This window comes from Klebsiella sp. 141162, assembly GCF_050600755.1.
In the GTDB taxonomy this organism is placed as follows: Bacteria; Pseudomonadota; Gammaproteobacteria; order Enterobacterales; family Enterobacteriaceae; genus Klebsiella; species Klebsiella aerogenes.
This window is the reverse complement of record NZ_JAQIRI010000001.1, coordinates 633634-748547: the sequence shown is the minus strand read 5'-3', so window position 1 is coordinate 748547 and position 114914 is coordinate 633634. Positions and strand designations below refer to the sequence as shown.

The following is a 114914-nucleotide window of genomic DNA, read 5'->3' as shown; positions in this document are numbered from 1 at the left end:
CCGGCTTTATGCAGGTACTCTTCAAACAGGTCAGCAATATTTTCCCCGTTCATATCGTACTTTTTCGCCAGTGTGTCCCACGCATCGAATGTGGTCACATCCACGCCGTAGCTTTTTGCCACACTGGCCCGGCGGGCCGTCTCCGTGTTTGTGGCAGCTGGCGCTATCAACGCCCCCAGTGCGGTGGCCACCGCCCCGCCGCCGCCAATGGCCAGACCCGGCGCCATCATCCCGCCCAGTTGCCCGGCGACGCCCAGGCCCCGGCGAAACAGCCCCTTACCGGCCCCCTTAAAGGCGGCCAGCCGTTGCGCTTTCTGCATCTGCGCATTCAGTTTTTGCTGTTCTGCCTCCGTTTTGCGGATTTCACGGGAGACCTCACTGTACCGGCGTTTCAGATCGCCAATACTCTGCCCGGCCAGCTTCGCGCGTTTAATTTCGGCGGCGAGCTTCGACTGATCCTTTGTCAGTTTCTCTGACTGCTTCCCGACCCCTTTCAGGCTTTTCTGCAGGCCGCTGGCCGAACGGCCCCAGGAGCTGTCGATGTTGCCGCCAAAGGTGATGACGGCTTTAAGGTTTTGGCTGATTCCGGCCACGGTTTACCGCCTCCACTTCATCAATGAGAAAATCAGAAAAGGTACTGAACGGCATATCCAGATAGTCCGTCATGGGAAAATGCAGACGCCGGCCCAGAAACCTTATTGCCCGCAGCAGCCCTTTTTCGGACGCTCGGCGGGCGGGAGCATAAAAACGTTGAAGGCATCCAGCAGTTGCGCATAGTCGGCAGCGGTCAGTTTCCAGATATCCTGCTCACTGAGACTGCACAATTGCGCAATCATGCGGGCCTCTTTCTCTTCGTCATTACCGCGATCTTTGGAATGCGCAATACGGTCACGCACCAGCGGCTCCCGCATGGACACCTGTTCCAGTACGGAACCATCCTCCAGCGTGAGCGGTGAATAAAAGGTAATAACGCGTATCTCGCCAGGAAAACTCATATAACACTCCGGGATAAGAAAAACGGCCCGCAGGCCGTCAGAAGAAAGGAAAGATCAGAGCCGGACTTTTGCCGCCAGGCCGGAAAGGACATCCACACCATTAACCCGGCGAGAAAACCGCTCGGTATCGATGGCAAACAGTTCACGGCCATCTCTGGTCTGCCGGTAATAGCTCACGGCGATATCGACCGTCACCGCATTTTCAGACAGGTTTGCATTACCGCGGGCGTCCGGTGTGACGTTGAAGACAAACCCCTCAATCTCTTCGATCGTCCCCAGTGCGGTACCATTCGCCAGATACCCCTGATAAGCGGTAAAACGTGGACGGTTACCGCTGACGAAGCCAAACGCGGTCAGCATATCCGTGTCGATGCCGTAGAATTTCACCTGACAGGTCAGCGCTTCCATGCCGTCATCAACGGGAGTGGGCGCATCCTGTGCCCCCGTGCGCAGGTCGGTTTTGACGATGGACAGTGCCGGCGGCGTGAATTCATGCGCCCCCTGAATACGTACCCCCTGCCGGAAGAAGGTCCAGACGCGTAGTGTGTTTTTTTCGCTCATGCTGCCAGCATCTCCTCAAGTGCATAGTTGTTATTCACCCGGACGCGCAGGCTGATAAGTTCAGTCGGCGATTTCGGACCGAAGTCATAGTTGATATAGAGGACGCCGGCCGCCATGCTTTCCGCGGTATTCAGCTCCTCATCCAGCCAGGCCCGCCCACCGAAAATCGCACCAAGATTGACCAGCTGGCGGAGATACGCATTGATGGTGCCAATAATGTCGTCGGCGTTCTCCCGGTCCAGCGGTCGATCCACATATTCCAGCATCGATTCCTGAATGCTGTCCTCGATAACATCGGCGGTACGGCGAACAGACTCGAAACGCCACTGAGGATCGGTGGCACACAGACGGTTTCCCCAGTGCTTAAAGCCGGCACGGCGGATGATGGTGGAGACGTTCTGCATATTGAGCAGGTTCGCATCACAGTTTTCCTCCCCCAGGATAAATTCATCAACCTGCTCCACGCCCAGAATATTGTTGATGTCCTGATTGGATTTGCTCCACCACCAGCCTTTTTCGTAATCGATACGCGCACGCAGCCCCGCCGCAAAAGCGGAATAGGGCCGGTATACCAGCTGGCCTGACGCATCGCTTACCTGCACGCGGGGACGTAGCAGTTCCACTCGGGCCCCATAGGACTGGCGGCGCTGCACCACTTCCTGCAGCGTGGCGCCAGACGCGCAGTCAACATAAGCGACAGCCCGGAGTTTCCCGGCCACCGTCTCCAGCGCCTTACCTACGGCATCGTCCTCGCTGAAGCCCGGGGCAATCACAATGCGCGGCTGCCAGGTGGTCACGGATTTTGCAGAAGGCAACATACCGATCCCGGCAAGAACGGCAGCTCGTTGTGCCTCCTCTTTCGCATCTTCAGCCACTCTGACCACCACCGTCAGGGCATTACGCTGATCGTTAATTTCATTCAGCGCCTGCTTCAGCGTTCCTTTTTCACCGAGCCGGGACAGCATGGTGGTACCGACAACGGCCACTGGCGTATTCAGCGGAAACGGCTCATCTTCACCACCCGCGAGTTGAAGACTGAACGGTGAAACCAGCCCCGTGCCGTCCCCCTTCGCGCTGATTTTACTGCCCTGCACTTCCGCGACTGCTGCCACCACATCGGCAGCAGTCGCCGTCAGTACACCTTTATCATCACAACCCAGCGTGACCGTCAGCGTTAATGACGCCGCATCCCATTCCGCCGTTGTCGGTACCGCGGCGGGATTTTCGGATGGCGGCAGACCTGCCTGCGCATCCACACGCAGTACGTTGCCACTTCTTCCGGTCGTGGTTGCCGCAAAATCCACCGTGTTATTCAGGATGGGCGTCCCGCTGGTTCCTGAGGCAGGCGTGCCAGTGGAGGCATTCGGCGCCGTTCCCACCAGACCAATAATGGCCGTCTGGATCGTCATGACCGCGACCGTCCCGGAAGTCAGTTCGATCGTTTCCACACCATGTAAATTCGCCATTCATTTTCTCCAGGCATAAAAAAACCTGCTGAAGCAGGTCACATTTTCTGATTAGGGGGATTTGTGATACCGCCGCCGTCTCCATTTTCTTCATGGTCGTGGCGGTTAAACGTGCTACGGATGTCACTCATTTTCCCCGCGCCGTCCGAAATTTCCCGTGTGGCACCGATATTTCCGGTCACGTTCGTATCGGCGTTTATTTGCGTTTTCCCCTGAACAGTCAGGGTGTCAGTGATTTCCACCGGACCGTCCAGCGTGCCTTTCCCGGTAATTTTGTAGGTGCCTCCCTCCACAAGGGTGATGGTCAGCGCATGAGTGGCACGGTCGTAACGAATTTCAGTACCGTCGCCATAGCGGGTGATATGTTCACTGTCGCTCCCCTCCGGTACCGGAAGCCCGCCGGTATTCCAGCCGGGAAACACCCGGCCATTATTCAGCTCACCCGCCTCCGACAGCACCGTGACCGCATCCCCCACCGCATACGGATTGGAATCCGCCCGGTTAGCGCCGGAAAATCCCTGACAGAGCGGCAGCCATGTGGTGATGATATCACCCAGATCCACCCGGCACTTCGGAATGCCGTCATGTTTCACGGAGTGGATGACGCCGCGCCGCACGAGATTCGCCAGGCGCCGCTGTAAATCGCCCTCAATCTCACTCACCGGATGTTGCCTCATAAATCAGCTGGTAGTCGTCCACATGGGCGCGCCCGATAGCCGGCGCTTTGCCAAGCCAGGCGGCTTTGAGTGGAGCATTACGCCGCGCAAACGGATCGACACCAAAGGCCGCCGACTGGGTAAAGGAGATACGCCACACCAGATAATCATCCATACGCGGATCAAATTCATCGCGTTCGGCGGACGTAAACACCGCGGGTTCAATATGCCCCAGGCCAAACTGCTGCCCGTCAATCCACTGGGTAATGTCTGCCGCCGCCGTTCGGACAAAAATTTCGGGACTGGATATCCCCGCCCCGGCTGCATCCACCACCACAAACAGATCGCAGGCCAGCCCGATATTGAGCTGCCCCTCATTTCCCCCGGCCTGCTCCCAACTGTTAATGGTGAAATACACCGCGGGCGTAACAAGACCGGAGAATCGCGGGATATTCTTTTCCGGATACGCATCAGCATCACGTACCCAGCTGATTTTTTTCAGTGCCGCAATCACCGCCTCATGGTACTGCGCCAGTAATAAAGGTTCCGCCATAGTTGTCCCCCTCAGACTGATATTTTTGCTTTTACCCGGCCGCGGATATCGCTTTCAAAGTGATGCATGAAAATCTCCATTGCCTCCGCAAAGGCGTTATCCTCGATGTAGTTCAGCATCGGTTCATAAATATCGATTTCCGCCTCGTGGGTCCGCCGGGTGTCAGGATCGCGAATCACCACCGTTCGCCGGTTCTCCCTGCGGGAGCGTGCCACTTCCCCGTTTTCAAACGTCCGGGGAGACAGCAGGCTACCTTTGGGTGTGAATCCCGCGTTTTCAGCCTGGCGGCGCGCCTTAATAAACCGCCCCGTGGCTTTATCCCGCCGGGAGTGATGTGGTCTTACCCGGCCATTAATCCGCCCCTTCAGGTCTTTGACCTTGATGGCATTCAGGCCAAACCAGAGACGGAAGTTATCCAGTTGTGACCCACGATCAAGGCGGAATGACAACAGACGACGGCGGACCAGATTAAGGCTGCGGGGAGCCAGTCCCGTTTTCAGGTCAGCCATCGCCTTCTTGCGTAACGTTGCCGCAGTTCGCCGCAGCGCGCGGGAATAAGCCGCCCGAAACTGCTTTTGTGTTGCACCCACTTTTTCAGCAATACGCCAGATAGCATCAACATCGATATCGACGGACAAATCCCGTCGCAGTCTGGTTTCACGGGCCATATCAACTCCACTTGTCGATTTCCGGCTGTGGCTTACCCGGCTCACCGTAGGCCAGCGTCACCCGCGTCCGCCCTTCTTCATCCGTCCCGACATGGGTCACGCGGTACGGCATACCGTTCACCACCACACCATCGTGCTTTGCGAGTCCCTGAATATCCGCCGTCATGGCGCTGAAGGCCGGCGCATGATCCTGAATTTCGCCGCCGCCCGGCACGCTGACCGGCGCATCCGGCGATTCGAAAATCACCACCACCGGACGTTTTTCCTGACCGATGGTAAGCAGGGCCAGGATTTCCTCCGCAAATGCCCGGTTTATCCGGGCATCCGCTCGCATCAGGCGTTGTCGGAAGCGGTTCATCAGAAGCCCAGACGAACGTGGCTATCTGCCTCGCCTGCCCCTGAGGTGATCCAGGCTGTACCGGCCACAACAGCATCTGCATCGGGTGCCACCGCTGTGAGCAGACTTTCAGCATTCAGATACAGCTTCGCCCCACGTTGCCAGGTTTCCTCTGCAACTTTGGGGAGAATGAAAACGCCAACCATATGCAGTACTCCATCGCCACCGTTCGGAATATTGGCATGTGCCACGCCCATAATGTTACCGACGGCCACCGCCTGACCCGAGACCACGTCTTTACCCGTGGAGTTGCTCCAGTCCATCGTTTTGCCATCCTGATAGTAATTCGTTGCCATGGTTTATCTCCGTAAACTAAGGGGCAGCCCAGCCACCCCGGATATAAAAAAACCGTCAGATGACGGTTGTTATTTTTTGGTGGCTTTAACCAGTCCGCGCCAGTCGAGCGGCGCCACACCGGCGTCAATTCGTACCTTGAAGGCTGCCCCGTCCACGGTGAAACCCTGTTGCTGCTCCAGATAGGGTGTATCGATGCCATCAAGATACGCCACCTCGATGGTGTCACGACCCTGCGCCGCTGCCAGGTAGTAGTCTGTCGGACTGCTGTCATCCAGGCGGGCCTCTGACAGAACCGTCACAAAGTTCTGGATCGGGTTATTGATACCGCTGTTAGCATCAACCCCCGGTACGCTGGCTGATTTAATCAACTGATTCGCGCGGGATTCAATCGCCACTGGCGTCAGCATAAAGGCCGGACGAATATTGAGACGGCGCTCACCGGATTTTTGTAACAGCATCGCCTGACGGCCGGCATCAAGCCCTTCGATGCTGAGATCAGAAGAGACCAGGTTGCCGTGGTCGGCATGGAACAACGGTTTACCGTCCGACATTTTTGGGTTACTGGTCAGCACAGCCCAGACCAGGTCACCGACGGTTGCACGCGCAGCGCCCCCCATCGCCATTGGAATGCGGGTCAGCATATCCATATCGTCGTTAATGATGGTCTGGCGATCGATGCTGAAGAGCTCGCCATAAGTCGCCAGCGCAATGGGCTCACCACGATCTTTCAGAGTGACGTATTTGTATTCCGCCCCGGCACGCACTTTGCGCAGGGTAGGGAAAGAATCCAGCCCTGAGCGGTGCGCGGTTTTGAAATCGGTCAGCGTACCCTTGCGGGTCCACTGGTCGAAGGTTTCACTGGCTTCATCCCAGCCCATCAGCGCGGCTTTATGAGCCACATCCATCAGAATGTTGCCAAAATCGCTGCTGCTGTGGGTAAACGCCAGTCCCACCATCGCAAGAGGTGACGAGTGGCCGGAGATACCAATGCCGCGATCCACCAACGAGGCGCGCGCCAGCTCACGCAGGGTGTATCCGTTGTAGGCATTGTCTTTTTCAGACTGGGCATACCCGGCACGGGTCATAATCGCAGCGCGGATGGAGTCGCCGACCAGATTACCGTTGCCGGCATAGAGATGAATCGCGCCCGGACCTGCACTCGGGGTAGTGCCTGCTGCCAGTGCCTGCAGCAGCTTGTCGCGGGCTTTTTCAGCACTGCAGGTAAAGTCCGCCAGGCATTCCGCTTTCAGCGTCGCGAAGGTGGGGAACGCCTCAAACACAGAAGAAACAGCATTCACGCGCTCCGCGTTCGCCGTCTGCATCTGCAGCTGAAGTTGCTGAGCCAGCGCAGTGATATCGATATTTGCCATCTGCGGCGCAGGCTGTTGTGGCGGGTTAAGGTTTGCCTGTACCGGCACAGGTTGCTGAACCGGAGCCTGCTGTTGTGGCTGGTTCACAGGAGCTTCAGCTCGCGGCGTAAAAAGGGATTTAATGTGTTCTGGCATATTCTGGTAATCCTTCAGTTTATTTTCATTCACACAGGCCGCGGCCTGCAGTTCAGGTTCAAGCGTATCGGCGAAACCTTTTTCCACCGCCTCGGCGCCGTTAAGCCATGTCTCCGCTTTCAGCATCGCCTCCAGCTCTTCCTGCCCCAGTCCGGTTTTGTTCATGTAGGAACTGAGCATCAGGGCTTCATTTCGGTCCAGCCAGTCGGCATAGTCGCGCATATCGTCAGAATCACCCGCGATACCACCCCATGGTTTGTGAACCATAAGCCAGGCGTTTTCCGGCATATGGACCGTGGCGCCAGGCAGGCAGACAATCATCGACGCCATACTGGCCGCCACACCATCCACCCAGATGTCCACCTTCGCTTTCAGCCGCGACAGCGTGTTGTAGATGGCAAAGCCCTGCATCACATCGCCGCCAGGACTGTGGATATGCAAATCCACCGCACTGGCCTCAAATACACCCGCCTCTTTACAGTCAGTGACGAACTGCTGGGCCGTAATCCCCCAGCCGCCGATCACGTCATAAAGGAATATTTCAACGCGCCCGGCGGCCAGCGCACGAATTTCGTACCAGCACTGGCCGTTTGCCGCATCGACACCCGCCAGGCTGGCCCGGGGATTAATCATCATCGTCCGGCTCATGCCGGGTATTGCTCGTTTTTGCCGTTGCATCTGGCATCGCTCCTTTGTCATTGGCGGCGTCAGAATCAAACACCAGCCCGTGTTGACGGTTGAATTCAGTTTCCCGCAGACGCTGGCGCTTAACCTCCTGAGGGTTCTGACCACGGGCGCGCGTCCACTCCGCCTCGGTACCTGCACCACCCCGTACAATCGCTTTCCACGCAGTTGCCTCTTTGCCCGGATCAATCCATGGCATGACCGGGCCTAGATAAAGCGCGTTATAGAGGGATTTGGGATCCACATCCGGCGGGACATCGACACCACTCAGTAACGCCATCGCCAGCCATGCCCGGTAAACCGGGCGGCTGTGCTGGCCGACAAACCACTGCTGCAGAACGTTGTACCCTTCGAAACTCTCCACCAGTTCCTGGCGTTGTGAGCTGTAAGTGCCGTTATAGTCGCGCGCAATGCTGGAGTAACTGCCGCGTGTACCGGCGGCCACAGCCCGCATCTGCCCGTTGCGGAATTCGTAGAGATGGACGTTAGGGCGGTTTGACTCCACCATGCCGAGATCTTCGCCGGGGCGGAGTTCGTCATAAATCATGCCTGGCGCGATATCGTAATGGCGCTGGCCGCCGGGCGCGGAAAACTCCCCCTCATCGCCCATCGACTGCGCATCTCCGCGTTTGATATAGAAGCCCAGCGCAGCAGCAATTCGTGCCGCCACGCGTTCGCTCTCTTCATAGTCTTTGATATCAGAAAGGCGGGTAATCACCCCATGGATCAGACTGATGCCACGCAGCTGGTGCAGGCGCTTACGCTGTGCCAGGTGAAGCATGTTGTCAGCGGAGATCGTTTTCAGTTCCGCACTGAAGCGCGTCATGTTTGCCGGGTGGTATTTGTAAACGCGGTACCCGACGGGACGCCCCCAGTCATTCACAATGATGCCCTGCCGAATCTGCTGGCCTGCGGTGCTGTTAAGGTTGAACGGCACAAAATCCGCTTCAAGCATTTCCAGCGAGAACGGTACGGAGGTGGCATGCTGCAGGCCCGGCACATTACCCCTGACCAGTTGCGTGAACACCTCGCCGTCACGCAGCGCTGAACGTAACAGCAGACGCTCGGCTTCAGGACGGGTAAACATCCCGGTTACCTCAGGGCGTACAGACCACTCCGCCCAGAGCGCGGAAAGCTGCCCGGCAAAATCAGAATGAAGATTGCCCTCCAGATCGAGAGGCTGAGGTTCGACATGGATGCCGTTGGCACCAATTACCCGGTCTTCCATCTTGTCGAACAGGCCAATCACCAGATCATGGTTTTCATCCAGCCACCGGGCCTGCTCCCGCAGGGACTGACCCGCTGCAAAAACAGCGGTATCCGCTGACTGGGTTTGTTTTTTCGCTTTGTGCAGGCGCGACGGATTTGCCGCTTCATACGCATTGAGCCGGAGACGATCCCGTGCACGTGCCGCTGCCCACCCGGGGGAAATGGCCCCCAGTGTTCTTTCAAGAATGCCCATAAGACGCCCTACAGAAATTTTGCGAGTTTGTACGAACCACCGCGGTTGTTGGCTGCCCGCCAGCGTCGCTCCCAGTAATCAAGCTCTTCGCGCAGCGCTTTCGGATCGTGATTGGTAATGGCGCGACCGTTCACGCCAGTGAAGGAGATACTTTTGCCGTCAAGGGAGTCCTGATAGGCCTGCCGCACCATCATCAGCGTTTTTCGGAGATCCTCTTTTGTCACAACCAGCCTCCCTTACCGGAAGACCCCAGCCAGCTGCCGGACAGTTCTTTTTTCTGTTCAGGCTCAGCAGGAACTGCCGACTGAGCGGCTTTTGTATTTTTCACGGTTATCTCCCGGGGTCGTTCCCCTTCAAAAATATTTGGATTCATATCCTGCGTCTCAGCCCATGCTGGCGGTTTTTCCCAGTCACGGATTTTTTCGTATCCACGCAGGACCGCAATGGCGTGGGCATAACAGAACAGGTCAAAGGCTTCGTTGGCACCCTTACCAGGTTTACGCCATTTACCGTCAACACCGCGCTCTTCGTAGGTCAGTTCTTCATAAAACCATTCACCCAGCCAGTCAGGAAAATGGATATACCCGGCTCCGGGTGTTTCCCTGTCCAGGTTGTTGCTGAGCTGGTCCTTAAGCAGGTCGGTCTGTAACAGATACACCGGCACCTCGCCGCGGGCATCTGCCCGGCGGTCACTGCGTTCGGTATTATTAGGGTGGGTTTTAGTAATGATTTTCTGGCGCTTTGCACTGTCGCCCTTGATCAGGTAGACACGCTTACCCAGTCCATCACGCCGGCACTGGCGCCAGAATTTATACGCGTTATCGGTCACACCTTCTTCACCGCCACTGTCGACAGCCATCGCCAACACTGGCATACGCCGCGCCGGATCAGACTGCAGCGCATAGGTTTTTTCCAGAACATCGGAGACCAGCAACTGCCAGTCCTCCGGATATGCCCCCGGATGGATCGGCTCTGCCTCACCATGCTCATTACAACGCAGGGACTGGCGGAGGTTGTAACGGTCCACCAGCCAGCGCTCACCGTTTTCGCCATAGCCAATAATCTGCACGACGAAACGGCGCTTTTTGCCGCCCTGAACGTCGACAGCCGCCAGAAGGAAACGCACCTTAGACGGTACCAGGCGCTTACCGTAATCCTCCGCCCGCTGCAACAAAACATCAGCGCGTCGCTGTTCGCTGGCTGCCCGCGGCAGGTATGGTAATCCCCAGTCGGTGTTAATCACCGCTTTCAGGGTTTCTTCGCTGCCCGTGGCCTCGTATTCCTGTTCAGCGGTCAGCAGTTTATAGACCAGTTGAGCCCAGGTCTGGTACGCAGCTGCAGGGCCCTCCATCCAGAAACTGGCAATGCGTGAACGGTGCGGCTCGCCGGAAATATCACCGTCACGATCAATACTCTGCCCCTCACGTAGCCAGATCCCGACGCCGTTAAGCTCACGTTTTTTATCGGCGGTGATAATGCCGCTGCAGTGCGGACAAAGCAGGTGCGCCGCCTCACTGGCTTTAACCGGGTCCGGTTCATCCCGGTAGCCGTTCATAGCCTCCATTGCCGGCTGAAAATATTCCCCACAGTGCGGACATGGCCAGTACCAGCGACGACGATCGCCGCGGTTATATAAAGACAGGATCCCGGTTGTTGGCGGTGCCTCATGGGGTGACTGGCGACGCCACTTACTGTCACGGATATCCCGACCGGGGGAACTTTCCACCAGCGTCATCCCGGCGGACATAAAGGTGGTAGTACGTTTGGAGGCCAGAGAAAAGCCATCGCCCTCACCATCAATATCTTCCGGGAAGCGATCGTAATCCGTCAGCGCCACACATTTAAAATCCGACGATGACATGACGTTAATGGAGGGCCAGCCGATTTTCAGGAAGCTACCTGAAAGGAAATATTTGTCATGTACGTTATTGTCATTTCGTCTGGGGCTGAGACATTTTTTGACTTCGGGGCTGCAGCGAAACGTTCTGGCAAGACGCTTTTTGGAATGCTCCTGCGCTTTGTCCTGTGTCATCTGCACCAACAGCATATCGGACGGATCACAGACAATGTTGTAAACCACCCAGCCATCAATCAGGCCGTTAGTTTTCCCCGTTCGCGCAGGACCGACAAATATCACCGCATCATATTCACGGGACGCCAGACAGTTCATCGGTTCCAGAACATACGGCGCTACCATCGGGTCCCACGGTACCGAGTTACCACCGGACGTCGGTACGCGCATAAATTTTGCCACTGCTTCGGCAACTGGCATCCTTCGGGGTGCCTGAATCAACTGGCCAGTATCCTTTTTAAGTGACAGCGCCGTGGCCTGTACCGACATTATTCCTCCTCCGGGATGCCCTCCTCTGCTTTCTCTTCGTCACTCATGATTCTCCGGGCAATTTCATCACGGAGATCGTCGATAATCGACTGGACGCGGGAAACCGCCGCAGGATTCAGCGCACAATCACGTTCAAGAATGTCCGGTAACGTCTCAAGAACCTGCACCATGGCTTTTGCCATCTCAGCAAATTCACGCGCCACATCAGACGCCGGGATCAGTTCGCCAACCTCCTGTTCAAATTTCAGACGTTCACGTTCAGACTGATACCAGGCTTTTCGGTCCTGCGGTTCCATTTCGCCTTCCGCTACCGGCGCAGGCATTTTCATCAGCTCAGCAAGAACATCCGTCAGGCCATACAGCTTCAGGTTACTGTCATTGCCACCTGCCGGACGGACATTCTTTAATCTGGCGGACACCGTCTGACGATGGACGCCGGACAATGCAGCCAGCTGACTGACGTTAAGTTGCAGCCGCTTTAATTCATGGTCCATGCAAGGCTCCAGTGATGAACAAAAAACAAACAAATTCAACACCGGAGAAATTTTTCCCCCGATGTTTCAATAAATTGAAGTGGTGGTGATGGACGATAAAAATGCAAAAATTTGGCTTTTTCCGCGTGTTGCCAGCCCCTCGGTGTTCAGAATCGCCAGGAGTACCTTTTGCAAATACGATTCATTATCATCACAGTGGGCTGTTTTTTTAAAAGGGTAATGATCTGTGCATTTCCCATGGCTATAGTAACCACACACTATCTCTCAGTACCCATAATCAAAGGTATCGCATATGGACATTAGGAATAAAATTGACACCATTCTGCTTTGTGACATTGCCAAACATCTCGGGATTGAAACTGAAATTGATACTGAACTCGTAAAATATGCAATTACCTCAGGTAACTCATGGATCCTTGATGCTAAATACTCAATCTTTAACGCAGAAGAAGCTTGTAAACAGGATCGTGAGCTCGTTGTGGATATCTTGAATATGTATCGCGGTTTATCTGCTGCAATCCGGAAATTACCTGAAGATACTCAACAGAGTCTCACCGAGCGATTTGAATTAAGGATGATTGACAACAACATTCAAATCCCTGGGTTCGATGGTAATAATGAGGCGCAGTACTTCTCAATCGTAGAAGCATTCCTTAAATTTGATCGGTACATTGAGCAGAAAGAGCCCATCGAAAACACACACAACGAAACAATTGAAGACTACTCAAAAATGCTGGCGGTGTATAAAAAACTCGATGCTCCGAATCGAATGTTCAAACTCAATGCAGAAGAAATATCCTCAGTTTTAAGACTTGCACCTCATGGTATTTAACAGGTAATAATTCCAAGGTCCTTCAAGAAAGAGCCTTTCCATTTTTACCCGTAACTTCATTTCCTGTCTTTGGTTGGCTGGCAGTTCACCTGCCACGCTTTGTTATGCGCCAGGATGTCGCGCTTGGTCTGCTTGTCCATAACGTCAATATCGTGATCGGTTAGGTAGATTGGCTTTACCCAGTCACAGGCGGTATCAACCACCACCGGGACGCTTCCACGTGCCACGCAGCTCGCAATCAACATCGTCGCCAGACATATGGTTAACACTCTGCTGTACATTGCTGGCCTCTTTCGTGACTTCCGTTTTTCGTTCCGCCGCGGCAACGGTCGCCGCTGCATTCTCTTCGGTGCGCTGCTGCCTAGCTTTTTCCTCTGCCTTTCCGCTTCCGCGAATATTGCCAGCAACAAAACCGCTGAGCGCGACGGCCACCAGCGCAGCAATACCGCCTAAAATCATTTTGATGATGCTCATAACCACCTCAGACCAGCACCGATTTTGCCAGGTTAAACAGAGCGCGGCGTTTATCCAGGCCGTTACTACCGCCGTTAATAAGCAGCGTCACGCGTTCAACATCGCCGGAATGCAGAAGACAACCTCGGGAAACGTAGAACCACGCAGCTGAACGAGCGGCGTTTTCATCGATTTCCAACAACTCAGGTTGTGTCACCAGATCCAGCTTGAGCGCCCGGCCGCAGGCGCGATAGTTACTCAAGCCGGTGATTTGCTTCAGCCCACGGCCACGATATTTCCAGCCGTCACCTGGGACCTGATTCCCCAGTTTCTCTTTGCCCCACTCACGCCCGTAGACAAGATTGGCGATCGCTTTCTGGTTGGCCGGTTGTGTTGCCGTTCTGCCAAAAGCAACGGCCTGCTGAGGAGTGATGCGGTGCCTGCCGAATGTGGGCACTAAGTTTTCAGCCGCGTAATTCAGGTTTTCCACCAGCCGGGTAAAGCCCGTGGACTCATGTCCCATCTGTGCGATAAACATTGCCTGGTCAAGCGGAGCGGTAATGCCGTATTCCTCCATCACTTTGTCAATCTGCGGAAACCAGCGCGAAGCCAGACCGGCGCTGATACCTGCCGCCTTTTGAAATTGTGTTTGGTTCACGTTGTGCTCTCTCCTGTAATGCGAGCGATATTGCCGCCAGCACGCCAGACAGCGACGCAGACAACAACATTAATGAGGATTTCACCGTAATCGACCTGCACATAATCGCCGTGCCAGATGCGAAAAGCCGTGTATGCAGGAGCCAGAATCAGCCCATAGGCCAGAAACTCCATTACCCGGCGGCGCCGCATACTGCGTTTACGGAAAAACATCAGGCGGAACGAAATCATGATGCAGGCCAGTGCATTAAGGTGAAGCAACAGCCATGGAAAATTCAGCAGCAGCCACGTCATTCTTCCCCCTTCACTCCGGGCAGATTGCCTGTTTTTGAGCGGGCAAGAATGCGCAGCAGAATTGTCACGGAAACCGTTGAAGCCGCCAGTGCGCCAATCGCGGGCGATACCTGGATGGTGACTGGCGGGCTAAGCTGATTCAGTCCGGCGTTGATAAGGGCGGCGATAATTTCTGAAGCAGTACCGGCACAGTAAATGCCACCGATAAACGAAATGAGCGCAAAAAGGATCTGCTTCCAGATTTTATGGTCCTCAGAGCTGAGGATATACAGCGCCGCCCCAGCAAGGGAGCAGACCATCACTGCTGGCGTAGCCTCTGGAAAAAGCGTGGCGAAGGTGATTCCGGTTGTACCAGCAGCCACGCCCGCCGTTACCGTTGCAGTTATTGGTTCTGCGGACATTTTGCCCCCTCTTATTGCTGTGGATCCTCTCAGAAAATTTGAGGGGAAATAAAAAAAGGCCACCGGATGGCAGCCTTCATATGTGTATAAGCGGTTTGAAAAAAATGAAGTTATTTTTTGGGGAACAATTTGCGCATTAAGGCTAATAGCCATTTTGGAGGTTTAGATTTTGGCCTCCAGATATTTCTTGCTACCTCTCTCGCGCGATCATCACTAATTCCTTCAATTTTTCTGAAGCGTTTATAACTTCTGTACTCAAAGACACGATTTATCAGGTACGCAAGGAAAGGAAAAACCATCTTGAAGATAGTTGCAAAGAAGACCAGCGCCGTCATCGCAGCAAAATGATCATGAATCCGGAATGGCAATGACTGTAGGTAATCGAACATCTTGCGCCCTGTATTAAACACGGCGATATGACAGGGGTACTGGTGCAATGCACCTTCGCGAATACCCCTGTCATATCGCCGGAAAGCAAAAACCCCGCACTGGCGGGGTTCTCGTTATAGTCAAATTGTCGCTTTTGTCGCTGCCGAGTGGCGCAGCTCTGCCAAGCATGAATGAATTATCTAATTTTCTGGCCCATTTTCAACATCAAAAGGGATTTATAGCACTTTTTGTTAATCAGCCTGAATTCCCTTTCGTACCGACAGAAATGTTTTTGCTCTGAATATTTCCAGGCACCATCGCACGCGCTTGCGGGCTTCACCATCTGTTAGCCACGGGGCCACCAGCTGTAATTCCCGGGTTATGTCAGAGATTTTTTTGCGTGTGGTGTAATAACTAACTCCTACCAGATAAACCGGATCCGCCGCTTCAAATGCGCCGAGAACACAGCGCTCTACGAATTCGGCATCATCATCATGAATAGCGGAATCTATCAGGCTGATGACTGGCTGAGGCCATAAAATCGCATGTGCTCGGTTTAAGGCTTGCTGGCCTCGATATCCCTCTTCCCTCGCCTGTTCTATCGCTGCAGTAAATCGTTCCAGCGCTTTATCTGACCAGCGGTCCCCTTTCAAACCTCGCCAGCAGGAGTGGCCTGTGGGCTTTCGGGGAGCTGTTCCCCCACGCATGCTCTCTCCCCATATTGTTAGCAGTGATTTAATCCAGGCAGACTGAATGCCATTCAGGGGCGTAAACCGGCCTAACCAGCTTTTGCGAGGCGCGGCGGCCACTGTTTCTAATCCTGCGCGCTGCAGCCGGCGTTGACGTGGTGTCATCATGCTCTTCTCCTTACGCCAGAACGCCGAGCGCATAGGCCCGGTCCAGCAATTTAATAATTAATTCCGGCTGACTGCCGTACTCGCGCTCGAAAGCAACTGGATCGTGATGAAGCGTCCGGTGATGCTTACGGCAAAGAGGGATAGTAAAAATATCGTGTGCTTTGGTACCGACGCCGCCCTGCCCCCATCCGATAAGGTGATGAGCATCGTCGGCAGACTGACCGCAGCACATACATGGCTGAGTCTTTACCCAGGAAATAAAACCATCTGACACCCAGCGGATCCGCTTAGGTCTGGTGAATAAAGTGGCTGGTGCCACGGGATCAACTACCACTGGCACCTCTGGTTTTACCGGGGCTGGTGGTTCAGGATGCCTGGCAACCTTAGCAACAAGCGGGGAAAGAATGCTGGTGGCCGGCACCGATGGGACGATTTCGCTTTCTTTGTAGACTGACTGGAAAACTTCTTCTTTAAGCCGAAGGGAACGACGCGCCATCTCTTCTGTGATTTCGTCCCCTATTCCAACGCTGACAGCCCACCAGCACAATTCAGCAAGTGACAGGGAGCGTTCAGGGTCAAATCCCAGTGCGATACGGGCAGCATCGATTATCAGATCTGCGTTATTGATACCTACCAGCCTATCAAGGGTTTGATCGGTCTGGTACTTCAGCTCGTTATCACAATGCCAGCATGCGACGATTGCCCCGGTTGAATGCCGGAACGTTACCAGCTCTGAATGGTGATAATCAGAATGTGGCCACTGGCAATGCTTAACCCTCTTAAGCAACCAGGATTCGAGACTATTCAAACCACCAGCAGCCCTCACTACTCGCTCTTTCATAAAGAATGGTCGAATATCAGGATCATCTCGTAAAGGTTGTCCAGCGTCAGGAATGCGCCCGCTTGGTAGAGCCTTCATTTTTTCTGGCAGAGTCTCCACTAGCACGCGCCCACCGCTGAATAAAGGCATCAACTCTTTCCCGGGTTTAAGCAACACAATTCCCAGGTGCCGGGCAACATCAACATTTAGTAATGCGCGCATCAGTCCCTCCACATTTTTTGTGTGAAGGTTCTGTTAATGCGCGGTGGCTTGCTGGATTCCGACAACAGCACACGGAGTTCCCATGAGATAAAGTCGCTCGACAGGCTTTTCTCAACCGGACAATTCTTTTTCCGGTAGCGTTCCGCCAGTTCCAGAGCCTGAGACTCTGAAAGTTGTTCATGGAGAAACCAGCTTTTCTTCATGGGCGGGCCTCGTACACTCGCAGGAACTCCAGCGCCCGATCACGCGCCCCAGGTTCGTCAGCGATCATTTCCTGCAGCAGCTGCACGGCAAGTAATGGTTCCTTTCTTCCGACGACAGAAATCGCACGGGTAACACCGCGAGATAGTTTTATGAAGTTTTTTTTATGTAACGCACGAAGGTGCAAAGCGACAGCATTCGGTGAGCTAACGCCGAGAAGCCCGCCCAGTTCCTGAAGGGTCGGCGGGTAGCCATGCTGATTGATATATGCCACCAGCAGATCAAAAACTTCCTGCTGTCGCGGTGTCAGGTTGTGGAATGAAGAAAGACCGGCACCATCAACATGATCGCCAGCCTGTTCCGCATCAGATATTAATTTTGTTTGCGCCATGGTTTCTCTCCGTGACGCAGCAGGTATAGGTTGTTCAGGCCTATGACGGGAGTGTAACAGAGCCCGGTGGAATCTGGTAACCCCCTCCGGCCTTTGCTCTTTCAATCATCTGCGAAAACAGCGAGAGAGTCCCCACGATCTCATCGGACTGCAGAGGCATAAACGAAACAGTATCACCGCGACGGTACATTAAAGCGCGCTCACATACGGGAAAAGAGGTGAGACGGGCAACAATTACCCCGTCATCGCATCTGATTACTACATAGCCGGTGTTCGGCATTTGTTGTTTTTTAGCCACAGCAAAATCCTCAAAATAAACCAGGTCAGCCACTGGACCTCTACTCAATAGAACCAGTCGTCAGCACTTTCCCAGGTATCCTGAAGGATTTGCTCCACCCGCTTTTTGTCCCCATCCATCCCACCAAACACACTCAGACCATCAGTACCGGTTCGGCGAATGATCAAACTGCAGTTGTTAAAGTTTCGGTCAAACCTCCGCAGCAACTCTTTCTCTAATGCCGGGACAGCGCCCTCTGGTAGCTTTTTGCGACGATCAATTGTGATTTCCACTTTCATAATAAGCTCCTTACGCAAACACTGTATAAATAAACAGTATACTTGTTAGATGAAATGTTCAAGCCCTTGATGTCACTTTTTGCTAATCGCATACCCATGTTTAACTTGAAGTTTTCCCCAAAAAAACGAAACCCGCCGTAGCGGGCCGAGGTTAAATCACAGGGTTCGGGTCTTCCTCGACGTGATTTGCCCGGTTGATCAGGAAAGTTAAAACACCCTTCACGTCCACATCGTCCAGGGCGTCACCCTCTATCGCTTCACCATCTGAAGTAATGAGTGCGCGACCGCGAACAATGACAAACTGAATTATCCCGCAGAAAGAAATCAGTACGTGATCTCCCTGTTTAGGGCGGCGGGAAACATCAACAACGGCGAAACCCGCGCTCGTCTCTAACACGCGGCAATTTGCGTCAATCTGACACAGCCTATTTATAGTAAGTGTCTGTTCTGCGTAGTCTTTAGCTGGTGATGGGAAGCCCATAGAAGTACCTCACACAATTATTACTGTATATTTATACAGTAATACTGTTAAAGAAAATTCTCAAGCAACCAGTAGCCTTTGGCAATCATACATCTATGTTTTCAATAGATTTTTTTATGGAAATGAACATGAACTTAGATTTTATTGAGAAAGAGTCTTGATTTGCTACCCCACCCACATCAAAGAATTTATCGCGCTGGGGTAATTTCATGGGCGTTTTTAAAAATTATCTTCAATCATTTTTGGCGAAACACAAGATATAGGGTTTATTCCATTAAATTGTGATTGAGGAGGGAGGGAAAGAAGCCACTTTACAGGACCGAACCAAGGTGGCTAAGCTTTTTTGTTCCATGAATGAAGCACTCGATCAAATTTTAATTTTTTTTCTGTTTTATTGACTTCTTCTCCAGGCCTTATACGGCGTGCACTTAGCGATTATTACGCCTGCGAAACCTCAAATTAACGTCGAAATCAACCCTTGTACTCAAAAGTTCCCATTACTAAAATACTCACCATATAGAGCACCTCATCGTAATGAATCACTACATATAGTGTTTATAGATAAGCTGACTTATAGATTTGTTGTAAAAATGAAAAAGCCCGGCTGATTAGACCGGGCTTTTCAAGCGGAAGAAGAGTTTGCGGCTCATTTTCCGTGCCAAATGTATCTGGCGACTGGACTTAGCTTAAACAATTGGACGGTATTCATCAAGGTGCTAAAGACCCGCCCGTGTGCGCTAAGTATGTTAACTACTGATTTTTAATATGATATTTTGCCCGGGTTTTTGGTGATTCGAAGACCCCACCCAAACCAATAACGTGCTGAATGTATCTGGCGACTACTGATACTGAAACTGCAAAGGCAAGCCCATGGGTGTTTGCAGCTAGGCACGAAAAAATAAGTGAAGCCACCATGGTCAACTTAATTTTTAAAATCGTACCGCCGATGGTCGTGATAGTTCAAGCGATCGTCGAGTACGTAAATCAGCGCCCATAAGCATGATTTTAATCAAAGGCCCGACATCGCGGGCCTTTTCCATTTCTTCTAAATCAAATGCGAGAGTGGTCTCTACTTCCCCGAAATGCTGACTGCCATCGGTAATTACCGGCACCGATGCATCAGTTCGCGGTCCATCACTTCATCTCCTGCGTGGCTAGTACCCTGTACTGCTTCAATTCACATAATGCACTCAGGATCTGGCCAGACTCTTCAGCTTCCTGTTCCGATCCTAATTCACTCATCACGTCTGAATGTGCCTGTATTTTTACAATAAGGGCATTGAGCTGTTTGTCAGTTAGCAGTCTGCAGGTCATCATTTCTCATCCAAGTAGTAATTTTTTAAAACAAATATTTGCGCGAAATCATACCATTTCCATCTAACATGAATAACGAAGTTTTGTTATAAAAAATATCCTTCGCAATAGATTCCTGTGAACATTTTTCACTTCTAAACCCACCTTAGGCTACGCATAATTTTTTATAAGGTATCCAAGTAGTATGCTAAACGAAGAGAATAAAAAAACCCGCCAAAGCGGGTTGTGACACTTTAGTTACATAGCCTTCCGATGTCGCAGTTGTAAGGATCTGGAGAACCAGGCTGCCATTGCCCCCCTAGGCAAACCCAATGACTGCCACCTCTGACACTATTAGTCCCAGAGAAACAAGGATTGCATTTCCTTTCTCCCTCTCTTGAGCAAGAATCAAGAGGTGCCACCTTCGTAACTTTGTTTATGCTCTTACTTTCAAGCGAAGTCTTTTCAGCACAAGCACTACCAATGAAAAGTGTAAACAACGTTAAAACAATAATTTTGAACGCCATTTTATCATCTCCACATTGCACTTGATATGATTGAATTTCAACGAGCCACTCTTTAATAATTAATAGCACTTATTTCCATTTATCGGCATATTAAATATGGACTATAAAAGTTTCTCGTCTTGCTACTCGGTAGATAATGCACGACTCGTTTTCATCCCAGATGATGCGCTTCTCAGCTATAACCTAGTCTTCTACTACTTTCTGAGCCATCTGGAACCAGTTTGCGCGCTGATCTTCTTTTGTCTCCAACGCTTCTACCAGCGCATCAATATCTTCTAACTTTACGAACAAAACGTCGTGGCCGTACTCTTTTGCATGGGCTGAGCGGCGCTTGAGACTGACTAAAAGTCGGGTGATATCAGTCATGCTGCGAACTCCCCACCTTTCGAACGATATGCATGCAGAAGTTGTTCGAACCTCATTCTGATCGGATTACCGCAGCCAAACGGCATATCGTTTACTCTCCACGTAGGGAAACCATCTTTAGTGCCCGTCCGAACAATTCGTCCGGTACCCGCCAGCTGCTTAACCTGCCCACTGACAGAGCTGCCACTACGCCCCATTGCTTTGGCTATTTCGCCGGACGTCATATCCGGGTTGGCCCTGAGGAACTCAAAAGCCGTTATTTCATTGCGATATTTGGATTTGATTTTTTTGGTCATGGTCAAAACTCGTTTACTTGGTTAAACCTGCCGCTTTACGGCGTTTGTACTCTTCCATCAGAAGCTGTGCTGGTGTCGGCCCTGCCAGATGTCGCGGCGCTTCAAGCTGTCGGCGAATCGGCGGGATCGAGAATCCATTAGCCAGGTGCTTCGTCCACTTCGTGAGTAATTTTTCTGCCAGTTTTTTTAGTTCCCCCTCCGTGAGGTTTCGCTCAACTCCCGTTCTGCGCATCTCAACGCAGATGTGATACAGCACGTCCTGTTTCCAGGGGTATCTGTCGCTGCCCGAAAACCGATAAGACTCATTGCGCCAGCGCTTGTATTCAGCCATGATAGATTCGGATGTCAGGTTGAATGGGTTTGCTCCGCTCGCCGAAACCAGCGCAACGAATTCAGCCAGATCCGGTGGCCATGTGTTACCCGCGGCGCAGCGCTCCATGCACTGACGACAGACCAGGGTAATCTGGGCATCACTCATCGATCCAATCTGGGCAATCCACATATCCGATGGCGCCGCCCCGTTCTTCTGGGTCCACCGGTTCGAGAATATCTCCCCCATGACCGTCCATAGCCGCCATGCCGTATCCGCCGCCAGCAAGTCCGCGTTGCTTCTCCCAGAGCTTTCTGGCTTCCTGAATTTGCTGGACTGCCCGGGATGCGGTGTTAACTGATTGAATTCTTGCATTGCCGTTACCTCCGGTTGCTGGTTGTGGTTTGGATTTGGCTCTGGCATTTATCACGCTGCGGGCAAATTTCTGCTCCCACTGAACCTGAGTGAACACTTTCCCCTCGGATTTCCAGTACGCGGTGAACTCTGCCAGCTCTGTCGGCAGGTATGCCGGTTCGGGAAGCGCTATTCCCCAGGTAGCAGCCAGTCTCGGCCAGTCCTTTGACGGCAGCCAAAGGTCGTGCATAGTGAATTTCCCGATCGGAATATCCAGACCTTGCAAATATTGAGGTTCCTGAAAAACATTTCCCTTGTGCGCGTAGAGAGTGGGGTTTGATCCTTTTCCCTTCCCTTCCCTTCCTTCTCCGTCAGTGAGTCCTCCATGAGGATTCACTGAGTCCTCATGGAGCCCTCCTTGATTAGGCGCTCTCTTTTCTTCCTTTCCTGCCTTAGCCTCAGTGAATTCTGGCGGAAGAGGTATTTTTGAGGCCGAAGGTCTGTTTATTTTTTGATGCTTAAGGAAACCTTTAATCTGCAAATAGCAGACATCATTCACTGAATACTCAGTGAGTAATCCATGAGTAATCAGTTCCTGTATTAGTGGTTCGCAATCGAGCGCGTCCGCAGGGAAGATTTGCATCTTCAACCGTTTTGGCGAACGCTCAAAGCATCCCATGTCGTTGGCGAAGTTGAACAACCCGATAAACAGGAGACGCGCTGGAATTGAACATTCCACCACCTTCTCATCTGTCCAGAATTCAGGTTTAACTGTTCTGATGCGGGCCATCTGAAACCTCTTATTAACCAGCTGGTGCCGGTGGTCATTGTCAAATCTCGATTAGAAAAACTGCGGCGCTACGGCGCTGATACTCGCCAGTAGTGGTCCCGCCGCATCTGCAGGGAGCATGTTAAAAAGTGCAATTGCAGCTTCCCGTATTTCACACTCCAGCTTCTGCAGAGGTGCGCCAAGTAACTTGGCCTGGTGCGCTTCGCTGCATTCTTTGATTGCATTGGCCACCAGCTCGGTTTCAGTTAAGCCATGTTTTAGGCCATGTTTGCGCGCGATCTCTATCGGCATTGCATCAGCGATCGCCGCCGAAAGCTGGATGACATAACTGGTGTACTTCTCTGAACCGCCCTCGTTTTTCAGGTAGCGATACAGATTTTGTTTATTGACGCTGATACCGCGCCCGTTTTGTTTCTCCCACTGTTCGGCCACCAGCTGCGCGACGTGGTCTTGCGCACGCCCAGGTAATGAGGACTCCCATTCCTGAACGGCGGTATAAATGGCCCTGCACTTAATGCGATCGCGGCGCATCGGTAAATACTGATTTTCTGATTTCAACTGCATACCCTTCACCGTGGTATGATTTTCAAAAGAGATGGTCTGCATGCTTATTCCTTCTCCATATTTGGTGGAAAAACACTATCGAGGGTACATTCAGCCCCTAGCTTGTTTAGCTGCTCTACGATACGGCGGCAGTCAATCAGCGTTGGTTTTCGTGTCCCATTTTCGTAATTAGAAATTCGTGACTGGCGCCAACCAAAAAGTGAGGCTAGTTGTTCTTGAGTAAGTCCGAGAGACTGTCTCTCCTTCGCGATGTTGTTCATTTTTACCTCTGCACAGAAGCGATGAAGAGATTAAAACACGGTATGTGTTTGAGTGTCAACACGGTATGTTTTTTGAGTGATAACACGCAACGTGGTAAAACCGCTTTATGAATACGAATGAACAAATTGCAGCTCGTCTTAAACAAGCCAGAGAGCAAAGAGGACTATCTCAGAAAGCACTTGCTGAAATATGCGGGTGGGCTCAGTCCCGTGTGGGCAACTACGAGTCAGCGAGTAGAACCATTGGTATTGATGATGCTGTTGCGCTTGCTAAGGCCTTAAAAATGTCACCTTCTGAACTTGTTTTCGGAGAGGACAGCACGCAGGAATGGCTGACGCCTCAACATAGAAGGCTCATCAGCTTGTTTGATCAACTGCCCGAATCTGAACAAGAACGGATGATAGATCTGTTTCAAGTCCGTCTTAAGGAGATAGACGATTACGTAGAAAAATATTTACGTGGTCGTTTTAAAAGCACCGAAGAATAATCAACTCTAATTTCATACAAACCAGCCATATGGCTGGTTTTTTTGTGCCTATTTTTCCTTCCCGTCAACAATCTCAAATCAAAAACACAACTCGTGTTGACAAACAAACACATTATGAGTTTAACTATAAACACAGAAACGTCATCGAGGCAGGAAGCCCACGAAGTAGCTGCCGGCGGCATACGAAACACCGGATGAGGTGACCAGAGAGCGTGCTTTGCGGTGAGCCAGTATCAATCTCACCTGAATTTTGAGTTATAGGGGATGGGCGCGACGACCAACGTGTTACTGACCCACCAGCAAAGTACGCATTATCAATGCGCAGCAGGTTTAAACGTTCCGCTGGCCCGCGTTACAGGCATGACACAGGACATCGCTATGAGAATAGAAGTATGCAGGAGAGGGAAGATTTACTTTTTACTCGTCTCCCAAATCAAACTCTCCGTCGCGCGAGATTTGGAGGCCCGATTCGGCGACCGCGTAATCAATGCAGCTTTTGGTACTGACATCTCGTGCCTCGATTTCGCACCAGGAGATGAACTCGTAAGTGCTGGCTACCACCTTAACAACCTGGATACCGCTGTTTTCGTAGCGCTCCACCATGCTATCGGCGCGGATACGCCAGTCGTAATAGTCAAAGGGTAGGACGTAAGCATCTGAAAGGATTTTTTGGAATTCTTCGTAGTGAGCGGGATCTTCGTACCAGAAGACAGGTATAGGGCTACGGGACATTTTGCTCTCTTTTCTTGGATGTGTGAGAACTCCAAGAATACCACCGAGCCTGAAGTGGTGAAAAGACAGGCAAATCACTAAACAGGCTTTGCAACACGGTGAATGCGGCTAAGCGCACGCGACACAGTTAAAAGGTAAACATGGGCGGTTTCCATGTTGCGGGAAAAAGCAGGTCGGCAGCAGTTGTTAACTGGCTGCAGCCACCGGGAGGCACCCGGCGCCGTGCTGCAAAGCCCCTACCCATCAATAAACGGGAGATGAATATGACAGATTTTGCCCGAGTACCGACTGGCCACCAGGCAACACGACTGAACTGGTTTGAAGCAAGGCTACGTCAGCTTTGCTACCTGTTAGCCCAGAAAGGGAACCCTGAGGCTAAAGCATGAATACGCTGTTTGCCCTTGTCATCAGCGTGTGCGCCCTGACCGGCGAGTGCTCTGATGTACTGATAGGCGTGTATCCATCTGAGACCAGTTGTAACAGCGATGCTGAGGCCCAGCACGTAAAAGGCACATGCCAGCCATATAAAAAGGCATTGAAGACGGCTGACGACCAACAGCCTGCAGTAAGTTTCTGATTCGGGTTTTGAGAATGACTATTGAACACCACCAGCCTGAAAAAGGCCCATAAAGCACAAAACCCGCGCAAGGCGGGTTAAGTACCCCGGTTAGCCGACCAAAGCTTTCCGGATTCGAGTTTTGACAATGACCACTACCCAGAGGGAGCTTTCACAGTCCCGGGTATCTTACAGCCTTAAGGAACCCAAACGCAATGAACAACTACGCGTATCTCATTAAAGCAAAGGCAAAAGCCACCGAAGCAAAAAACCTCTTCTGCTGGTTCTCTGCTAAATCCGATTCTCGCGCCGAACGCCAGATCCTGGACATTCTGGAAGACGCTGAGATTAATGTTGGCCGCGGTGCCAACCACCAGCTCCCTATCCGCACTAACTGGCTCATCGTGGATGATCTACCGGAAGAAGGTGTGCTGGATGACACCTGGTGTGATCGCTACGAACTTGGCGAGGATGGATTGAGCTGGCAAAAAATTGCTGCTCCAGCCCCTGCAGAGCCAGAAGTAAACAATGAACCGGTAGCTAATCCCCCTGTCAGCAAGAATGATGAAGAGGACTATTCAAACAATGAAGATGCCCTGTTCAAGCTGGCCGAAATGCCATTCCGCACGCAGCTGCTGGCTCAGTACATGGCCGACGAACGCCATGTGTATCACATTAGCATTCCACACCGGGACCGCCTTTCCTTAATGGAAATGGATACAGAGAATCACGCTGTACAGAATCTGATCCTGGCTGCTGAAAATGTACCGGAAATTAAGAAATACGATATTCCCGGTCTGTGGAAATTCACCAGTGCATTCAAAACGGTTTTCCCTGAAGGGAAACGCTATGAGCTTGGTAAGCAGGTTCAGTTTGCCAAATTATGGTTTCAAACGGCGCACATTGACCGCGGGATTCTGACTAAAGAATGGGCTGCTGGTAATAGTATTTCTGCCGTAAATCGCACGCCCTCCGGCGCGAATGCCGGCGGCGGTAACGCAACAGACCGCCTGACTCCGTTAACGCCCCTCGGCCTTGAATTCGAGATCTGCTTAGGATTGATAGCCCGTACCCAGGAGTTCGACATCTACAGCCCACCGCTGGACGTCGATATTAAGGCAAACAGCATGATGAATAAGATGGAAAACGCTGAGTTCCTGGCAACTCGCGAGCTTTTCATGTCCATGCCTGGTGGTCGCGATTACTCACGGGCCTGTAATGTCGCGACGGTTAAAACAACGCCAGAGGGTTTGTGGAAAGATCCGGTGAAACATCGCGAATATCTGAACCGTGTCATGACTGAAGCCGACCACGCTCAGCCGGACGAGCTTATTGTTGATATCGCCTGCGGCCGTTCCTCGATGCCTATGCCAATGTGTAAAGTTGAAGAACCTGACAATAGTGATGCAGATAAGATGACCGGCGCGAATGATCAGGCCGATGATACGCCGGCGCGCGAACTTGAAATCAGGCCTCAGGTAGAACTGGCTATTTCCGGTATAACTGCAGTAATGGATCTGTCAGAAGCAAGTGAACTGCTTAACCTTTTAGAAATCGAACGGGATAATTTTATCAAATCCCTTTCATTCGACCTTTATTTTATGGAGGTAGGTGGTCTCTCCATTTCCAATGACGAAATTCATCACCTCACATTACAGGCACTGCATAAGTGGATTAAGGTTCCGGCCAGACGTGTGCGAATGCTTGAAGAAGCACTGGCGAACATCCGCACATCAAACGCAATGCCTGAAAACCCGGAGCAAGATGATCTGCGGGACAAAACAAATCAGATATTAGCCGCTAACCGTGGCGAATACATCGAAGGCATCAGCGATCCTAACGACGGCAAATGGATTACAGAAGATCTAACCAAAACTAATTCTACCGCAGAGGCCACCAGCGATGTGCAGATGGAAGAGAATTTCGGTAATGAAACCGAAGTTGATAATGAAATTTCTGAGAGCGAAACAGCAACTGCGACAGGTGCAGGTAATGCTGACGACATTGGTAGCGAAACAACTACCGTAAATATTGAATCCGGTCATCATAATGATGTTGAAGATTTACCAGCAGATGACGTTCACGTCATGGTTGATCTTGAGGTTATGGGTAAAAAACAAAATGCCCCCATCGTTGCTATCGGAGCGGTCGTGTTTAATCCGGCTACAGGCTCAATCGGAGAAAGTTTCTATAAAATCATAAGCCTCGAGTCGTCTGTAAATTGGGGTGCGGAAATGGATGCACCAACCGTTATATGGTGGCTTAAGCAGTCCTCCGAAGCGCGCTCAGCGAGCGTGAATGATGACGCCATCCCGCTACTTGATGCCCTACTCCAGTTCCGTGAATTTATTTTCGAAAATATCCCTGGAGGTCGCAAAACTGCTCAGGTCTGGGGTAATGGCGCATCTTTCGATAATTGTATTCTGCGTTCTTCATTTGATTACATCGCTGAAGAATACCCATGGGAATACTGGAATGATCGCGATGTTCGAACAATTGTAGAACTCGGTAAAGCAATTGGAATCGACCCGAAGAAAACCATCCCGTTTAAGGGTGAGAGGCACAACGCCCTTGCCGATGCTATCCACCAGGCCCGGTATGTTTCTGCAATCTGGCAGCGCCTCATTGAGGGAAATGAAGTCTGGAAGAAATTGACGGCGCCAGTACACGTAGCAATTTAACTGATATTCAAAAATCAGATTATCCACCGCCACAGAATTATAGTGGCGGTGGTCGAGAGATTAGACCATGAGCGAACAATACATGATCCCATTATCGGAATGGGGAACCAGAAGGTTTAGCATAAAACTTTCCAGTCAGTGTCTGGTTAATTATGGTCGTTTGGGTTACATCCAACCGCCTCCAGAAAAAGTTGCTGGCAGATGGTTAGTTGATGAAAGTGCTAAATATGTAGGTAAAGGATCTGCCGGCATAAGGCCTTTAGTCCTCGACGATGATGATGATGCACTGAAAGGAATATTAAATCATGTCACCGAGACCACGAAAAAATAGCATTAAGATACCCGGGCTGTATGCCCGGTTTGACCGACGCACGGATAAAACCTACTACCAGTATAAAAACCCAGTTACCGGAAAATTCCATGGTCTGGGAACTGATAAAGAAAAGGCAGAGAAAATAGCCACTACGGCAAATCAGCGTCTGGCAGCTGCTGAAGCGGATTATTTTTTGAAGAAAATTGAAGATAATCCGGAGGCAAAAAAGCGTCGAGGAATCAGTCTGGCATCATGGGTCGAGCGCTACCTTAAAATACAGGCCGCAAGACTAAAAGATAACACCATCGCTGAAACCACATATTCGGAAAAGGTCAGGATGGCTGGAAATTTAGTTGAGCGTCTTGGCAACCATCCTTTAAAGAACCTAGAGGTTCGCGATTTTGCAATGATTCTCGATGAATGGATCGATAAAGATATGAACAGCACTGCACAGAATAACCGTGTGTTGTGGATCGATATATTCAAAGAGGCTCAGCATGCAGGTGAAGTTCCCCCTGGCTGGAATCCTCCCGAGGCAACCAGAAAACCAGTAATTCGAGTTTCCCGGGCACGCCTGACGCTTGAGGACTGGAAGTGTATTTTCGATGCTGCTCCAGATAAACATTACATTAAAAATGCCATGCTTCTGGCTATAGCAACTGGCCAGCGTCGAGAAGATATTTGTAACATGCGTTTTGCTGATGTCTGGGATGGATATATCCATATTGTTCAGGGAAAGACAGGTACCAGACTGGCGCTGCCGCTTAGTCTTCGATGTGAGGCTCTGGGATTAACACTGAAAGAAGTTATTGATGGATGTCGGGATCGCATTCTGAGCCCGTATCTCATCCATTCCTCCAGCAAGAGGAAAGCAGGACCTTTAAGAAAGGATAATCTGTCACGAACTTTCGCTAAAGCGAGAGATAAGGCAGGCATAGTGCCACCGGAAGGAAAAACAGATGTGACGTTTCACGAACAGCGTTCGTTAGCGGAACGTCTCTATCGCGCTCAGGGGATCGATACAAAGATACTCCTGGGACATAAGATGCAAAGCACTACTGATCGTTATAACGACACACGCGGGCAGGAATGGATAAAGCTGGTCATATAATCGGGCAGCATTTCCGGTTCTGGGGGAGTAAGGGTTTAAAATGCTCGGTTTGAAGCAATAGCCATCACAGATTACAGGGTGAGCGGTTTTGGGGAAAAGTTTTGGAGATATTTTGGAGAAATGAAAAAGTTATTAATTTTCAATATACTAAATCATCCCCACCTGCTGGAGCCGCAGGCGTACGCGAGTCAGGCGAGTCAGCCAGGTCTGTAAACTGAGGGTGCTATCTGCGGCGACCACGCTCTGAGAGGGATTTTTGCCCATCAGCGCCAGCAGCGGCCCAAAGGTACTCTCCAGCGGGCCGCGCACGCCGCCGGCCTGCTGATCGATAAACGGCTGCTTATCCTTATCGAGTAGATTTTTAGCCGACTTCACCAGCGAATCCGCCACGCCCTCACGCTGCTGCCCGGTCTGCCCCAGCCAGGCAAGGGTATTCATCAACGCAATCAGCGGCGACTGACGAACGTCGCCCGCCAACGTCAGCTGATCGGTCACATCGGCAATATTGCGCGCCGGATTCAAGCGAATGCTATTGAGAAAACCCAGCCACGCCCCGGCGAAATCGGTGAAATAGCGATCGGTCAGCCGCTGTTTCAACGCCTCCGGTGAGACATCGCCGCTGACGGTCTGGCGGCTATCGCTCAGCACCCAGTCGATCTCATCGCGCCTGGCCGCCACCGCCTTATCGATCGCCTCGCGCACGCCGCCTTCCCACGCCTGGCGGGTGAACATCCCCGGAACCACCTCTTCCGTGGTAAACAACCGGCTGGCATTGGTCTGCGGCGTCATATCTTCCAGCGTCATGTCGGCATAGTTGCGACGCACCTGCAGCAACATGTTCTCGTAAAGCGTGCTTTCAGCGTTGCGCCGCCCGATTTGCGCCAGCAGCACCTGACGCGCTTGCGTCACCAGCGCGGCGTCCGGGGTGATTTTCCACGCCGGCTGCGACGGCAAGTTGTCCATATAGAAGGCCCATAGATCGGGGGCGATACTCTGCCATAGCGCCTGGGAGACTCCCTGACGCGTCTGCTGCGCGGCGGTCATTGTCTGGCGGTAAAACGCCGCATCGGCTTTATCCGGACGCGCCATCATCAGATAGGCCTTTAACTGGTCATAACCCGCTTTCGCCAGCTGCGCCCGCTGCGGGCTGCGCGGCGGCAGGTTGACCAACACCGTCAGTTGCCGGGTGAGCGCTTCTGCCGCCGCGTCGCGGATCAGACGCTGGTTAGCCCGCCCATACCACGGCAGCAGCGCGGTAGAAAGCGGCGCATTATGATTAAGACCAAAGCGCTGATACCAGGGCGCGCCGTTGGCGAGCTGATTCTGTAGACGGCCGATATCGTTACGCAGCACCTGCAAATCGATCAGCTGTTGGTCGTTAACGACGGGCTGCCGCAGCAGCTGTACCCGCTGGGTGGCGCAGACAATTTGCTGGCGGTTGACGATAAAAGAGAGCAGGCTTCCCGCCGCCCACAAGCCAAACAGCGCCAGCAGGCCGACACCGAGGGAGCGGCGCCACGCCCCCCCCACCGGCACGCCGCGCGCGCGGCCGCAGTCTGCGATGATCCCCTGCCAGACGGCCGGGGCCGGCCAACGGTGGGGATAGAGCCCATTGTCCACCGCTTCTTCCGCCTTTAACGAGGGGCTGAACAGCAGACCGCGGAGCGGGATCTGTTGCAGATGCCCGGTAAGCCACGGCGTCAGTAGCGTCTTCCAGCCGCTGATACCGCCCTCCTTCAGCCATTTAGCGACACGCAGCAGGTAATCGTGGGACGAATCAGCGCACAACTGCTGGGTCCCCTGCGCCAGCATGGCGGGCAGAATGGCGCGAAGCTGCCGTTCAACATCCTGCGGGACGGCCCGCGGCGGGAACAACGCCCCCAGCGTCTGGGTAATGCGCGTATCCTGCGGCCAGTCGCTGTCGTGGAGTTGCCACAGATAGACCGGCGGCTGGTAGCGCAGAACCTGCGCAACCTGCTCCAGCGTTCGCAAATACCCGTCCAGGGTCGCGGCGGTGGCCTGAGCATTGTCCAGCGCCAGCACGATACCATCCAGCGGCCGGCGGCCGCGCAACCGACGCAGGGCGCTGAGCCGCTCGTTATCCACCTTCGCCGACAGGCTACCGCCGTGAATTAGCACCGTACCGCGGCCCTCCAGCCATTGCTGTTGCGCAAGGCCGGGAACGATGGCGGCAATCTGCGCCGCCTCGCCAGCGACCCACAGCAAGCGGACCTTATTGCGCCACAATCGGCCGTAGCGGCGACGAAGAGTGTGCTTTAAGGACGCAAACGGCTGCGCCGGTTTTGTCTGCTGGCTAATAAAAGTCCGCGTCTGACGCTGTTGCCCATCGGCTTTTTGCCTGATAAACAGGTGGAAAGCAATGAAGCCCAGTACCCAAAGACAGAGACCATACGCCCAGACCAGGCTACAAACGGTCACTATCTCGCGGACCGCCGTCCACTGCAGCGTGCGGTTGGCGTGCCAGTTCCACCATCCCAGACCGCCCAGCAGGACCACAATTGTCCAGACGGCAAGACACAGGGTCGCGGTAGCCGCTACGGTCATTACCGCGGCATTTTTTTCCTTGAACATAAAATTGATGATTCCCTTAGCCACGGGCGTGCATCATCACGCCCGTATAGCGTTATTAAGGATACTTAGCGGATATAATGAATATGGCGATAACGAATTAAGGCAGCAGTATTTTAAAAGCCTCGCTTTTTATATCGCGATATATTTTACCCAGCACGCCCGATACCGTATTCAGATCTTTCATATCCGTTCGCGCCTGCACTAATATATCGCCGACATTAATATCTATAATCGCTTTTACCCGCTGGCCAAATTGTTTCACCGAATCCCACGTATCATCATCGTTATCGTAAATCGTCCGCGACGCAAAATAGCCGTGGGAAAACGAGGAGTGCAGCGGGTCGTGATTATATTTAGCCAGCGTGTCATGCACGTAGTTATCATAAAAATCCAGCATCGTCGGCGAGCCCATCAGCGCCGCCCGCCGGGCATCGCCGCTTTTCTTGATCTGGATATATTCCGACTCCTGCGCCGCCACCAGCGGACCGCCAAGCTGGTCGGTTTGCGTGGTGGGGATCACATCCAGCAGCACCTGAGCCAGCAGCGCCACGATACCGGTATGGGCAAAGTCATAGCCCCACGCCGCGCGATCCAGACGATCCTTATCGATAAACGGCACTTCTCGCGGTCCTTCGCTTTCCGCGGGCGCCGCCGCCGACGGCAGCGCGCTGGCCTGCTCATTCAGCGCCTGCTGATAAAAAGGCTTACGCTGATAATACTTATCGGCGTATTGCGGGCTGGCAAAGCGCTCGGTACGCCAGGCGGTGATCCAGCTCAGCTGGTCCGCCAGCATCACCTCCAGCGCTTTGGCCTTCAGCGGCACATACACCGGATCCGGCAGTTTACCCAGCGGGCCGTTCTCCGGAGACTTCGCGGCGGTGGCAGCGGCTTTCGCCTTATCGCTATCCGCCTTGTCGTGAGCCGCCTTCAGCGCGGCGACCGGATCCCGGCCCTGAGCCACGGCGATGGCCACCACCTCCGCCTCGTTGACGGCCGGCGTTTCGGTCTTCGCCCCCGCCTGCTGCGCCCCGGCCTGCTGCCAGGCGTTAAACAGGGCGATGGCCTGTTCGGAGATTTTGAATTGTTTTATAACGGCATTCGTCATTATCCGGTAGGTTTTCTCTTTAGCCCCGCCGGGCAATACCTCCTCAGGTACGCTCAGCGGCGCCCCGGCATCGAAGGCGGCGGCATACATATCGTGCAGCACAATCTTGGACAGCAGGCTGCGGGCGTCGGTCTGCACTTTGCCGAGTTCTGACGGTTTACAGTCACCGCCGACATCAGCATGCATCCCGGGATAGACCACCTCCACCGCCCCGGCCGGGTATTTACCGTCCGGACCGCGGATGGAGTCCAGCGGCAGGTCGCCGTGCTGCTCGTGGCCGGCAACAAAGTGGTAGCAGCTTTTTAAAAAGCCTTTGGTGGTCGGCAGGCGCAGGCTGTTGGCCGCCCAGCCCAGATGACCGGTGGCCGACGGCAGGATATGCGGCACGCCAACCGCGGAGACCGAATCCAGCAGCCCCATAAACTCGATACTGATGGGGATGCCCATCAGGGTCGGGCCGCCGGGTACCACCGCCCCCGCCGGCAGCATATTTGTCGCATCGAGCGGCATTTTAGCGTCATCGAGCAGCGACTCCAGCCCGCGGGCGAAGGCGCGGGCGGTGGCGGCCCCCCGGCAGTAGCCGTAGACGAACAGCTTGATTTTGGCGATGCGCCGCTGAGAGCGCTGGATATGCAGCCGCGTTGGCTGCCGCGGCCACTGATTGACCACACACCCCAGATGGTCGTCGCAGAATTTGTCGAGTGCGCTTTTACGGTTAAACTTCTGGGTCAGCCGCGAGAAGGGCCAGACGGTGGCCATACTGTTCCGGTATCCGGTCAGTTCGCTGTCTTTGATCGCGGTTTTGTTCACCGCATAGCAGATGCTGCTGTAGGTTTTAAGCAGCGCCTGATTGATACGGTCCTCACCGCCGTTGGCAAACAGCTCGCCGTCCAGCGAGTAGTGCTCTTCGCCAATCTCCGGAAAGCGCGCCCCACAGCCGGGAAAGTAGTAACAAAAGAATCCGTCATCCTCCGCTGGTGGCAACTGTCCACTCCAGTTTGCCGCATGGTAGAGTCTGCCGATATTAGTCAGCGGCGGATTGCGGGAGCCGTACACTTCATCAGCCCCTTCTTCATTACAGCAGGTACCGTCAAAGAACAGGCTGATATGCAGGCTGGCGGGGCAGCCCGGTTTCGTTTTTTTATCCGATTGATGATCGGACTCTTTAACATACCCCTCCAGGTATTGCCTGGCATAGTTGCCTTCGGTCTGCGTTCTGCTCGCCGGCAGGCGGCCGCGCTCGTTGTATTCGGCTTTCTGCTGCGCGGATTTATCCGCGGGCTTTTTGTCATCCGACCCGGGAAACTTCGGCGGTAAGCTGGCCGCTTCCGCGGTGGAGGTTTTAACAGCGACCGGGGTGGCGCCGGTCTGAAAGGCCGCAATAAGCGCCTTCAGGGCATTCAGCGTGGAGTCTGCGGTGTCGGACATACGATCTCCTCCTTAACATGATTTATAAGCACGTTTTGCGCTTTTTTTAGTCCGTCAGTCTCAGGCTGTATCGGATATTCAGGGGCCGCTCGACCATAGCAGGAACGCACTATCCGCACCTTATCACAGGGGAAAATATGCACATCAAAGCCGCATCCTTGTTCTTTATCCCAACGTTCGATAGGGACAGTAATCGGCCCATGTTTCTGATAGTGAGTTTCATAATCATCGGGCATTTCACTGGATTTCATCCATGCGTTAGGATCGGAGGTCCAGGTGATTTTTGCCGTCAGGCCCGGCCGCCAGACATCTGGCACCATCACGCAGCAGAAGCCGCCGCCCCCCCCGTAGGGATTAGCCCCCGGTCCCCCATAACCATTGACCTGCATCGAAACAATGGCGTCCGGACCATGGTTTAAGACGGCTATGTCAGCACCGCTCATGCCGTCACGACTGTGGTCGCGGCAGGCCGTCAGCAGGCAGAGAAAAACGGCGGCCAGCACCGCCAGCCCGCCGGGCAAAATACGAATATGCTTTATCATTGATGTGTCCTTACAAATATAAAGTGATGAGTTATTAATAAATGACGTAATTAAATAACTGTATTTATGCTAATATATGAACCTCCATATATAACTGATAATGATATTTATAGCGGTCAAATAGAATTGGCCGCTGCAAATATCAATACCGGTTTCTCATAGACCAGAGCCGGGCAATATTAGTCAGCAGCGAATTGTGTATGCAGGCTGGCGGGGCAGCCCGGTTCCGTTTTTTTGTCCGATTGATGATCGGACTCCCCGACAAATCCCTCCAGGTACTGCCTGGCGTAGTTGCCTTCGGTCAGCGTTCTGCTCGCCGGCAGGCGCCCGCGCTCGTTGTATTCGGTTTTCTGCCGCGCAGAGTTATCCGCGGGCTTTTTGTCATCCGGCCCGGGAAACTTTGGCGGTAAGCTGGCCGCTTCTGCGGTGGAGGTTTTAACCGTGACCGGAGTGGCGCCGGTCTGGAAGGCCGCAATTAGCGCCTTCAGGGCATTCAGCGTGGAGTCTGCGGCGTCGGACATACGATATTCTCCTTAATGTGGTTATAAAGTATATTTTGTGCTTTTTTATTTCCGTCAGGCTCAGGGGGTATCGGATATTCAGAGGCTGCACGACCGTAGCAGGAACGGACTATCCGCACCTTATCGCAGGGGAAAATATGCACATCAAAACCGCAAGCCTGCCCCTTCTCCCAGCGTTCAATGGGTACGGTGATAGGGCCATGACGCTGATAGTATTGCGAATAGTTGTCAGGCATACTGCTGGATTTCATCCAGGAATTAGGGTCGGAGGTCCAGGTGATTTTTGCCGTTAATCCCGGGCGCCAGACATCTGGCACCATCACGCAGCAGAAGCCGCCGCCGCCGCCGTAGGGATTAGCGCCTGGCCCCCCGTAGCCGTTCACCTGCATCGAAACAATGGCGTCCGGACCATGATTCAAGACAGCTATGTCGGCGCCGCTCATGCCGTCGCGACTGTGGTCGCGACAGGCCGTCAGCAGGCAGAGAAAAGCGGCGGCCAGCACCGCCAGTCCGCCGGGCAAAATACGGATATGCTTTATCATTGATGTGTCCTTACAAATATAAAGTGATGACTTATTAATAAATGGCGTAATTAAATGCTTGTATTTATGCTAATAGATGAACCTCCATATATAACTGATGATGATATTTGTAGCGGTCAAATAAAATGGGCCGCTATAAATATCTTCAGCTGTATTTTCATATCCGTTCGCGCCTGCACTACTATATCGCCGACATTAATATCAATAATCATTTTTACCCGCAGGCTTGCGTGGTGGGAATAATATCCAGCAGCACCTGAGCCAGCAGCGCCACGATACCGGTATGGGCAAAGTCATAGCCCCACGCCGCGCGATCCAGACGATCCTTATCGATAAACGGCACTTCTCGCGGTCCTTCGCTTTCCGCGGGCGCCGCCGCCGACGGCAGCGCGCCGGACGATTCATTCAGCGCCTGCTGATAAAAAGGCTTACGCTGATAATACTTATCGGCGTATTGCGGGCTGGCAAAGCGCTCGGTGCGCCACGCGGTGATCCAGCTCACCTGGTCCGCCAGCATCACCTCCAGCGCTTTGGCCTTCAGCGGCACATACACCGGAGCCGGCAGTTTGCCCAGCGGGCCGTTCTCCGGAGACTTCGCGGCGGTGGCAGCGGCTTTCGCCTTATCGCCATCCGCCTTGTCGTGAGCCGCCTTCAGCGCGGCGACCGGATCCCGGCCCTGAGCCACGGCGATGGCCACCACCTCCGCCTCGTTGACGGCCGGCGTTTCGGTCTTCGCCCCCGCCTGCTGCGCCCCGGCCTGCTGCCAGGCGTTAAACAGGGCGATGGCCTGGGCGGAAATTTTGAATTGATCTGCGACATCCCCTTGCATTACCCGATATTTTTTACCTTTGGCGCCGCCGGGCAATACCTCCTCAGGTACGCTCAGCGGCGCCCCGGCATCAAAGGCGGCGGCATACATATCGTGCAGCACAATCTTTGACAGCAGGCTGGCGGCATCGGTCTGCACCTTACCGAGTTCGGTGGGCTTACAGTCGCCGCCGACATCGGCATGCATCCCGGGATAGACCACCTCCACCGCTCCCGCCGGGTATTTACCGTCCGGACCGCGAATGGAGTCCAGCGGCAGGTCGCCGTGCTGCTCGTGGCCGGCAACAAAGTGGTAGCAGCTTTTTAAAAAACCTTTGGTGGTCGGCAGCCGCAGGCTGTTGGCCGCCCAGCCCAGATGCCCGGTGGCCGACGGCAGGATATGCGGCACGCCAACCGCGGAGACCGTATCCAGCAGCCCCATAAACTCGATACTGATGGGGATGCCCAGCAGCGTCGGGCCGCCTGGTACCACGGTGCCCGCCGGCAGCATATTTGTCGCATCAAGCGGCATTTTAGCGTCATCGAGCAACGACTCCAGCCCGCGGGCGAAGGCGCGGGCGGTGGCGGCCCCCCGGCAGTAGCCGTAGACAAAGAGCTTGATTTTGGCGATGCGCCGCTGCGAGCGCTGGATATGCAGCCGCGTTGGCTGCCGCGGCCACTGATTGACCACGCACCCCAGATGGTCGTCACAGAATTTGTCAAGCGCGCTTTTACGGTTGAACTTCTGGGTCAGCCGCGAGAAGGGCCAGACGGTGGCCATACTGTTCCGGTATCTGGTCAGTTCACTGTCCTCAATTGCCTTTTTATTCACCGCATAGCAAATGCTGCTGTAAGTTTTAAGCAGCGCCTGGTTGATACGGTCCTCACCGCCGTTGGCAAACAGCTCGCCGTCCAGCGAATATTCGTTCTCGCCAATCTGCGGAAAGCGCGCCCCACAGCCGGGAAAGTAGTAACAAAAGTAACCGTCTTTTTCTGCTGAGAAATCCAGATCGGTCCAGTTCGCTGCATGATAAAGCCGGCCGATATTGGTCAACGGCGGGTTTCGCGAGCCGTACACTTCATCACCATCTTCTTCATTACAGCAGGTTCCGTCGAAGAACAGGCTGATATGCAGGCTGGCCGGGCAGCCCGGTTCCGTTTTTTTGTCCGATTGATGATCGGACTCCCCGATATACCCCTCCAGGTACTGCCTGGCGTAGTTGCCTTCGGTCTGCGTTCTGCTCGCCGGCAGGCGCCCGCGCTCGTTGTATTCGGTTTTCTGCTGCGTGGAGTTATCCGCGGGCTTTTTGTCATCCGGCCCGGGAAACTTTGGCGGTAGGCTGGCCGCTTCTGCGGTGGAGGTTTTGACCGCGACCGGAGTGGCACCGGTCTGAAAGGCCGCAATAAGCGCCTTCAGGGCATTCAGCGTGGAGTCTGCGGTGTCGGACATACGACTTCCTCCTTGATATGTTTAAAAATGACGTTATCTGCTTTTTTATCCTCATCGGGCGCACGCTGTATCGGATATTCCGGAGATGAACGACCGTAACAGGAACGTACAATTCTTACCTTATCGCAGGGAAAGACATGCACTTCAAAGCCGCAACCCTGCCCTTTCTCCCAGCGTTCAATAGGCACGGTAATCGGTCCATGGCGCTGATAGTATTGTGAATAGTTGTCAGGCATATCGCTTATTTTCATCCAGGAATTAGGATCGGAAGTCCAGGTAATTTTTGCCGTCAGTCCCGGACGCCAGACATCAGGCACCATCACACAGCAGAAGCCGCCGCCGCCGCCGTAGGAATTGGCCCTTGGTCCCCCATAGCCGTTCACCTGCAACGAGACAATGGCGTCCGGACCGTGGTTTAAGACGTTTATATCAGCGCCGCTCATGCCGTCGCGACTGTGGTCACGACAGGCCGTCAGCAGGCAGAGAAAAGCGGCGACCAGCACCGCCAGCCCGCCGGGCAAAATACGGATATGCTTTATCATTGATGTGTCCTTACAAAAGAAATTAAATGCGTCGTTATTAATAAATGACGTGATGACAGAATTATATTTTTGCTGATATATATACCTCCCGAATATTTGTGATGATGATATTTGTAGCGGTCAAATAGAATTGTCCGCTATAAATATCTTCAGCTGTATTTTCATATCCGTTCGCGCCTGCACTAATATATCGCCGACATTAATATCAATAATCGCTTTTACCCGCTGGCCAAATTGTTTCACCGAATCCCACGTATCATCATCGTTATCGTAAATCGTCCGCGACGCAAAATAACCGTGGGAAAACGAGGAGTGCAGCGGGTCGTGATTATATTTAGCCAGCGTGTCATGCACGTAGTTATCATAAAAATCCAGCATCGTCGGCGAGCCCATCAGCGCCGCCCTCCGGGCATCGCCGCTTTTCTTGATCTGGATATATTCCGACTCCTGCGCCGCCACCAGCGGACCGCCAAGCTGGTTGGTCTGCGTGGTGGGGATCACATCCAGCAGCACCTGGCCCAGCAGCGCCACGATACCGGTATGGGCAAAGTCATAGCCCCACGCCGCGCGATCCAGACGATCCTTATCGATAAACGGCACTTCACGCGGCCCTTCGTTTTCCGCGGGCGCCGCCGCCGACGGCAGCGCGCTGACCTGCTCATTCAGCGCCTGCTGATAAAAAGGCTTACGCTGATAATACTTATCGGCGTATTGCGGGCTGGCAAAGCGCTCGGTGCGCCAGGCGGTGATCCAGCTCAGCTGGTCCGCCAGCATCACCTCCAGCGCTTTGGCCTTCAGCGGCACATACACCGGATCCGGCAGCTTGCCCAGCGGGCCGTTCTCCGGCGGCTTCGCAGCGGCGGCCGCGGCTTTCGCCTTATCGCCATCCGCCTTGTCGTGAGCCGCCTTCAGCGCGGCAACCGGATCCCGGCCCTGGGCCACGGCGATGGCCACCACCTCCGCCTCGTTGACGGCCGGCGTTTCGGTCTTCGCCCCCGCCTGCTGCGCCCCGGCCTGCTGCCAGGCGTTAAACAGGGCAATCGCCTGTTCGGAGATTTTGAATTGTTTTAATACATCATTGGTCATTACCCGATATTTTTTGCCTGTGGCGCCGCCGGGCAATACTTCCTCAGGTACGCTCAGCGGCGCCCCGGCATCAAAAGCGGCGGCATACATATCATGCAGCACAATCTTTGACAGCAGGCTGCGGGCGTCGGTCTGCACTTTGCCGAGTTCAGTGGGTTTACAGTCACCACCGACATCGGCATGCATTCCGGGATAGACCACCTCCACCGCCCCGGCCGGGTATTTACCGTCCGGACCGCGAATGGAGTCCAGCGGCAGGTCGCCATGCTGCTCGTGGCCGGCGACAAAGTGGTAGCAGCTTTTTAAAAAACCTTTGGTGGTCGGCAGCCGCAGGCTGTTGGCCGCCCAGCCCAGATGCCCGGTGGCCGACGGCAGGATATGCGGCACGCCAACCGCGGAGACCGTATCCAGCAGCCCCATAAACTCGATACTGATGGGGATGCCCAGCAGCGTCGGGCCGCCTGGTACCACGGTGCCCGCCGGCAGCATATTTGTCGCATCAAGCGGCATTTTAGCGTCATCGAGCAGCGACTCCAGCCCGCGAGCGAAGGCGCGGGCGATGGCGGCCCCCCGGCAGTAGCCGTAGACAAAGAGCTTGATTTTGGCGATGCGCCGCTGCGCGCGCTGGATATGCAGCCGCGTTGGCTGCCGCGGCCACTGGTTGACCACGTACCCCAGATGGTCGTCGCAGAATTTGTCAAGCGCGCTTTTACGGTTGAACTTCTGGGTCAGCCGCGAGAAGGGCCAGACGGTGGCCATACTTTGCCGATATCCGGTCAGTTCGCTGTCTTCTATCCTTTCCTTTTTCACCGCATAGCAGATGCTGCTGTAGGTTTTAAGCAGCGCCTGGTTGATACGGTCCTCACCGCCGTTGGCAAACAGCTCGCCGTCCAGGGAGTAGTGCTCTTCACCAATCTCCGGAAAGCGCGCGCCACATCCGGGGAAGTAGTAACTGAAGTAGCCGTCGTTTTCCGCAGTTTCATCCTGCTCTTTCCAGTTTGCCGCATGGTAGAAACGGCCAATATTGGTCAGCGGCGGGTTACGCGAACCGTAGACCTCATCAGCCCCCTCTTCATTACAACAGGTACCGTCGAAGAACAGGCTGATATGCAGGCTGGCCGGGCAGCCCGGTTCCTTTTTTTTGTCCGATTGATGTTCAGACTCCCCGACATATCCTTCCAGATACTGCCTGGCATAGTTGCCTTCGGCCTGCGTTCTGCTCGCCGGCAGGCGGCCGCGCTCGTTGTATTCGGCTTTCTGCTGTGTAGATTTATCGGCAGGCTTTTCTCCCTTTTTATCATCCAGCCCGGGAAACTTTGGCGGTAAGCTGGCAGCTTCCGCGGTGGAGGCTTTAACCGCGACCGGAGTGGCGCCGGTCTGAAAGGCGGCAATAAGCGCCTTCAGGGCATTCAGCGTGGAGTCTGCGGTGTCGGACATACAACTTCCTCCTTGATATGTTCGATAAGTATTTTGTGTGCCCTTTCCCTCCAGTCAGGTGGAGACTGAGGGACTGGATATTCAGGTTGACCTGGCTGAACCGGCCCCCCCGGGAGCACACAGGAACGCACTATCCGCACCTTATCGCAGGGGAAAATATGCACATGAAAACCGCAGGCCTGCCCCTTCTCCCAGCGTTCAATCGGCACAGTAATCGGCCCATGCTGTTGATAATGACTCGCATGATCATTAGGGATGTGCTTCGGGTCTATCCAGGAGTTAGGATCGGAGGTCCAGGTGATTTTTGCCGTCAGCCCCGGGCGCCAGACATCTGGCACCATCACGCAGCAGAAGCCGCCGCCGCCGCCGTAGGAGTTAGCGCCTGGCCCGCCGTAGCCGTTCACCTGCATCGAAACAATGGCGTCCGGACCATGGTTTAAAACTGTTATATCGGCGCCGCTCATGCCGTCACGACTGTGATCGCGGCAGGCCGTCAGCAGGCAGAGAAAAGCGGCGGTCAGCACCGCCAGCCCGCCGGACAAAATACGGATATGCTTTATCATTAATGTGTCCTTACAAATATAAAGTGATGACTTATTAATAAATGGCGTAATTAAATGCTTGTATTTATGCTAATAGATGAACCTCCATATATAACTGATAATGATATTTGTAGCGGTCAAATAAAATGGGCCGCTGCAAATATCAATACCGGTTTCTCATAGGCCAGAGCCGGCAATATTAGTCAGCAGCGAATTGTGTATGCAGGCTGGCGGGGCAGCCCGGTTCCTTTTTTTTGTCCGATTGATGATCGGACTCCCCGACATATCCTTCCAGATACTGCCTGGCATAGTTGCCTTCGGCCTGCGTTCTGCTCGCCGGCAGGCGGCCGCGCTCGTTGTATTCGGTTTTCTGCTGCGTGGAGTTATCCGCAGGCTTTTTGTCATCCGGCCCGGGAAACTTTGGCGGTAAACTGGCCGCTTCTGCGGTGGAGGCTTTAACCGTAACCGGGGTGGCGCCGGTCTGAAAAGCCGCAATAAGCGCCTTCAGGGCACTCAGCGTGGAGTCTGCGGTGTCGGACATACAACTTCCTCCTTAATATGTTTGAAAATGATCTTATCCGCTCGTTGCTCCCAGTCAGGTGGAGACTGGGGTACCGGATACCCCGGCTGTCCCGGCGGGATACAGGAACGGACTATCCGCACCTTGTCGCAGGGGAAAATATGCACATCAAAACCGCAGGCCTGCCCCTTCTCCCAACGTTCAATGGGGACGGTGATAGGGCCATGGTGCTGATAATATTGCGAATAGTTGTAAGGCATATCGCTCAGTTTCATCCAGGAGTTAGGGTCGGAGGTCCAGTGATTTTTGCCGTCAGGCCCGGTCGCCAGACATCTGGCACCATCACGCAGCAGAAGCCGCCGCCGCCGCCGTAGGAATTCGCCCTTGGCCCCCCGTAGCCATTCACCTGTACCGAGACAATGGCGTCCGGGCCATGGTTATAGAGATTTATATCAGCGCCGCTCATGCCGTCGCGACTGTGGTCGCGACAGGCCGTCATCAGGCAGAGAATAACGGCAGCCAGCACCGCCTGCCCGCCGGGCAAAATACGGATATGCTTTATCATTGATGTGTCCTTACAAATATAAATTGATGAGTTATTAATAAATGACGTAATTAAATAACTGTATTTATGCTAATATATGAACCTCCATATATAACTGATAATGATATTTGTAGCGGTCAAATAAAATTGGCCGCTACAGACATTAATACCGGTTTTCCAGATGCTTCCACAGTGGAGGTTTTAACCGTGACCGGAGTAGCCCCGGTCTGGAAGGCCGCAATAAGCGCCTTCAGGGCATTCAGCGTGGAGTCTGCGGTGTCGGACATACGATATTCTCCTTAACATGGTCGAATAATATTTTTTTCGCCTTTTCATCCTCATCGGGCGCACGATGTATCGGATATTCCGGAGATGAGCGATCGTGACAAGAACGAACAATTCTTACCTTGTCGCACGGGAAAATATGCACTTCAAAGCCACAGGCCTGTCCCTTCTCCCAGCGTTCAATGGGGACGGTGATCGGTCCATGACGCTGATAATGACTCGCATGATCGTCTGGGATATGTTTCGGGTCTATCCATGCGTTAGGATCGGAGGTCCAGGTGATTTTTGCCGTCAGACCCGGGCGCCAGACATCTGGCACCATCACACAGCAGAAGCCGCCGCCGCCGCCGTAGGAGTTAGCGCCTGGCCCGCCGTAGCCATTCACCTGCAACGAGACAATGGCATCCGGACCGTGGTTTAAGACGTTTATATCAGCGCCGCTCATGCCGTCGCGACTATGGTCGCGGCAGGCCGTCAGCAGGCAGAGAAAAACGGCGGCCAGCACCGCCAGCCCGCCGGGCAAAATACGGATATGCTTTATCATTGATGTGTCCTTACAAATATAAAGTGATGACTTATTAATAAATGACGTAATTAAATGCTTGTATTTATGCTAATAGATGAACCTCCATATATAACTGATAATGATATTTGTAGCGGTCAAATAAAATGGGCCGCTGCAAATATCAATACCGGTTTCTCATAGACCAGAGCCGGGCAATATTAGTCAGCAGCGAATTGTGTATGCAGGCTGGCGGGGCAGCCCGGTTTCGTTTTTTTATCCGATTGATGATCGGACTCCCCGACATATCCTTCCAGATACTGCCTGGCATAGTTGCCTTCGGCCTGCGTTCTGCTCGCCGGCAGGCGGCCGCGCTCGTTGTATTCGGCTTTCTGCTGTGTAGATTTATCGGCAGGCTTTTCTCCCTTTTTATCATCCAGCCCGGGAAACTTTGGCGGTAAGCTGGCAGCTTCCGCGGTGGAGGCTTTAACCGCGACCGGAGTGGCGCCGGTCTGAAAGGCGGCAATGAGCGCCTTCAGGGCATTCAGCGTGGAGTCTGCGGTGTCGGACATACGATCTCCTCCTTGATATGTTTATAAAATATATTTTTGGCTCTTTCCTTCCAGTCTGGTGGCGATTGGGGTACCGGATATCCCGGTTGCCCCGGTGGTATGCAGGAACGGACTATCCGCACCTTATCGCAGGGGAAAATATGCACATGAAAACCGCAAGCCTGATCCTCCTCCCAGCGTTCGATAGGGACGATAATCGGCCCATGTTTCTGATAGTGAGTCTCATAATCATCGGGCATCTCACTCGATTTCATCCAGGAGTTAGGATCGGAGGTCCAGGTGATTTTTGCCGTCAGGCCCGGGCGCCAGACATCTGGCACCATCACGCAGCAGAAGCCGCCGCCGCCGTAGGAATTGGCCCTTGGCCCGCCGTAGCCATTCACCTGCACCGAAACGATGGCATCCGGGCCGTGGTTTAACAACGTTATGTCGGCGGCGCTCATGCCGTCGCGACTGTGATCGCGGCAGGCCGTCAGCAGGCAGAGAAAAGCGGCGGCCAGCACCGCCAGCCCGCCGGGCAAAATACGGATATGCTTTATCATTGATGTGTCCTTACAAATATAAAGTGGTGACTTATTAATAAATGACATAATTAAATGATTGTATTTATGCTAATAGATGAACCTCCATATATAACTGATAATGATATTTATAGCGGTCAAATAAAATGGGCCGCTGCAAATATCAATACCGGTTTCTCATAGGCCAGAGCCGGCAATATTAGTCAGCAGCGAATTGTGTATGCAGGCTGGCGGGCAGCCTGGCTCCGTTTTTTTGTCCGATTGATGATCGGACTCCCCGACATATCCCTCCAGGTACTGCCTGGCGTAGTTACCTTCGGTCTGCGTTCTGCTCGCCGGCAGGCGGCCGCGCTCGTTGTATTGGGTTTTCTGCTGTGTGGAGTTATCCGCGGGCTTTTTGTCATCCGGCCCGGGAAACTTCGGCGGTAAACTGGCGGCTTCCGCGGTGGAGGCTTTAACCGTAACCGGAGTGGCGCCGGTCTGAAAGGCGGCAATGAGCGCCTTCAGGGCATTCAGCGTGGAGTCTGTGGTGTCGGACATACAACTTCCTCCTTAATATGTTTGAAAATAACGCTATCTGCTTTTTTTTCTTCGTCAGGTTCAGGTTGTACTGGGTATTCAGGGGAATCACGCATATGACAGGAACGGACTATCCGCACCTTATCGCAGGGGAAAATATGCACGTCAAAACCGCAGCCCTGCCCCTTCTCCCAGCGCTCTATCGGCACGGTAATTGGCCCATGGCGCTGATAATATTGCGAATAGTTATCAGGCATATCACTCAGTCTCATCCAGGCATTAGGATCGGAGGTCCAGGTGATTTTTGCCGTCAGGCCCGGTCGCCAGACATCTGGCACCATCACGCAGCAGAAGCCGCCGCCGCCGCCGTAGGAGTTAGCGCCTGGCCCGCCGTAGCCATTCACCTGCACCGAAACGATGGCATCCGGACCGTGGTTATAGACATTTAAATCAGCGCCGCTCATGCCGTCGCGACTGTGATCGCGGCAGGCCGTCAGCAGGCAGAGCAAAACGGCGGCCAGCACCGCCAGTCCGCCGGGCAAAATACGGATATGCTTTATCATTGATGTGTCCTTACAAAAGAAATTAAATGCGCGTTATTAAGAGATGACGTGATGACAGAATTATATTTTTTGCTGATATATATACCTCCAGAATATTTGTGATAATGATATTTGTAGCGGTCAAATAAAATTGGCCGCTACAGACATTAATACCGGTTTTCCAGATGCTTCCACAGTGGAGGTTTTAACAGCGACCGGAGTCGCACCGGTCTGAAAGGCCGCAATAAGCGCCTTCAGGGCATTCAGCGTGGAGTCTGCGGTGTCGGACATACAACTTCCTCCTTGATATGTTTAAAAATAACATTATCTGCTTTTTTATCCTCATCAGGATGAGGAAGTATCGGGTATTCCGGGGCTGCACGACCGTAGCACGATCGTACTATCCGCACCTTATCACAGGGGAAAATATGCACATCAAAGCCGCAGGCCTGCCCCTTCTCCCAGCGTTCGATAGGGACAGTAATCGGCCCATGTTTCTGATAGTGAGTTTCATAATCATCGGGCATCTCACTCGATTTCATCCATGCGTTAGGATCGGAGGTCCAGGTGATTTTTGCCGTCAGCCCCGGGCGCCAGACATCAGGCACCATCACGCAGCAGAAGCCGCCGCCACCGCCGTAGGAGTTAGCGCCTGGCCCCCCGTAGCCGTTCACCTGCAACGAGACAATGGCGTCCGGACCATGGTTTAAGACGGCTATATCAGCGGCGCTCATGCCGTCGCGACTATGATCGCGGCAGGCCGTCAGCAGGCAGAGAAAAGCGGCGGCGAGCACCGCCAGCCCGCCGGGCAAAATACGAATATGCTTTATCATTGATGTGTCCATACAGAACTGATAATCGCCTATTGATTATCAAAAGGGAGGATGTTTCATTCCTCAAAGTGACTTTCGAACCAGGAAGCTAAATCACCGATAAAATTCTGCTGATGCGCCTGCCAGCCGAGCTGCCAAAGGGTATTAAATTTGTCCTCCTGAGTCGTAAAAAAGGTGCTGAATTTTTCAGAAACCGTAAATCGCTGGGCATCGATAGCGACATCCAGTTTCATTATTTGCTCATCGCTGAAATTAATCTTGATCGCCTCCGGGATCGTTGCCTGAACTGGCGAACACTCGCCTTCCAGCCAGCAGATCTTGTTGTCTCTATCGCGATAGCTCCAGAGATAAACCGGTTCTAAAAACCACGCTTTTTGTTCTTCAGTGAGCACATGCTGCATCAGCAAGGGGAACATGCGGGTATCGTAATAGCGCACCAGGCCAGAACGGTCTTCCCAGGCGCCATCGGCCAGATTGCGCAAGTGGGCGGCGAGCGTTGAAAAACTTAGCGGTGAGAGAAAGATCAGCAGACCCGGCTTGTAGGAAAATGCGGCGATCAGATCGGCGAGCCACTGACGATGCTGCCAGCAAGCTAGCTCAAGCCGCATCAATAAAGGCGCCATCTCCAGCAGCGGCTCTTCCGGTTGCCCCTGATAGAGCGAGAACCACTGCACCGGAGGAGAAAGTCTATTTAAGCCATCCAACAACGGATTGCTTAAAACACCTTGATCGGCAATGAGATAGACGTCGCGCAGCGCGAGCTTTCGGGCAAATTGTTCCAGCTTGCTAGTCCATTCCTGATTCATTAACGACATGTTCATTCCTTCTTATCTTGAGGTTGCGGTGCCGGCACGGCTGCGGTGACGATGCCCAGAGAGAGAGCATGACGCGGATCGCGGGCGATCCAGCCGCAAGACTGATGAAAGCGGCGGGCAAATATCGCCGCCAGCGCGATGGTGATGAGCTGCTCCATCTGCCCCGTCTCTCCCCAGTTTTCATCCTGCAGGAGTTGGTTGCTGTTCCAGCCGCTTTGCGCCAGTTCAGGGATTTGCGGCTGTGTAAATGCGATACAGGGATCGGGCGGACGTTCGGCCCCGCTTTGCTGCATCGCCCGCTGACAGACCTGCTGGATATTTTCCACCGCGGCGCCTTCATAAACCTCGCCGCGGGTCAGTCGCGCCTCCCCCTCCCGGGCCAGTAACCACAGCACGGCGGATTCACCCGCCGGTCTTGCGGTATCAGCCGTCGCCGCTACCGACTGGCACCCTGCCACCAGAATGAAACATGCGTCGCCAGCCACATTCATTCGTGCGGTAATCTCCGATAAGCTGGCCTCACCTTGCCAGGGTTCCGCCATATGCGGCAACTGAGCGGTGGGATAGCGTTTTCGCAGCTCGGCGCAAAATTCTCGCCATGCCGGTTCGCTGCCCTGCCAGTAACAGCCGCTCAGGCAGGGAAATTGATGGTCGCCTCGCTGCGCCAACCATTGCCGCACCAGCATCCGGGCCAGCTGTTGTTCGCGCAGGTCGATATCAACGATGTCCGAGTGGATCAGCCGCAGCGCCCGCGCACCGGCCTCCAGTTTCTCTTTTGGCGCCTGATGTTCTCGCTTCAGCAGCGTCTGCCAGTGCTCGGGCTCACACCCCACCGGCCCCAGCAGCACTGTTTCCACCAGCCCAACGCTATATTGATGCCGGGCCCACCACGTTTGATGATCGAGATCGATCAACCGCTGGTAGTACTGGGTGTAGTGGACCGACAGGCGGTAATAAAGCAGACGCAGCATCCAGATGATGAAGACCAAAAGCACGGCGCTAACGATCGCGACGGCAATTAACGCCCCTCCACGCGCTTCGGCAGGCATTAACGCCGCGCCTCCTCCGCTGATAAACGTCAGCCCCGCGCCAAAGGACAACCACCGTCCGTTGTGGGGGGGCGTGGCGGTTTTGTAAGGCAGATAGTCGGTGAGCTGTCTCATAGCGCGACTTCGCAATCAGGGCGTGAACTCACCAGCGTACAGCCGCAGGCGCAACGATGCCCGTCAAGAGCCACCGGAGCACCATCCACTTCATACAGCGAGCTTCCTTCGGCTATGACCGTCAGGCCATGTTTATTGCAGCTCACCTGGTCGCCTTTACAGGCGATACCTTTACCAAAACAGAGGTAATGGCCGCCGATCACCGTACCGCCATGCTCACGCAAGCTATCACCCTGCCGAATAATGGGTTTCAAGGTCTGTTCCTCCGGGTAAGTTATATCAATGAGCGATTGTCAGGCGGCACGCGGAACAAAGGTCTGAGCCAGTTCTTGCGCATGAATCAGGCAATCTTTACAAATCGATGTGGGAAGGTCGGGAAGCGGAAATGTCTCGCCGGCGGGCCCTTGCATCTTATGTGTGCCCTTAAAACTGAGCAGGCTCGGGCTATGAAGGTGGATTTCCCCCTGCGGAGTCAGACGAATGTAGCCGCCGCCGCAGCCCAGTGTGATACCATTTTTCGCGGTAAGCTGCAGATGACCCTGCGTTGACTGAACGGTAATATCTTTCAGTGAAGTGAGCGCCAGAGTATCGCCGTGCGACTCTATCTCCAGCGGGCCTTTCACCGATACCATACGCATCCCTTCGCGGTGGGAAAGCAGTGAGATAGCGTTTTTGGTATTCACCGACAAACGATTACCGCTGGCCAGCGCAATATCGCTGGCGCTTTGCAGATACAGTCCTTTACCACTCTGCAACAGCGTCGTTTCCGCCGTCACGATGCCGATGCCCTTCGGCGCGCTCATCAGCAGGACGGGGCTCGCCAGATTGACGGCTTTGCCGACGAACTGCTTTAACGTGCTGATATCCGGTGGGATGTTGTAGTGGGTGCGGGCAATCTCCTGCCAGTCGTTGAGCTGAACTGCGGCGGCGCTGAGCAATTTACTGGCGGGCTCCATTTCCGCGACCGCCCCCATCGCTTTCAGCTGTTCGTCAGCGGTGATAAATATCCCTTTGCCTGCGCGGATCGCGCCGTAGCTGTCGGTGCGTAACTCAAACCCTTCTCCCCGCGGCGTGTTCTGATGATCCACCAGATGGCCGAGGTTCAGTTGGCTCTTGCCGCCATATTCGGTGCTGACCTTAACGTGCTCTTTACCTCGGGTATCATCGAGGCGAATTTTGTTGTTCGCTGGCGTGCGCAGCACGTTGCGCTTGTAGTTGTAAAGCGTCACATGGTCCTGGTGCGTGGAATCGTGCAGCGCGCCGGCGATGTAGGGCCGATCCGGATCCCCCTGCTCAAAAGCGATCGCCACTTCGGTTCCCGCTAACAACGGCAGATGCAGGCCAAAAGTTTCACCGGCGTAAGGGCGTGCCTGCCGCACCCACAGGCTTTCCTCACCCGGCTGCCAGCGATCGCGGTCGAATAATAAGTTCACCCGATAACGTCCGTCGCGATCGATATGGCCGTAGAGATCGTTGATTTTGGTGCTGGTGACGCACGCTGGCAACGTCCCGGCCATCTTGGGTTTGCTGATGATTGCCGGGCGAAAGCAATAGGTTTCTACACTGGGAATGGCCTGAAACGTCACTTCGAAGCTGCGATCGCGGCGGGCGCGACAGTGAATAGCGGTGATCGCCACGCCCCGGCGCCAGACCTCCGTCACCTCCTCGCCGCCGTTCACTTTTAGCAGTTGGCCGGGTGCCAGTGTCGCGCAGTTTGTTTCCCCGCTCAGCCGCGTCTGCTGGTTCAGGTAGCGCTCATGGCGAATACGGGCATAAAAGGCCCCGCTCTCCGGGTCCGGCGTATGCTGGTAGCGATTACCCGGCGCCAGATAGTTGTCCGCCCAGTGATAGGCTTCACCATAGGTGGTACTATCGCCGCGGCTGACATTGATGTTGAGATTCATGTCCTCGGGCGCGTTACGATAGTTGTAGTCACGGGTGAAGACCGAACGCTCAACCACGTGGTGTCGGCTCTGCAAATCCCACACCGACTCGCTGCCGCCATCATGCTGCCCTGACGGGGCGACCGAGGGCAACATCAGCCCCGCCTCGTAGTGTTGCTGGTCGTCGAAGAACTCCGCCACATCAATATTTAGCCGGGTATCTGCGGTGAAGCGAAACCAGATCCCCACCTCGCCCAACAGCCGGGAGATAAAAGTCAGATCGTCCTCGCCGTACTGCATCACCTGTTCACGGCGCGGATATTCATGCGCCAGTCGAAATACAAAATCTTCCCCGCGCATGTGGTGACGGGTTCTGAGAATGTGCTCCACAATCTGCGGCACCGACATGTCCTGGTAAATTCGATTCTGATGGCTCTTCGACAGTAACGCCAGACGCGGCTGTAACGTCAAGGCGTAACGCGTTTCCTCCTTTGAGGTGGAAATCCGTTCAAAAGTGGTGATCGTCCCCTGCAGCACGCGCACCGGTTGCTGGATCTTAATGCCAAATCCCTGGTCAACCGGCGCCTGCAAGGTCAGCGAGGTGTTTTGCAGCAACATCTGCTGCGGGGTGATGGCGCGATCGCTGCTGGTAAATTCAATGGTATAGCGGAAAGGCTCGCTTAAGTTTTCCTCGCCTTCGAAGCACAGAACATCCAGCGAGGAGTTACAACCATGCACCTGTAAAAGATGATGACTGTGGTTGAAAAACAAAGGCTTTATGTCACTCATGGTTTATTTTCCCTTATCAAACACCATTTTCTTTATCTCCCTTCCATCACTTTCAGCCACGCTACCGCCCGTCGCTGTTTCCTGTTGATGAGGAGCCCAAAAGCGCACAAGGTTGGGCAGATTGTGTTGACCCCGGTCCCCGGCAACAAAAACGACGGACAGGAAAACCTGCCCGCACGGAGATTGATGAGATAGTCGGTTTAGAAAGCACCATCCGCCGGGGATGAGGCGGAGTTGGTCGCCACCCGGCAGGCATCGGCCTGCGGCACCAGGCTAATTTCGACCCGGCGGTTCAGCGCCCGGCCTTGCTGCGCCTCGTTGCTGGCGATAGGTCGGCTTTCGCCATAACCCTGTACCGCAAAACAACTTTCCGGCACGTCACCGGTGTCGCGCATCCAGTTGCGCACCGATTCGGCACGCTTCAGAGAGAGTGTCTGGTTGGATTTATCATCACCCACGCTGTCGGTATGCCCGGCGATGACGATAAGCCAACCTGGCCTGGCCTTTATCCCCAGCAGCGAGTTCACCAGCAGCTTGGTGGAGCCCGGTTTCAGCGTCCACTTGCCGGTATCGAAAAGTGACATGCTGTCGAGGCGGATAATTTTCGGCACGATTTTTTCTACCGCTTTCGGCGGTGGCGGGGGGACGTAGGAGCGAATCGTTTCCAGTACCGTCTGACGCAGACGCTCGCCGCGATATAGCCCGAGCCCCAGCGCCAGCGGCGCGCCATCACGCGCGAAGGCGTCCAGTTGCGCCGCATCCTGACGTAAAATCTGTACGGCGCGGGCTTTTGCTGCATGGTCGTCCATCGCCGTCCGTTCATAGCGCTGAACATCAAAGCCGATCCGCTGAAGGAGTTGATGGTTGTTCCATGCGCTGCAGCACAGCGCGATCATGGCCGCGAGGGAGAACAGGCAGAATGCCCGCCGCAGAGCACGGTTTTTCGGCGTGATGCCACCGCCCAGCGGTAGTATTGGCAAAATGAAATCAGGCAATGTCCGCGCTTCTGAAGTCATTTCCGGCAACCAGCCCGGTAGTGAGTTGAGGGCGGTATGACCAGACAGCCAGCGCTGCCATAGGTTATCCGCCACGACAGGCGCCCCGGCAGGCGTGAAATGATACAGCACGACTGCCGGAGCAATCGGGGGAACATCGTCGGTTGCCGCAGTCAACGCGCTCAACGCCATCTGCTGCGTAAAGCGGGCAAACGCATTCATCCTCACCAGCGCCGCCAGGCGATGAGCGCCATCAGCCTGCATCAGCCAGCTTGCGCTGCTGCACGGCACGCCGTCAGAGGGCCACACCTGCGTCATCTCTCCGACACACGCTGTCTGCCATAACGGCTCCAGCGATGCGCCGGACAGGGTGCTGTTCAGCAGTAACGGTATCGCCCGGCGGGTATCACGCCGCACCTGAGCAAGCTGCCAGCGCAACTCGCGAAGCCGGGCCGTCAGCGCCGCGTCATCATCATGTTGTTGCGGCTGCACGCAGAACATCACTGCCAGTTGCGCGATGAGCGCCGGCCGCTCACGCTGCAAATAACGCACCGTCTGCTGTAACGCGGCGGTGGTGACTCTCAGCCAGCAACCTTGTGAGGTAGGATAAACCGCGCTTTCTCCCGGCCAGTCCGCGGTGTCGCCGCAGACCAGCACAACCGGCAGTCGGTAAGGCGCCGGCGGTAGCTCAACCATCCAGTCGGCATCCTCTGGTCGCCCGCGTCGTTGCCGCTCGACGTAGACCACTCCGGCCGCTACGCCCGCCACCGTCAACCCAACAGCCAGCAACCGGCCGCCGGTGGTTAACGGCAGAAACAGCAGGCTCAGCAGCACTACCAGCAGCCCCGCCCACAACCATAACAGGCGCTGATAGCGCGCGTTCATTGCCCGCTCCCCAGTTGCAAAGCCGCTACCAGACCATCCAGCCAGTAGTTCAACCCCAGCCACAGCGCGGCCACCGCCGCCAGCGACAATCCAATGCAGATAGGCCAACGGCGCAGCCAGTCAGCCATGCCGTTGCGCCCGGAGAGCGCCGCCAGTATCGGCTGATGCGGGTCGCTCGCAAACGGCGGTACACGCTCGCCGAGCGCGCTGACAAGCGCTGCGCGCGCCGGGTCATCAAGGCTATACCGGCCCTTAAACCCCAGCGCCAGCACCCGATGAAAACAGGTCAGTACGGCTAGATCCGGCGCCGGTTCGCGCAGCACCTGGCGGATGCGCTCATAGAGCGCATCCCCGGCTTCCATACCGCCAAAATATTTGACCTCCAGCGGTCGATCGTACCAGGTGATACTGGCGTCATCTTCCTCTTTGCGGCCTTTGGCGGTTTCATCCAGCAGCGCGCACCAGCTATAAAGGATATGCTGGCGGTTCGCCTCACTGACATCCGCGGCCACAAGCTGCGCCATCACCTGTTCAATGTTGTTTACACAACGCTGCCAGAGGAGCTTCCCCTCCCCCTCGGCCAGTTTGGCGCCGAGACGCAGTTCCGTCACCGTAAGCCAGCTATCCGCCAGCAGAGCATCAATATTGAGATCCTGAGTCATGAGCGCAGCACCGCATACAGTTCGAGTTCAGGGTCGCCCAGCAGGCCGGGCACATAAAAGACGCAACTCCCTTCCGCCAGCATCGCCTGCGCCGCCGGATGAGTCATATCAAGGGTGAAATACTGATTTTCCAGGCGCAGCGGGATGGCGGCGGGAACATGGCTCATGGCCTTTAGCGGAATACCCGGCTGCGAACCGTTGACCACCCGGTCAACCTCATCGGGGCTACCGGCTTTACACTGTTGCGGAAATTGCTCCAGCAGCTGCGCCGCAGGTAGCGCGGAACGCACCGAGAGATAAAAATCGGCCTCTTCGCGCAACCTTGGATCGTGCAGACGGGCATGCCAGCGCTTACGCCGGTCATCGTGCGTCATTTCAATCGCCACGACCCTGGATGGCAGGCTGGCTTCGAGCAGTACGCCGAGTAATTTGAACAACGGTGGAAAGACTTCTGTCAGCGCCTGATGGCGATAAGGCGGAATATCCGCCGTAGTATGGTCAAGGGAGAAGGTCAGCAGACTGCCCGCCAGGCCGGCCAGCGCTTCATACAGCCGTTCCGGATGTACCTGTGGATGGCGTAGAAAATGGCTCAACACCGGCTCCGCGCTGTTGAGCGCGTTCAGTAGCCAGAACAGTGATACATCCGCTACCGCAAAATCCGCCATCCTGGCGTTGCTCTCCCGGCGCATCGCCATCAGGCGCTGCAGGCGCGCGCGCAGCTGATTCGTCAGCTGTTCTGTTTGTTCGTAAAGCCAGTGGCTGGCCAACACTTTCAGCAGCGGCGGGATAAAGTGCTCATCCAGCGACCAACAGTTCTGACTGTCGCGACGTAGTCTGGCGAGGGCGACGGTTTGATAATCGCCGTTATCGTCATCCGCAGCGCGCAGCGTCAGTTGCGCAAGCAGCACCGCAATTTGTCGACTGTCTTCGCCATATCTGTTGCGCACTTCTCGCCAGGCCAGACGCCAACGTACCGGCCGCTCTGCGCGCTCTTCCATCTGCAGGCAGTTGCCGCCGTTTTCATTCTCATGAGGCAGCGCCAGCACCACGGTTAATTCACGGCAGTCCTCCTGCGGCAATACCATTACCGCAGGAAGCGCATCAGCGTTATCGCTGTCGATAAGCGTGCCGTCAGGAAAGCGCACGTACAGGTGACTGGCTTTCAGTGTCCCTTGCTTTAGCAGGGCGGCGTCAAATTCGACGCGGATGACGCCCCAGGGATTCATTACTCCCAGACGGGCAATACATTCGCTTTGCCAGGCCGCCTGGTTCACCTGTTGTTGAAAATGTTGTGGGGAGATCATCTGACCCCTGCCCCACAGTGGTCGTAATGTTTTCATCGCACCTCCTGTGCGTTACTTTTGCTTCTTCAATAAGACGTTCTTAAACCCCAGATTTCATTTCACCTTGCTAACTCACGGGCGAACGGCGCTCCGAAAGAGAAAAAATTGAATTATTGTTATTGGTATTTATTTTTTCTTGAACGAATATTGGGTGGGCTTTAATATTATCGAAACGACTAACGGCAAGAAGTTTAAGCGTCAGCTCGACGGCCCTCGGTTCAATTTCGATATGCAGTGACAATTGTGAATGAATACGGGTATTGAGTCGCTCACCTGGGAAGGCGTTGTTCATTACATCCCTTATATATCCGAACCACATCAGAATGAATCACTAGTTACCGTTAGCCACCCAGATTAATGAACCATATTTAGATTGATATCAAGAATATTCACTATAGAAATAACAAACAAAATAACCAGCAATCGCAATATTGCAATATATCGCGTGGGCTCATGTGCTTTTAGTAGGGAATTAAACCAAAAACTCACTGACTAACGGGGCATGCGCCAATGATGCCTATTCCATTGATATAAATCATCACTTACCGCTATGCCGCAACAATATTGACCTGAAAGAATTTTCGGCTCAATTATATTTCTGGCGAATTATTTACAAACATTCTATCTCCCCCAAATGCGCACCAGCCAGAAAAGTCACCTCTTCAACGGCGGAGAATATTTTTATATTCGGCGAATAACATTCATTCAAATAATAAAACCCATTAATTGCGCGCAATTAATGGGTTTTATTAGCCTTGACCCGGCTTATCGTGTTGCCCGCATCAGCAGACTAACAATAAACGCGCCGCCAAGCCCGGCAGTAATAATACCAATCGGTAATTCTTGATTCGCTATCAGGCTTCGGCTAAGTATATCGCCGCCAATGAGCAATATCGCGCCCAGCAGAGCGCACATTGGCACGGCCATTCGGTGCCTGACGCCCACGACCCGACGCGCCAGATAAGGCACCATCAGGCCGACAAAACCAATGACCCCGGTTAAAGAGACCAGCAAAGCGGTAGCCAACGCGCAGCAGAGAAAGGTTTCGCTTCTCAGCCGCTCCACGTCGACGCCCAGCGAGCAGGCCGTCTGCTCCCCCGCCAGCAGCGCATCCAACGCCCGCCAGCGAATCAGGGTAAATCCGCTCAACAACGCCAGGCTCAATAACGGAATGAACAGGTTGTCCCATCGCGCCAGTCCCAGACCGCCCAATGACCAGAATAGCAACGAACCGGCCGCTCGCTGATCGCCGGAAAAGACCAGATAGCTGGTCAGCGCGCTGAAAAGAAACGACACCGCCAGGCCGCAGATAATTAACTGTTCCGCTCGCCTTAGCTGGTTGACGCGAAACAACATCATCACCGCCAGCGCGGATAATATCCCGCCGATGAAGGCCGAGACCGGCAGCGTAAACGCCCCCAGTATCTCGCCGAAACGGGTGATCACCAGCACCGCGCCGGCGGAAGCGCCTGAAGAGAGACCGAACAAGAATGGATCGGCCAGTTCGTTACGTGTCGTAGTCTGTAACAGCAAGCCGGCGATCGCCAGTCCTGCGCCGGTCAACGCCGCCAGCAGGCTCCGTGGTAGGCGTAAGTCAATGATGATAGTTTTCAAAATTTCGGGAATGGGAGCCGATGATAGCCCTAACGCTGATATCACCTGTCGCCATGAGAGTTCCACACTCCCCAACCGCAGGCTCGAAATCATCAAGGCGCATAAAACGACGGATGCCAGCGCCGTCCATAGAACAAAACGTTGCACTGACGGCTTCATTTCACGTCCGTGGCATATAAGAGATGCGCCAGCTTCTCAACTGCCGCAATATTCGCCGGCCCCGGAGTCAATTCAGCATACTGCAACTTTAGATAACGCTGCTGCCGGACAGCGGGGGTCTGTTTCATCAGGGGATGGGATTCCAGTATGCGCTGCAGCGCCTCGGTTCCCGTGCCGGTTTGGTAATCGAGCAGAATAATCACCTGTGGTTCTCTGGCCGCCACCGCCTCCCAGCTCGTCGTTGTCCAGTTCGCGTCCAGAGTATCCATCACGTTGCGTCCCCCGGCCGCCTCGATAATGGCCGTCGGCATCCCGTACTTGCCGCTGGTAAAAGGTTTATCTTCGCCGGAGTCATAGACAAAGACCCGCAGCGGCTGCGTATTCGCTGCCCTGGCAGGCAGATGCGCCAGGCGACGCTTCCATCCTTCCACCAGCGCTTCTGCCTGTTGTTGCTTGCCAAAAATCTTGCCCAACTTGAGTTCATCGTTGTACAGCAAACTCATATCAGCTTTCTTCCCGCGCCCGCCGGCCTGGACGCAGCTTTCACTGAGTACCAGGGTGTTAATCCCATATGGCGCCAGCGTCTGCGGCGTCACATCGCCGCCGATTTTCATGCCGTAGTTCCAGCCGGCGAAGAAAAAGTCCGGCCGAACCGCCAGCAGCGTTTCCAGCGCCGGATATTTAGGCGCCAGCTCGGGAATGGCCCCCATCGCCGCTTTGAACTCCGGCGTAAGTTTGTACCAGCCGGTGATGCCGGTTAGCCCCACAATCCGCTGCTGGAGATCGAGCGCGAAGGCCATTTCCGCCATATTAAGATCGTTAATCACCGCGCGCTGCGGGGGTTGATTAAAGGTGATGGGCTTACCGCAGCTATCCACGGTGACGGGAAATTGATTAGCCAGCGCCAACGGGCTACTTAACAGCAGCAATAAAGTAGTTAAAAGTTTGTTCATATTTACTCGAGTTCATTAAGCGCGATGAGGAACTTCAAAAATGCGCAGCGCTTTACCGCTAACGGGATGCGCCACGCGAAAACTGGTCATGCCAAAAACCGGATAGCTCACGCTGGGGTGCAGCGCAGCTTCGGGTACGTCGCAAATCACCTGCTTGCCATGGTGGAGAACCAGCATCCGGTCGGCAAAGGCTTCAGCCGCGGCAAGGTCGTGTAACACCGCAATCACCGCAACCTCTGCGCGTTTTACCAGGGCAAGTAACTCGGTTCTCGCCAGCGGATCGAGGTGATTAGTCGGCTCATCCAGCAGTAATAATGTGGGCGATTGCGCCAGCGCGCGGGCGAGCGCGGCGCGCTGGCGCTGACCGCCGGAGAGGTCGCCCAACTGGCGATGGCGTAAAGGTTTCAGATCCGTATCACTAATAACGCTCTCCACGATGCGACGTCCCTGCGCCGAGGACGGTGATTCGCGATACGGTAAACGCCCCAATTGAACATACTCTTCCACCGTCAGACGCAAATCGGGGATATCGTTTTGCGACAGGAAGGCAATATTCCGCGCACGCTCTTGTGGCGACAGTTGCCGTAGTGGACGCCCCTGCCAGTACAGCGTCCCTTTATCCGGACAGAGTTCGCCAATAATGGCTCTTAATAGGCTCGACTTACCGCTGCCGTTAGGTCCAATAACCGCCAGCTTTTCCCCGGCTCGGAGCGAGAAATGAATACCGTCGAGTATCACGGCCCCCCTTTTGGCTGTCAGATGCAGCGTATTGATGCGAAGTATTTCAGTATCGACCTTGGACATATTACTTTATTTTATATGTTATAACATAACAATTATGTATCACACCCCACTCGTCTCTGCAAAGGGGTTGCATACTTTGTTATCGTTATTCGCTAAAAAGTCTTCCGTTCCGGAGCGTAGATTCCGGGTCGCCTTCCAGACAGAGATTCGCTATCATCCGCCCTCACCCTTAAGCAGCGCCTGCCCATGTCTACCGTAATTGATACCTTCATCGCCCCACCTTGTTCCGCGCAGATTAAGATCCTCTACGAGGACGAACATTTGTTATTGATCGACAAACCCAGCGGTCTGCTCAGCCTGTCGGGTAAGAACCCGCAGAACCTGGATTCGGTCCATCACCGCCTGGTGCAGAATTTTCCTGGGTGCTCGCTGGTTCATCGGCTCGATTTCGGGACTTCCGGCCTTATGGTGGTGGCGCGTAACAAAGCGATAAACGCCGCGCTGTGTCAGCAGTTCAGCCAGCGGGCGGTAAGCAAGGTTTATCACGCCCTGTTGTGTGGGCATCCAGAGGAAGATGAAGGGGTGATAGACGCGCCGATTGCTAAAGATCCGGCGCTGTTTCCACGAATGGCGATTAGCGTGCGTAACGGTAAACCGGCGCGCTCGTGCTTTCAGGTGCTATCACGGGAATGGTTGTCAACAGCCGATGGTTCGCTGGCGGTAACTCGCGTACGATTGCTACCGGAAACCGGACGCACCCATCAGCTACGCATCCACTGCCAGCATCTCGGCTATCCGATTCTCGGCTGCGATCTCTACGGAGGGCTGGCGTCACATCAGGCCTCACGCCTGATGCTCCACGCCAGCGAACTGCATTTTCACCATCCGGTCAGCGGTGAAGCGATAGCGGCGCGCCAGCCCAGCCCTTTCTGATTCGTCAGTCGCAAATCACTTTTATCGCCAGCCCGCCGCGTGAGGTTTCGCGATATTTATCGTTCATGTCTTTACCGGTTTCATACATTGTCTCAATGACCTTGTCGAGACAAACCCGCGGCTCGCTGGTTCGGCGGAGCGCCATCCGCGCGGCGTTAACCGCCTTCACCGCATTGATGGCATTGCGTTCGATGCAGGGGATTTGCACCTGCCCGGCCACCGGATCGCAGGTCAGACCGAGGTTATGTTCCATGGCGATTTCCGCGGCGTTGCATACCTGCGCCGGGCTGCCGCCAAGGAGCTCCGTCAGCCCAGCCGCCGCCATAGAGCAGGCCACGCCAATTTCGCCCTGACAGCCAACTTCTGCGCCAGATATAGAGGCATTCATCTTATACAGTGAACCGATAGCCGCCGCAGCCAGCAGATAGCGGGCAATCGAGTTGGCATTGACCGGGCGGCGAAACTTGTCGTAATAGGCCAGAACCGCGGGAATAATCCCGCATGCGCCATTGGTAGGCGCGGTGACAACCCGGCCACCGGCGGCATTTTCTTCGCTCACCGCCAGCGCAAACATATTGATCCAGTCGATGACGTTCATCGGATCGCGGGACAGACTATCGCTGGCCACCAGCTGTCGGCGCAGCGCCGCCGCCCGCCGCGGCACGTTGAGCGGCCCCGGCAGCACGCCCTCGGTATTCATTCCCCGCTCAATACCGTTACGCATCACCGCGTAAATGGCGGCGAAGCCAGCATCGATTTGCCCCTTATCGCGCAGCGCCCGCTCGTTTTGCATCATCAGGCCAGAGATGGAAAGGCCATTGTGTTCGCACAGCTGAAGCAGTTGATGGGCGGAACGGAAATCAAAGGGGACGGGCGTTGCGATATCGTGAGTCTGGCCAAAACGCGATTCCTCAACGATAAATCCGCCGCCAATTGAGTAATAGGTTTTGCTGAGTAGCGGCTGCTGATGATCCCAGGCGCTGATGCGCATACCGTTCTCATGGCGGGCCAGCGCGCTATCATGAAATACGATGCTCTCCGGCAGCGGGAAATCAACCTGACGACTCCCCTTCGCCACCGGTAGACGGCCGCTCGCGGTCACCTGCTGAATGAAAGCCGGGATGGCGTCAATATCGACATCCTGCGGACTATTTCCCGCCAGCCCCATGATAATGGCGACATCGGTCGCATGCCCTTTGCCGGTCAGCGATAGCGAACCGTACAGATCGACGACAATGCGCGTAGTCTGCGTCAGGTCGCCGCGGGTCGCCAGCTCGGTGATAAAACTTTTTCCTGCATTCATCGGCCCCACCGTATGAGAGCTCGAAGGACCAATACCAATTTTGAAAATATCGAAAGCGCTAATCATATCTACACCTCGGTTTACCGTGCAGTGAAGACCAGGTTTCACACCCATGATAAAAATGGGGCGACCATTATCGTCGCCCCGTTGCGTTACAGCGCCTGGATGAAGGTTCGCGAAATGACATCCTGCTGCTGTTCGTGGGTTAGCGCATTAAAGCGCACCGCATAGCCAGAGACGCGGATGGTCAGGTTCGGATAATTTTCCGGATGAGCTATGGCGTCCAGCAGCATCTCGCGGTTCATCACGTTGACGTTCAGATGCTGGCCGCCCTCGATCCGTTCTTCGTGGTGGAAGTAGCCATCGAGCAGACCGACGAGGTTGGTTTGCCGGACGCTCGCCTCTTTACCTAACGCCGCCGGGACGATCGAGAAGGTATAAGAGATTCCATCCTTCGCGTAGGTGAACGGCAACTTAGCCACGGAAGTCAACGAAGCGACCGCCCCTTTGCGATCGCGGCCATGCATCGGGTTGGCCCCCGGCGCAAACGGCGTACCGGCGCGGCGGCCATCCGGGGTATTACCGGTTTTCTGGCCGTACACCACGTTTGAGGTAATCGTCAGGATCGACTGCGTGGGCACCGCGTTACGGTACGTCGGCAACACCTTAATTTTCTTCATAAAGCGTTCAACGAGATCGCAGGCAATACTATCGACGCGCTGATCGTTATTGCCGTACTGCGGATAATCGCCTTCAATCTCAAAATCGATCGCCAGGCCGCTGTCGTCGCGGATGGGTTTCACCTTCGCGTGCTTAATAGCCGAAAGCGAATCCGCCGCCACCGACAGCCCGGCAATCCCGCAGGCCATAGTGCGGTATACGTCGCGGTCGTGCAGCGCCATCAGCGAGGCTTCATAACTATATTTATCGTGCATGTAATGAATGATGTTCAGCGCGCTGATGTACTGCACCGCCAGCCAATCCATAAAATGATCGAGGCTGGCCATCACTTTGTCGTAATCCAGTACCTCATCCATCAGCGGCGCGGTTTTCGGCCCGACCTGGATTTTGAGTTTCTCATCCACCCCGCCATTGATTGCGTACAGCAGCGTTTTGGCGAGGTTGGCGCGCGCGCCGAAGAACTGCATCTGTTTGCCGATGACCATCGGGCTGACGCAGCAGGCAATAGCGTAATCATCACTGTTGAAATCGGCGCGCATCAGGTCATCGTTTTCATACTGCAGCGAGGAAGTGACGATCGAGACCTGGGCGGCATATTTCTTAAAGGCAATCGGCAGCGCTTCCGACCACAATACGGTAAGGTTGGGTTCCGGCGCCGGGCCCATGGTGTGCAGCGTATGCAGATAGCGGAAGGAGTTTTTAGTCACCAGCGTGCGGCCATCCAGCCCCATCCCGCCAATCACTTCGGTTGCCCAGATAGGATCGCCGGAGAATAGCGTGTCGAATTCCGGCGTACGCAGGAAACGCACCATGCGGATCTTCATAATGAAGTGGTCGATCAGTTCCTGGGCCTGTTGTTCATTGAGGATCCCGGCGTGGAAGTCGCGCTCGATATAGATATCGAGGAAAGAGGCGGTACGCCCCAGCGACATCGCGCCGCCGTTTTGCGATTTCACCGCCGCCAGATAGGCGAAGTACAACCACTGTACCGCTTCCTGAGCGTTGCGCGCCGGGCGGGAGATATCGCAGCCGTATTTCGCCGCCATCTCCTGCATTTGCAGCAACGCGCGGCGGTGTTCCGCCAGCTCTTCACGCAGACGAATAGTGGCTTCCAGATCCTGCCCGCGCTCCAGCGTTGCCTGCAGATCGGCAAACTGCAGTTCACGTTCACGCACCAGATAGCGGATGCCGTATAGCGCCACGCGGCGGTAGTCGCCAATGATACGCCCGCGGCCATAGCCATCCGGCAGACCGGTCAGCACGCCGGATTTACGGCAGCGCAGCATATCCGGCGAATAAGCGTCAAATACCCCCTGATTGTGGGTTTTACGCAGCTCGGTGAACAGATATTCAAACTGGCTATCCATTTCCCGGCCATAGGCATCAAACGAGCTTTTAATCATGTTAATGCCGCCAAACGGATGCAGCGCGCGCTTGAGCGGTTTATCCGTTTGCAAGCCGACTATTTTTTCCAGCGATTGCTCAATATAGCCGGCATCGTGAGCGGTAATGGTGGTGGCGATATTAGTATCAAAATCAACCGGCGCGTGGGTGGCGTTCTCCACGCGAATGCCGGCCATGACTTTTTCCCACAGCGCGGTCGTCGCCGGCGTCGCCTCAGCAAGGAATGATTCATCTCCGGTATATGGCGTATAGTTGTGCTGAATAAAATCACGGACATTAATTTCTTCTTTCCAGTCCGTACCTTTAAATCCGTGCCATGCTTCGGCGTACAGCATATCGCTGGTATCGATATTTACCTTCATGAAAATAATCTCTCTACAGGACCACAACGTAATTAAGCAAATTCCAGGGATGCATTAATTTTGCCTAAATGAATAGCATCGAGCGCAATCATCTTCTCTTCATTGGTGGGTATGACTGCAGATATCACTCGTGCCTCGCGGGAAGAAATAATGCGTTCGCCGGCGGAGTTGGGTTGTTTATTTAGCGCATCATTCAGGCTGACGCCGAATACCGCTAAATGCTCAATCACCAGTTGGCGGATTAATACCGAATTTTCGCCGATACCGCCGGTAAAAATAATCGCGTCAAGGCGGCGTAGTGAGGCGGCATGGCCGGCAATGTGGCGGGCAATACGATGCACAAAGGTTTTAATCGCCAACCGCGCGCGTTCATGCCCCTCATGCCAGGCTTTTTCCAGCACCCGCAGGTCGGATGACAATCCGGATATCCCCAGCAGGCCGGACTCCTTATTCACCACGCGCTCCAGATCGCTGAGCGTCTGGTTAGTATCGCCGGCGATCCACGCCATCGCGCCAAAATCGACATCCCCGCTGCGGGTGCCCATCATCAGGCCTTCCAACGGCGTCATGCCCATCGAGGTATCCACGCTGCGGCCGTTGCGTACCGCGCAAATCGACGCCCCGTTGCCAAGATGAGCAATCACCAGCCCGCTATCCTGCTCGGGTAAATCAAGCAACGCCAGCGCGCGCTGAGTCACATAACGGTGCGAGGTGCCGTGGAAACCATAGCGGCGCACGCCCAATCGCTGGTAATAGTCCCACGGCAGGCCGTAAAGAAATGCTTCTGGCGCCAGCGTCTGATGAAAGCTGGTATCAAAGACCGCTACCTGCTGTACGCCCGGGAATAACTGCTGAGCTGATTCAATACCGCTGAGATTGGCGTAATTATGCAGCGGCGCCAGCGGCGATACCTGGCGAATATTGTCGATAACTTCATCGGTAATTATCGCCGATTCGGTAAATATGCTGCCGCCGTGCGCGATACGGTGGCCAATTAACGCCACGCTATCCATTAAATCACGCTTTTCTAATTCAAATGCGATCGCCTTCAATGCGCCTTCATAGCTGTGGTGAGCCAGCTTAGCCGGCTCTCCCCCATTTATTGACAGGAACGCATCTTCAGAATTAATGCCATCTGCAATACCAGCCATTAATACTTCACAGCTGGCGGCATCAAGTACTGAAAATTTAATTGAAGACGAGCCGCAGTTAATGACCAGTACTACCGGATATTCATTCATGTCATCACTCCGCTCGTCCTGAGCTTAATTAAAACAGTTTGTAAACGATGTTCAGAATGGTCAGCAGACCGATTACCGTGACGAAGACGTTGTCCAGGCGGCCGCGATATTTCGCCAACGATGGCGCTTTACGGATGGCGTACATCGGCAGCAGGCACAGCAGCGAGGCAATAATCGGCGCGCCCATCGCTTCAATCAGGTCGAGAATGTTCGGGTTGGCGTAGGCGACAATCCACGTTGAGCCCATGATAAAAATCATGCTGATGGTGTTGAGCTTGCCGCTGGAAACGCGGGTTTTATCGCCTTTGTAACCAAACTTCAGCACCAGACCGTTCAGGCCTTCCAGCGTGCCGAGGTAGTGTCCGAAGAAGGATTTGAAAATCGCCACCAGCGCGATGATTGACGCGCCATATTCAAGCACCGTGGCAAAGGTGGATTTGGTGCCGGACAGCGAGGCGAAGTGGTTCGCCAGGTACGAGAGCACCGGGATATTCTGCGCTTTGGCATCCGCCATATTCTGCGGCGACAGGGTAAACAGGCAGCTGAAGGCGAAGAACATTACCACGGCCACCATCAGCATGCTGGCGCGAGAGATAATCTGTGAACATTTGCGCTCGGTGAACTCGCGACCAAAGTCTTTCTCATACTCTTCGCGCTTGGAAACCACGAATGAAGAGACAATTGGCGAGAAGTTAAACGAGAACACCATAATCGAAATACCCAGCCAGACGGTCACCAGAATACCATCGTGACCGGTCAGCGAGATCTCGCTTAAATTCACCTGATCGATAACCGCGGAGTTCCAGTAAGGGATCAGCGACAGAGAAATCAGCACCAGGCTGGCGATAAACGGCCATACCAGATAGCTCATTACCTTCACCATCAGATCTTTACCGAACCAGATGACAAACGCCATCAGCAGCAGCAGGAACAGCGCGACAAAACCGCGGTTCAGCGCCGGCAGCTGCAGCTGATTTTCCCAGAAGGTCATAAAGGTATTGGTGATCGTCACGCCGTAAATCCACAGCAGCGGGCAAATCGCGAAGAAATAAAGGAAAGTAATCACCACCCCGCCGGTTTTACCAAAGTGCTCCTCTACCGTTTCAGTGATGTTGCCGGAAGGATTTGAGCCGGAAAGGCACAGCCGGGCCAGCGCCCGATGGCAATAGAAGGCGATCGGGTAGGCCAGCACTAACATCAGTAAGATGGGGATCAGGCCGCCGAAACCGGCGCGGATCGGGAAGAATAATACCCCGGCGCCAATGGCGGTGCCGAATAAGCCCAGGGTCCAGGTGGTGTCCGATTTGCGCCAGGACGACTCTTTTGTCTGGCTGGATACAATGCTATCTGTAGTACTCATATCCTATCCTCATCAAAAAGATTAAGCGTCAACTAAACCAGTAATTTGCGATACGCGAGACAGGTCGATATTGCCGCCGGAAATAATGCTGACGGTTTTTCGGTTCTGAATATAGCTGTCCAGCTTACCGCTTAATAATGCGGCACAGGCTAACGCCCCGGCCCCTTCGGTAATCACTTTATTGCGTTGAATAAGTGCGACCATGCTGTTGCGAATTTCGTCTTCGCTGACCAGCACAATATCGTCAACTAATTCACGAACGATCTGATAAGTAATATTTCCCGGGCGAGAAACGTCGCAACCGTCAGCCAGGGTGGCATTATTGCGATGATTGGTGATTTCTCCGGCGTAATACGAGGCCGCCATGCCGTGAACGTTTTCAGACTGTACGCCAATAATACGAATGGTCGGGTTGATCGATTTAATCGCCACCGCGATACCGGCAATTAAACCGCCGCCGCCAATCGGTACAATAACGTTATCGACATCATATAAATCCTCCATGATTTCCAGACCAATAGTCCCCTGGCCGGCTATCACTTCCGGATCGTCGTATGGTGGAATAAATATCCGCCCTTCCATTTCAACAATTTCGCTGACTTTGGCGATGGTGTCGTTAAAATTATCGCCATGTAGCACCACTTCCGCCGAATAGTCGCAGGTGGCGGCCACTTTTGATTTTGGCGCGCCTTTCGGCATCACCACTTTACCATCGATGCCGAGCATAGCGCAGGAGAGCGAAACGCCCTGCGCATGGTTACCGGCGGAACACGCCACCACGCCTTTGCGCTTTTCCGCATCAGTCAGCGAACTGAGTTTATTAAACGCGCCGCGAATTTTAAAAGAACCGGTGCGCTGCATATTTTCAAACTTAAGGAAGATTTCGCCTTTGCATCGTTCGCTGAAATAATTCGAACGCGGCATCCCCGTTTTATATATTTTACCTGCCAATCTTTTTTTCGCTTCGAGGATATCTTCAATAGCAACTGGAAGATCGTATGTAATATGCATGAGAACCTCTTAACCTGGAATTAAACAAATAGCGTTAATGGGCAGCGACTGATAAATAAATCGCAGCTTAAGTTTCAATCAATATAAAAAGACAGTTAATCTACGGTGATTAATTGTCGTCGTCGGCAACCGCTATGGGCTGAATATTCTTTCGCTAATTCAACTAACGCCGAGGCCGCACTTTTAATGCGATAATTCTTCGACCATACCGCAGCATAATGCGCTACCGGTAACGCGTCCTCGACAGGAATAGTAATAAATTGATTAGAGCCAAATGGTGCGGTCATATCACACGGAATAACCGTCAGGAAATCAGCATTGAGAACAAGATTATAAATAGTAACGACAGAGTCTGTTTTAACGATGTTTTCATTGTTGATGCCGCTGCGTTGAAGCGTGGCGAGGAGTTCACTGTAGTAACCCATATTGGTTTGCGGCAATACCCACTGTTCGTGCTGTAACGATGCCAGCGTGGCACTGCCGCTCCGCGTTCGCGATTTGCTGGCCACCAGCACGAATTCCGATTCAAATAGCGGTTCGACATGTAGATCGTGCAGCTTCATTTCATCGCTCAGCGTGCCGATGGCGAAATCGAGACGACCATCACGGATCGCCGGCAGGAACGAAGAAAGCTGCGCTTCATACATCGAGACCTGTGCTTTTGGATATAATTTTTTGAATTTATGGATCATATCCGACATAAACGTGAAGCCGATTAGCGACGGGAAACCGAAAGAGACGTCAACGACGGTGCTGCAGGTCATACTGTGCATTTCGTTAACCATATTTTTCATTTCACGGGTAATCGACTCCGACCAGGTCAACAGCACCTGCCCGGCTTCAGTCAAAGTTACACCGGTATTTTTACGGACGATGAGCTCGGTACCGAAATAGTCTTCAATATCATTAATTGTTTTACTGACTGCAGGTTGAGTTAATCCTAATTCTTTCGCTGCTGAACCAATCGAACCACTTCTGATCACCTCCTGGAATACAACCAGGTGCTGAGTTTTAGGGAGCGGAATAGTATTCATATTGGTTATCCACGTTAATGACTTTGTTGACGGCGGGAAGTGTATCAAATGATGATCTGGTGGTTGTGTGAGACCACTCACAAAGCCCTTTTACCTATAATCAATCTTATCCAAAAAACAAATTAAAACATTTAGAATCAATAAGTTAAAATCAAAAACATGAAATTAATCATGATTTTAGTCAAAGAAATATGAGGGGATAAAAAATATTTATGGGGATAAAAAAGGTTAATTTTTAAGCTAAAAATGAGCGAGCAAAGAGTAATTTTCAAGCAATAAAAGGAGGTATTTCACATTAATTTCTGTTTAAACCTCAGGTGTAAACAATCAAATAAAATGAGAAAACTGTATTTATTTCGATTTATTACGGGATGAGGTCACAATTTTTCACGTTATTTGTATGTAAAGATATATTTCATTAATTTAGCTGAAAACAAAAACAAACAATTAATTATCATTATCAACATTATTTTAACCTCATTTTTTGGCTATTTTATAGCAGGTAATTCCTTGATTAAAATCAATATCGATTTTTCATCCAGTCACAAACCTGCCAAGCAGTGATTTGTGCTAATCATCACAAATCAGGAAAACTCATCATCCATGTGCCGCAGATAACGCCAACCGGTGAGCGCACTCACCGCCGCACTGATTGCCAGCGTGATACCCAAGGATTCCCCCCAACCCACAATTGCCAGCCCCAAGCCGATAATCAAATAATAGGCCAGGCCAAGCAGCGCCCCGGCACTACCGCGACAATCGCCGTAATCGCTAAGCGCCGTACCCAGCACCACGGGGATCGCCATGGCATAGGCTGTCGCTACCCCCATCATCGGCAGCAAAAAGAGCCATGAATGTGTTAACAGGCCAACGCCTGCGCTGGCGAGCAATAACAGAAGACCGGCACAAATAAATATCTGCTGCTGTCCCGCTCCACGTCGTAGCAACAGACGATTCCCCTGCGCGCCGGCTAACGCTCCCGCGGCCAGCGCCATACCGCTGTAGCCAAAAGCCCGCGCATCCAGCCCCAGGCGGGCAAAAAGGAAAGGCCCCTGGCTGTAGTAGCTGAACAAACCGATATTCAATGCCGCCACCAGCGCCACCGCTAAACGAATTTTTGTATCCGCCATCATGCGCAGTAATAGCGGCCAGAGCGCCTGATTTGCCGTTCGCGACGGCCGGGTTTCCGGCATTACCGCCGCGCACAGCAGCAATAGCGTCGCCGCCAGCAACGCCAGGGCGCTAAACACGCCATACATCCCCCACCACCCCGCCAACACGCCGCCAGAATAGACGCCAATTGCTGGACTGATAGCCAGCGCCATGCCCACGAAGGAAAAAATCGCCGCCAACTGCCGACCTTCAAACGCATCGCGCAACACCGTTTGCCCAACCACCGACCCGATAGCCGCGCCGAAAGCCGCCACGATGCGAGCCGCCAGCAATACGCCAAAATTTGGCGCCGCCAGCGCCAGCATGCAGCCTGCGGTATACACCGCCAGACCGAGCAATAACGCCGGCCGCCGTCCACGCCGGTCGCTGAACCAGCCCCAGAACAGCACGCCGATGGCAAAGCCAATGAAATAGACCGCCAGCGTCTGCGCCGCATCGGCGGCGCTAACGGAAAAATGGGCGCTGATATCAGTCAGCGCCGGGCTATAGATAGTTTCCGCGATTTGCGGAAACATGAGTAATGCGGTAACCAGCGCCATCGCCGAACGACTTAACATATCAATCTCCCTCATCAGAGGCGCCATTGTAGGGAGCGGCAAAATCGGCGATTATAAATATAATGACACTTAACATCGAGAATCAGACATTATGGCCTGGCTCAGCGCGGATGCATCCTTTGACCCTGATATATTCAATGCGCCGCTGATTGGCGTGCAAGCGACCCTTAACGGCGATCATGACGATGGTCTACATCAACATCAAATGGGACAGATGCTATTTACCCGTCAGGGCTGCATCCGGCTGACGCTGAACGACGGCGCGCTATTGTGTATGTTGCCGCCGACCCGCGCGGCGTGGATCCCCGCAGGCGTCACCCACCGCGCCGAAATGCAGCACATCGTTGATTACCGTTCGGTATGGTTCGCCAATGACTCATACCCGCAGTTGCCCCGTCAGCCTGCGATCCTCAACGTTACGCCGCTGCTGCGCGAGCTACTGGAACGCATCAGCGCCAGCCCCTGGGATACCGACTGGCGACAGGGCCCGGCCCTGCACCTGGCGGCGCTTTGCGTGGCGGAAATCGGCGCGGCAAAACATGAACCGATGATGCTAACGCTGCCGCAGGATAAACGTCTACGTCATCTCAATGGCCATGAGCAACCGCCGCTACTTCAACAACTGGCGGCGCAATGCGGCGCCGGAGAAAAGACCATCAGCCGCCTGTTTCAGCGCGAAACCGGCATGTCATATCAGCAGTGGCGCCAGCAGTGGCGGCTGATGAAAGCCGTAGAATTGCTGTCCTGCGGCCAGCGCATCACGGATGTCGCCCAGGCGCTGGAGTTTGCCAGCGATAGCGCCTTCATCTACTTCTTCCGTACTCAGACCGGCAAAACGCCGGGACAATATGTCGCCAGGTAAATACTCTGTTTTCGGCCAAAATGTTAACTCCAGCACGCGAGGCGGCCGATATTCGGCTAAGGTTTTCTGATGGCCGTTCGCAGTGGCGCGAAGTCAGCAAAACGTAAAATGGAGAATTATCGATGACGAGATCGGTTCTACGTCGCCCGGAAACCCTGACCCACCTTATTCAACTGGCGCTGGGAGGCGCAATGTTAAGCCTGGCGACATTCGCCGCGCAGGCAGATGACAACACCTCCCCGGTGCCGCAATCGCCTGATGAACTTTTAGGCCCGCTATTTAACGACGTGCAAAGCGCGAAACTCTTCCCTGACCAAAAAACCTTCGCTGATGCGGTCCCGAATAGCGATCCGCTAATGATCCTTGCCGACTATCGGATGCAAAAAGGTCAGGCCAGCTTCGATCTGCGCCATTTCGTCGAGATCAACTTCACCCTGCCGCGTGATAACGATCAATACGTGCCGCCGAAAGGGCAAACCCTGCGTCAACACATTGATGGGCTATGGCCGGTGCTAACCCGCAGCACCGTCGAGGTCGAGAAGTGGGATTCGCTGCTGCCGCTACCGAAACCTTATGTGGTGCCCGGTGGACGCTTCCGCGAAGTCTATTATTGGGATAGCTATTTCACCATGCTGGGCCTCGCCGAAAGCGGGCACTGGGATAAAGTGGAAGACATGGTGGCCAATTTTGCCGCCGAGATTGACCGCTGGGGGCATATTCCAAACGGCAACCGCAGTTACTATCTGAGCCGTTCGCAACCGCCGTTCTTTTCCTTTATGGTTGAGCTGCTGGCCAGCCACGATGGCGATCGGGCGCTAAAGACCTGGCTGCCGCAGATGGAAAAAGAGTATCGCTACTGGATGGAAGGCGCCGATGCGCTGACGCCCGGCAACGCGAATAAACGCGTGGTACGTCTGGAAGATGGCGCGCTGCTTAACCGCTACTGGGATGATAACGATACGCCTCGCCCGGAGTCCTGGCTTGACGACGTGACTACCGCCAAAAACAATCCTAACCGCCCGGCCACCGAAATCTATCGTGACCTACGTTCCGCCGCGGCCTCCGGATGGGACTTCAGTTCTCGCTGGATGGATAATCCGCAGCAGCTGGGGACTATCCGCACCACCAGCATCATTCCGGTCGATCTCAATGCGCTGATGTTCCACATGGAGAAAACCATTGCCCGCGCCAGTAAAGCCGCAGGCGACAGCGCTAAAGCCGGACAGTACGACGCGCTGGCGAATGCCCGCCAGAAGGCGCTGGAAAAATATCTGTGGAACGATAAAGAGGGCTGGTATGCCGATTACGATCTGAAGAGCCATAAAGTTCGCAATCAGCTGACCGCCGCGGCGCTGTTCCCGCTGTACGTCAAAGCGGCCTCCAGCGAACGTGCCGCGAAGGTAGCCGCCGCCGCCGAAAGCCGCCTGCTGAAGCCCGGCGGGCTTACCACCACCACGGTCAATAGCGGCCAACAGTGGGATGCGCCAAACGGCTGGGCGCCGCTGCAGTGGGTGGCGGTGGAAGGTCTGCAGAACTATGGTCAGAAAAAGGTGGCCATGGACGTCACCTGGCGCTTCCTCAGCAACGTCCAGCACACCTATGACAGCAAGCAGAAGCTGGTTGAGAAATATGACGTGAGTTCGACGGGTACCGGCGGCGGCGGCGGAGAGTATCCTCTGCAGGACGGCTTTGGCTGGACCAACGGCGTGACGTTAAAGATGCTCGACCTGGTTTGCCCGCAAGATAAACCGTGCGATGCGCTGCCGGCAACCCGCCCGGCGCAGGCAGAAATCACCGCTGGCAAGCAGCCCGCCGCGAACGATGCCGTGGCGGCTACGGAGAAAAAAGCCCAGTAATCCCCTGCGCGCGGCGATATCTTCGCCGCGCTTTTTCCATCGACGTTACCCCATCATCCGCCGACAGCCAGCAAAATATCTTCTTGCTCTGAGGAGGACTATTTTGCTTGATCATGCAAAAGCAAACGATAATAATTCGCATTATTTTTAACGAAAAAGCATTTCGTTTATTTCCGCGGCGGCGCACAGGAGTGCCAGACCGCGCTATTCAGGATTATGGCATGATCTCCTCTGTTAATTTTAAGCGCTCCGCGCTGGTGTGCGCCCTCGCGGCCGCCTTCCCTCTCGCCGCTCAGGCGCAAGATACCCTGATCGTGACCGCGCAACCTGACGACTCCGCCAGCGCGCAAACTCAAGGCTATAGCGCCAAAACGTCAACCGGCGCCACGAAAACCGACCAGCCGTTGATTACTACCGCCCAGTCGGTATCGGTGATCACCCGCCAGCAGATCGCCGATCAGGGCGCCAATACCGTAAGCCAGGCCCTACAATATACGCCGGGGGTTTATTCCAGTTTTGGCGGCGGCGCGACGCGCTTTGATACCATCTCGCTGCGCGGCTACCACGGCGGCGACGTTGATAACCTGTTCCTTGACGGCATGCGCCTGATGAGCGACGGCGGCAGCCATAACGTACTGCAGATCGACCCATGGTTTATTGAACGCGTCGACGTCATCCGCGGCCCCTCTTCCGCCCTTTATGGCCAAAGCGTGCCGGGCGGGGTGGTCAATTTGACCTCCAAACGGCCGCAGTTCAGCCAGCAGGGGCACTTTCGCCTGACCGGCGGCACGCAAAATACTAAGGGCGCGGCCTTCGACTATACCGATGCCATTAATGACCAATGGGCCTGGCGGCTCATCGGCATGACCCGCAGCAGCGATACGCAGTATGATCATACCCGCGAAGAGCGCTATGCGATTTCGCCTTCCTTGCTGTGGCAGCCGGATAGCGATACTTCGCTGCTGTTGCGCGCCTACCTGCAAAAAGATCCCTCCGGCGGCTACCACGGCTCTCTGCCGCTGGATGGTACCCGTTATGCGCACAACGGCCGTAAGCTCTCACCCAGCACCAATGAAGGCGATCCGGGCGATGGCTACCAGCGCCGCGAGCAAATCTACAGCTATGAATTCAACCACCAGTTCAGCGATGTCTGGTCGGCTTACTCCGCGGGCAGCTATACCCATACGAATGTCTCGCTGGATCAGGTTTATCAGGTTGGCTGGGTGGGTGACAGCGACCTGCTTTCCCGCGGCTACAGCGGTTCCCGCGGGTCGCTGGACGGCTGGTCAACCGATAACCGCCTGCGCGCCGATTTCGCGACCGGTGAAGTGGCGCATACGTTAATCCTCGGCGCTGAGTATCATCGCTTCCGCAACGATTTATGGACCGGAGCCGGCGGCGCGGCGCCGCTTAACCCCTTTACCGGCTATACGCCGCAAACCGGGCATACCATCACCTACAGCGATAAAAATAATCGCCGTTATTACCAGACCGGGCTTTATCTGCAGGATGAAATGGTGTGGAATCGTTGGCACTTTGACGTTTCCGGACGCTACGACCGCATCGTTTCACAACAGGTTAGCGACACTTCAGGCACGTCAAACCGCCGCTCCGACGATCACATCAGCGGCCGCGCCTCGCTGCTGTACGCGCTCGATAATGGCCTTTCGCCCTACTTAAGCTACAGCCAGGCGATTACCCCGGCGATGCTGCCGGGCGCCGATGGTACGTTATTAAAACCCACCACCGCCGAACAGGTGGAGGCCGGCTTGAAATTCCAGCCGCCGGGCAGCAGCGATTTGTATAGCATCGCGATTTACGATTTGATGCAAAAAGATGTCGCCACCCGCGATCCGAACATCGCCACCGCCACCTATATTCCCGCCGGGAAAGTGCATTCACAGGGCGTAGAGCTGGAAGCGCATAACCAGATTACGCCGCAATTGAGCACGATTGCCTCTTATACCTGGAATCGCCTGCGCTTTCAGGACACGAAAGACGGCACCGATAATAATACCCCTCAGCTGACGCCGGATCAGATGGCCTCATTCTGGGCGCGCTATCAATTGCCGGCGGGCATCACCCTTGGCGCGGGTGTGCGCTATATCGGTAAGCAGTGGGCCGATGACGCCAATACCGAGCGTTTACCGTCAGTCACCCTGATAGATGCGATGGCGCGCGCCGACCTCGGGGCATGGTCAACGGCGATGAAAGGCGCCTATATTCAGGTTAATGCGAATAATATCGGCGATCGCGAGTATATTTCCGGCTGCTACGGTACCGGCAACTGTTACTGGGGAGCTGAGCGTAGCGTCACGGCAACCGTGGGCTACGATTTTTAATTTACCTCGTAAACATAAGCCTCCTGAAATAAGTCGGAGGCTTAATTTCATAAACCACATAAATATCTGATGAGTGCTTTTTAATGAAAGCCGCCAGGCAAACTAAATTTATTGTTTAACCAGAACCACCCTATTAAACTAGCTACTATTCTGGTAAAAATTCACGCGCAAGGTTGCGCTTATCACAAGGAGTGTGAAGTGAACAATTTAATCAGTTTCATCTCTGATTTATCCCCATTGTCCTTTATGGGTTACCATATATTATCAACCACGGTGATATATATTCTGGTGATGATTATTATCTCAAAGACTCGTCCTTCTGAGAAAAACACGCCGATACCACCACCTTACTCCATATCTCCGTCGTTTCTTGCCTGGCTTCGGGGCAGAGCCACCGTCGTTATTCAATTAGCCATGTTCAGGCTATTAAGAAAAAACTACGTAAATATTATTCATTGCGCTGAGAATATCGAACTTTGCGCCAACCAGCAGTATGCAGAGTGCAAGATGACTCGTGTAGAAAAAATACTCTTTGACCATTTTTCTACACCAAAACCCAGCGCCCAGAATTTACCCCTTTCTCTTTACGTCGCCGATAAAAACCATTGGTCAGACGATCCCCAGTGTAGGAGCCTGATGCTCAGTCCGGCGCAACATACGTGGAATATGATCCTGATCGTCGTTCCTTCATTAATTTTAATCGGTACATATCTGTGGAAAACGTTTTTCGATAGTAGCACGCTTATCCACTCCGGCGTATTAAGCTGGCTCATGATGCTTATCGTTACCGGGCTTTGGTTGTTACTTTGGCTCATTATTACCTTAAATGCCACCCTGATGGACCGTGAGGGGATCTCAATTAACATTGTTCATAATTATGTAAATAGATTAAAGGATACTCTCATGGCTGAGGCCGAAACAACAACGGATGAAACAGCTGATTATTACGTCGCCATCGGTAAAACTTCCCTGCTACCCGAGAAATATCGTGAATTTATAACGATCATCAAGCCAATAAATTATGCATTTTCTGTTGAACGGCTTGAGTAGTCTGAGGGCGACATCATGTGGACTCTTATTATGCATATGCATCCTTTACTGTTTCTCGGCTGTATTATCGTTGTCGTCCCGGCTATTTATCTTTCTATCGGAATCATTATCGCCCTGACGCGGCCTGCGGCTAAAGCCCAACAGTTAACGACCGGGATCGACCCATGGCTTCTTGCCTGGATTGACGGCGGCGGCACGCGGGTCATTCAGTTAGCAATGTTCAGTTTGTTACATAAAGGATATCTGTGGGTCCCCGAGCCCGGGCAGATGTTGGCTAACGGACGTTATGCAAGCAATGAAATGAACGTCATTGAAAGAATTTTATTTGACCATTTTGAGGTACGAAAACCATGTCATGAAGATCTGCCTACTAGCCTGCATATCACCAACCTTAACATCTGGCAGGATCAGCAAAAAAGCCCAGAGCTGGCCTTAAGTATGCTACGCCGCCGATGCAATTTTCTGTTGTTCAGTATCCCCTCACTCATCTTAGCCGTAATATTAGCTTGTCGAATATTTATCTACGTCGATGTCGCTGAAAACACTTTTTGTTGGATATTGATGGTTACAGGGAGCCTGTTGTGGTTCACAGCATGGGGTTGCAACGTCTGGGATCATAATCGTCTGGAATTGAATGGGGTCTCACATAATAATTCTCAGGCGCTTATCGGATTATTACGCGAAAAATTAGCCCAGACTGGCGATGAAATGGATGAGGCCACGGCTATGCTGGTGGTGGCGGTTAGTGGAATCGAGTCCCTTCCTGAAAGTTACCGGGATTACAAAGAGTTGATTGGTCCCGTCAGCTACATCAGTTCAATTAGCCACGAAAGTTAGGATTTTCTGAAAGGCACCCCGCAAGGCGAATCCTGCCTGACGGGGTGAGAGATGATGCTACATCGCGTCCAGCGCTTTCTGCAGTTTCCAGATATAGCGCGGGGCCTGCGGGGCAGGATGCTTTTTCGCCACGTGTTCAAAGAACTCATCGGCATCAAGATCGTTAATCTCGTCGATGGCGTCCTGGCGATTCGACGAGAAGGTGCGCAGCAGCGCGCCTGCGCCGTTGGCATAAGAGACCACCACCGCATAGCGCATCACCTGCGGGTCCTTAATCCCCGCCAGCGGGCCGTTTTCCAGAATGCTCAGATAAGCGGCGCCCATCGAAATATTGCGTTCCGGGTTTTTCAGCTCGCTGACCGAAGGCTGGCCACGCCAGCCCATCCGTTGATAGACATCGCGCCCGGAGGTCGACGGCTTCAACTGCATCAGTCCTACCGCACCGGATTTACTGACCACCGAGGGATTACCGCCGGATTCAATCGCGATGATCGCGGTTATCAGCTGCGGGTCAACCCCCCACGCGGCACCGGCTTTTTCACTGATCGGCATCCACTGCATCGACCGCTTCACCGGGACTTCCGGGTTCCACGGCGGATTGGTGTAATCGTGCTTCGAGCTACAACCGGCCAACAATACAAATAAAAAAACAAACCATCTCAATTTCACACATCTATCCTTATTGGCTGAAGTTTGCCGCACGGAGATGACAATAAACGTTCCAGGCGGCATGATAACCCTTTCATTCTTTGCAAGGAATTGCCATGTCTCAGTTTTATCTGGTCGCCCCTTCCGGTTACTGTATCAATCAACAGGCTGCGGCCCTTGGCGTGGCCCGTCTTCAGGAGGCCGGTCATCAGGTACTGAACCAACAGGCGATCCCCCGTCGACAGCAGCGTTTCGCCGGCAGCGACAGCGAACGTCTGGCCGATATTAACCAACTTGCATCCCTTGAGGGAAAAAACCACATCGTGCTGGCGGTGCGCGGCGGCTATGGCGCCACCCGGTTACTACCGCATATCGACTGGCAGGCATTATCGAAACGCCAACAGCGGGAACCGCTGCTTATCTGCGGCCACAGCGATTTCACCGCCATCCAGATGGGACTGCTGGCTAAAGCCAACGCTATCAGCTTCAGCGGGCCGATGTTAGCGGGCAATTTCGGCGCCGAAACCCTGAATGCGTTTACTGAACATCACTTCTGGCAGGCGCTACGCGAACCCGAATTTACTCTCGAATGGCAAAGCGACGGCCCAACCTGCCGCGTCGAAGGTACCCTGTGGGGCGGTAATCTGGCGATGGTCACGTCGCTCATCGGCACGCCGTGGCTCCCGCAGATTGACGACGGTATTCTGGTGCTTGAGGATATCAACGAGCATCCGTTCCGCGTTGAACGAATGCTGCTGCAGTTACTCAACAGCGGGATCCTTGCCCGCCAGCGGGCTATCGTGCTCGGCAGTTTTACCGGCGCGCAACCCAACGACTACGACGACGGTTATGATCTTCCCACCGTCTACGCCTGGCTACGTCAGCAACTCGCCATCCCGCTGCTGACCGGCCTCGAGTTCGGTCATGAACAGCGCACCGTTACCCTGCCTCTCGGCGCGCGGGCGCGGCTGGTCAACAACGCCTCAGCCGCAACCTTAACGATAAGCGGCCATCCGGTGCTGGCGGAATAAAAATTCCTCTGCGCGAGTATCCTGCAAACGCGCGGATTGTTAAAATGGTGTAATTTTCACCCCTTCACGCTGACAAGGAGTACGTGAACATTGGACGCCGCTGCGGTCATTAGTCTGTTTATCCTGGGTTCTGTTTTAGTAACCTGCAGTATTTTATTGAGTTCTTTCTCCTCACGCCTCGGCATCCCGATTCTGGTTATCTTCCTCGCCATCGGTATGCTGGCAGGCGTAGACGGTATCGGCGGCATTCCTTTCGATAACTATCCTTTCGCCTATATGGTGAGTAACCTCGCGCTGGCGGTGATCCTGCTGGACGGCGGAATGCGCACCCAAGCCAGTTCGTTTCGCGTGGCGCTCTGGCCAGCGCTGTCGCTGGCGACGGTCGGCGTGCTGATAACCTCCGCCCTCACCGGGATGATGGCGGCATGGCTGTTCAAGCTCGATTTAATCGAAGGGCTACTAATTGGCGCCATCGTCGGCTCCACCGATGCGGCGGCGGTGTTCTCGCTGCTCGGCGGTAAAGGGCTTAACGAGCGCGTCGGCTCGACCCTCGAAATTGAATCCGGCAGCAACGACCCGATGGCGGTGTTCCTCACCATTACCCTGATTGAAATGATCCAGCAGCATGAAGCCGGACTGAGCTGGATGTTTGTGGTGCATATCATTCAACAGTTTGGCCTGGGCATCGCTATTGGACTCGGCGGCGGTTATCTGCTTCTGCAGATGATTAACCGCATCGTCCTGCCTACCGGGCTCTATCCGCTGCTGGCGCTAAGCGGCGGGATCATGATTTTCGCCGTCACCACCTCACTGAACGGGAGCGGTATCCTCGCGGTCTATCTCTGCGGTTTCCTGCTCGGTAATAAACCCATTCGCAACCGCCACGGCATCCTGCAAAACTTTGACGGCCTGGCGTGGCTGGCGCAAATCGCCATGTTCCTCGTCCTCGGCCTGCTGGTCACACCGTCTGACCTGTGGCCGATCGCGATTCCGGCGCTACTGCTGTCAATGTGGATGATCTTCATCGCGCGTCCGCTGTCGGTATTCGCTGGCCTGCTGCCGTTCCGCGGTTTTAATCTGCGCGAGCGGGTGTTTATCAGCTGGGTCGGTTTGCGCGGCGCGGTGCCGATTATCCTCGCCGTTTTCCCGATGATGGCCGGGCTTGAGAACGCGCGGCTGTTCTTTAACGTCGCCTTTTTCGTGGTGCTGATTTCACTGCTGCTTCAGGGCACCTCACTTTCCTGGGCGGCGAAAAAAGCGAAGGTCGTGGTACCGCCGGTCGGCTGGCCTATCTCACGCGTCGGGCTGGATATCCATCCGGAAAATCCGTGGGAACAGTTTGTCTACCAACTGGGTGATGATAAATGGTGCGTTGGCGCAGCGTTGCGCGACCTCCACATGCCGCCGGAAACGCGTATCGCCGCACTCTTCCGCGACAACGTACTGCTGCATCCTACCGGCAGCACGCGGCTGATGGATGGTGATATTCTTTGCGTTATCGGCCGCGAGCGCGACCTACCGGCGCTGGGTAAAATGTTCAGCCAGTCGCCGCCGGTCTCACTCGATCAGCGGTTCTTTGGCGACTTTATCCTCGATGCGGAAGCTAAATTCGCCGATGTGGCGCAGATTTATGGCCTCGACGGCGGTGAAGAATTTCGCGAACATCAGCAGTCGCTGGGCGATGTGATTCAGCAACTGTTGGGCGCCGCGCCGGTCGTCGGCGATCAGGTGGAGTTTGCCGGTATGGTGTGGACGGTCGCCGAAAAAGAGGACGACCACGTACTGAAGGTGGGTGTGCGGGTTGCGGAAGATGAGGCGGAGTGATCCGCCTCACACAAAGTTACACTGTCACCACCGGTACGCGCGGCGCCAGAGCGCACATTAATTCATAACCGACGGTGCCGCTGGCCGCAGCGACATCGTCAATCTTAATCTCCTGCCCCCACAACTCAACCGGCGCGCCAATACCCGCATGCGGACAAGGTGTCAGATCTACCGCCAACATATCCATCGAAATACGCCCGACGGTGGTGGTGCGTACGCCGTCGACCAGCACCGGCGTGCCGCTCGGGGCGACGCGTGGATAGCCGTCGGCATAACCGCAGGCGACAATGCCGATGCGCTGCTCGCCGGATGCCTGATACAGCCCACCATAGCCCACCCGTTCGCCGCTTTTCAGCGTCTGTACGGCAATCACTTCACTGCTGAGGGTCATCGCCGGTTTCAAGCCGCTATTGGCAATATCCCGCCACTGACCCGACGGCGATGCGCCGTACAGCACAATTCCCGGGCGCACCCAATCAAAGTGCGCTTCCGGATGCCACAATGTGGCCGCTGAGTTCGACAACGAACGCGGGCAGTCCAGCCCCTCCGCCGCCTGCTCGATACGGCGCAAGGGCTCCACGATGCCATCCGGGTTTTCCGCATCAGCGAAATGCGACATCAGCGTCATTTCACCGACGTTGGCGAGCGATCGCAGCTGTTGCCAGACGGTATGCACTCGTTCTGGCATAAAGCCCAGCCGGTTCATACCGCTATTTACTTTGAGATAGATATCCAGCGGCGCATGCAGTTTAGCCTGCTGCAGCGCTTTAATTTGCCAGTTGCTGTGTACGCTGGTGGTCAGGCGATACTTATCCAGCAGCGCCAGTTCATCGGCGTGAAAGAATCCTTCCAGCAGCAGAATCGGCCCTTTCCAGCCCTTTTCCCGCAGTAGGATCGCCTCTTCGAGATTCAGCAATGCGTAGCCATCTGCGGCGTTCAGCGCCTGCCACATCCGCGCCAGGCCATGGCCATAGGCATTAGCCTTCACCACCGCCCAAACGCGCGCCCCAGGGGCGGCGCGGCGAACAATCTGTAAATTCTGACGTAAAGCCGACAGGTCAATGCTGGCTTTTACCGGACGAGACATGGAGGCTCCTTAGTTATGCACGCCGTGCAGATGCTGAGCGCGAGCCGGCGTAAAGCCCGGGCTGTAACGCGCCACGGCCAGATCATCATAAGGGATCGCCGGCGTACGCCCGGAGATCAGATCGCTCAGAAGCTGCCCGGACCCGCAGGCCATGGTCCAGCCCAGCGTACCGTGCCCGGTGTTCAGCCACAGATTTTTGTACGGCGTGCGGCCAACCACCGGCGTACCGTCCGGCGTCATCGGTCGCAGGCCTGTCCAGAAGGTCGCCTGCTCAACGTAGCCGCCGCGCGGGAACAGATCGCGAACCACCATCTCCAGCGTCTCACGGCGCGGCTTCAGCAGCTCTTTATTAAAGCCGACAATTTCCGCCATCCCGCCAACGCGAATACGCTGATCGAAACGGGTAATCGCGATTTTGTAAGTCTCATCAAGGATAGTCGATACCGGCGCGCCGCTCTCTTCGGCAATCGGAATAGTTAACGAGTAGCCTTTCAGAGGATAGACCGGGATGTCCACCAGCCCTTTAAGCATCGCGGTGGAGTAAGAACCAAACGCCATCACGTAGGCGTCGCCCTTAATAATTTCGTCGCCGCATTTCACACCGGCGATTTGATCGCCTTCGTAAAGCAGCGCATCGACGGAGGTATTAAAGCGGAAAGTCACCCCTGCCGCCTCGGCCATCGCCGCCAGACGGGTAGTGAAGAGCTGGCAATCGCCGGTTTCATCATTTGGCAGGCGCAGGCCGCCGGTCAGTTTATGGCTGACTTCCGCCAGCGCCGGTTCGACTTCGAGCAGGCGGTTAGCTTCCAGCAGTTGATACGGTACGCCAGCCTCTTCCAGCACGGCGATATCACGAGTGGCGTTCTCATACTGTTTTTCGGTGCGGAAGAGCTGCAGGGTGCCGCCCTGGCGGCCTTCATACTGGATACCGGTGGTTTCACGCAGCGCTTTCAGGCAATCACGGCTATATTCCGCCAGGCGCACCATACGCCCTTTGTTTTCCATATAGTGGCGGGTATCGCAGTTACGTAGCATCTGCCACATCCACTTGAGCTGGAACTGCGTGCCGTCAAGGCCAATCGCCAATGGCGCATGGCGCTGGAACATCCATTTAATCGCCTTCAGCGGCACGCCCGGCGCCGCCCACGGCGCCGCGTAGCCGGGAGAGATCTGCCCGGCGTTGGCGGCGCTGGTTTCTTCAGCGGGCCCTGGCTGACGGTCGATAACCGTCACCTCATGTCCCGCCTGGCTTAAATACCAGGCGCTCGCTACCCCAACCACCCCACTTCCCAGTATGACGACTCGCATAGCCACTCCGTAATAGTTAAAGAACAATCATCTAATTACAAATTGATAACCCAGATGAAAATATTATTCAACATACGCTTTATTTATGGTGACTTATCTCACACCAAACCGCACCAGCACTGACACCAGAGATTTACGATCTCGTGCTGCGCTTTATTTTTCCTCAGCATAAAATGCTAAGTAAATGTTAAATTAAGGCCTTTGGGATTGTGATATCGCGAAGAAAAGAAATTACCCGCAGACGCAGTTTGTTATGGCGTGTTCTATGCTTGATAAGAGGTTCTCCACAAAGAGAGAACCACCAACAACGAGGGCGCGCTAATGGCTACGATTGATTCCATGAACAGGGACACCACCCGGTTAAGCGATGGACCCGACTGGACTTTTGAACTGCTGGAAACCTATCTCGCCGAGGTCGACCGGGTGGCGAAGCTATATCGTCTCGATACCTATCCGCATCAAATCGAGGTGATCACCTCCGAACAGATGATGGACGCCTACTCCAGCGTCGGGATGCCGATCAACTATCCGCACTGGTCGTTCGGCAAAAAATTTATCGAAACCGAACAGGCGTATAAACACGGCCAGCAAGGCCTGGCCTATGAGATAGTCATTAACTCCAACCCGTGTATCGCTTATTTAATGGAGGAGAACACGATTACCATGCAGGCGCTGGTAATGGCGCACGCCTGCTATGGGCATAACTCCTTCTTTAAAAATAACTATCTGTTCCGCAGTTGGACCGATGCCAGCTCAATCATCGACTATCTGATCTTTGCGCGTAAATACATTACCGAATGTGAAGAGCGTTACGGCGTCGATGAAGTTGAAAAATTGCTCGACTCCTGCCATGCGCTGATGAACTACGGCGTCGACCGCTACAAACGCCCGCAGAAAATATCGCTGCAGGAGGAGAAGGCGCGGCAGAAAAGCCGTGAAGAGTATCTGCAAAGCCAGGTGAACATGCTATGGCGTACTCTGCCAAAACGGGAAGAGGAAAAAGCCATCGAGGCAAGCCGCCGCTATCCTTCCGAACCGCAGGAGAATCTGCTGTACTTTATGGAGAAGAACGCGCCGCTGCTTGAATCCTGGCAGCGCGAGATCCTGCGTATCGTTCGTAAGGTCAGCCAGTATTTTTATCCGCAGAAACAGACTCAGGTTATGAACGAGGGCTGGGCGACATTCTGGCACTACACCATCCTCAATCATCTGTATGACGAAGGAAAAGTGACCGAGCGCTTTATGCTGGAGTTTCTGCACAGCCACACCAACGTGGTGTTCCAGCCGCCCTACAACAGCCCGTGGTACAGCGGAATCAACCCCTACGCGCTGGGTTTCGCTATGTTCCAGGATATTAAACGTATCTGCCAGTCGCCAACGGAAGAAGACCGCTACTGGTTCCCGGATATCGCCGGCTCCGATTGGCTGGAGACGCTGCATTTCGCCATGCGCGATTTTAAAGATGAGAGCTTTATCAGCCAGTTCCTGTCGCCGAAGGTGATGCGTGACTTCCGCTTATTCACGGTACTCGATGACGACCATAATAATTACCTGGAGATTTCCGCCATTCATAATGAGGAAGGCTATCGGGAAATTCGTTCTAAGCTGTCGGCGCAGTATAACCTCAGCAATCTTGAGCCGAATATTCAGGTCTGGAACGTTGACCTGCGCGGCGACCGTTCGCTGACGCTGCGCTATGTGCCGCACAACCGCGTGCCGCTGGATAAGAGCCGTCGCGAAGTGCTTAAACACGTTCACCGCCTGTGGGGCTTTGATGTGATCCTTGAGCAGCAGAATGCCGACGGCAGCGTTGAGCTGTTGGATCGCACCCCGCCGCGGCAGAACGCGTTGTAAATCGGATCAAGTGCCAAAAAGCGAAATGCCCGGATTATCCGGGCATTTTTTATAGGGTGGTCCGTACTTAGCGCATATTGATGGCTAAATCGCCGGGCAGCGTTTTTTGCATCCGATGCCAGATCTCGCCGCTGTTGTGGCCATAGGCGCGGACGATTTCGTACACTTTATCGTGCTGACTCTCTTCGCACACTTTCGCCAACTGGTGGTAGAAACCCAGCGCCAGGCTACGCGCTTCCGGATTAGCAAAATAGTGACGACCAATGCGGGTATACAGCCCCTTCATGCCGTTGAGGATCAGACCGTAGATCGGGTTGCCGGAGGCAAACGCCAGACCGCGGAAGATGTTGTAGTCCAGTTCGGCGAAAGCATCGGCATGATCTTCAACTTCACGCGCGGTAGCCAGGACCTCCAGCGCTTTGTCCGGGTGCTGGCGGAAAGCGGTACGAATAAAAATCGTTGAGATATTGGTTCGCACCGACAGCAAGTTATCAATCAGCTGCGGCACGCTATCGTGGTCGAGACGCGCCAGCGTTTCAAGGATATTCAGTCCGGAGGTTTCCCAGAAGTTGTTCACTTTCGTCGGTTTACCGTGCTGGATAGTCAACCAGCCATCACGGGCCAGACGTTGCAACACTTCGCGCAGAGTGGTTCGGGTCACACCAATCAGTTCAGAAAGTTCACGTTCAGCAGGGAGAATGGATCCAGGCGGGAAACGATTATTCCAGATACTTTCAATGATGTACTCTTCCGCGAAACCCGCAGGGCTTTGCGCCTTAATGACCATAATAAGATTTCCATTACACAGCGTTGCAAATTGCACTCATCATACCAGAGCAGCCATACGCCAGATAGCATCTGAAAGTAATTAAAAGGGGATCGCCGTTTCATTTTCAGCTTTTGCTTAACGCCTTCCATTACCTGTAATGCGCCGCGAAGAAAGTTGCTTACCTTTTTACTCAACTGGTAATCTTGCAATAGTTACGCATAAAATCATGTTGTTTGACGGAAGGACCTCTGTCGTGGAAATGTCTTATGGCCGCGCCCTGTGGCGCAATTTTCTTGGCCAGTCGCCAGACTGGTACAAGCTTCTCCTGATTATCTTCCTGGTGGTTAACCCGCTGGCGTTTTATCTTCAACCGTTTGTCGCCGGTTGGCTGTTAGTGGTGGAGTTTATCTTCACCCTGGCGATGGCGCTCAAATGCTACCCGCTGCTGCCTGGCGGCCTGCTGGCGATAGAAGCGGTGCTGATCGGTATGACCAGCCCCGAACATATTCGCGAAGAAATAGCCAATAATCTCGAAGTCCTGCTGCTGCTGATGTTCATGGTGGCCGGGATCTACTTCATGAAGCAGCTATTGCTGTTTATTTTTACTCGGCTGCTCCTCGGGATCCGCAGCAAGATGCTGCTGTCGCTGGCCTTCTGCCTGGCAGCGGCTTTTCTCTCCGCCTTCCTTGACGCGCTAACTGTTGTTGCGGTGGTCATTAGCGTAGCGGTCGGCTTTTACGGTATTTATCATCGCGTCGCCTCCGCGCGGCCTGATGATAACGACATGCTTGATGACAGCCATATCGATCAACACTACCGCGACGTGCTCGAACAGTTCCGCAGCTTTTTACGCAGCCTGATGATGCACGCCGGCGTCGGTACCGCGCTCGGCGGCGTGATGACCATGGTCGGCGAACCGCAGAACCTGATTATCGCCAAAGCCGCCGGCTGGCACTTCGGCGAATTCTTCATCCGTATGTCGCCGGTAACCCTGCCGGTAATCGTATGCGGCCTGATAACCTGCCTGCTGCTGGAAAAACTCCGCCTGTTTGGCTATGGCGAGCCGCTGCCAGTCCCAGTGCGCAAAGTCCTGCAGGATTTCGACGACCGTAGCCGCCAGAGCCGCAGCCGCCAGGATCGGATGCGCCTTATCGCTCAAGGGATCATCGGCGTGTGGCTGATTGCCGCCCTCGCCCTGCATCTGGCGGAAGTTGGCCTGATTGGCCTCTCCGTCATCGTGCTGGCGACCACCTTTTCCGGCGTGACCGACGAACACGCCATCGGTAAAGCCTTTACCGAAGCGCTGCCGTTTACCGCCCTGCTGACGGTCTTTTTCGCCATCGTGGCGGTGATTATCGATCAGCATCTGTTTGCCCCGGTGATTGAGTTCGTCCTGCAGGCTTCACCGCACGCTCAGCTATCGCTGTTCTATTTGTTTAATGGCCTGCTGTCGTCCATCTCCGATAACGTCTTTGTCGGTACGGTGTATATCAACGAAGCAAAAGCGGCGCTGGAACACGGCGTTATCAGCCTGCAGCAGTTTGAAATGCTGGCGGTCGCCATTAATACCGGCACTAACCTGCCTTCCGTCGCGACCCCCAACGGCCAGGCCGCGTTCCTGTTCCTGTTGACCTCGGCGCTGGCGCCGCTGATCCGCCTCTCTTATGGCAGAATGGTGTGGATGGCGCTTCCCTATACCATCGTGCTCACGCTGGTCGGCCTGCTGTGCGTCGAAACCCTGTTGATGCCGGCCACCCAGTGGATGCTCAGCCATGGCTGGTTGACCACCCCAGTACTGCCCTAATTGCGCAGCCCGTTACCCGGGTTCCCCCCGGGTAACGAATATTCATTTACGTAATATTTTCCGACTAGCGGATGGCGTCGCGGTAGTTTTCGTTTACACTGCCATGATTTAGCATGTTCCAGGGAAATGATTATGTTGCAATACTTAAACCAGTGCTCAAGGGGACGCGGCGCCTGGCTCTTGATGGCGTTAACCGCTTTTATACTTGAATTAGTGGCGCTGTGGTTCCAGCACGTGATGCTGCTGCAGCCCTGCGTGTTGTGTATTTACGAACGCTGCGCTCTGTTTGGCATTATGGGCGCCGGTCTGGTGGGCGCTATCGCGCCGAAAACCCCGCTGCGCTATGTCGCGTTGCTCATCTGGCTATACAGCGCACTGCGCGGTCTGCAGTTAGCCTGGGAGCACACCATGATTCAGCTACACCCTTCTCCGTTCCAGACCTGCGATTTCGCCGCTCGTTTCCCGACGTGGCTGCCGCTGGATAAATGGCTACCGCAGGTATTCGTTGCCACCGGCGACTGTTCCGTGCGCCAGTGGGAATTCCTGACTCTGGAAATGCCGCAGTGGCTGGTAGGCATCTTTGCCGCTTATCTGGTCATCGGCCTGCTGGTACTGATCGCTCAGCCATTTAAAGCCAAAAAGCGCGATCTGTTCGGCCGTTAAGCTATCCTGCCAGATGGTAAACGCTCCTTCGGGGGCGTTTTTTGTGCCTGTAAGTTGACGACGCCCCTTTTAAAGTTGCATATTAAATACATCTTATTTGCATCCACTAAGGAGCTCACTATGTCTCACCTGCGTATCCCGGCTAACTGGAAAGTCAAACGCTCCACTCCGTTCTTCACTAAAGAAAATGTTCCGCCAGCGCTGCTCACCCATCACAATACTGCCGCTAACGTTTTCGGTCAGCTGTGCGTAATGGAAGGCACAGTAACTTATTACGGTTTTCATGATGAGCAGGCTAGCGAACCGGAGATGAAAGTCGTCATTAATGCCGGGCAGTTCGCCACCAGCCCACCGCAATACTGGCACCGTATCGAGCTCAGCGATGATGCCCAATTCAATATTAACTTCTGGGTTGAAGATGAAAGCCACGGCGAAGACGGCCTGTTCCACGCCAGGAAAAGCTAAGCCCCTCACGTGCTTGCGGTTGAAAATCGACATCCGGATGTTTAAAGTCGTTACCCGATAGGCTCGTCTTTCTTGAGTCTGAAATGGGATAAGTCACCATGAGCATAGTCTGGTATATGACGCTAATCTGCATTGTCGTCGCGTATTTGATGATGAGTTTCCTGCCCATCTGATCGCCGCAAGCAGTCATCGCGCCGGGGAGACCTGGCAGCTCGTCAACTCCCTCTCAGCCCGGCCACCGCGCCGGGTCTATTTTTATCTACATCTGCTTTACAAATATTCCTAAAGTTCCCCGCCCCCGCGCCGATGATGAAATGCCAAACGCACCTGGTGATGATGACTTAAATGTGGGGTTTCCGATGAGTAGAAACGGCTGGCGTTCTCTTAGTGTTGTTATTTTTCCATGCGCTTTATTGTGGGCGGGAATTATCTGGCTGGCATTAAGAATGATGGGATATTGATGCGTACAAAGAACCGGGCCGCGCAGGCAGGGAATGCCCGGTTCTGATATTTCAACGAGCTTACTGCGCCCAGTCTGGTTTGTTTAAGATATGGTCCTGCCAGTCGACGACGGTGGACTCTTTCACCGCTATATGGCGCACGGAAATACGTTCGCCGTGCATCGCCACTTTTGAGCCGGTCAGCAGCGGATGCCAGTGCGGCAGCGGTTTACCTTCCGCCAGCAGGCGATAGGCGCAGGTGTGCGGCAGCCATTCGAAGGTCGGCAGATTCTCACGCGTGAGTTTGATGCAGTCCGGTTCGTACTCGAAGCGACGCTCGTAGTTGCGGCACTGGCAGGTTTTAATGTTGAGCTGACGGCAGGCGACGTTGGTAAAGTAAATCTCGTCGGTATCTTCATCCATTAGCTTATGCAGGCAGCACTGTCCGCAGCCGTCGCACAGTGATTCCCACTCCGCGTCGGTCATTTCATCCAGTGTTTTTTGTTGCCAGAAAGGTTGTTCGCTCATTGGGATGTCCGTCATTGCAATTCAGGGTGCACCTTATAACCAGTCTGGCACGCCGATGCAAGTTTTGCCGCCCCAAAAGGCGGCAAGCGGACGTTACAGCACGCGGGTAGACAACGTCAAACCATTGAAGCCGACTTCCAGCTCGTCGCCGCTGGCCAGCGGCCCGACACCGTCCGGCGTCCCGGTCAGGATGATATCGCCCGCTTTCAGCGTAAAGAAGCGCGACATATAGGCAATTAGCGGTACGATCTTATGAATCATATCCGCGGTCGTCCCCTGCTGGCGGACTTCACCATTAATCTTCAGGCTTAGCGGCGTATTTTGCGGATCGCCGTTGAACTCGGCGGCAGGAATAAAACCGGAGATCGGACAGGCGTTATCAAACCCCTTAGCTTTCTCCCACGGTTGCCCGGCCTTTTTCATCTTGCCCTGAATATCACGCAGGGTGAGATCGAGCGCCACGCCATAACCGGCAATCGCCTTGCGTACGTGGTCTTCGCTGGCCTGGCGCAGGGTACTGCCTATCAGCACCGCCAGTTCAACCTCATGATGCACCGAGCCCAATCCTTCAGGCAGTACCAACGGCTGGCGGATATCGCATAGCGCCGTTTCAGGTTTAATAAACAGCACCGGTTCTTCCGGCATCGCGCTGCCCATCTCCTTAATATGTTTTGCGTAATTACTGCCAACGCAAACCACTTTGCTCACTGGATAATCCAGTAACTCACCCTGCCAGTTATGATGTTGGTACATTATTTTCCCTCAATGGGTTAATCGGATTTATTCCCCTGTTCCGCGAGGTGTTTCTTAAGTAGATTCTCAGGAGGGGGAGGAAGTTGAAGGTAATAGCCCTGATCGACGAGCGCTTGTTTTACTTTTTCGAGGTCAGCGTTAGCCAGCGTCTTGCGCCCGTCGAGCGGCAGCAGCATGGTCATCTGCGGGGTGCCGAAGCTTGCCATCAGTTCCGGCGGAACGCGCGAGAAATCGTCCTTTTTTTCGACATATAAATAGGTTTGTTCACGTTTAGTACTTCGATAGATCACACAAAACATAGTTTTACTCGGAATTAGACCCGTGGTCACTTGCCTCAATATATGAGTGACTATAACATGCCTTTTAGTCTTCGGAATATCACCGCACTTCGGCGGATGATAAACAGCAAATTGAGTAAGGCCAGGATGTCAAATACGCCAATCGAACTTAAGGGCAGTAGCTTCACTTTATCTGTCGTTCATTTGCACGATGCAAATCCCGAGGTTATTCGTCAGGCGTTAGAAGACAAAATCGCCCAGGCTCCCGCTTTTTTACGTCATGCACCGGTCGTGGTCAACATCAGCAGTATTGAAGAGAGCGTCGACTGGCGCCCGATGCATGAAGCTATCGTCGCCACCGGATTGCGCATCATGGGGGTGAGCGGTTGTAAAATTTCCCGCCTGAAAACGGAAATCGACCGCGCCGGGATCCCGCTACTGACGGAAGGAAAAGAGAAAATCGTTCGTCAGGCGCCGCCGCCGGAACCCGTTGAACCACCACCAGTTGCTACGCCGATCACAAAAACGCGTTTGATTGATCTGCCGGTACGTTCCGGTCAGCGCATTTATGCGCCACACTGTGATCTAATTGTTACAAACCATGTGAGTGCCGGAGCGGAACTTATCGCTGATGGTAACATCCATGTGTATGGCATGATGCGGGGACGTGCGCTGGCTGGCGCAAGCGGCGACAGAGATGCCCAAATATTTTGTACTAACCTCGCGGCGGAACTGGTGTCCATCGCAGGGGAATATTGGCTGAGCGATAACATCCCAGCTGAATTTTATGGCAAAGCGGCGCGCCTGCGTTTAGGCGACGGCGCTTTGACAATTCAACCGTTCAATTAATCCCTTTTTAACAAGGAATTTCTATGGCACGCATTATTGTTGTGACTTCGGGTAAAGGGGGCGTTGGTAAGACCACCTCCAGCGCGGCCATCGCTACTGGTTTGGCCCAGAAGGGAAAGAAAACTGTCGTTATCGACTTCGATATCGGCCTGCGTAACCTCGACCTGATTATGGGATGCGAGCGTCGGGTGGTTTATGACTTCGTCAACGTTATCCAGGGCGATGCCACTCTCAATCAGGCGCTAATCAAAGATAAGCGTACTGAAAATCTCTATATCCTTCCGGCTTCTCAGACCCGTGATAAAGACGCGCTGACCCGCGAAGGCGTAGATAAGGTTCTTGAAGAACTGAAAAAGATGGACTTCGATTTTATTGTCTGCGACTCCCCGGCAGGCATCGAAACCGGCGCGCTGATGGCGCTGTACTTCGCTGACGAAGCCATCATCACCACTAACCCGGAAGTCTCCTCCGTGCGCGACTCCGACCGTATCCTTGGCATTCTGGCCTCCAAATCCCGCCGCGCGGAAAATGGCGACGAGCCGATCAAAGAGCACCTGCTGCTGACGCGCTACAACCCGGGCCGCGTGAACAAAGGCGACATGCTGAGCATGGAAGACGTGCTGGAAATTCTGCGCATCAATCTGGTCGGCGTGATTCCGGAAGATCAGTCCGTGCTGCGCGCATCGAACCAGGGCGAGCCGGTCATTCTGGATACCGTTTCAGATGCGGGTAAAGCCTATGCGGATACTGTGGATCGTCTGCTCGGAGAAGAACGTCCTTTCCGCTTCATCGAAGAAGAGAAGAAAGGTTTCCTCAAACGCCTGTTCGGAGGATAAATTATGGCATTACTCGACTTTTTTCTCTCGCGAAAAAAGAACACGGCTAACATTGCGAAAGAACGCCTGCAAATCATCGTCGCGGAGCGCCGCCGCGGCGACGCGGAGCCGCATTACCTGCCGCAGCTGCGCAAAGATATTCTTGAGGTCATCTGTAAATACGTGCAGATAGACCCAGAGATGGTCAGCGTACAGCTGGAACAGCGCGATGGTGATATTTCGATTCTCGAGCTGAACGTGACCCTGCCAGAAGCTGAAGAGTCGAAACCCTGACCCTGTTGTCTTGTTAACGGCATTTCGCCGTAGCCTTAAAAAAAACCGGCCACGCAACGCGCGGCCGGTTTTTTATGGCCTGAATAGCGCCAGGCGCTAGCGAGGATAGTCGTTGAGCAGCGCTTTAAGACGATCGGCCATCAATTCGCCACGCCAGCCGGAAACCAGTTCTGGCTCACCATTTTTATTTTTAAGCTGCCAGTGCCAGTTCAGCAGTTGGTTTATCTGACGGCGCGACGCCAACAGCTCGGCGCTCACGCCCTTCTCCGCGCTCACTTCCTGCACCAGCGCTTTAATATCTTTAAAGGCTTTACGGTATCCCGGCATATCGATCAGGTTTTGCAGCGGCTCCGGCAGCGCCGATTCCGGCAAGGCCTGCGCTTTTTCAACCAGGCTAATCAGCGTTTTGCCGTGGAAGCGAATTTCGCTGCCGGATAAACCGAGGCTATCGAGCTCGCCGAGGCTGGTCGGCATATAGCGCGCCACGCTCCACAGATGCTCTTCGCGTACGACAAAGTTCACCGCCAGGTTACGCTCGCGCGCTTTGCGCAGACGCCACTCCGCCAGCAACTGCAGGCAGCCCAGCTGGCGCGTTCGCAGTTGCCAGGCATTGCCGATTTCCCGCCACGCATCCGCCGGGTCAAGGATTTCCTGACGGCGCTGCTGCATCAGGTGGCACTCGTTCAACGCTGCCGGCAGCCAGCCCGCATGGTCGGTTTCCGCCATTAATTTGCTGGCTATCGGCAACAGGTACCAGACGTCGGCGGCCGCATATTCGCACTGACGCTCGGTCAGCGGGCGGGCCAGCCAGTCGGTGCGTGATTCGCTTTTGTCCAGCGCGACGCCGGAATACTCTTCCACCATTGAAGCAAAGCCCCACGACATCGGGCGCCCGCAGAAGGCGGCCAGAATCTGGGTGTCGATCAGCGGCTGCGGCATCAGGTTGAACGCGTTGAGGAAGACTTCTAAATCTTCGCTACCCGCATGCAGGTATTTGGTGACATCCTGGTTGAGCAGCAGCTCGCGCATCGGCGCCCAGTCGTTGATGGTCAACGGATCGATCAGAGAGACCTGTTTGCCGTCGAACAGCTGCAGCAAACCAAGCTGCGGATAGTAGGTACGGGTGCGAACAAACTCGGTATCCAGCGCAACTGCGGGTGCCGAAGTTGCCGCTTCACAGATAGCGCGCAGGCCATCGTCGGTGGTGATCATCTGATAGTTCAAATCATACTCTCTTAACTTGCGCCCATAAAAAACGCCGGCTTAGCCGGCGCGAGATTAATCACAAACCTCATGCAATCGTTGGGCTTGCAGATTGCACCAGACAAATAACAAGGAAAATCAATTGATTGATTTTCGGCCGATCGCCACAAAGAAGGAAAAACCACGCTTTTTCCTTCTTTGTCAGTAATCTGGACGCCGGCTAGCCGGCGCCTGACGACTCACTCGTTGCTTAGCCTTTATTGTCTACTTTAGCACGGGCTTCGTCACGCAGTTCTCGACGTAAAATTTTGCCGACGTTGGATTTCGGCAGTTCATCACGAAACTCAACCAGCTTCGGCACCTTGTAGCCGGTCAAATGGCGACGGCAGAAAGTAATCAGCGCTTCTTCGGTTAACGCAGCATCTTTCTTCACCACGAAGATCTTCACCGCTTCACCGCTGCTGCCGGACGGTACGCCGACGGCGGCCACTTCCTGCACGCCGGAATGCTGCATGACCACATCCTCAATTTCATTCGGATAGACGTTAAAACCGGAGACCAGAATCATATCTTTTTTGCGATCGACGATGCGCAGGAAGCCTTCATCATCCATCACCGCAATATCGCCGGTATGCAGCCAGCCATCTTTAATGATTTCATCGGTGGCATCCGGACGCTGCCAGTAGCCCAGCATCACCTGCGGCCCTTTGATGCAGAGCTCACCCGGCTCGCCCGGCGCGACTTCATTATCATCGTCATCGACCAGCTTGGCTTCGGTCGACGGCACCGGCAGGCCGATGCTGCCGCTGTGGTAGTCGATATCATGCGGGTTGACGCTCACCAGCGGCGAGCACTCAGTCAGGCCATAGCCCTCCAGCAGATACTGGCCGGTCAGTTTCACCCAGCGCTCCGCAACCACCTGCTGCACCGGCATGCCGCCGCCGGCGGAAAGATGCAACGAAGAGAAATCAAGCTGCTGGAACTCTTTATTGTTCAATAGCGCGTTAAACAAGGTATTCACCCCGGTCATCGCGGTGAACGGATATTTTGCCAGCTCTTTTACCAGGCCCGGAATATCGCGCGGATTGGTAATCAACAGGTTCTGCCCGCCGAGTTCAATAAACAGCAGGCAGTTCATGGTCAAGGCGAAGATGTGGTACAGCGGCAGCGCGGTCACCACCAACTCTTTACCACGGTGCAGTAGCGGACCGTAGGTCGCATTCACCTGTTCGAGGTTAGCCAGCATATTGCGGTGAGTCAGCATCGCCCCTTTCGCCACGCCGGTGGTACCGCCGGTGTACTGCAGGAAGGCCAGATCGTCCGCGACGATTTCCGGCTTCACGTACTGCATACGGTAGCCATGCTGCAGGGCGCTACGAAATGAGATGGCGTCCGGCAGATGATATTTTGGCACCAGCCGCTTAATGTACTTCACCACGAAGTTGACCAACGTTCCTTTAGCGGTGGAAAGCTGATCGCCCATCCGCGTCAGGATGACGTGTTTTACCTGGGTTTTATCGACTACTTTCTCCAGGGTATGTGCGAAGTTGGAAACGATCACAATCGCCGCCGCGCCGCTGTCATTGAGCTGGTGCTCCAGTTCGCGCGGGGTATACAGCGGGTTAACGTTGACGGCAATCATTCCGGCACGCAGGATCCCAAACAGCGCCACCGGGTATTGCAGCAGGTTAGGCATCATCAGCGCGACGCGATCGCCCTTCTGTAGCCCTAATCCTTGCTGGAGATAAGCGGCGAAAGCACGGCTGCGCTCTTCCAGCTTACGGTAGGTCATCACCTCGCCCATGTTGATAAATGCCGGCTGATCGGCATAACGGGTGGTGGCGTGTTCAAACAATTCAACCAGGGATTGATAGCGGTCAGGATTTATCTCCGCCGGGACATCGGCGGGATAACGGTTTAGCCAAACCTTTTTCACTGCTTCACCTCTGAAATAGTTATTCGTCGTCATCACAGCCCCTGATCAACAAACATTTTGTTAACATTATATTAACTCAGCGTACCAGTTTATTAATTAGGCGTTTTTCAGGTTGCGAAGCGCGTCACTATTTATTTTTCTTATGAGACTAAAAAACACGAAACAGCGGGCTAGCCGCTGTTTCTATTCCATTATAAAAACAACAAAATCATTCCGTTACGACATTTCTGACCTCGGCCGGTCCCGGGTTATACCAACCCCAACCGCCGTATCCGTAGCCCCAGGGGCGTGGGCCGAGCATCCACGGGTCGATGGGCTGCGGCGGCATCACCACCTGCTGCACCACGTTCCAGCGCTTATAGCCGGTGGCGTTCATCAACATGAATTTATAGGGGGTGGCGCCAACTTTTCCGTCGACGACGCCGCTAATCGGCCCAACCACTGTCACCAGCTGGCCGCGGAAATCGACCGGGTCGAGGAAACCGCTCACGTCGGCGAGGATACGGCCGCGTGAAGGTTCCCCCAGTTCCGGCCGCGCGCCACTATCCAGCGGTACGGTGGCAATCTCTAAGCGGGTTTTCCCCTGCTGATTCTGCACGTTGACGACCTTACCGCCAAAACGCGCTTCCTGGCCGATATACAGCTGCGGCGCGTTCATCACCCGCACTAAATCCTGCTGCGGCGTAGGGCTGGTGCCTTTAATAACATCCGGCACCGACACGCAACCGCTTAGCGCAACGGCGACCGCCGCGGCTAACAGCCAACGAACACCCTGTTTTTGACCCGCCATGATGCGACTCCTTCTCTCAGTCTTCTCTCTACTGAGATTCACTCGCGGCCAGGAAGTTTCTTCCACGCCACTTCGTTTCGCAAATAAACTGGTTCCGCATGCTCAACGGCCACGGTTTTTCCCGCCGCAAGCAGTTGGATGGCCAGCGGTAGCATATCTTCTGCCGCCGGCAGTTCAATCTCGCCGCTGCTTAAAATCAGCCCGCTCTCTTTCGCCAGATCCGGCCACGCCTGCCAGCCGGTGCCGACGGTAGCCCATTCGCCGGAAAGCCGCGCCAGGCGTTCGGCAACCGCAGCCGGTTTGAGGACCGCTTCAGTTTCTTCGCCGTGCCAGACGCCATCTTCGTCGCGCTGATACTCGGCCCAGTAGACTTCGCCCATACGCGCGTCAATGGCCGCCAGCACGCGAGTAGCGCCGGTTTTGCGCCACGCGCCCTGCGCCATCGTCGCCAACGTAGAGACGCCAATCATTGGCAGCTCCGCGCCCAGCGCCAGTCCTTGGGCAATGCCGATACCAATACGTACGCCGGTAAAACTGCCCGGCCCGCGGCCAAAGGCCAACGCGTCAAGTTCATTCAGCGTAGTGCCGCTTTCAGTGAGGACCTCCTGCACCAGCGGCAGGATACGTTGGGTGTGTTCGCGAGGACAAATTTCAAAATGGGCGCTCAGGGCGCCATCATTCCACAGCGCCGCGGAGCACGCCTCCGTGGCGGTATCGATAGCCAAAATTCGCATGGGTGGTCACGCTCTCGTTACATATTCCAGGTTTTAGGGCGGTACATTCATCGGCGGGCGGACTCACCGCCGCCGTACCGTCCTAAATCCATTGGGGATAGCTGATTAACAAAATGGCGCGCAGCTTATCACATTTTACTGCGGATTACCTTGCCGGCGGCACGGCGAGGAAGCGCACCGCCCGGCGGATATCGCGGGTCCGCGGCGCGGGTGGCAGGCTGGCCAGGAACACGGCGCCGTAGGGCCGCATCACCAGCCGGTTGTCGCAGATAACCAGAACGCCGCGATCGTCAATATCGCGGATCAGGCGCCCCACACCCTGTTTGAGGGTAATGACGGCATCCGGCAGTTGAACTTCATCAAACGGATCGCCGCCGCGCAGTCGGCAGTCTTCCATTCGCGCTTTGAGCAGCGGATCGTCCGGTGAGGTAAAGGGCAGCTTATCGATAATCACCAGCGACAGCGCGTCGCCGCGCACGTCAACCCCTTCCCAGAAGCTACTGGTCGCCACTAATAGCGCATTGCCGGCGCTAACAAACTGCTGCAGCAGCTGGCCTTTGCTGGTCTCTCCTTGTAGCAGTACCGGCAGCGTCATGGTGGCGCGAAACTGCTCCGCCAGATCGCGCATCATGGCATGCGAGGTGCAGAGCATGAAGCAGCGTCCATCATTGGCCTCAATCAAGGGTTTCAACATGGCCGCCAGATGACGGGCAGCACCGGGCTGGTTCGGCAGAGGTAGGTTACGCGGTACGCAGAGCAGCGCCTGATGCTGATAATCAAATGGGCTGGGCAACAGCAGCGTCTGCGCGTCATCAATGCCGAGACGAGCGGTAAAGTGGTGGAGATCGTCGTTCACCGACAGCGTCGCCGAGGTAAAGATCCAGCTCCCCGATTTTTGCGCCATCACCTCTTTAAACTTCTCGGCCACCGTTAACGGCGTCAAGGCGAGGGTAAAATGACGCGACGTGCATTCATACCAGTAGCTATAGCCAGGCTGATTGATCTCTTTGAGCCGCTTCAGGCGCCCGCGATAGAGCGTCGCGCGCTCAAAGGCGGCGTCGAGCAGCGCCGAGCGGCCAAGGGAGAGTTTAGCGACGTCGTAACACAGTTCAAGCGCGTCATCGAGCAGCAGCAGCGCGCGCTGAATGTGGCTATCCGCCAGCAGTTCGCGCAGGTTGCCGCGATAGCCCGGATCGCCCAACTGCAAACGGAAATCCTGCGCGCTTTGCGCCAGACGATCGGCGCATTTTTGCAGCTGTTGGGTATCTTTTAGTTCGGTACGGTAGGCAATGGTGATGTCTTTGGCCAAATCCAGTAGCTGGCGGCTGGAGAGCGACTGGCCAAAATACTGGCTGGCGATATCCGGCAACTGATGGGCTTCATCGAATATCATTACTTCCGCTTCGGGGATCAGTTCGGCAAAGCCGCTCTCCTTCACCACCATATCGGCAAGGAACAGGTGATGGTTGACCACCACTACATCCGCATCCATCGCCTTCTTACGCGCTTTCACCACAAAACAATCTTTGTATAACGGGCAGTCGCTGCCGAGACAGTTATCATTAGTGCTGGTCACCAGCGGCCAGGCCTGAGAATCTTCGGCGACGCTGGCGCAGGTGCTGATATCGCCATCCTGCGTCTGATTAGACCAGGAGCGCAGAAGAATAACGTCACTTAACGTTTGTACCGGCAGATCGCCGCCCGCCAGCGCCTGCTGCTCAAGGCGTTCAAGGCACAGGTAGTTTGAGCGCCCCTTTAATAGCGCCAGCTTACCGGTGAATTTCAGCGCTTTGGCGACGGTCGGCAGATCGCGGCTATAGAGCTGATCCTGCAGCGCTTTCGAACCCGTGGAGATGATCACCTTTTTCTTCGCGCGCAGCGCGGGCGCCAGATAGGCGTAGGTTTTACCGGTGCCAGTCCCTGCTTCCACCACCAGCGGCCGGGAGGCTTCAATAGCTTCACTCACCGCTATCGCCATCTGGCGCTGCGGTTCGCGCGGCTTAAATCCCGGTATCGCCATGGCCAGCTGGCCGTCTGCTGCAAAATCGTCGATCACGTTGCCCCCTGGTTATTTGGACAGTGATTATGTCAGGGAGGATGGCGTTTCGCCAGCCCGGGTAGTGACGCGGGCGGAACATTGTGGCAGTCTTGCCGCAGCCAAATGGATAGAACAAAGAGGAAAGATAAATGACAATTACGCGTATTGATGCCGAAGCCCGCTGGTCTGATGTGGTGATTCACAACCAGACTATCTACTACACCGGGGTGCCGGAAAACCTCGACGCCGACGCGTTTGAGCAGACCGCCAATACCCTGGCGCAAATTGACGCGGTGCTGGAAAAACAGGGCAGCAATAAGTCACGTATTCTTGATGCCACCATTTTCCTGGCCAACAAAGATGATTTTGCGGCGATGAATAAAGCCTGGGACGCCTGGGTGGTTGCCGGTCACGCGCCGGTGCGCTGCACCGTACAGGCAACCCTGATGAAGCCGCAGTATAAAGTTGAGATCAAAATCATCGCCGCGGCGTAATTACTCGTCTTCGTCGTCATCTTCGAAGCGCGCTACGATCCGGTCGCCGGTATGCGTGGCGCGCAGTTCATCGGCCACCAGGGCGATTGCCTGGCCGCTGCTCATCCCCTGCGCCATCAATTCCTGAATACGTTCGACCGCTTTTTGCTGTTGCTCATGGCTCAGCGAAGGTAAACCTGCAAACATCACTCACTCCTGCTACATTGTGGGGCGTAATTATTTCACGCCGTCCGCCATTTCGCCAGTGGGCGGCACATTAGGATCGAGGTTAATGTTGTCCCCCGCTATTATTACCCTGCCCTGGCGCCCGGATGCCGCCGAACGCTATTTCGCGCCGTTAAGCACCACGCCGTGGGCGATGCTGCTGCACTCCGGCTTCGCCGACCATCCGTATAGCCGTTTCGATATTATCGTCGCCGAACCGCGCGCGACGCTGGTTACCCGCGGCGAGCAAACCTGTGTCTGCGACGGTGAAGGCGAATTTGTCTCGCAGGACGATCCGCTGCAGCTGCTGCAACAGCAGTTGGATCGCTGTCAGTTAACGCCGCAGGCCGATGAAAACCTGCCGTTTCTCGGCGGCGCGCTGGGGTTATTCGGCTACGATCTTGGCCGTCGCTTTGAACGTCTGCCGACGCAAGCGCAGGCTGATATCGCCCTGCCGGAGATGGCGGTCGGCATTTATGACTGGGCGCTGATCGTCGATCATCAACGCCAGCAGGTATCGCTGCTCAGTTACGACGATCCGCAACAGCGCCTGCAGTGGCTGGAGTCGCAAACATGTGAGCCGGGTGAAGCATTCGCCCTGACCTCCTGCTGGCAATCGAATATGAGCCGCCAGCAGTACGGCGAAAAATTCCGCCAGGTGCAGGCGTATCTGCGCAGCGGCGACTGTTATCAGGTCAACCTGGCGCAGCGTTTCCAGGCCCGCTACCGCGGCGACGAATGGCAGGCATTCTGTAAGCTTAATGCCGCTAACCGTGCGCCGTTCAGCGCTTTTATTCGCCTGCCGGAAGGGGCGATTTTAAGCCTGTCTCCGGAACGTTTTATTCAATTGCATCAGGGTGACATCCAGACGCGCCCCATTAAAGGCACGCTGCCGCGACTCGATTCCCCGCAGGAGGACGCACGCCAGGCGGCGACGCTCGCCAACTCGCCGAAAGACCGCGCCGAGAATTTAATGATTGTCGATCTGATGCGCAATGATATCGGCCGCGTCGCCGTGCCGGGCAGCGTTCGCGTACCGGAACTGTTTGTGGTCGAACCGTTCCCGGCGGTGCATCACCTGGTGAGCACCATCACCGCACGATTGCCTGCTACGCTTGATGCCAGCGATCTGCTGCGCGCGGCCTTCCCTGGCGGCTCCATTACCGGTGCCCCGAAAGTTCGCGCCATGGAGATTATCGATGAACTTGAACCGCAGCGACGCAACGCATGGTGCGGCAGCATTGGATATCTCAGCTTGTGCGGCAATATGGATACCAGCATTACTATCCGTACGATCACCGCCTGGCAGGGCCAACTGTACTGCTCAGCGGGCGGCGGTATCGTGGCGGACAGCGAAGAAGCCGCGGAATATCAGGAAACTTTTGATAAAGTTAACCGTATCCTGCATCAACTGGAGAGCTAGAACATGGCGGCTAACGCCCTCGATCTGGACGACTTTCTTTCCCGTTTTCAACTGCTGCGCCCGCAGCCCTCGCCGCAGTCGCTGAACCAGCGCCAGGCGGCGGTACTGGTGCCGATTGTCCGGCGCCCGCAGCCGGGGCTGCTATTGACCCAGCGTTCGCCGCTGCTGCGCAAGCACGCGGGCCAGGTCGCCTTCCCCGGCGGCGCAGTTGATAACACCGACGCTACATTGATTGCCGCCGCGCTGCGCGAGGCGCAGGAAGAAGTGGCGATCCCGCCGGAAGCCGTGGAAGTGATCGGCGTGCTGCCGCCGGTCGACAGCGTCACCGGCTTTCAGGTGACGCCGGTGGTCGGCATAATCCCCCCGGACCTGCACTATCATGCCAGTCAGGACGAGGTGTCTGCGGTGTTTGAAATGCCGCTGGAAGAGGCGCTGCGCCTGGGTCGCTACCACCCGCTGGACATCCATCGGCGCGGTAATTCTCATCGCGTCTGGCTATCGTGGTACCAACATTATTTTGTCTGGGGAATGACCGCCGGCATTATTCGCGAGCTGGCGCTGCAAATCGGCACTCGCCCTTAGCTATAATAAGTAATGCGAAGCCGCTCGCACTATTAGTAAAACCAAGGTTATCCATTAGTTTAATTCATGTGAATAGTTAAGCTGACAACCCGGTTCCCTCTTACACTATGCGCAGTTATTACATCGTTACCGCAACCGCGGTAACCCTGTCAGGAGTGTTATCGTGATTAGTATATTCGACATGTTCAAGGTGGGGATTGGTCCCTCATCTTCCCATACTGTAGGGCCGATGAAGGCCGGTAAACAGTTCGTCGATGACCTGGTCGAAAAGGGATTGCTTAATGAAGTGACGCGCGTCGCCGTTGACGTTTATGGGTCGCTTTCATTAACCGGCAAAGGCCACCACACGGACATCGCCATTATCATGGGGCTGGCGGGCAATCTGCCTGCAACGGTCGATATTGACGCGATCCCGGCATTTATCCGCGACGTTGAAACTCGCGGCCGTCTGCTGCTGGCAAACGGGCAACACGAAGTCGACTTCCCGGCGGATGACGGCATGCGTTTTCGTAGCGACAACCTGCCGCTGCACGAAAACGGCATGACTATCCATGCCTGGGCCGGCGAGAAAGAAATCTACAGCAAAACTTACTATTCAATCGGCGGCGGTTTTATCGTCGACGAAGAGCATTTCGGCAAAGAAGACGCGAGCGAACTGCAGGTTCCGTATCCGTTTAAGTCGGCGCAGGAAATGCTGGGCTATTGCAAAGAAACCGGTCTGTCGCTCTCCGGCATGGTGATGCAAAACGAACTGGCGCTGCACAGCAAGCAAGAGATCGAAGCCTATTTCGAAAACGTCTGGCAAACCATGCGCGCCTGTATCGATCGCGGCATGAACACCGAAGGCGTGCTGCCGGGGCCGCTGCGCGTGCCGCGTCGTGCTTCGGCGCTGCGTCGCCTGCTGGTCGCCAGCGATAAACTGTCTAACGATCCGATGAACGTTGTCGACTGGGTGAACATGTTCGCGCTGGCGGTCAACGAAGAGAACGCCGCCGGCGGCCGCGTCGTTACCGCGCCGACCAACGGCGCCTGTGGTATCGTTCCGGCGGTGCTCGCCTATTACGATCACTTTATCGAGTCCGTCAGCCCGGATATCTATATTCGCTACTTTATGGCGTCCGGCGCGATTGGCGCGCTGTATAAGATGAACGCGTCCATTTCAGGCGCTGAAGTCGGCTGTCAGGGCGAAGTCGGCGTCGCCTGTTCAATGGCGGCGGCGGGCCTGGCTGAACTGCTCGGCGCCAGCCCGGAGCAGGTTTGCGTGGCGGCGGAGATCGGCATGGAACATAACCTCGGCCTGACCTGCGACCCGGTCGCCGGACAGGTTCAGGTGCCGTGCATCGAGCGTAACGCTATCGCCTCCGTGAAGGCGATTAACGCCGCGCGTATGGCGATGCGCCGCACCAGCGAACCGCGCGTCTCTCTCGATAAAGTTATCGAGACCATGTACGAAACGGGTAAAGACATGAACGCCAAATATCGCGAAACCTCTCGCGGCGGCCTGGCGATCAAAGTGCAGTGTGACTAAAACTCATCTGTGAAATGCGCCCTTTCCGGGCGCATTTTTCTTTTTCTCCCACCAACTTATCTTACCCACTACACTTGCTTTAAGCCGGCTGTTACTCTTATTCCTCTATTTAGCCGACAGGGCGCCGCGCATGCAAAATGCACAGAAGGTCATTTCGACATATCGCCGCAAGCGCATTCTGGTGTGCCTGGCCGTTGCATTTCTGACGCTTGCCGTCACCCTGACAATCCGATTTATTTCACAGCGTAGCCAAAATCAGCAGCGTATCCAGACGGTGACCCGCAATATGGTGATCGCGATGGACAATATCCTGCAACCGCTGGCGGCAAAACACGCTACCCTGCTAAGTATGGTCGGCAAACCCTGTCAGGATGTACATCTTGAACTGCGTAAAACCGCAGCCACGCTACAGACCGTGCGCTCAATCATCCTTGTTCAGTCCGGGATGGCCTACTGCTCCAGCATTTTTGGCCCGCGCCATGTGGCCATTCATCAGCTACAGCCCACACTGCCGACGGTAAAGCCGCTGCTGGCCTTTTCAACCGACAACTCACTGCTCAAAGGCACGCCGGTACTGATCCAGTGGTATCCCTCCTCCGTGAGCGGCGCCGACGGCGCGTTGTTAATTATTAATATCGAGCTGCTTGGCGAATTGATTCTCAAAGAAAAATCATCGCTCATAAGCGACATCAGCCTCACGGTAGGCAACAAGAACTTTCTCAGCGATGTCGGCGTCGTCGAAAGTCATCAGTTGCCGGGTCTGCCGATAATTTACCGGCAAAGTTCCAGCCAGTTCCCCTTTACCATCAACATCAGCGGCCCGGGAGCCTCCGCGGTGGCCTTAGAAGAGCTGCCCGCTGAATTACCGCTGGCGCTGATGTTCAGCCTGTTGATGACCGGTATCGCCTGGCTGACGACCGCAGGACGAATGACTTTCTCGCGCGAAATAACCCTGGGTATCGCCGCCCACGAGTTCGAGGTATGGTGCCAGCCGCTGCAGGATTTACGCACCCAGCAGTGCTGCGGCGTGGAAATTTTGCTGCGCTGGAACAATCCGCGCCGCGGCAATATCTCACCGGATGTTTTTATTCCTATTGCTGAAGGCTACAACCTGATAGTCCCCCTGACCCGCTACGTCATCGCCGAAACCGCCCGCCGGCTACATTATTTCCCGCAGGATGCCAATTTTCATATTGGTATTAACGTGGCGGCGCGTCATTTCAGTAATGGCGAACTGCTGCGCGATCTGCACACCTATTGGTTCAGCGCTAATCCGGTACAGCAGTTGGTGGTCGAGCTGACTGAACGCGATGTCCTGCGTGAGGGCGATCACCACATGGCGGAGCACCTGCATTTTAAAGGCGTCCAGTTGGCCATTGATGACTTCGGCACCGGCAACAGTTCTTTGTCCTGGCTGGAAAAACTTCGCCCGGATGTACTCAAGATTGATAAGTCTTATACCGGCGCCATTGGCATTGATGGCGTCAACGCGACGGTGACCGATATGATTATCGCCCTGGCGCACCGGCTCAAAATCGTCACCATTGCCGAAGGGGTCGAAACTCAGGAACAGAAGATTTACATGCGCAGCCACGGCGTGGATTTACTACAGGGATATTATTATGCCCGCCCGTTACCGGTAGAGGATTTTCCGCGCTGGCTGGCGGAGGAGAAACACCGTCTGGCGGCGACTGGGGGTAAAAAACAACCCGCCGGGCAAGTTTAGCCCGGCGGGTTCGACATTACTCTTCTTCGTCGTTATCGTGTACGGTTTTAATAACCCGTACCAGATCGACGCGGTAATCGTTCGCTTCAACAATGGTAAACTGCAGCGGCGGCAGTTCCACAACATCGCCTACCCGCGGGATATGGCCGTTCGCGGAGATAACCAGCCCGGCAACGGTAGCGATATCATCGTCTTCGTTGACCAGGTCGTCCAGCCCCAGCGCCTGCTGCAGCGCGTGGAGGTCGGTTGAGCCTTTGATTAACCACCCCTCGCCATCCAGCACAATTTCCGGCGTTTCATCCGCATCCGGGAACTCACCGGCAATCGCTTCCAGGACGTCCAGCGGCGTCACCAGCCCCTGCACCACACCAAATTCGTTGGTGACGATGACAAAGCTACCGCGCGCCCGGCGCAGCACGCCCAGCAGGTTGATCGGGTCCAGCGTTTCCGGCACCACAATCGCCGGAGAAGCGGAAGCCATTGCGGCAACGTTCTCCCCCGCTTCCAGCGCCACCAGCATCTCTTTGGCGCGTACAATACCGATGATTTCATCAAGCTCGCCGCGGCAAACCGGGAACATGCTGTGCGGAGACGAAAGCAGCTGGCGACGAATTTCTTCTTCGCTCTGCTCAGCATCCACCCAGCTAATTTCGCCTCGCGGGGTCATGATGCTGCGCAATGAACGCTGCGCCAGGGTCAGCACGCCGTTAATCATATAGCGTTCTTCTTCAGCAAACGCGCCTTCCGGCACCGGCACTGCCGCCGGGCTATCGCTATCGTGCGCGACGGCCGCCTGTTTGCGACCGCCCATCAGGCGCAGAATCGCATCAGCGGTACGCGCGCGCAGCGGCAACGTCGACTGGTGGCGGATAAAGTTACGCCGCGCCACCTGGTTAAAGAACTCAATGGTTATCGAGAAGCCAATCGCCGCGTACAAATAGCCCTTAGGAATATGGAAGCCAAAGCCTTCTGCCACCAGACTCAGACCAATCATCAGCAGGAAGCTCAGACACAGCACGACAACCGTCGGGTGCTGGTTCACGAAGCGGGTTAACGGCTTCGAAGCCAACAGCATCAGGATCATCGCAATAACGACCGCAGCCATCATCACCGGCAAATGGTTCACCATGCCGACGGCGGTAATCACCGCATCAAGCGAGAAGACGGCATCCAGCACCACAATTTGTAGCACTACCACCCAGAAGCTGGCATAGCCTTTGCCGTGGCCAGCATCATGCTGGCGGTTCTCCAGTCGTTCATGCAACTCTGTCGTCGCCTTGAATAGCAGGAAGATACCACCGACCAGCATGATCAGATCGCGCCCGGAGAACGAAAAATCGCCTATGCTTATCAAAGGCTTGGTCAAGGTGACCATCCACGAGATAACCGAGAGCAACCCCAGACGCATAATCAGCGCCAGCGACAGGCCGATGATACGTGCCTTATCACGCTGTTTTGGCGGTAGTTTATCGGCAAGGATGGCGATAAAGACCAGGTTATCGATACCCAGAACAATTTCGAGGACCACCAGCGTCAGCAGGCCAGCCCAAATGGTGGGATCCATTAAGAATTCCATGAGCGGCTCCCGTTAACGACAGCGGTAGTCATCGCGATGTCATGCACCGGCGAAACAATAGTTGCTGGTAAAAAAGCGTGTGAGGTAGAGGCGGCAGACGAGTGCCTGAGGGTGAAAAGACGTCGATGACGGTCCATACGGCGGGCTATGCCCTATACTCCTGAGTAATTAAACGGAAGCTAAACATAGCAAAATATAGCGCAGAATTGGCAAAAATTTACCTGTCTTTGCAATAGCTAAGGCTATTTTTTGCGCTGCGAAATTATTGATTATCGAAGCGTAATTTACGGAGCTCCATCACATTAATTATTTTTTCACTATCTAAAATAATTCGCGGTAGTAATTAAATTAGATCTTACACCCTTACTGAATCGATTTTTCCACAAGAGTGATTCAGGATGTATCAGACCAGATGATGCATTCACCATAATAACGGAGGTAGCAAGTGACGATTGCTATTGTAATAGGCACACATGGTTGGGCTGCAGAACAACTGCTGAAAACCGCAGAAATGCTGTTGGGCGAGCAGGAAAACGTTGGCTGGATCGATTTCGTTCCCGGTGAAAACGCCGAAACGCTGATCGAAAAGTACAATGCACAGCTGGCAAAACTGGATACCACAAAAGGCGTGCTGTTCCTCGTCGATACGTGGGGCGGTAGTCCATTCAACGCGGCAAGCCGCATTGTTGTTGATAAAGAAAACTATGAAGTGATCGCTGGCGTCAACGTCCCGATGCTGGTCGAAACCTTCATGGCCCGCGACGACGATCCGTCGTTTGATGAGCTGGTGGCGCTGGCGGTGGAAACCGGTAGCGAAGGCGTGAAAGCGCTGAAAGCCAAACCGGTTGAAAAAGCGGCACCGGTGCAGGCGGCCGCGCCAAAAGCGGCGACACCCGCTAAACCGATGGGTCCAAATGATTACATGGTGATTGGCCTGGCGCGTATCGATGACCGTCTTATCCACGGCCAGGTTGCGACCCGCTGGACCAAAGAGACCAACGTCACCCGCATTATCGTGGTCAGCGATGAAGTCGCCGCCGATACGGTGCGTAAAACGCTGCTGACCCAGGTGGCTCCTCCGGGCGTGACCGCTCACGTTGTTGATGTCGCGAAGATGATTCGCGTTTACAACAACCCGAAATACGCCGGCGAACGCGTCATGCTGCTATTTACCAACCCAACGGACGTTGAACGTATTGTTGAAGGCGGCGTGAAAATTACCAGCGTCAACATCGGCGGTATGGCTTTCCGTCAGGGTAAAACGCAGGTGAATAACGCGATTTCGGTCGATGAAACCGATATCGAAGCATTCAAAAAACTGAATGCCCGCGGTATTGAACTGGAAGCGCGCAAAGTTTCCACCGACCAGAAACTGAAAATGATGGATTTGATCGCCAAGGTGGATAAATAACCCGGCGCTCGCGAGCCAATTTTCACTTTAAGACTTAATCAACAGGAGAAGTACAATGGAGATTACCCTTCTTCAGATTGTGCTGGTGTTCATCGTCGCGTGTATTGCGGGTATGGAGTCGGTACTTGATGAATTTCAGTTCCACCGTCCTCTGGTCGCCTGTACCTTAATCGGCGCCGTTCTCGGCGACATGAAAACCGGTATCATCATCGGCGGTACGCTGGAAATGATCGCCCTGGGCTGGATGAACATCGGTGCGGCGGTTGCGCCTGATGCCGCGCTGGCGTCCATTATTTCTACCGTACTGGTTATCGCCGGCCACCAAAGCATCGGCGCCGGTATCGCGCTGGCTATCCCGCTGGCGGCGGCAGGCCAGGTTCTGACCATTATCGTGCGTACCATCACCGTTGCCTTCCAGCACGCGGCGGATAAAGCCGCTGAAAACGGTAACCTGACGGCCATCTCCTGGCTGCACGTTTCCTCGCTGTTCCTGCAGGCGATGCGTATCGCCATCCCGGCGGTTATCGTAGCCATCTCTGTCGGCACCAGCGAAGTTCAGGGTCTGCTGAACGCTATTCCGGAAGTGGTAACTGGCGGTCTGAACATCGCGGGCGGTATGATCGTCGTCGTCGGTTACGCGATGGTCATCAACATGATGCGCGCGGGCTACCTGATGCCGTTCTTCTACCTCGGTTTCGTCACCGCGGCCTTCACCAATTTCAACCTGGTTGCGCTGGGGGTGATTGGTGCCGTCATGGCCATTCTCTACATTCAGCTGAGCCCGAAATATAACCGCGTAGCGGGTGCCCCGGCTCAGGCGGCTGGTAACAACGATCTCGATAACGAACTGGACTAACAGGTGAGCGAAATGGTTGATATGACTAAAAATACCACCGAGAAAAAACTCACTCAGAGTGATATTCGTGGCGTGTTCATTCGTTCTAACCTGTTCCAGGGTTCATGGAACTTCGAACGTATGCAGGCGCTGGGCTTCTGCTTCTCTATGGTTCCGGCAATCCGTCGCCTGTACCCTGAGAACAACGATGCGCGTAAGCAGGCTATTAAGCGTCACCTTGAGTTCTTCAACACCCATCCGTACGTCGCGGCGCCGGTACTCGGCGTAACCCTGGCGATGGAAGAGCAGCGTGCTAACGGCGCGGAAATCGACGATGGCGCAATCAACGGTATCAAAGTTGGCCTGATGGGGCCGCTGGCAGGCGTCGGCGACCCGATCTTCTGGGGTACCGTACGCCCTGTATTCGCCGCGCTCGGCGCCGGTATCGCGATGAGCGGTAGCCTGCTCGGTCCGCTGTTATTCTTTATCCTGTTCAATGCCGTGCGTCTGCTGACCCGCTACTACGGCGTAGCATATGGCTATCGTAAAGGCGTGGACATCGTTAAGGATATGGGCGGCGGCTTCCTGCAGAAACTGACTGAGGGGGCGTCAATCCTCGGCCTGTTTGTCATGGGAGCTCTGGTCAACAAATGGACGCACGTTAATATCCCGCTGGTGGTTTCCACTATCACCGGTCAGGATGGTCAGACTCGTGTGACCACCGTGCAGACCATCCTTGACCAGCTGATGCCGGGACTGGTGCCACTGCTGCTGACCTTCGCCTGTATGTGGCTGTTGCGTAAGAAAGTCAACCCGCTGTGGATCATCGTTGGCTTCTTCGTCATCGGTATCGCCGGCTACGCGGTCGGCCTGCTGGGTCAATAATCGTCACGTTGTAGGCCGGGGACAGCTTTGTCCCCGGTTTTTTTTTAGCGTTAAAACGTGCGCCTGTGCGAAGGCCCACGCAGCCTGGAGGATCAATGGCAATCACGGAGCTGGTGCTCATTCTGTTTATCGTCGCCCTGGTGGCTTTCGCTATCTACGACCAATTCATCATGCCGCGCCGCCATGGCCCCACCCTGCTATCAATCCCCCTGCTGCGTCGTGGACGGGTCGACGGGATGATTTTCGTCGGCCTGACGGCAATTCTCATCTACAACAATATCGCCAGCCACGGTGAAATAATCACCACCTGGTTATTATCTGCGCTGGCATTAATGGGGCTATATCTGTTCTGGATCCGTACGCCGCGAATTTTGTTCAAAAAGAACGGCTTTTTCTTTGCCAACGTGTGGATTGAATATCCGCGCATTAAAGCAATGAATTTGTCGGAAGACGGCGTATTGGTGATGCAATTAGAGCAGCGGCGCCTGCTTATTCGCGTACGAAATATCGACGACCTGGAAAAAATATACAAATTACTTGTTACTAGTCAATAAGTTACAAAGATAGCCTGCGCTATATTTCCGTCATTTATTGCTGTCGGAATATATAGCCATGGCTATATTTACTCACCTATCCTCGTTATATTATTTAACCAATCCTTCACTGAATATTTTAAATGAAAATCGTTATCATTTATTGTTGCTAATATTATTTTTCTGTGATTGTTTTATCTTCTAAAAATATGTTAAGGTTGCGCCCGTCGTTGGGGAGTAGCCGATTTTCCGCAGGTGGAAAATGTACGTGTCAACATACTCGTTGCAAAACGTGGCACGTACGGGTTGAGCGGTCGTTCAATCAGGCGAGACCATAGATACATCACTGCTGTACGTTATGCTCAAGCTCCGCGTATGTTTACTGGGGGCAGCGATGTGTCATATGGATATTCCCCGGTCAGGACACGCTCATGAACATATCTGCCACTATTCTTCTTGCCTTCGGCATGTCGATGGACGCGTTTGCCGCTTCTATCGGTAAAGGCGCCACCCTGCATAAACCTAAGTTCTCCGAAGCGCTGCGTACCGGTCTTATATTCGGCGCGATCGAAACCCTGACGCCGCTGGTCGGCTGGGGCCTGGGCATGTTGGCGAGCCAGTTTGTGCTGGAGTGGAATCACTGGATCGCGTTCGTACTGCTGGTGTTTCTCGGCGGGCGAATGGTCATTGAAGGTTTTCGCGGCGGTGATGACGAGGAGTGTGAAGCGCCGCGCCGCCACGGCTTCTGGCTGCTGGTGACCACCGCATTCGCTACCAGTCTTGATGCAATGGCGGTCGGCGTGGGTCTTGCTTTCCTGCAGGTCAATATTATCGCCACCGCGCTGGCTATCGGCTGCGCCACCTTTACCATGTCGACGCTGGGGATTATGGTTGGCCGCTTTATCGGCCCGCTGCTCGGCAAACGGGCCGAAATTCTCGGCGGTATTGTGCTAATCGGTATCGGCGCACAGATTCTGTGGAGCCATTTCGCCCCTTAGCGCTTACGCTTCGCGCTGCCAGCAGTGGATCATGAAATCGGTCTGGCAGCCAAAAGTTTCCTGCTCGCGCAGTGACTCACGAACTTCCGGTTTCGCTCGCCAGGCAAACGGCGTCATCTGCAGTAATGCTTCCGCCTGCGCGCCGCTCAACTGCATCGGATACGCTAACTGCTGCTCATGACGCAACGTAAAGCCCGGCATTGCCTCCCGGTTCTGTTCATGCAGACGAACTTCATCGTAGATCAGCCCTTTCAGCTCCATCAAATGGCGCGGCCCCGGCGTGGCGGTTATCACCCAACCGCCAGCTTTCACTACACGCGCTAATTCGTCCGCGTTACAGGGCGCATAAATACGCACGACGGCATCCAGAGAGCGATCGGCAAACGGCAACCGTTGGCTGGAAGCCACGCAGAATTCGACCTGCGGGTAACGTTTAGCGGCGGCGCGGATCGCCGACTTTGAGACGTCGAGGCCGAAACTGCGTGCGGCAATGGCGGCGAAAGCATGCGTGTAGTATCCCTCGCCGCAGCCGATATCCAGCAGCTCGCCCGGCGCGAAAGTCCGCAGATAGCCGCAAATCGCCTCACGCAACGGTTGATAATAGCCGCCATCAAGGAAGGCGCGACGCGCCTGCATCATCTCAGCGCTATCGCCCGGGTCACGCGAACGTTTGAACTGCACCGGCAGTAAATTGACATACCCTTCCTTTGCCAGATCGAACTGGTGCCGCTGCGGGCAAATATAGCTATTTGCGCTGCGGCTAAGCGGCGCGTGGCATAGTGGGCAGGTATAAGACATGATAACTCCGGTGGCGCTGAAAGGGCGAAAGTGTAGCGCTATTCGCCCTCGCAGACCACTGTTACAACGCGGGAGCCAGATCCTCGCGGTTATGCATGACGATAAGATTCTCAGAGCCTTGCGGCATACCGTCTGGCATCACGTTTTCCAGACGTAACACATCGCCCATGATCTGGCTGAACACCGGCGCGGATACCGCCCCACCGTAGTATTTACCGTTGCTGGGGTCGTTTATCACCACCACCAGCGCAAACTTCGGCTGACTGGCCGGCGCCACGCCGGCGGTGTAGGCGACATATTTATCGATATATTTTCCGTCAGGGCCAATTTTCTTCGCCGTGCCGGTTTTCACCGCTATCCGATAATCACGTACCGCCGCTTTTGTCCCGCCGCCGCCCGGCAGCGCCACGCTCTCCATCATATGTTCAACTTCATGCACGATCTCTTGCGGCATGACTCGCGTACCGATGACAGGCGGGTCGATACGGGTTATCGACAGCGGGCGCTCAATACCGTAACCGCCGATCGTCGCATAGACATGCGCCAGCTGCAGCGGGGTTACCATCAGTCCATAGCCAAAGGCGAAGGTGGCGCGATCCAGCTCACCCCAATAACGGCGATGCGGCATTAACCCGGAGCTTTCGCCGGTCAAACCAAGCCCGGTCGGGTCGCCAAAGCCAAAGGCCTTATAAGTGTCGATCAAGTGTTGCACCGGCATTGCCAGTGAGAGGTGCGAAACTCCTGTATCGCTCGATTTTTGCAGGATACCGGTGAGCGTCAGCTCGGGATAATAACCCACGTCGCGGATGCGATGACCATCAAGCGTAAAGGGATGGGTATCGACGACGCTATCCGGCTGCACGATACCCTGCTGTAACGCGGTCATAATCACCAGCGGTTTGACCGTTGAACCCGGCTCAAAGGTATCGCTGATAGCGCGATTTCGAAAATCATCGAGCTGGGCGCTGTCGCGGTTATTAGGGTTAAAATCCGGGTAGCTGGCCATCGACAGGATTTCGCCGGTATCAATCTTGATCAACACCGCCGCGCCTGATTCCGCCTTATTCCAACGCACGGCATTATCCAGCGCATCCTCCGTGACCGTTTGCAGCCGCTCGTCGATACTAAGTTGCAGGTTATGTGCCGGAACGGGGGCCTGCTCGGTAATATTTTCTATCACATGACCGTGGCGGTCTTTGCGCACCAGCCGACGCCCAGGCGTGCCCATGAGCTGTTTGTTAAAACTTTTCTCAACTCCCTCAATCCCCTGATTATCTACGTTGGTAAAGCCCAGCAGGTTGGCGGCGACGTGTCCGGCCGGATAAAAACGGCGGGACTCATCGCGCAAATAAACGCCCGGGAGATGCAATTTATCGATCCAGTCGGCCTGTTCCGGATTAACCTGGCGCGCCAGATAGAGGAATCGGGCATGGGGATGCGACTGCACCCGATGAGAGAGCTCAATAAGATCGAGATGCAATGCTTCCGCCATAGCCTGCCAGCGCGGGCCATAGCCGACGCCGCCCTTCTCCAGCATGGTCTGTGGATCTATCCAGATTGCGCTTACCGGCACGCTCACCGCCAGCGGGCGTCCTTCACGATCGCTGATAGTTCCGCGCATTACGGCAATGGGTTCTTCGCGCAGCGAACGCATATCCTCTTGTTTAACCAGATTATCCGGAGAGACGATTTGCAGCCAACCAACCCTCGCCAGCAGAAATCCAAGACATCCCAAAATCGCCACACACAGCAACCCAAAACGGATAGGGAGAAAATTTGTGGCGGACTTACTTTTATTCTTTTGCACCGTAGCTCCAGCATTATTTTGCAACCACCTGATTTAACAGAAAATTGGCAAAACAGACTGCTAAACAGTGCTAATAAGGGTGATGTTTTGCAACAAAGCGCGTCGGAGGGGAAATATTGGAAATACTTTGCAACAGATGCTAAAAAGCCCCGCAGTAGCGAGGCTTTCTTACAAGATGAGTGGTCTTGAATCAGATAGCAGTTACGTTAACTGCAGCCGGACCTTTCTGGCCGTCCTGAATTTCGAACTCAACGTTCTGGCCTTCAGCCAGAGTTTTGAAGCCGTTACCCTGGATTGCAGAGAAGTGTACGAACACGTCTTTGCTGCCATCAGCCGGAGTAATGAAGCCAAAACCTTTAGACTCGTTGAACCACTTAACTTGACCTTTAATCTTTGCCATTTGCAAAATTCCTTAAACTGTTTTCTTCACCCGCAGGTGCTTACATAGATAAAACTGACACATAACTGCATGAGGCACTAATATAAGGTTCGGCAGAGAAGCGGTATTCAACGACAACGTGTTTACTCAGGACTTCTTTACTGAAAATGCCACACATAAACAGAACTGTACCTCGTTTAACCCGAAACGTGTTATCACACACAACGTAAATAATGGCAAGCCATTTTTAAACGTGTCACGATCGTTCGCACAAATTATCAGGAAATCATTTGATCGCCTGCACATTTATGCGTCTTTGCCGCGCCTGGCTTATCTTTGCATTGTTACCAAACAAACAATAACGTATGCCTGATAAATGCAACTTTTTTACCATAGCTCAACAACTTCTGTTCGTCCAGGTACGTACGTATACGAACTGCCATATTTAAGGGGGCGCAGCGGCGTATTGTGCATAATGATGCGAAAATGGCGCTGAAGAACAAGAGGAAATCGCCTGAACTATGCCAGTAGTAGAGTTAATTAAACCGCTAACTCGTTACGACACAAATATTCGCTAAAATAGACGTTAATAATGAAACATTAATGACAACGTATTGCCAGCAAGCAATAGAAACGTTTCGTTATTACTTTTTTTGATTAGCTCAAAAGATTATTCAATATGTGAAATAGAGCATGGATGTTTAATCCATTAAACGGAAACAGTTTGAGGCGGAATAAGGGATTATATAAGAATAAGTTATAGCTAAATTTTATGACACTCACAGGCGCGCACATGATGTGCACACCTGTTCATCAACTTAACGTTCGGCAACGAGACGAATGAAATCGTCGTCGTTTTTCTCCTTCTCAGCCGCTGAAGGTTCAGCAACCTCTGCTTTCTCCGGCT

Annotated in this window: 116 protein-coding genes, 3 pseudogenes and 1 riboswitch (2 of these 120 only partly in view); of the genes and pseudogenes, 31 read left to right on the top strand and 88 right to left on the bottom strand. The window is 54.4% G+C overall.

What is annotated here, in order from left to right:
• The 14 genes from PGR23_RS03505 to PGR23_RS03440 form a co-directional block, all read right to left on the bottom strand.
• Nucleotides 1-593: the 5' end (the start) of a hypothetical protein gene (locus PGR23_RS03505; protein ID WP_430915596.1), read on the bottom strand. 1099 nt of this gene lie to the left of the window's left edge; the window shows 593 of its 1692 coding nt (coding positions 1-593); it begins with the start codon at nt 591-593; its stop codon lies beyond the left edge, outside the window.
• A gap of 102 nt (nt 594-695) precedes the next feature.
• Nucleotides 696-995, bottom strand: coding sequence for a phage tail assembly protein (locus PGR23_RS03500; RefSeq protein ID WP_139397617.1), 300 nt, complete (start codon nt 993-995; stop codon nt 696-698).
• A 54-nt stretch (nt 996-1049) separates the two neighbouring features.
• Nucleotides 1050-1556 carry a phage major tail tube protein gene (locus tag PGR23_RS03495; RefSeq protein ID WP_049045121.1) on the bottom strand — a complete coding sequence of 169 codons (507 nt, stop codon included), beginning with the start codon at nt 1554-1556 and terminating at the stop codon, nt 1050-1052.
• Nucleotides 1553-3022 (bottom strand): phage tail sheath C-terminal domain-containing protein, encoded by a 1470-nt coding sequence (locus tag PGR23_RS03490; protein ID WP_430915595.1) that lies wholly within the window; start codon nt 3020-3022, stop codon nt 1553-1555. The genes PGR23_RS03495 and PGR23_RS03490 overlap by 4 nt, the downstream gene beginning before the upstream one ends.
• Nucleotides 3023-3060: 38 nt before the next feature.
• Nucleotides 3061-3684 (bottom strand): phage baseplate assembly protein V, encoded by a 624-nt coding sequence (locus PGR23_RS03485; RefSeq protein ID WP_430915594.1) that lies wholly within the window; start codon nt 3682-3684, stop codon nt 3061-3063.
• Nucleotides 3677-4231: a hypothetical protein gene (locus PGR23_RS03480; protein ID WP_430915593.1), complete on the bottom strand. Its 555-nt coding sequence runs from the start codon at nt 4229-4231 to the stop codon at nt 3677-3679. Before PGR23_RS03480 ends, PGR23_RS03485 begins: the two co-directional genes overlap by 8 nt.
• Before the next feature lie 11 nt (nt 4232-4242).
• Nucleotides 4243-4899, bottom strand: a complete 657-nt coding sequence (locus PGR23_RS03475) for a hypothetical protein (RefSeq protein WP_430915592.1) — start codon at nt 4897-4899, stop codon at nt 4243-4245.
• A gap of 1 nt (nt 4900) precedes the next feature.
• Entirely contained in the window at nt 4901-5257 is a 357-nt protein-coding gene (locus PGR23_RS03470) for a head-tail joining protein (RefSeq protein ID WP_430915591.1), read from the bottom strand.
• Nucleotides 5257-5592: a DUF2190 family protein gene (locus tag PGR23_RS03465; RefSeq protein WP_275549336.1), complete on the bottom strand. Its 336-nt coding sequence runs from the start codon at nt 5590-5592 to the stop codon at nt 5257-5259. The genes PGR23_RS03470 and PGR23_RS03465 overlap by 1 nt, the downstream gene beginning before the upstream one ends.
• 69 nt (nt 5593-5661) lie before the next feature.
• Nucleotides 5662-7734, bottom strand: coding sequence for a ClpP-like prohead protease/major capsid protein fusion protein (locus tag PGR23_RS03460; RefSeq protein ID WP_430915590.1), 2073 nt, complete (start codon nt 7732-7734; stop codon nt 5662-5664).
• Entirely contained in the window at nt 7724-9244 is a 1521-nt protein-coding gene (locus PGR23_RS03455; RefSeq protein ID WP_430915589.1) for a phage portal protein, read from the bottom strand. The genes PGR23_RS03460 and PGR23_RS03455 overlap by 11 nt, the downstream gene beginning before the upstream one ends.
• 8 nt (nt 9245-9252) lie before the next feature.
• Complete coding sequence (locus PGR23_RS03450; RefSeq protein ID WP_430915588.1) at nt 9253-9468, bottom strand: hypothetical protein; 216 nt, start codon at nt 9466-9468, stop codon at nt 9253-9255.
• Nucleotides 9465-11585, bottom strand: a complete 2121-nt coding sequence (locus tag PGR23_RS03445) for a phage terminase large subunit family protein (RefSeq protein WP_430915587.1) — start codon at nt 11583-11585, stop codon at nt 9465-9467. Before PGR23_RS03445 ends, PGR23_RS03450 begins: the two co-directional genes overlap by 4 nt.
• The gene (locus PGR23_RS03440) at nt 11585-12079 is read right to left on the bottom strand and encodes a DUF1441 family protein (protein ID WP_032723211.1); all 495 of its coding nucleotides are present in this window, start codon (nt 12077-12079) and stop codon (nt 11585-11587) included. Before PGR23_RS03440 ends, PGR23_RS03445 begins: the two co-directional genes overlap by 1 nt.
• Nucleotides 12080-12371: 292 nt before the next feature.
• On the opposite strand from PGR23_RS03440, the gene PGR23_RS03435 reads away from it, so the two are divergent.
• Nucleotides 12372-12911: a YfbU family protein gene (locus tag PGR23_RS03435; RefSeq protein ID WP_171824626.1), complete on the top strand. Its 540-nt coding sequence runs from the start codon at nt 12372-12374 to the stop codon at nt 12909-12911.
• Between the two features lie 56 nt (nt 12912-12967).
• Here the strand turns inward: PGR23_RS03435 and PGR23_RS03430 are convergent, their stop codons facing one another.
• The 17 genes from PGR23_RS03430 to PGR23_RS03350 form a co-directional block, all read right to left on the bottom strand.
• Nucleotides 12968-13156 carry a hypothetical protein gene (locus PGR23_RS03430; protein ID WP_430915586.1) on the bottom strand — a complete coding sequence of 63 codons (189 nt, stop codon included), beginning with the start codon at nt 13154-13156 and terminating at the stop codon, nt 12968-12970.
• Nucleotides 13107-13385: a hypothetical protein gene (locus tag PGR23_RS03425; RefSeq protein WP_430915585.1), complete on the bottom strand. Its 279-nt coding sequence runs from the start codon at nt 13383-13385 to the stop codon at nt 13107-13109. Before PGR23_RS03425 ends, PGR23_RS03430 begins: the two co-directional genes overlap by 50 nt.
• A gap of 7 nt (nt 13386-13392) precedes the next feature.
• On the bottom strand, nt 13393-14022 hold the full coding sequence (locus PGR23_RS03420; protein ID WP_430915584.1) for a glycoside hydrolase family 19 protein: 630 nt from the start codon (nt 14020-14022) through the stop codon (nt 13393-13395).
• Nucleotides 14019-14315, bottom strand: coding sequence for a phage holin family protein (locus PGR23_RS03415; RefSeq protein ID WP_047625964.1), 297 nt, complete (start codon nt 14313-14315; stop codon nt 14019-14021). Before PGR23_RS03415 ends, PGR23_RS03420 begins: the two co-directional genes overlap by 4 nt.
• Entirely contained in the window at nt 14312-14716 is a 405-nt protein-coding gene (locus PGR23_RS03410; protein ID WP_048702434.1) for a putative holin, read from the bottom strand. Before PGR23_RS03410 ends, PGR23_RS03415 begins: the two co-directional genes overlap by 4 nt.
• 620 nt (nt 14717-15336) lie before the next feature.
• Nucleotides 15337-15939: a hypothetical protein gene (locus tag PGR23_RS03405; protein ID WP_058649396.1), complete on the bottom strand. Its 603-nt coding sequence runs from the start codon at nt 15937-15939 to the stop codon at nt 15337-15339.
• Nucleotides 15940-15952: 13 nt separating this feature from the next.
• Nucleotides 15953-16984 (bottom strand): DUF968 domain-containing protein, encoded by a 1032-nt coding sequence (locus PGR23_RS03400; protein ID WP_430915583.1) that lies wholly within the window; start codon nt 16982-16984, stop codon nt 15953-15955.
• A complete protein-coding gene (locus PGR23_RS03395) occupies nt 16984-17187 on the bottom strand; it encodes a hypothetical protein (RefSeq protein ID WP_430915582.1) in 204 nt (67 codons plus the stop codon). Before PGR23_RS03395 ends, PGR23_RS03400 begins: the two co-directional genes overlap by 1 nt.
• On the bottom strand, nt 17184-17576 hold the full coding sequence (locus tag PGR23_RS03390) for a DNA-binding protein (RefSeq protein WP_430915581.1): 393 nt from the start codon (nt 17574-17576) through the stop codon (nt 17184-17186). Before PGR23_RS03390 ends, PGR23_RS03395 begins: the two co-directional genes overlap by 4 nt.
• Nucleotides 17577-17918: 342 nt before the next feature.
• On the bottom strand, nt 17919-18152 hold the full coding sequence (locus PGR23_RS03385) for a DinI family protein (protein WP_430915580.1): 234 nt from the start codon (nt 18150-18152) through the stop codon (nt 17919-17921).
• Nucleotides 18153-18303: 151 nt separating this feature from the next.
• Nucleotides 18304-18633: a hypothetical protein gene (locus PGR23_RS03380; RefSeq protein ID WP_430915579.1), complete on the bottom strand. Its 330-nt coding sequence runs from the start codon at nt 18631-18633 to the stop codon at nt 18304-18306.
• A gap of 2003 nt (nt 18634-20636) precedes the next feature.
• Nucleotides 20637-20819, bottom strand: a complete 183-nt coding sequence (locus tag PGR23_RS03375; RefSeq protein WP_430915578.1) for a hypothetical protein — start codon at nt 20817-20819, stop codon at nt 20637-20639.
• Entirely contained in the window at nt 20816-21115 is a 300-nt protein-coding gene (locus tag PGR23_RS03370; RefSeq protein WP_430915577.1) for a MarR family transcriptional regulator, read from the bottom strand. The genes PGR23_RS03375 and PGR23_RS03370 overlap by 4 nt, the downstream gene beginning before the upstream one ends.
• A 13-nt stretch (nt 21116-21128) precedes the next feature.
• Nucleotides 21129-21674 (bottom strand): replication protein P, encoded by a 546-nt coding sequence (locus PGR23_RS03365; protein WP_430915576.1) that lies wholly within the window; start codon nt 21672-21674, stop codon nt 21129-21131.
• The gene (locus tag PGR23_RS03360; protein WP_430915575.1) at nt 21586-22569 is read right to left on the bottom strand and encodes a DnaT-like ssDNA-binding domain-containing protein; all 984 of its coding nucleotides are present in this window, start codon (nt 22567-22569) and stop codon (nt 21586-21588) included. Before PGR23_RS03360 ends, PGR23_RS03365 begins: the two co-directional genes overlap by 89 nt.
• 51 nt (nt 22570-22620) lie before the next feature.
• The gene (locus PGR23_RS03355) at nt 22621-23175 is read right to left on the bottom strand and encodes a toxin YdaT family protein (RefSeq protein ID WP_430915574.1); all 555 of its coding nucleotides are present in this window, start codon (nt 23173-23175) and stop codon (nt 22621-22623) included.
• Nucleotides 23176-23177: 2 nt separating this feature from the next.
• On the bottom strand, nt 23178-23393 hold the full coding sequence (locus tag PGR23_RS03350; protein ID WP_032707014.1) for a helix-turn-helix domain-containing protein: 216 nt from the start codon (nt 23391-23393) through the stop codon (nt 23178-23180).
• 107 nt (nt 23394-23500) lie between these two features.
• Here PGR23_RS03350 and PGR23_RS03345 point away from each other — a divergent pair, with 107 nt between their 5' ends.
• A complete protein-coding gene (locus tag PGR23_RS03345) occupies nt 23501-23881 on the top strand; it encodes a helix-turn-helix domain-containing protein (RefSeq protein ID WP_032708424.1) in 381 nt (126 codons plus the stop codon).
• 417 nt (nt 23882-24298) lie between these two features.
• Here PGR23_RS03345 and PGR23_RS03340 read toward each other — a convergent pair whose 3' ends face one another.
• Nucleotides 24299-24613, bottom strand: a complete 315-nt coding sequence (locus PGR23_RS03340) for a hypothetical protein (protein ID WP_157194973.1) — start codon at nt 24611-24613, stop codon at nt 24299-24301.
• 382 nt (nt 24614-24995) lie between these two features.
• Between PGR23_RS03340 and PGR23_RS03335 the strand changes: the two genes are divergently transcribed.
• From PGR23_RS03335 to PGR23_RS03320, 4 genes are all read left to right on the top strand, one after another.
• A complete protein-coding gene (locus PGR23_RS03335) occupies nt 24996-25190 on the top strand; it encodes a DUF1482 family protein (protein WP_032707011.1) in 195 nt (64 codons plus the stop codon).
• Nucleotides 25191-25384: 194 nt separating this feature from the next.
• A complete protein-coding gene (locus tag PGR23_RS03330) occupies nt 25385-27850 on the top strand; it encodes a 3'-5' exoribonuclease domain-containing protein (protein ID WP_430915573.1) in 2466 nt (821 codons plus the stop codon).
• Nucleotides 27851-27917: 67 nt separating this feature from the next.
• Entirely contained in the window at nt 27918-28181 is a 264-nt protein-coding gene (locus tag PGR23_RS03325) for an excisionase (protein WP_166479756.1), read from the top strand.
• Nucleotides 28156-29274 (top strand): phage integrase Arm DNA-binding domain-containing protein, encoded by a 1119-nt coding sequence (locus tag PGR23_RS03320; protein WP_430915572.1) that lies wholly within the window; start codon nt 28156-28158, stop codon nt 29272-29274. The genes PGR23_RS03325 and PGR23_RS03320 overlap by 26 nt, the downstream gene beginning before the upstream one ends.
• Before the next feature lie 159 nt (nt 29275-29433).
• On the opposite strand, the pseudogene PGR23_RS03315 reads toward PGR23_RS03320, so the two are convergent.
• From PGR23_RS03315 to PGR23_RS03170, 30 genes and pseudogenes are all read right to left on the bottom strand, one after another.
• Nucleotides 29434-31866: pseudogene (locus PGR23_RS03315) on the bottom strand (ImcF-related family protein); the annotation flags it as partial.
• Between the two features lie 97 nt (nt 31867-31963).
• Nucleotides 31964-34399, bottom strand: coding sequence for a T6SS phospholipase effector Tle1-like catalytic domain-containing protein (locus PGR23_RS03310; RefSeq protein WP_430915571.1), 2436 nt, complete (start codon nt 34397-34399; stop codon nt 31964-31966).
• Nucleotides 34372-34941: a DUF3304 domain-containing protein gene (locus PGR23_RS03305; RefSeq protein WP_396279587.1), complete on the bottom strand. Its 570-nt coding sequence runs from the start codon at nt 34939-34941 to the stop codon at nt 34372-34374. Before PGR23_RS03305 ends, PGR23_RS03310 begins: the two co-directional genes overlap by 28 nt.
• A 179-nt stretch (nt 34942-35120) precedes the next feature.
• A complete protein-coding gene (locus tag PGR23_RS03300) occupies nt 35121-35462 on the bottom strand; it encodes a hypothetical protein (RefSeq protein ID WP_396279586.1) in 342 nt (113 codons plus the stop codon).
• Entirely contained in the window at nt 35435-36004 is a 570-nt protein-coding gene (locus PGR23_RS03295; RefSeq protein WP_396279585.1) for a DUF3304 domain-containing protein, read from the bottom strand. Before PGR23_RS03295 ends, PGR23_RS03300 begins: the two co-directional genes overlap by 28 nt.
• A gap of 214 nt (nt 36005-36218) precedes the next feature.
• Nucleotides 36219-38261: a T6SS phospholipase effector Tle1-like catalytic domain-containing protein gene (locus tag PGR23_RS03290; protein ID WP_396279584.1), complete on the bottom strand. Its 2043-nt coding sequence runs from the start codon at nt 38259-38261 to the stop codon at nt 36219-36221.
• Nucleotides 38234-38803 carry a DUF3304 domain-containing protein gene (locus tag PGR23_RS03285; RefSeq protein ID WP_396279583.1) on the bottom strand — a complete coding sequence of 190 codons (570 nt, stop codon included), beginning with the start codon at nt 38801-38803 and terminating at the stop codon, nt 38234-38236. Before PGR23_RS03285 ends, PGR23_RS03290 begins: the two co-directional genes overlap by 28 nt.
• Nucleotides 38804-38923: 120 nt before the next feature.
• Complete coding sequence (locus tag PGR23_RS03280; RefSeq protein WP_396279582.1) at nt 38924-41326, bottom strand: T6SS phospholipase effector Tle1-like catalytic domain-containing protein; 2403 nt, start codon at nt 41324-41326, stop codon at nt 38924-38926.
• Nucleotides 41299-41889 (bottom strand): DUF3304 domain-containing protein, encoded by a 591-nt coding sequence (locus PGR23_RS03275; RefSeq protein ID WP_396279581.1) that lies wholly within the window; start codon nt 41887-41889, stop codon nt 41299-41301. Before PGR23_RS03275 ends, PGR23_RS03280 begins: the two co-directional genes overlap by 28 nt.
• A gap of 178 nt (nt 41890-42067) precedes the next feature.
• Nucleotides 42068-42409, bottom strand: coding sequence for a hypothetical protein (locus PGR23_RS03270; RefSeq protein WP_396279580.1), 342 nt, complete (start codon nt 42407-42409; stop codon nt 42068-42070).
• Nucleotides 42382-42953 (bottom strand): annotated as a pseudogene (locus PGR23_RS03265) (DUF3304 domain-containing protein). The gene PGR23_RS03270 and the pseudogene PGR23_RS03265 overlap by 28 nt, the downstream one beginning before the upstream one ends.
• 116 nt (nt 42954-43069) lie before the next feature.
• Entirely contained in the window at nt 43070-43219 is a 150-nt protein-coding gene (locus PGR23_RS03260) for a hypothetical protein (protein ID WP_155956335.1), read from the bottom strand.
• A complete protein-coding gene (locus tag PGR23_RS03255) occupies nt 43192-43761 on the bottom strand; it encodes a DUF3304 domain-containing protein (RefSeq protein WP_396279579.1) in 570 nt (189 codons plus the stop codon). The genes PGR23_RS03260 and PGR23_RS03255 overlap by 28 nt, the downstream gene beginning before the upstream one ends.
• A gap of 179 nt (nt 43762-43940) precedes the next feature.
• Entirely contained in the window at nt 43941-44291 is a 351-nt protein-coding gene (locus tag PGR23_RS03250) for a hypothetical protein (protein WP_396279578.1), read from the bottom strand.
• Complete coding sequence (locus tag PGR23_RS03245; RefSeq protein ID WP_396279577.1) at nt 44264-44833, bottom strand: DUF3304 domain-containing protein; 570 nt, start codon at nt 44831-44833, stop codon at nt 44264-44266. Before PGR23_RS03245 ends, PGR23_RS03250 begins: the two co-directional genes overlap by 28 nt.
• 156 nt (nt 44834-44989) lie before the next feature.
• On the bottom strand, nt 44990-45352 hold the full coding sequence (locus tag PGR23_RS03240; RefSeq protein WP_396279576.1) for a hypothetical protein: 363 nt from the start codon (nt 45350-45352) through the stop codon (nt 44990-44992).
• Nucleotides 45325-45894 carry a DUF3304 domain-containing protein gene (locus PGR23_RS03235; RefSeq protein ID WP_396279574.1) on the bottom strand — a complete coding sequence of 190 codons (570 nt, stop codon included), beginning with the start codon at nt 45892-45894 and terminating at the stop codon, nt 45325-45327. Before PGR23_RS03235 ends, PGR23_RS03240 begins: the two co-directional genes overlap by 28 nt.
• Before the next feature lie 120 nt (nt 45895-46014).
• Entirely contained in the window at nt 46015-46164 is a 150-nt protein-coding gene (locus tag PGR23_RS03230) for a hypothetical protein (RefSeq protein ID WP_155956334.1), read from the bottom strand.
• On the bottom strand, nt 46137-46706 hold the full coding sequence (locus PGR23_RS03225; RefSeq protein WP_396279573.1) for a DUF3304 domain-containing protein: 570 nt from the start codon (nt 46704-46706) through the stop codon (nt 46137-46139). Before PGR23_RS03225 ends, PGR23_RS03230 begins: the two co-directional genes overlap by 28 nt.
• A gap of 56 nt (nt 46707-46762) precedes the next feature.
• The gene (locus tag PGR23_RS03220) at nt 46763-47521 is read right to left on the bottom strand and encodes a DUF4123 domain-containing protein (protein WP_045390483.1); all 759 of its coding nucleotides are present in this window, start codon (nt 47519-47521) and stop codon (nt 46763-46765) included.
• Nucleotides 47522-47523: 2 nt separating this feature from the next.
• Nucleotides 47524-48684 (bottom strand): hypothetical protein, encoded by a 1161-nt coding sequence (locus tag PGR23_RS03215; RefSeq protein WP_047045196.1) that lies wholly within the window; start codon nt 48682-48684, stop codon nt 47524-47526.
• Complete coding sequence (locus tag PGR23_RS03210; RefSeq protein ID WP_045390479.1) at nt 48681-48938, bottom strand: PAAR domain-containing protein; 258 nt, start codon at nt 48936-48938, stop codon at nt 48681-48683. The genes PGR23_RS03215 and PGR23_RS03210 overlap by 4 nt, the downstream gene beginning before the upstream one ends.
• Before the next feature lie 39 nt (nt 48939-48977).
• Nucleotides 48978-51356 carry a type VI secretion system Vgr family protein gene (locus PGR23_RS03205; protein ID WP_396279572.1) on the bottom strand — a complete coding sequence of 793 codons (2379 nt, stop codon included), beginning with the start codon at nt 51354-51356 and terminating at the stop codon, nt 48978-48980.
• A gap of 200 nt (nt 51357-51556) precedes the next feature.
• Nucleotides 51557-53236 carry an OmpA family protein gene (locus PGR23_RS03200; protein ID WP_396279571.1) on the bottom strand — a complete coding sequence of 560 codons (1680 nt, stop codon included), beginning with the start codon at nt 53234-53236 and terminating at the stop codon, nt 51557-51559.
• Nucleotides 53233-53898, bottom strand: a complete 666-nt coding sequence (gene tssL, locus PGR23_RS03195) for a type VI secretion system protein TssL, short form (RefSeq protein ID WP_315710905.1) — start codon at nt 53896-53898, stop codon at nt 53233-53235. Before tssL ends, PGR23_RS03200 begins: the two co-directional genes overlap by 4 nt.
• Nucleotides 53895-55238 (bottom strand): type VI secretion system baseplate subunit TssK, encoded by a 1344-nt coding sequence (gene tssK / locus PGR23_RS03190; RefSeq protein ID WP_063416409.1) that lies wholly within the window; start codon nt 55236-55238, stop codon nt 53895-53897. Before tssK ends, tssL begins: the two co-directional genes overlap by 4 nt.
• Nucleotides 55239-55308: 70 nt before the next feature.
• The gene (locus tag PGR23_RS03185) at nt 55309-55533 is read right to left on the bottom strand and encodes a hypothetical protein (protein ID WP_227505020.1); all 225 of its coding nucleotides are present in this window, start codon (nt 55531-55533) and stop codon (nt 55309-55311) included.
• A gap of 473 nt (nt 55534-56006) precedes the next feature.
• A complete protein-coding gene (locus PGR23_RS03180; protein ID WP_045390469.1) occupies nt 56007-57014 on the bottom strand; it encodes a FecCD family ABC transporter permease in 1008 nt (335 codons plus the stop codon).
• Nucleotides 57011-57967: an ABC transporter substrate-binding protein gene (locus tag PGR23_RS03175; protein WP_289578601.1), complete on the bottom strand. Its 957-nt coding sequence runs from the start codon at nt 57965-57967 to the stop codon at nt 57011-57013. The genes PGR23_RS03180 and PGR23_RS03175 overlap by 4 nt, the downstream gene beginning before the upstream one ends.
• Before the next feature lie 15 nt (nt 57968-57982).
• Entirely contained in the window at nt 57983-58705 is a 723-nt protein-coding gene (locus PGR23_RS03170) for an ABC transporter ATP-binding protein (RefSeq protein WP_047077783.1), read from the bottom strand.
• A 252-nt stretch (nt 58706-58957) separates the two neighbouring features.
• Between PGR23_RS03170 and PGR23_RS03165 the strand changes: the two genes are divergently transcribed.
• Nucleotides 58958-59644 (top strand): RluA family pseudouridine synthase, encoded by a 687-nt coding sequence (locus tag PGR23_RS03165; protein ID WP_047045221.1) that lies wholly within the window; start codon nt 58958-58960, stop codon nt 59642-59644.
• A gap of 4 nt (nt 59645-59648) precedes the next feature.
• Here PGR23_RS03165 and tdcG read toward each other — a convergent pair whose 3' ends face one another.
• From tdcG to PGR23_RS03130, 7 genes are all read right to left on the bottom strand, one after another.
• Nucleotides 59649-61013 carry an L-serine ammonia-lyase gene (gene tdcG, locus PGR23_RS03160; protein ID WP_213797654.1) on the bottom strand — a complete coding sequence of 455 codons (1365 nt, stop codon included), beginning with the start codon at nt 61011-61013 and terminating at the stop codon, nt 59649-59651.
• An 86-nt stretch (nt 61014-61099) separates the two neighbouring features.
• Nucleotides 61100-63394: a formate C-acetyltransferase gene (pflB, locus tag PGR23_RS03155; RefSeq protein WP_396279570.1), complete on the bottom strand. Its 2295-nt coding sequence runs from the start codon at nt 63392-63394 to the stop codon at nt 61100-61102.
• Between the two features lie 32 nt (nt 63395-63426).
• Nucleotides 63427-64635, bottom strand: a complete 1209-nt coding sequence (tdcD, locus tag PGR23_RS03150; protein ID WP_396279569.1) for a propionate kinase — start codon at nt 64633-64635, stop codon at nt 63427-63429.
• Nucleotides 64636-64663: 28 nt separating this feature from the next.
• The gene (gene tdcC, locus PGR23_RS03145; RefSeq protein ID WP_045390456.1) at nt 64664-65995 is read right to left on the bottom strand and encodes a threonine/serine transporter TdcC; all 1332 of its coding nucleotides are present in this window, start codon (nt 65993-65995) and stop codon (nt 64664-64666) included.
• Nucleotides 65996-66016: 21 nt separating this feature from the next.
• The gene (gene tdcB / locus PGR23_RS03140) at nt 66017-67006 is read right to left on the bottom strand and encodes a bifunctional threonine ammonia-lyase/L-serine ammonia-lyase TdcB (protein WP_396279568.1); all 990 of its coding nucleotides are present in this window, start codon (nt 67004-67006) and stop codon (nt 66017-66019) included.
• Between the two features lie 95 nt (nt 67007-67101).
• Nucleotides 67102-68040 carry a transcriptional regulator TdcA gene (gene tdcA / locus PGR23_RS03135; RefSeq protein ID WP_045390453.1) on the bottom strand — a complete coding sequence of 313 codons (939 nt, stop codon included), beginning with the start codon at nt 68038-68040 and terminating at the stop codon, nt 67102-67104.
• A 584-nt stretch (nt 68041-68624) separates the two neighbouring features.
• Nucleotides 68625-69770: an MFS transporter gene (locus PGR23_RS03130; protein ID WP_396279567.1), complete on the bottom strand. Its 1146-nt coding sequence runs from the start codon at nt 69768-69770 to the stop codon at nt 68625-68627.
• 91 nt (nt 69771-69861) lie between these two features.
• Here PGR23_RS03130 and PGR23_RS03125 point away from each other — a divergent pair, with 91 nt between their 5' ends.
• From PGR23_RS03125 to PGR23_RS03105, 5 genes are all read left to right on the top strand, one after another.
• Nucleotides 69862-70632 carry an AraC family transcriptional regulator gene (locus tag PGR23_RS03125; RefSeq protein ID WP_045390448.1) on the top strand — a complete coding sequence of 257 codons (771 nt, stop codon included), beginning with the start codon at nt 69862-69864 and terminating at the stop codon, nt 70630-70632.
• Nucleotides 70633-70754: 122 nt separating this feature from the next.
• Complete coding sequence (locus PGR23_RS03120; protein ID WP_289578506.1) at nt 70755-72488, top strand: alpha,alpha-trehalase; 1734 nt, start codon at nt 70755-70757, stop codon at nt 72486-72488.
• A gap of 221 nt (nt 72489-72709) precedes the next feature.
• Nucleotides 72710-74830 (top strand): TonB-dependent siderophore receptor, encoded by a 2121-nt coding sequence (locus PGR23_RS03115; protein ID WP_047077770.1) that lies wholly within the window; start codon nt 72710-72712, stop codon nt 74828-74830.
• A gap of 198 nt (nt 74831-75028) precedes the next feature.
• Nucleotides 75029-75880: a hypothetical protein gene (locus PGR23_RS03110; RefSeq protein WP_047077769.1), complete on the top strand. Its 852-nt coding sequence runs from the start codon at nt 75029-75031 to the stop codon at nt 75878-75880.
• 15 nt (nt 75881-75895) lie between these two features.
• On the top strand, nt 75896-76717 hold the full coding sequence (locus tag PGR23_RS03105) for a hypothetical protein (protein ID WP_047045247.1): 822 nt from the start codon (nt 75896-75898) through the stop codon (nt 76715-76717).
• A 57-nt stretch (nt 76718-76774) separates the two neighbouring features.
• Here PGR23_RS03105 and emtA read toward each other — a convergent pair whose 3' ends face one another.
• The gene (gene emtA / locus PGR23_RS03100) at nt 76775-77386 is read right to left on the bottom strand and encodes a membrane-bound lytic murein transglycosylase EmtA (RefSeq protein ID WP_015366071.1); all 612 of its coding nucleotides are present in this window, start codon (nt 77384-77386) and stop codon (nt 76775-76777) included.
• Between the two features lie 95 nt (nt 77387-77481).
• On the opposite strand from emtA, the gene ldcA reads away from it, so the two are divergent.
• Entirely contained in the window at nt 77482-78396 is a 915-nt protein-coding gene (gene ldcA / locus PGR23_RS03095) for a muramoyltetrapeptide carboxypeptidase (protein WP_320482783.1), read from the top strand.
• 90 nt (nt 78397-78486) lie between these two features.
• Entirely contained in the window at nt 78487-80220 is a 1734-nt protein-coding gene (locus PGR23_RS03090) for a potassium/proton antiporter (protein ID WP_015366069.1), read from the top strand.
• Nucleotides 80221-80236: 16 nt separating this feature from the next.
• On the opposite strand, the gene dadX is transcribed toward PGR23_RS03090, so the two are convergent.
• On the bottom strand, nt 80237-81307 hold the full coding sequence (gene dadX, locus PGR23_RS03085; RefSeq protein WP_047045256.1) for a catabolic alanine racemase DadX: 1071 nt from the start codon (nt 81305-81307) through the stop codon (nt 80237-80239).
• Between the two features lie 9 nt (nt 81308-81316).
• Nucleotides 81317-82615 (bottom strand): D-amino acid dehydrogenase, encoded by a 1299-nt coding sequence (locus tag PGR23_RS03080; protein WP_047050672.1) that lies wholly within the window; start codon nt 82613-82615, stop codon nt 81317-81319.
• 321 nt (nt 82616-82936) lie between these two features.
• On the opposite strand from PGR23_RS03080, the gene PGR23_RS03075 reads away from it, so the two are divergent.
• Nucleotides 82937-84469, top strand: coding sequence for a SpoVR family protein (locus PGR23_RS03075; protein ID WP_015705842.1), 1533 nt, complete (start codon nt 82937-82939; stop codon nt 84467-84469).
• 67 nt (nt 84470-84536) lie between these two features.
• Here the strand turns inward: PGR23_RS03075 and fadR are convergent, their stop codons facing one another.
• The gene (gene fadR, locus PGR23_RS03070) at nt 84537-85256 is read right to left on the bottom strand and encodes a fatty acid metabolism transcriptional regulator FadR (RefSeq protein WP_045390428.1); all 720 of its coding nucleotides are present in this window, start codon (nt 85254-85256) and stop codon (nt 84537-84539) included.
• 235 nt (nt 85257-85491) lie between these two features.
• Here fadR and nhaB point away from each other — a divergent pair, with 235 nt between their 5' ends.
• The 3 genes from nhaB (at nt 85492) to PGR23_RS03055 (ending at nt 88170) form a co-directional block, all read left to right on the top strand.
• On the top strand, nt 85492-87042 hold the full coding sequence (gene nhaB, locus PGR23_RS03065; protein WP_063416432.1) for a sodium/proton antiporter NhaB: 1551 nt from the start codon (nt 85492-85494) through the stop codon (nt 87040-87042).
• A gap of 132 nt (nt 87043-87174) precedes the next feature.
• Entirely contained in the window at nt 87175-87705 is a 531-nt protein-coding gene (dsbB, locus tag PGR23_RS03060; protein ID WP_015705844.1) for a disulfide bond formation protein DsbB, read from the top strand.
• Between the two features lie 120 nt (nt 87706-87825).
• A complete protein-coding gene (locus tag PGR23_RS03055; RefSeq protein ID WP_045390422.1) occupies nt 87826-88170 on the top strand; it encodes a DUF1971 domain-containing protein in 345 nt (114 codons plus the stop codon).
• A 521-nt stretch (nt 88171-88691) separates the two neighbouring features.
• Here PGR23_RS03055 and PGR23_RS03050 read toward each other — a convergent pair.
• From PGR23_RS03050 to PGR23_RS03040, 3 genes are all read right to left on the bottom strand, one after another.
• Nucleotides 88692-89138 (bottom strand): YcgN family cysteine cluster protein, encoded by a 447-nt coding sequence (locus PGR23_RS03050; RefSeq protein ID WP_045390420.1) that lies wholly within the window; start codon nt 89136-89138, stop codon nt 88692-88694.
• A gap of 93 nt (nt 89139-89231) precedes the next feature.
• Nucleotides 89232-89891, bottom strand: coding sequence for a fumarylacetoacetate hydrolase family protein (locus PGR23_RS03045; protein WP_045390418.1), 660 nt, complete (start codon nt 89889-89891; stop codon nt 89232-89234).
• A 17-nt stretch (nt 89892-89908) separates the two neighbouring features.
• Entirely contained in the window at nt 89909-90190 is a 282-nt protein-coding gene (locus tag PGR23_RS03040) for a YcgL domain-containing protein (protein ID WP_026612271.1), read from the bottom strand.
• Nucleotides 90191-90316: 126 nt separating this feature from the next.
• Here PGR23_RS03040 and minC point away from each other — a divergent pair, with 126 nt between their 5' ends.
• Genes minC through minE form a run of 3 tightly spaced genes read left to right on the top strand, consistent with a single transcriptional unit; the run spans nt 90317 to nt 92127 of the window.
• A complete protein-coding gene (gene minC, locus PGR23_RS03035; RefSeq protein ID WP_047045268.1) occupies nt 90317-91018 on the top strand; it encodes a septum site-determining protein MinC in 702 nt (233 codons plus the stop codon).
• A gap of 23 nt (nt 91019-91041) precedes the next feature.
• Nucleotides 91042-91854, top strand: coding sequence for a septum site-determining protein MinD (gene minD / locus PGR23_RS03030; RefSeq protein WP_015366054.1), 813 nt, complete (start codon nt 91042-91044; stop codon nt 91852-91854).
• Nucleotides 91855-91857: 3 nt separating this feature from the next.
• The gene (gene minE / locus PGR23_RS03025) at nt 91858-92127 is read left to right on the top strand and encodes a cell division topological specificity factor MinE (RefSeq protein ID WP_015366053.1); all 270 of its coding nucleotides are present in this window, start codon (nt 91858-91860) and stop codon (nt 92125-92127) included.
• 96 nt (nt 92128-92223) lie between these two features.
• Here the strand turns inward: minE and rnd are convergent, their stop codons facing one another.
• The 5 genes from rnd to PGR23_RS03000 all read right to left on the bottom strand — a co-directional run bounded on the left by rnd (nt 92224) and on the right by PGR23_RS03000 (nt 98846).
• Nucleotides 92224-93339, bottom strand: a complete 1116-nt coding sequence (rnd, locus tag PGR23_RS03020) for a ribonuclease D (RefSeq protein WP_161801895.1) — start codon at nt 93337-93339, stop codon at nt 92224-92226.
• A 241-nt stretch (nt 93340-93580) separates the two neighbouring features.
• Entirely contained in the window at nt 93581-95266 is a 1686-nt protein-coding gene (gene fadD / locus PGR23_RS03015; protein ID WP_015705923.1) for a long-chain-fatty-acid--CoA ligase FadD, read from the bottom strand.
• Nucleotides 95267-95474: 208 nt separating this feature from the next.
• Complete coding sequence (locus PGR23_RS03010; RefSeq protein WP_045390409.1) at nt 95475-96056, bottom strand: Slp family lipoprotein; 582 nt, start codon at nt 96054-96056, stop codon at nt 95475-95477.
• A 38-nt stretch (nt 96057-96094) separates the two neighbouring features.
• Nucleotides 96095-96790: a tRNA (adenosine(37)-N6)-threonylcarbamoyltransferase complex dimerization subunit type 1 TsaB gene (gene tsaB, locus PGR23_RS03005; protein WP_045390407.1), complete on the bottom strand. Its 696-nt coding sequence runs from the start codon at nt 96788-96790 to the stop codon at nt 96095-96097.
• A 145-nt stretch (nt 96791-96935) separates the two neighbouring features.
• A complete protein-coding gene (locus PGR23_RS03000) occupies nt 96936-98846 on the bottom strand; it encodes an ATP-dependent DNA helicase (protein WP_045390404.1) in 1911 nt (636 codons plus the stop codon).
• A gap of 131 nt (nt 98847-98977) precedes the next feature.
• On the opposite strand from PGR23_RS03000, the gene PGR23_RS02995 reads away from it, so the two are divergent.
• Entirely contained in the window at nt 98978-99322 is a 345-nt protein-coding gene (locus PGR23_RS02995) for a RidA family protein (RefSeq protein ID WP_015366047.1), read from the top strand.
• On the opposite strand, the gene PGR23_RS02990 is transcribed toward PGR23_RS02995, so the two are convergent.
• A complete protein-coding gene (locus PGR23_RS02990) occupies nt 99323-99508 on the bottom strand; it encodes a YoaH family protein (RefSeq protein WP_015366046.1) in 186 nt (61 codons plus the stop codon).
• 85 nt (nt 99509-99593) lie between these two features.
• Between PGR23_RS02990 and pabB the strand changes: the two genes are divergently transcribed.
• The 4 genes from pabB to PGR23_RS02970 all read left to right on the top strand — a co-directional run bounded on the left by pabB (nt 99594) and on the right by PGR23_RS02970 (nt 104785).
• Complete coding sequence (gene pabB / locus PGR23_RS02985; RefSeq protein ID WP_213797653.1) at nt 99594-100949, top strand: aminodeoxychorismate synthase component 1; 1356 nt, start codon at nt 99594-99596, stop codon at nt 100947-100949.
• Nucleotides 100950-100952: 3 nt separating this feature from the next.
• Nucleotides 100953-101531: a CoA pyrophosphatase gene (locus tag PGR23_RS02980; RefSeq protein ID WP_015705928.1), complete on the top strand. Its 579-nt coding sequence runs from the start codon at nt 100953-100955 to the stop codon at nt 101529-101531.
• Between the two features lie 163 nt (nt 101532-101694).
• On the top strand, nt 101695-103059 hold the full coding sequence (gene sdaA, locus PGR23_RS02975; protein ID WP_015705929.1) for an L-serine ammonia-lyase: 1365 nt from the start codon (nt 101695-101697) through the stop codon (nt 103057-103059).
• Between the two features lie 130 nt (nt 103060-103189).
• The gene (locus PGR23_RS02970; RefSeq protein WP_396279565.1) at nt 103190-104785 is read left to right on the top strand and encodes an EAL domain-containing protein; all 1596 of its coding nucleotides are present in this window, start codon (nt 103190-103192) and stop codon (nt 104783-104785) included.
• Nucleotides 104786-104801: 16 nt separating this feature from the next.
• Here the strand turns inward: PGR23_RS02970 and yoaE are convergent, their stop codons facing one another.
• Entirely contained in the window at nt 104802-106361 is a 1560-nt protein-coding gene (gene yoaE, locus PGR23_RS02965) for a CNNM family cation transport protein YoaE (protein WP_045390395.1), read from the bottom strand.
• A gap of 445 nt (nt 106362-106806) precedes the next feature.
• On the opposite strand from yoaE, the gene manX reads away from it, so the two are divergent.
• From manX to mntP, 5 genes are all read left to right on the top strand, one after another.
• A complete protein-coding gene (manX, locus tag PGR23_RS02960; protein ID WP_045390392.1) occupies nt 106807-107772 on the top strand; it encodes a PTS mannose transporter subunit IIAB in 966 nt (321 codons plus the stop codon).
• 55 nt (nt 107773-107827) lie between these two features.
• Entirely contained in the window at nt 107828-108628 is an 801-nt protein-coding gene (locus PGR23_RS02955) for a PTS mannose/fructose/sorbose transporter subunit IIC (protein WP_015366039.1), read from the top strand.
• Between the two features lie 12 nt (nt 108629-108640).
• Nucleotides 108641-109492: a PTS mannose transporter subunit IID gene (locus PGR23_RS02950; RefSeq protein WP_015366038.1), complete on the top strand. Its 852-nt coding sequence runs from the start codon at nt 108641-108643 to the stop codon at nt 109490-109492.
• 95 nt (nt 109493-109587) lie between these two features.
• On the top strand, nt 109588-110046 hold the full coding sequence (locus PGR23_RS02945; protein WP_045390389.1) for a DUF986 family protein: 459 nt from the start codon (nt 109588-109590) through the stop codon (nt 110044-110046).
• A gap of 199 nt (nt 110047-110245) precedes the next feature.
• A riboswitch (yybP-ykoY riboswitch) is annotated at nt 110246-110395 on the top strand.
• A gap of 61 nt (nt 110396-110456) precedes the next feature.
• Nucleotides 110457-111023, top strand: coding sequence for a manganese efflux pump MntP (mntP, locus tag PGR23_RS02940; RefSeq protein WP_045390386.1), 567 nt, complete (start codon nt 110457-110459; stop codon nt 111021-111023).
• Nucleotides 111024-111026: 3 nt separating this feature from the next.
• On the opposite strand, the gene rlmA is transcribed toward mntP, so the two are convergent.
• The 5 genes and pseudogenes from rlmA to PGR23_RS02915 all read right to left on the bottom strand — a co-directional run.
• Nucleotides 111027-111821, bottom strand: a complete 795-nt coding sequence (gene rlmA, locus PGR23_RS02935) for a 23S rRNA (guanine(745)-N(1))-methyltransferase (protein WP_047077762.1) — start codon at nt 111819-111821, stop codon at nt 111027-111029.
• Between the two features lie 61 nt (nt 111822-111882).
• Nucleotides 111883-113628 (bottom strand): peptidoglycan glycosyltransferase FtsI, encoded by a 1746-nt coding sequence (ftsI, locus tag PGR23_RS02930; protein ID WP_045390382.1) that lies wholly within the window; start codon nt 113626-113628, stop codon nt 111883-111885.
• 190 nt (nt 113629-113818) lie between these two features.
• Nucleotides 113819-114028, bottom strand: coding sequence for a transcription antiterminator/RNA stability regulator CspE (cspE, locus tag PGR23_RS02925; protein ID WP_001062678.1), 210 nt, complete (start codon nt 114026-114028; stop codon nt 113819-113821).
• Nucleotides 114029-114040: 12 nt separating this feature from the next.
• Nucleotides 114041-114185, bottom strand: a pseudogene (locus PGR23_RS02920) (DUF2627 domain-containing protein).
• Nucleotides 114186-114825: 640 nt separating this feature from the next.
• Nucleotides 114826-114914, bottom strand: partial view of a YebO family protein gene (locus tag PGR23_RS02915; RefSeq protein WP_047066877.1) — the end only. The gene runs 202 nt beyond the window's last position; 89 of the gene's 291 nt are visible here — the last part of the coding sequence; its start codon lies beyond the right edge, outside the window; its stop codon occupies nt 114826-114828.

Excerpts from the sequence above, each read along its gene's own strand:
- PGR23_RS03500 (WP_139397617.1), bottom strand. The coding sequence starts at position 995 with ATGAGTTTTCCTGGCGAGATACGCGTTATTACCTTTTATTCACCGCTC.
- PGR23_RS03495 (WP_049045121.1), bottom strand. The coding sequence starts at position 1,556 with ATGAGCGAAAAAAACACACTACGCGTCTGGACCTTCTTCCGGCAGGGG.
- PGR23_RS03490 (WP_430915595.1), bottom strand. The coding sequence starts at position 3,022 with ATGGCGAATTTACATGGTGTGGAAACGATCGAACTGACTTCCGGGACG.
- PGR23_RS03480 (WP_430915593.1), bottom strand. The coding sequence starts at position 4,231 with ATGGCGGAACCTTTATTACTGGCGCAGTACCATGAGGCGGTGATTGCG.
- PGR23_RS03475 (WP_430915592.1), bottom strand. The coding sequence starts at position 4,899 with ATGGCCCGTGAAACCAGACTGCGACGGGATTTGTCCGTCGATATCGAT.
- PGR23_RS03470 (WP_430915591.1), bottom strand. The coding sequence starts at position 5,257 with ATGAACCGCTTCCGACAACGCCTGATGCGAGCGGATGCCCGGATAAAC.
- PGR23_RS03465 (WP_275549336.1), bottom strand. The coding sequence starts at position 5,592 with ATGGCAACGAATTACTATCAGGATGGCAAAACGATGGACTGGAGCAAC.
- PGR23_RS03460 (WP_430915590.1), bottom strand. The coding sequence starts at position 7,734 with ATGATGATTAATCCCCGGGCCAGCCTGGCGGGTGTCGATGCGGCAAAC.
- PGR23_RS03455 (WP_430915589.1), bottom strand. The coding sequence starts at position 9,244 with ATGGGCATTCTTGAAAGAACACTGGGGGCCATTTCCCCCGGGTGGGCA.
- PGR23_RS03445 (WP_430915587.1), bottom strand. The coding sequence starts at position 11,585 with ATGTCGGTACAGGCCACGGCGCTGTCACTTAAAAAGGATACTGGCCAG.
- PGR23_RS03440 (WP_032723211.1), bottom strand. The coding sequence starts at position 12,079 with ATGGACCATGAATTAAAGCGGCTGCAACTTAACGTCAGTCAGCTGGCT.
- PGR23_RS03435 (WP_171824626.1), top strand. The coding sequence starts at position 12,372 with ATGGACATTAGGAATAAAATTGACACCATTCTGCTTTGTGACATTGCC.
- PGR23_RS03430 (WP_430915586.1), bottom strand. The coding sequence starts at position 13,156 with ATGTTGATTGCGAGCTGCGTGGCACGTGGAAGCGTCCCGGTGGTGGTT.
- PGR23_RS03425 (WP_430915585.1), bottom strand. The coding sequence starts at position 13,385 with ATGAGCATCATCAAAATGATTTTAGGCGGTATTGCTGCGCTGGTGGCC.
- PGR23_RS03415 (WP_047625964.1), bottom strand. The coding sequence starts at position 14,315 with ATGACGTGGCTGCTGCTGAATTTTCCATGGCTGTTGCTTCACCTTAAT.
- PGR23_RS03410 (WP_048702434.1), bottom strand. The coding sequence starts at position 14,716 with ATGTCCGCAGAACCAATAACTGCAACGGTAACGGCGGGCGTGGCTGCT.
- PGR23_RS03405 (WP_058649396.1), bottom strand. The coding sequence starts at position 15,939 with ATGACACCACGTCAACGCCGGCTGCAGCGCGCAGGATTAGAAACAGTG.
- PGR23_RS03400 (WP_430915583.1), bottom strand. The coding sequence starts at position 16,984 with ATGCGCGCATTACTAAATGTTGATGTTGCCCGGCACCTGGGAATTGTG.
- PGR23_RS03395 (WP_430915582.1), bottom strand. The coding sequence starts at position 17,187 with ATGAAGAAAAGCTGGTTTCTCCATGAACAACTTTCAGAGTCTCAGGCT.
- PGR23_RS03390 (WP_430915581.1), bottom strand. The coding sequence starts at position 17,576 with ATGGCGCAAACAAAATTAATATCTGATGCGGAACAGGCTGGCGATCAT.
- PGR23_RS03385 (WP_430915580.1), bottom strand. The coding sequence starts at position 18,152 with ATGAAAGTGGAAATCACAATTGATCGTCGCAAAAAGCTACCAGAGGGC.
- PGR23_RS03380 (WP_430915579.1), bottom strand. The coding sequence starts at position 18,633 with ATGGGCTTCCCATCACCAGCTAAAGACTACGCAGAACAGACACTTACT.
- PGR23_RS03375 (WP_430915578.1), bottom strand. The coding sequence starts at position 20,819 with ATGACTGATATCACCCGACTTTTAGTCAGTCTCAAGCGCCGCTCAGCC.
- PGR23_RS03370 (WP_430915577.1), bottom strand. The coding sequence starts at position 21,115 with ATGACCAAAAAAATCAAATCCAAATATCGCAATGAAATAACGGCTTTT.
- PGR23_RS03365 (WP_430915576.1), bottom strand. The coding sequence starts at position 21,674 with ATGGGGGAGATATTCTCGAACCGGTGGACCCAGAAGAACGGGGCGGCG.
- PGR23_RS03360 (WP_430915575.1), bottom strand. The coding sequence starts at position 22,569 with ATGGCCCGCATCAGAACAGTTAAACCTGAATTCTGGACAGATGAGAAG.
- PGR23_RS03355 (WP_430915574.1), bottom strand. The coding sequence starts at position 23,175 with ATGCAGACCATCTCTTTTGAAAATCATACCACGGTGAAGGGTATGCAG.
- PGR23_RS03350 (WP_032707014.1), bottom strand. The coding sequence starts at position 23,393 with ATGAACAACATCGCGAAGGAGAGACAGTCTCTCGGACTTACTCAAGAA.
- PGR23_RS03345 (WP_032708424.1), top strand. The coding sequence starts at position 23,501 with ATGAATACGAATGAACAAATTGCAGCTCGTCTTAAACAAGCCAGAGAG.
- PGR23_RS03340 (WP_157194973.1), bottom strand. The coding sequence starts at position 24,613 with ATGTCCCGTAGCCCTATACCTGTCTTCTGGTACGAAGATCCCGCTCAC.
- PGR23_RS03335 (WP_032707011.1), top strand. The coding sequence starts at position 24,996 with ATGAATACGCTGTTTGCCCTTGTCATCAGCGTGTGCGCCCTGACCGGC.
- PGR23_RS03330 (WP_430915573.1), top strand. The coding sequence starts at position 25,385 with ATGAACAACTACGCGTATCTCATTAAAGCAAAGGCAAAAGCCACCGAA.
- PGR23_RS03325 (WP_166479756.1), top strand. The coding sequence starts at position 27,918 with ATGAGCGAACAATACATGATCCCATTATCGGAATGGGGAACCAGAAGG.
- PGR23_RS03320 (WP_430915572.1), top strand. The coding sequence starts at position 28,156 with ATGTCACCGAGACCACGAAAAAATAGCATTAAGATACCCGGGCTGTAT.
- PGR23_RS03310 (WP_430915571.1), bottom strand. The coding sequence starts at position 34,399 with ATGTCCGACACCGCAGACTCCACGCTGAATGCCCTGAAGGCGCTTATT.
- PGR23_RS03305 (WP_396279587.1), bottom strand. The coding sequence starts at position 34,941 with ATGATAAAGCATATTCGTATTTTGCCCGGCGGGCTGGCGGTGCTGGCC.
- PGR23_RS03300 (WP_396279586.1), bottom strand. The coding sequence starts at position 35,462 with ATGTCCGACGCCGCAGACTCCACGCTGAATGCCCTGAAGGCGCTAATT.
- PGR23_RS03295 (WP_396279585.1), bottom strand. The coding sequence starts at position 36,004 with ATGATAAAGCATATCCGTATTTTGCCCGGCGGACTGGCGGTGCTGGCC.
- PGR23_RS03290 (WP_396279584.1), bottom strand. The coding sequence starts at position 38,261 with ATGTCCGACACCGCAGACTCCACGCTGAATGCCCTGAAGGCGCTTATT.
- PGR23_RS03285 (WP_396279583.1), bottom strand. The coding sequence starts at position 38,803 with ATGATAAAGCATATCCGTATTTTGCCCGGCGGGCTGGCGGTGCTGGTC.
- PGR23_RS03280 (WP_396279582.1), bottom strand. The coding sequence starts at position 41,326 with ATGTCCGACACCGCAGACTCCACGCTGAATGCCCTGAAGGCGCTTATT.
- PGR23_RS03275 (WP_396279581.1), bottom strand. The coding sequence starts at position 41,889 with ATGATAAAGCATATCCGTATTTTGTCCGGCGGGCTGGCGGTGCTGACC.
- PGR23_RS03270 (WP_396279580.1), bottom strand. The coding sequence starts at position 42,409 with ATGTCCGACACCGCAGACTCCACGCTGAGTGCCCTGAAGGCGCTTATT.
- PGR23_RS03260 (WP_155956335.1), bottom strand. The coding sequence starts at position 43,219 with ATGTCCGACACCGCAGACTCCACGCTGAATGCCCTGAAGGCGCTTATT.
- PGR23_RS03255 (WP_396279579.1), bottom strand. The coding sequence starts at position 43,761 with ATGATAAAGCATATCCGTATTTTGCCCGGCGGGCTGGCGGTGCTGGCC.
- PGR23_RS03250 (WP_396279578.1), bottom strand. The coding sequence starts at position 44,291 with ATGTCCGACACCGCAGACTCCACGCTGAATGCCCTGAAGGCGCTCATT.
- PGR23_RS03245 (WP_396279577.1), bottom strand. The coding sequence starts at position 44,833 with ATGATAAAGCATATCCGTATTTTGCCCGGCGGGCTGGCGGTGCTGGCC.
- PGR23_RS03240 (WP_396279576.1), bottom strand. The coding sequence starts at position 45,352 with ATGTCCGACACCACAGACTCCACGCTGAATGCCCTGAAGGCGCTCATT.
- PGR23_RS03235 (WP_396279574.1), bottom strand. The coding sequence starts at position 45,894 with ATGATAAAGCATATCCGTATTTTGCCCGGCGGACTGGCGGTGCTGGCC.
- PGR23_RS03230 (WP_155956334.1), bottom strand. The coding sequence starts at position 46,164 with ATGTCCGACACCGCAGACTCCACGCTGAATGCCCTGAAGGCGCTTATT.
- PGR23_RS03225 (WP_396279573.1), bottom strand. The coding sequence starts at position 46,706 with ATGATAAAGCATATTCGTATTTTGCCCGGCGGGCTGGCGGTGCTCGCC.
- PGR23_RS03220 (WP_045390483.1), bottom strand. The coding sequence starts at position 47,521 with ATGTCGTTAATGAATCAGGAATGGACTAGCAAGCTGGAACAATTTGCC.
- PGR23_RS03215 (WP_047045196.1), bottom strand. The coding sequence starts at position 48,684 with ATGAGACAGCTCACCGACTATCTGCCTTACAAAACCGCCACGCCCCCC.
- PGR23_RS03205 (WP_396279572.1), bottom strand. The coding sequence starts at position 51,356 with ATGAGTGACATAAAGCCTTTGTTTTTCAACCACAGTCATCATCTTTTA.
- PGR23_RS03200 (WP_396279571.1), bottom strand. The coding sequence starts at position 53,236 with ATGAACGCGCGCTATCAGCGCCTGTTATGGTTGTGGGCGGGGCTGCTG.
- tssL (WP_315710905.1), bottom strand. The coding sequence starts at position 53,898 with ATGACTCAGGATCTCAATATTGATGCTCTGCTGGCGGATAGCTGGCTT.
- tssK (WP_063416409.1), bottom strand. The coding sequence starts at position 55,238 with ATGAAAACATTACGACCACTGTGGGGCAGGGGTCAGATGATCTCCCCA.
- PGR23_RS03185 (WP_227505020.1), bottom strand. The coding sequence starts at position 55,533 with ATGAACAACGCCTTCCCAGGTGAGCGACTCAATACCCGTATTCATTCA.
- PGR23_RS03180 (WP_045390469.1), bottom strand. The coding sequence starts at position 57,014 with ATGAAGCCGTCAGTGCAACGTTTTGTTCTATGGACGGCGCTGGCATCC.
- PGR23_RS03175 (WP_289578601.1), bottom strand. The coding sequence starts at position 57,967 with ATGAACAAACTTTTAACTACTTTATTGCTGCTGTTAAGTAGCCCGTTG.
- PGR23_RS03165 (WP_047045221.1), top strand. The coding sequence starts at position 58,958 with ATGTCTACCGTAATTGATACCTTCATCGCCCCACCTTGTTCCGCGCAG.
- tdcG (WP_213797654.1), bottom strand. The coding sequence starts at position 61,013 with ATGATTAGCGCTTTCGATATTTTCAAAATTGGTATTGGTCCTTCGAGC.
- pflB (WP_396279570.1), bottom strand. The coding sequence starts at position 63,394 with ATGAAGGTAAATATCGATACCAGCGATATGCTGTACGCCGAAGCATGG.
- tdcD (WP_396279569.1), bottom strand. The coding sequence starts at position 64,635 with ATGAATGAATATCCGGTAGTACTGGTCATTAACTGCGGCTCGTCTTCA.
- tdcC (WP_045390456.1), bottom strand. The coding sequence starts at position 65,995 with ATGAGTACTACAGATAGCATTGTATCCAGCCAGACAAAAGAGTCGTCC.
- tdcB (WP_396279568.1), bottom strand. The coding sequence starts at position 67,006 with ATGCATATTACATACGATCTTCCAGTTGCTATTGAAGATATCCTCGAA.
- tdcA (WP_045390453.1), bottom strand. The coding sequence starts at position 68,040 with ATGAATACTATTCCGCTCCCTAAAACTCAGCACCTGGTTGTATTCCAG.
- PGR23_RS03130 (WP_396279567.1), bottom strand. The coding sequence starts at position 69,770 with ATGTTAAGTCGTTCGGCGATGGCGCTGGTTACCGCATTACTCATGTTT.
- PGR23_RS03125 (WP_045390448.1), top strand. The coding sequence starts at position 69,862 with ATGGCCTGGCTCAGCGCGGATGCATCCTTTGACCCTGATATATTCAAT.
- PGR23_RS03120 (WP_289578506.1), top strand. The coding sequence starts at position 70,755 with ATGACGAGATCGGTTCTACGTCGCCCGGAAACCCTGACCCACCTTATT.
- PGR23_RS03115 (WP_047077770.1), top strand. The coding sequence starts at position 72,710 with ATGATCTCCTCTGTTAATTTTAAGCGCTCCGCGCTGGTGTGCGCCCTC.
- PGR23_RS03105 (WP_047045247.1), top strand. The coding sequence starts at position 75,896 with ATGTGGACTCTTATTATGCATATGCATCCTTTACTGTTTCTCGGCTGT.
- ldcA (WP_320482783.1), top strand. The coding sequence starts at position 77,482 with ATGTCTCAGTTTTATCTGGTCGCCCCTTCCGGTTACTGTATCAATCAA.
- dadX (WP_047045256.1), bottom strand. The coding sequence starts at position 81,307 with ATGTCTCGTCCGGTAAAAGCCAGCATTGACCTGTCGGCTTTACGTCAG.
- PGR23_RS03080 (WP_047050672.1), bottom strand. The coding sequence starts at position 82,615 with ATGCGAGTCGTCATACTGGGAAGTGGGGTGGTTGGGGTAGCGAGCGCC.
- PGR23_RS03075 (WP_015705842.1), top strand. The coding sequence starts at position 82,937 with ATGGCTACGATTGATTCCATGAACAGGGACACCACCCGGTTAAGCGAT.
- fadR (WP_045390428.1), bottom strand. The coding sequence starts at position 85,256 with ATGGTCATTAAGGCGCAAAGCCCTGCGGGTTTCGCGGAAGAGTACATC.
- dsbB (WP_015705844.1), top strand. The coding sequence starts at position 87,175 with ATGTTGCAATACTTAAACCAGTGCTCAAGGGGACGCGGCGCCTGGCTC.
- PGR23_RS03055 (WP_045390422.1), top strand. The coding sequence starts at position 87,826 with ATGTCTCACCTGCGTATCCCGGCTAACTGGAAAGTCAAACGCTCCACT.
- PGR23_RS03050 (WP_045390420.1), bottom strand. The coding sequence starts at position 89,138 with ATGAGCGAACAACCTTTCTGGCAACAAAAAACACTGGATGAAATGACC.
- PGR23_RS03045 (WP_045390418.1), bottom strand. The coding sequence starts at position 89,891 with ATGTACCAACATCATAACTGGCAGGGTGAGTTACTGGATTATCCAGTG.
- PGR23_RS03040 (WP_026612271.1), bottom strand. The coding sequence starts at position 90,190 with ATGTTTTGTGTGATCTATCGAAGTACTAAACGTGAACAAACCTATTTA.
- minC (WP_047045268.1), top strand. The coding sequence starts at position 90,317 with ATGTCAAATACGCCAATCGAACTTAAGGGCAGTAGCTTCACTTTATCT.
- minD (WP_015366054.1), top strand. The coding sequence starts at position 91,042 with ATGGCACGCATTATTGTTGTGACTTCGGGTAAAGGGGGCGTTGGTAAG.
- minE (WP_015366053.1), top strand. The coding sequence starts at position 91,858 with ATGGCATTACTCGACTTTTTTCTCTCGCGAAAAAAGAACACGGCTAAC.
- rnd (WP_161801895.1), bottom strand. The coding sequence starts at position 93,339 with ATGATCACCACCGACGATGGCCTGCGCGCTATCTGTGAAGCGGCAACT.
- PGR23_RS03010 (WP_045390409.1), bottom strand. The coding sequence starts at position 96,056 with ATGGCGGGTCAAAAACAGGGTGTTCGTTGGCTGTTAGCCGCGGCGGTC.
- tsaB (WP_045390407.1), bottom strand. The coding sequence starts at position 96,790 with ATGCGAATTTTGGCTATCGATACCGCCACGGAGGCGTGCTCCGCGGCG.
- PGR23_RS02995 (WP_015366047.1), top strand. The coding sequence starts at position 98,978 with ATGACAATTACGCGTATTGATGCCGAAGCCCGCTGGTCTGATGTGGTG.
- PGR23_RS02990 (WP_015366046.1), bottom strand. The coding sequence starts at position 99,508 with ATGTTTGCAGGTTTACCTTCGCTGAGCCATGAGCAACAGCAAAAAGCG.
- pabB (WP_213797653.1), top strand. The coding sequence starts at position 99,594 with ATGTTGTCCCCCGCTATTATTACCCTGCCCTGGCGCCCGGATGCCGCC.
- PGR23_RS02980 (WP_015705928.1), top strand. The coding sequence starts at position 100,953 with ATGGCGGCTAACGCCCTCGATCTGGACGACTTTCTTTCCCGTTTTCAA.
- PGR23_RS02970 (WP_396279565.1), top strand. The coding sequence starts at position 103,190 with ATGCAAAATGCACAGAAGGTCATTTCGACATATCGCCGCAAGCGCATT.
- yoaE (WP_045390395.1), bottom strand. The coding sequence starts at position 106,361 with ATGGAATTCTTAATGGATCCCACCATTTGGGCTGGCCTGCTGACGCTG.
- PGR23_RS02955 (WP_015366039.1), top strand. The coding sequence starts at position 107,828 with ATGGAGATTACCCTTCTTCAGATTGTGCTGGTGTTCATCGTCGCGTGT.
- PGR23_RS02950 (WP_015366038.1), top strand. The coding sequence starts at position 108,641 with ATGGTTGATATGACTAAAAATACCACCGAGAAAAAACTCACTCAGAGT.
- PGR23_RS02945 (WP_045390389.1), top strand. The coding sequence starts at position 109,588 with ATGGCAATCACGGAGCTGGTGCTCATTCTGTTTATCGTCGCCCTGGTG.
- mntP (WP_045390386.1), top strand. The coding sequence starts at position 110,457 with ATGAACATATCTGCCACTATTCTTCTTGCCTTCGGCATGTCGATGGAC.
- rlmA (WP_047077762.1), bottom strand. The coding sequence starts at position 111,821 with ATGTCTTATACCTGCCCACTATGCCACGCGCCGCTTAGCCGCAGCGCA.
- cspE (WP_001062678.1), bottom strand. The coding sequence starts at position 114,028 with ATGGCAAAGATTAAAGGTCAAGTTAAGTGGTTCAACGAGTCTAAAGGT.